Raw genomic sequence first — 115,343 nt, 5'->3', positions numbered from 1 at the left:
TTTGCGTCCGGTCTCCAGTTTGCTTTTCCCGGGTTTTCGCCTGTCAAGTTCAGACTGGATAAAAGCTTCATCGATCCTAAGGCCAGCGGGAACACCGTCAAGTATACAGCCGATCGCTTTTCCATGGGATTCACCAAAAGTAGTGAGTGTCAGTTTTTTTCCAAAAGTATTCATTTTTTGAGTGCCTCCAATGCGATCTTCGCTGCTTTCTGCTGCGCGTCTTTTTTGCTTTTCCCTTTGGCGGTGGCAATGGTCTTGTTGTCAAGCGTGACTGCGATCTCAAATTCTTTCTTGTGGTCGGGGCCGGAAGATCCGAGCATCTCGTAGCCCGGCGTGACTGCGTGTGTCGCCTGTGTCAACTCCTGTAAAGCGGTCTTGTAATCTTTTGACAGGCTCTGAAGGTCGATCTTGGGGTGACACTCTTCAAGCAGTTTGATGGAGATCTCCTTGGCGGTATCAAGACCCGCTTCAAGGTAAACCGCCCCTATGATCGCTTCAAAGGCGTTTGAAAGGAGGGAGGGCTTGTCTCTTCCGTTGTTGTTCTCTTCGGCAAGGGAGAGGTAGATGTAGGAGCCGAGATCTATCTTCCTCGCCAAAAGTGTAAACCCACTCTCATTGACAAGTGAGGCCCGTATCTTGGAGAGGATCCCTTCGTCGGACTTGGGGAATTTCTTGAAAAGATACTCGCCTACAATGAGGTCAAGGACGGCATCTCCCAGAAATTCAAGCCGCTCATTATTGTAAGGCTTTTTGTAACTCTTGTGTGTCAAAGCCTCAATAATCAATTGCTTGTCCTTGAATGTATAGTTCAGTCGTTTTTCAAGTTGACTGTAATCGTTCATCTTTTTTCCTTTTTTTGAATTTCGTAACGTGGACAGAAGAGATGCCCACGCTACAGGGAAGCCTTGATGCGTTCTGCCTCATTGCGTGCCAGTTCGTCGCAGCGTTCATTCTCAGGGTGTCCGTCATGCCCGCGTACCCAGGTGCCGTGCACATGATGCGGTGCGGCGGCTTCAATGTAGGCTTTCCACAGATCGACGTTCTTGACCTTCTTGAAGTCCCTTCTGATCCAGCTCTCCAGCCATTCGTTGATCGCTTTGACTACGTAAGAGCTGTCTGAGACGACTTCCACGTCGCAGGGTTCTTTGAGCAGTTTCAGCCCCTCGATGACCCCTCGGAGTTCCATACGGTTGTTCGTTGTTTCTTCTTCTCCGCCAAAGTACTCTTTGCGTGAGCCTTTATACTCCAGTATGCCGCCGTATCCTCCCGGCCCCGGATTTCCGAGGCTCGATCCGTCAGAGTAGAGAGTAATCTGTTTTCGGGCTTGCTTTTGCAATCTTTTCTTCCACTTCCACAGAGTTTATCGCCATACAGTTCGGACACCGTTTGAAGGATACCGGATAGCTCTGTTTACATTTTTTGCAGAGGTAGGAGAAGAGAAGGTCCCCATCCTCAAATCCATTCTCTCTGGCCGTCGCCAGCATATCCACCGCGAAGATACCGCTATGGAGCGATGGCTTCTGCAGGTACCCTTTGGCGTAGTAGAGGGTACTGAGCCTCTCATCGGATGTGATTATATCCAAATCGACTTGTGAATTCGGTAAGAACCAGAGGATGTCGATCATCTCCCCGATGCGTGCCGGATCGATGATCTTCCAGGCTTCCGTGGTATCGAGTTTGAGCAGGGTATCGACGATCTGCCGATAGAGTTTCGGTTCCTCTTCAAGTATTTTTTTCAGTGCGGCAATCTTCTCATCCGTATCGAGCAGTTTGTTCGATGTCAGGGCGGAGAGTTCAAGGAATTTGCTGAGGGTATGGGTGTCCTCACCCAGGGTATTGAGCGGTTCGATGATCTCCTGCGCCTTGTCGTATTGGTGCATCATTTCATAGACGACCCCGAGCTCATAAAGCACTTTGATATTACGTGGGCGCTTCCTGAGTATCTCCGTATAGATCGACCGTGCTCGTTCAAGAAAACCGGCATGCAGATAAGTATTCCCCAGTCTCTCCATCAGTTCCATTTTTGCAAGGTCATCGTCGATATGTTTGATGATATAGAGATAGATGTTGATCGCCTTATGGTATTCCCCCGAATTCTCGAAGGCTTTGGCAAGCAGCGTGAGCGGTTTGAACATATGCTCTTCAAATGGCATATCGTCCGTGTCGAGAGAACACTCCGAACTATCGAACTTGTCAAGGAACTTCAGCAGGTTCCCTTCTTCTTTCTGCTGTTTGTAGAGGCCCCAGGCATAGGTGACAACGGAGATGATCAGTGCAATGACGATGATCAGCAGGATACTGAACAGCGGATCGTTGTATGCCGGTAATATCGTTTCCAAAAGAGGCCTTTGTGTTATTCAATCCTTGGATTATATCAAATTAGATATAATACCATTATGATAGATAACGCTTACCTTTTTTTCTCCTGCGTACAAGGCAGAGCCTCGTACCCATTCCTCTCACTGAAGCTTCGCCCTTGGCAAGAATGGATACATTATGATCGATAATGCCTCCATCGAATCCCTCAAGAACAGTATCGATATCGTTGATGTAATAGGAAACTTTATAGAGCTGAAAAAAGCCGGTGCGAACTACAAGGCCAACTGTCCTTTTCACGGAGAGAAGACCCCCTCTTTTGTCGTGAGCCCCAGCAAGCAGATCTACCACTGTTTTGGTTGCGGCGTTGGGGGAGACAGTATCAAGTTCGTGATGGAACTGGAGAAACTCTCTTACCCTGAAGCGATCGAAAAACTGGCATCGATGTACAACTTTTCACTCAACTACACCAAAGGGTCTTCGGACTATTCCGATGCCAAACGTGTACTCGAGACCATACAGACCTGGTATGTCAAAAACCTGGAGAACAATCCTACGGCCAAACAGTATCTTCTGGACAGAGGGATCGCCCAGAGTTCCATTCAGCGTTTCGGTATCGGGTATGTCCCCGACGGTAATTCCGTGATCAATTTCCTCAATTCTGCATTACTGCCTCTTCCCCAAGCGGTGGAAGCGGGCATTCTTGCGCAGGGGGAGGGGGGAAGGTACTATGCCCGTCTGGTGGAACGTATTACTTTTCCCATATACTCTACCAGCGGCGGGGCCGTCGGTTTTGGAGGACGTACGATCACTAACCATCCGGCAAAGTATATCAATTCGCCGCAGACCAAACTTTTTAACAAGTCCCGCCTGCTCTACGGGTATGACCTGGCAAAAGAGAGCATTTATAAAAATAAAAAGCTAATCGTCTGTGAAGGCTACCTCGATGTCGTAATGTTCCATCAGGCAGGTTTTACCGAAGCAGTGGCTACATTGGGTACGGCACTGACGGCGGAGCACCTGCCTCTGCTCAGAAAAGGTGATCCCAAAGTTATTCTTGCTTATGATGGAGACAAGGCCGGTGTGGCTGCGGCACTGAAAGCGGCACAAATGCTGAGTGTTTCGGGTTTTGACGGCGGAGTGGTCCTTTTCCCTGACGGACAGGATCCTGCTGACCTCATTGCGAAAGGACAGAGTGAAGCGGTCGCCAAACTCTTGCGTGAAGCCAAACCGCTCATCCCCTTTGTGCTCGAAAAAACGATCTATGCCTATGATCTACATGATCCGCGTGCCAAAGAGGCGGCATTCGGAGCTGCCAAACAGTTCCTCGACGGTCTGAGCCAGATCATCAAGGATGCCTATATTCCTATGGCTGCGACACTGCTGGGAGTGTCTCCCGCACTGTTCGGGAAACAGACGCAGCCGGGCAGGGCCAAAGAGAGTTTTTCCCAAAAAAGAGATGACGTAGCACAGTTGAGCATACTGAAAACACTGCTGGAAAAACCCGAACTGATCGATTCGGTACTCGATGTCATCGATGTCAATATGTTTGGTGGATATGCCGCCATGTTCTCGGCGCTGATCAGCGGAGAGAAAGAATATCCGCATCTGATGGGACTTGCGGTAGACGATACCTTCCAAGTGATGGATGAAGCGGAACTGCAGGGCGTACTGAGAAACTTCCTGATCAAGCACTACGATATGAAACTCAAACATATCGTGGCTGACCAGACCATCCCGTTCGAGAAAAAGAGTTTTCTGATACGGAAAATAAAGACCGATATTATCCCGAGGCTCAAACGTGGTGAACTGGTCGCTTTTGAAGGCAATTAAAGTGATTTCTCAAATAATGCTTTGATTCAAAGCATTATTGTCATACTATTTCAACTTAACTATATTCAAAAGGAGACACAATGGCAACAGCAAGTGCAAGACATATTCTGGTGAATGATGAAGCGTTATGCAAAGAACTCAAAGAGAAGATCAATTCGGGTGAGACCACATTCGAAGCAGCAGCGAAAGAGTATTCGACCTGCCCTTCAGGCGCAAGAGGCGGCGAATTGGGAACTTTTTCACAGGGACAGATGGTGCCCGAGTTCGACAAAGTGGTATTCAACGATGAGGTTGGTATCGTACACGGTCCGGTCAAGACACAGTTCGGCTATCACCTGCTTGAAATCACGGAACGTTCATAAAAATGAATAAGATGGGTAATATTTTATCCATCTTATGCTAAAATCCTTTTCACCTTATTTTTGGGGGCTTAGCTCAGCTGGGAGAGCGCTTCGCTGGCAGCGAAGAGGTCGTCGGTTCGATCCCGATAGTCTCCACCATCACTTATACATTTTCCCCATTCATATTTTCTTTCTGTAATTTGATATAATAATCCTGACAATATCCAAAAGAAGGCATTATGCATGAAAGCATTTCTATTTTTATTACTCCTTGTGGGGAGTATGACCATCGTATCCCATGCAGATGTAACTGCGCACAAAAGACCTCTGATCCCGTTACGGCCTGTACACCCTATCGAGCCTGAACGTCCTATAGAGAGACCTATAGTCAGGCCGTATGTTGATACGGCTTTTGTTGACAACAGAGTCATCAACAACAATTACGAGAGCTGTGACAAGTACAAGGAGATGATCGATGAGCTGAACGCCTACATTGACCAGCTTGAAAAAGAGATCGCCGAACTCAAAGAGAAAGAGTATGTGCATCTGCGTAAAGAGCTTAAAGAGAAGAACGAAAAAGAGCTCAAGGCATTTGATAAACGAAAAAGCAGTATCAAAACAAAGAACAGTATCACGATCACGGACAAGCCCGCGCAATGAACGGTTTGTAGATTGTTATGGTAGAATATGCTTCATTCAACCCCTTGACTAAGGAAATCCATGTTCACTTCACGCAACAGGGCAATAGTACTGTGGAGCATCATTGTGCTGCTGCTTGGCGGATGCAGCAAAGAGAGCGCTACGCAGACACAGGCAATCGATCTGCCTCCGACACCGGTCAAGGTGCATACCCTAAAAAAAGAGAATTATCCCATATGGATACACTTTACCGGGAAGACACAGGCGATCAATGAGGTCGATGTCATCAGCCGTGTTACGGGTGAACTGAAAGCATATCATTTCAAACCGGGACAGCAGGTCAAAAAAAATGACCTTCTTTTCAGTATAGACAAGAGTGAATACCAGGCGGTATGGGACCAGAAAAATGCCGTACTGCAAAAGGACAAAGCCTCTTATGCACTGGCCAAAGCCAATGTGAAACGCTATACTCCGCTGGTCAGGGAACAGCTGGCACCGCGCGAGAAACTCGATGAACTGACCGCTACGCTCAAGCAGCTTGAAGCGACGATAAAGGCAGATAAGGCGGCACTTGAGAGGGCAGAGCTCAACCTGGAATACTGTGATATCCGGGCCAGCATCGACGGGCAGATCGGAAAGCCTCTGATACTGACGGGCAACATCGTCAAAGCCGGTGATGTGCTTACGAAGATCGTCCAGTCGGACAAGCTTTATGTCAACTTCAATCCCAGTGCGCAGGAAGTGGCATTGCTCAAGAAGTATGCACAGACACAAAAACCGAAAGTATTGGTGCACCAGAAAGACAATGCCGCTGTTGCCGAGAAGCTGGAGGGGCAGATAGACTTCATCGACAATATCTCCAATGCCTCGACGGGAACAGTGGCCATGCGCGCCGTGGTCGACAACCGCAAAGGGCTGGTATTCCCGGGCAGCTTCGTGGAGATAGACCTCTTTATAGGCAATTACAAAGTACTTGCCGTCCATCCCGACCAGATCTCCCAGGACCAGCTGGGACGTTTCGTACAGCTGGTGGATGCGAACGACACGATACGCATCAAACATATCAAACCTGTCTTCTCGACCAACGAACTCGTGCTGGTGGGCGACACGCTCAAAGAAGGCGACCGCGTCGTGGTCGGCGTCTTCAGCGGATTGACCGAAGGCAGTAAAGTGGCACCCGAAGAAGTGCCCAATCCCATCAAAAAGACCGTGAAGTAATGTTCTCCGTTTTCTTCATAAAGCGCCCCGTTGTGGCGATGGTCATCTCCATTTTCATCGTCATTGTGGGACTCATTGCTCTGAACATCCTGCCCGTGGCACAGTTCCCTCAGATCGTTCCGCCTACTGTACAGGTGAGCGCGAACTATCCGGGTGGTTCGGCGGAAGTGGTCGAAAAGACCGTCACCGCACCCATAGAAGAGCAGCTCAACGGTACGGAGGGGATGATCTATATGGAGTCCTCCTCTTCATCGGACGGTACGTCCAAGATCAAGGTCTATTTCGATCTTTCCCGAAACCTGGACCTGGCGACCGTCGATGTGCAGAACCGTGTCGCACTGGCGATGCCGACACTGCCTGTGGAAGTGACGCAAAAAGGGGTCAGTACCAAAAAACTCTCCTCTTCGATGCTGCAGATCATTTCCGTACAGTCCTCGAACCCGCAGCATGACGCACTCTACCTTTCCAACTTCGCTTCGCTCAATATCGTCGATGAGCTGAAGCGTATCGACGGGGTCTCGGATGTCGTGAATTTTGGGGAACGCCGCTATGCCATGCGTGTCTGGCTCAATCCGGACAAGCTCTCGGCCCTGGGCGTGACGCTCAAAGAGATCACACAGGCAATCAAGGAGCAGAACCTTCAGGTCTCTCTGGGGACCATTGGCGATACGGCACTCTCCGCACAGACAAAGTACCAGTATACACTGGTGGCGAAGACGCGTCTGAATTCAGCCAAGGAGTTCAAACAGATCATCATACGTGAGAACGAGGACGGTTCGAAGATCTACCTGCGTGACATCGCCAGGGTGGAGCTTGGTTCCGAGAGTTACATCAGTTCGGCGCGTCTCAACGGAAAGCCCAGCGCACAACTCGGTATTTTCCAGCTTCCCGATGCCAATGCCCTTGATGTTGCACAGCGTGTCAAAGCGAAGCTGGCAAGTCTGCAAAAACGCTTTCCCAAAGAGATAAAGCTCGCCGCCACATACGATACGACGAAGTTCGTTGAAGTTTCCATCGATGAAGTGGTCAAGACGCTTTTTGAAGCGCTGCTGCTGGTCCTGCTCGTGGTCTATCTCTTTCTGCAGTCCTTCCGGGCGACCATCATTCCCGCCGTGGCCATCCCTGTTTCGCTCATCGGTACCTTTGCCGTCCTGTTCATCGCCGGTTTCAGCATCAACACGCTGACGCTTTTCGGACTCATCCTCGCCATCGGTATCGTGGTGGATGATGCCATTCTTGTGGTAGAGAATGTAGAGGCCAACCTGGAGAAGCATCCGGGTATCTCTGTCAAAGAGGCGACGGTCACGGCGATGAAAGAGATCTTCGCGCCGATCGTCTCGACTACGCTTGTCCTGCTGGCGGTCTTTGTGCCCGTCACATTCATTCCGGGTATTTCCGGGGCACTCTACCAGCAGTTCGCGATGACCATCTCTTTTTCCGTGCTTATCTCAGCCGTCGTGGCGCTGACACTTTCACCCGCGCTTGCCGCAATGATCCTGCGCCCGCATGAAGGGGAGAAGAATTTTTTCTTTCGGGCGTTCAACAATGCCCTTGAGTCACTGAAAAACGTTTATGAAAAAATACTCAAAGTACTGATACGCGGCTGGGTGGTCGTACTTCTGCTCTATCTGCTGCTTGTGGGAGCCACTTACGCGATGTTCAAAGTCCTGCCTACGGGATTTTTACCCGATGAGGACCAGGGGACGCTGATCGCATCGGTCGCGATGCAGCCGGGTACGGTACTGAAGAATCTCGAGACAACGACGCAGAAAATGGTCAAAATGATCAAAGAGGTCAAAGGGGTCTCTGACGTGGTGAGCATCAACGGCTACAATACCATTACGGGTGTATCCGACTCCTCCAATGCGACATTCTACATCATACTGGACGACTGGAAAGACCGGACCACGAAAGAGACATCTGTCCCGTACCTTATTTCCGAACTGACCAAAATGGTCAACAAGGAGGTATCCGAAGCCAACACCCGCTTCTTCGGTGCCCCCTCCATCCCCGGTATTTCGGCTATCGGTGGGTTCGAGTTCAAGCTGCAGAACCGCAGTGCCATGCCGATGAAACAGTTTGAAAAAGAGGCGCACGCTTTCATACAGAGGCTTAACGCCGACAAGCGGATCAAAATAGCATATACGATGTTCAATGCCGATTACCCGCAGCTCTATGTGGACATCGACCGGGATAAGGTCTTCTCACTCGGGCTCAAACTTAACGATGTCTTTGCCGTACTGCAGACCTACCTGGGCTCCTACTATGTCAACGATTTCAACAAATTCGGCAAGACCTACCGTGTCTTTCTGCAGGCCGATCCCCGCTACAGAACGAATATCCATGACATCACGACCTTTTTTGTCAAGAACAACAAAGGTGAAATGATACCGCTGAGCACCATCGTCAAGATCCAAAACAGGGTGGGCCCCAACGTCATTACCCGCTTCAACGGCTACCAGTCCATCGGTGTCAACGGTGTGCACAATGTCAGAGAAGGGTACAGCTCTTCCGATGCCATTGCGGCCATTGAAGAGCTTGCAGCAGCGTATCTTCCGGCAGGTATTGGGTATGAGTACTCTGGTATCACGCTGCAGGAGAAGGAGGCGGGGAATGCGGCACTGTATATTTTCATGCTCTCTTTGCTGATGGTCTTCCTGTTCCTCTCCGCACAGTATGAGAGCTGGCTGACACCGCTGATGGTCATGCTGCCCATTCCGGTAGTGATGTTCGGTGCGCTCGGGGCCAATATGATGGCCGGACTGCTGAATGATATCTATGCGCAGATCGGATTGGTTTTGCTCATCGGAATGTCGAGCAAGAACGCCATTCTCATCGTCGAATTTGCCAAAGAGCTGCATGCGGCAGGCAAAGATATCGTCAGCAGTGCCATTGAGGCTTCCATTCTCAGGCTGCGGGCCATTCTGATGACCGTATTCGCCTTCCTGCTGGGAATACTGCCGCTGGTCTTCGCTTCGGGTGCGGGCGCGGCATCGCGTCAGTCACTGGGAACGGCGGTCTTTGGCGGTATGCTGATGTCGACCCTGTTGACATTTTTATTGACACCGGTACTCTTCGTGGTCCTGCAGCGAATGAAAGAACGGTTCAGCAAGGAGAAAAAGTGAGTATGCGCTACTGGCTGGCAGCACTGCTGCTTACGGGTATCCTTAAAGCGGGAACAGCTACGCTGTATGTGGATGACCTGGTTAAAATGGCTATCGAACACAGTCCTGACATCGACAGCAGCCGTCTTGATTTCAAGGCAGCACAACAGCGTGCCAAAGGTGCAGAAGGGTTCTATCTGCCGAATGTGAACCTGAGCGGAACGGGCGGCAAGCAGCGTACGAAGTTCACACAGCAGTCGGTGGAAAACATCAACCTGCTCAGCGGTACGCTGGGCGCTTCTCAGCTGCTTTATGATTTCGGAAAGACTTCCGGTCTGGTCGGCAGCAGCCGTGAAGAGGTCCTGGCACTCGAGGCACAGATGCAGCAGACCATTTCGGACAAGATCTATTATGTCAAAAAGATCTATTATGACATTCTCAAGACCAAAAGCATCATTGAAGTGCAGAAAAAGAATGTCTCGCTGCAAAAGCAGCAGCTCAATCGTGCCAGACGCTATCTGGCCTCCGGGATCAAGACCATTATAGACGTGACCGATGCCGAGGTACGCTTGGAGCAGGCGAGGCTGGACCTCAAAAATGCAAGGTACCAGCTCGAGATACAGCGCGCCCAGCTGGAAGCCGAGATAGGTTTTGTCCCCTATAACGGCGACTATGTGCTTTATGCACGCAAGCTCCCTTTGCCGCATCTGAGCAGCAAGCTGCCGCAGGTACGGAGTTCTCTATCCTATTTCGAGCAGTATGCCTATGAACACCGTTATGTGCTGGAAAGTTCGAAGCATTATGTGCAGGGGGCCAAAGCACATGTCAAGAGTCTGGAGGGGGACTACTACCCGACCATTTCTGTTGGCGCCGACTATACCAAACAGCATGCGGATGATGAGGTGACCGCACTGATGCCGACCGACCAGGGGAAGGTCGCAGTGCAGATGAACTGGAACCTCTTTTCCGGCTATCAGACCGATGCGCAGGTGGAAGAGGCAAAGGTAGGGGTCCTCAAGGCAGCCACGCAGGTACAGAGTGTCAAACTGGCGGTCAGAAACCAGGTGACAGAGAGCTATATCGCCATCAGGCGCGCAAAAGAGAACGTAAAGCTCTCTGAGAGTATCGCGCTGGCAAGCCAAAAGAAACTCAGGCAGGCACAAAAACGCTACGAGAACGAACTCTCCGATTTCGTGGAACTGCAGGAAGCACAGCAGGGCTACATCCGTTCGCTTTCCGAGCTGGTGAATTCCTATTATGACTATTTTATCGCTATGGCGCAGCTTGACCATGCAGTAGGACAGTAGAACTGACGATACGTTTCGTCATGATCAATAAGTTTGTATCGGTATAATGGATTTTTGATTTGTGTTTGGGAAAGTTAAGTTGGTGACCCCTAGGAGACTCGAACTCCTGTAACATGGATGAAAACCATGGATCCTAACCGCTAGACGAAGGGGCCAACAAAATAATGTTTACAAGATATAAATGGTGACCCCTAGGAGACTCGAACTCCTGTAACATGGATGAAAACCATGGATCCTAACCGCTAGACGAAGGGGCCATTCACAACTTGTGGACGACATTATATAGATTGACCGCTTAAATCACTCTTAAGCTGTATACAATTTACTAAAAAACAGGAATTTCAATGCAATATCTGAAATATTTTTTGGCAGTTCTGCTCCTATGGGGACTGTGGGGATGCGCAGAACCTACATACACAAAGCAGAACAGCGCCTATATCGTACTAAAAACACCCGCGTTCAAATATGCAGACATGGGATTTATCTATGAGAACAGCGATGAGCTCAAAGCGGAGATATACGGCAGCGGCCAGGCTCTGATGACTCTGAATATATCCAAAGATTCCGTCTGCATGAGCCGACTGCAGTGTATGCCCAAAAGTACCTTCAATACACAGGTACTTAGCAGTGACTATCCGGCTGACACAATAGAAAATATCTTCAGGGGCAAAGCGGTATTTAACGGTGCGAATATGAGCACAAAAAGTAACGGCTTTACACAAAAGATCAAAAATCCCGGCAAATATAACATAGAATACAGCGTTTTAAATAATGAAATTGTCTTCCGTGATACAATAAATGAAATTCTCATCAAGGTGATCAAACAATGAAGTTCGTAGGAGCGCATGTCAGTGCAAGCGGAGGAGTGGACAATGCGCCGCTCAATGCCATGGCCATCGGCGCCAAAGCTTTTGCCGTATTTGCAAAGAACCAGAGACAGTGGGTTGCTAAACCCCTGGAAGAGAAGACCATAGAAGCTTTCAAGAAAAATCTGGAGACCGCAGGCATTTTGCCCAAACACGTACTGCCGCATGACTCCTACCTGATCAATCTCGGACATCCCGAAGAGGAAAAGCTGGAAAAATCAAGGGCTGCATTCATCGATGAACTTGAACGCTGCAATCAGCTTGGACTGGACAAGCTCAATTTCCATCCGGGTTCACACCTTGTGAAGATCCCCAAGAAAGATCCGGAGTATCATGAAAAACTGATGGAAGCCGAACTGCACTGCCTTGACGTTATCGCCGAGTCGATGAACCTTGCCATCGAAGCGACCAAAGGTTCCGATGTGAAACTTGTCATTGAGAACACGGCAGGACAGGGAACCAACCTCGGGTATAAGTTCGAACATCTCGCACACCTCATAGAGAAAGTGGAAGACAAAAGCAGGGTAGGCGTCTGTCTCGACACCTGCCACACCTTTACCGCAGGCTACGACCTGCGTACCAGGGAAGCGTATGACGAAACGATGGATGCCTTCGAGCGTATCGTCGGGTTTGAGTATCTGATGGGAATGCATATCAACGATTCCAAACCAAAACTGGGCTCCAGGGTGGACAGACATGCCTCTCTGGGACAGGGAGAGATAGGCTGGGATGCTTTCTGTTTCATCATGAACGATCCGCGTATGGATGACATACCGCTCATCCTGGAAACTATCGATGAATCGCTCTGGCCCGAGGAGATCAAAGCGCTGTACGCTTTGGTGAAAAAGTAATAACGTCATCCTGGACTTGATTCAGGATCACAAGGGATCTTGAATCAAGTTCAGCATAGGATGGACATAAAAAGAAGGAGAGAAAAGAATGAAAAGTCAAATTTCAAAAGTGTTACTAGCTCTGTCGCTATTTTGGTTTGTAGGATGCGGAAGCGATCTGCACCAACCTGACAATGCGGTGGTTCAAGGCGGTGAGGTTGTTGTAGATCTGGACGGAAACAGTATCAAAACAAGTCTTATTGAAGCAGGAATGCCAGGTATAGATGAGTCGACTACAGTATATGGATATAAAGCTTATAAAATCCCCTATACGACTACAGATGAACATGGGGACAGCGTGAAAGTTTCCGGACTGTTGGTCATTCCTACAGAGGTACCTGAGGCAATGAAACAAGCAGGTTTTTCTGTGGTCAGTGATGATCATGATACCATCATGGCAAATGCGGATGCACCAACAGTTGTAGCTTCTACAACAAGTGCACCAGCAGGAGCTTCGGTGATTCTTACATCATTGTATGCTTTTGTAACGCTGCAACCGGATTACATAGGCTTTGGGGATTCGGTTGATCATTACCATCCTTTTCTTATGAAAAAGTCAGCGGCAAATGCAACTGTTGATTTTATTAAGGCTGCCAAAGCATTTGCACAGGCTAATGACATTCCACTGAACGGGCAACTTTTCATTACAGGATACAGCGAGGGTGGATATGATGCACTTGCAACACTCGAAAAGATTGAACAGGACGGTGAGCTTCAGGTAACACTTGCTGCACCGATGGCAGGACCCTATGATATGAATCAAACAGCGATGGGTCAATTAAGTCAAGATGTATTGCCTATTCCCTCATATGTTGCATACGTAGCCTATGCTTATACACTCTCTTACAATCAAGACTTGTCATCAGTTTTTAACGAACCCTATGATTCTGAAGTTAAAACTTTGTTTGACGGATCACAGGCGCGCCCTGAGATAGATCCACAGTTACCAAATGCAACTGATGGATTGATCAATTCGGATTTCAGATATGATTTTCTTATAAACCCTGACAATTGGTTAAGAAAAGCAACACTTGAGAACAATGTAAATGACTGGGGACCACAAACACCTGTAAGACTGGTTCACTGTCTGGGTGACAATGTGGTGCCATTCCCTATGGCAAAACTTGCAGAAGCAACAATGAATGCCTATGGTGCGGCAGATGTAAGTATTGTACCGGTTGAAATTGCCGTTACGAAAGATCCGACAACAGCACTGAGATATAATCATTTCGAATGTGGACCGGTAGCGTATGGTGTAGCAGCACATATGTTTGCAGAAGCAAGACATACAACAATAGGATATTAGGAGAATGAAAATGAAAAAAATAATAGCATTAAGTGTAATTACAAGCGGACTTTTGATGGCAGCCGGATATAAAATTCCCGAGCAGTCACTCAATTCTATGGCACTCGGAGCTGCCTATGTAGCCCATACTTCAGGTGCGGATACGAACTATTACAACCCCGCAGCTATGAGTTTCATGGCAGACAAGCAGTATGTGGAGGGTGGTATAACCCTTGCCAATCTTCCTTCGAATGTATATACGCTGATGCCACCATACAGCGGCGAATCGGAAGAAGAGAATATCTGGATCCCCAATGCCCATTATGTGGCTAATGCTATAGGAGATTTCAGATGGGGTGTGAGTCTTACTGCACCAGGAGGACTTACCAAACGCTGGAACACGCCTTATCAAAAGTTGTATGCCGAAGAGTTTACGCTTAAGATCATAGAACTGAACCCTTCTGTTTCCTACAAGGTGACTGATGATTTCAGTATCGGTGGAGGTGTCCGCCTCGTCTATAGTGAAGGAGTGGTTGACAGTGATGGTGCGGCTGCAGGTGCTCCCATTAAACGGGAAATGGAAGGTGATACCGTAGAATTCGGGTATAACCTTGCACTGCTATACAAACCGACAAGTGACATTAACCTTGCTGTTACCTACCGGTCCAATATCGACCTGAAAGAAGAAGGCCAGGCAAATCTCTATTTCGGTGGGGTAGGCAAACAGTATGACGCAGATGTTACCGTGCCGCTTCCTGCTGCACTGAATATCGCCGTTTCAAAAACATGGAACAATACTTTTACGCTTGAGGCAGTATATGAGAGAACCTATTGGTCCAAATATAAGACATTGGATTTTAATTATGGCAGTATTATCGCAAACCCTATATTGGATGGGGCTTTCAATACACCGATTGACAAGGACTGGGAAGACACCAATACATTCAGAATAGGTGCTACCATCGCATTGGATAAAATTACACTTATGATGGGCTTTGCGGTTGATGAAACACCGGTACCTGACAAAACAATAGGCTTTGAATTGCCGGACTCTGATGCAAAGATCTTTTCAATGGGATTCCGCTATCAGCAGACAGATGCTCTTTCGTGGGGTGCTGCATTCCTGTATGACGGTAAAGATGCACGTTCTTTGACTCCAGGAGTTGCAGAGAACCGGGTATTATCCAATGGTGGCGGATTTACAGGTGGAGGAGCATATCTGACAACACTGGGCGTAGCCTACGAGTTCTAAGATGGACTACGCATACAGTAATTTCTATGAATTCCTCTCGGCCCAGGTACAAAAGCGTAAACGAAAAGTCGCGCTTTTTGACGGTGATGAGAAGATCACCTATGGGGAAGTGCTGGAGAACGTAGACAAACTTGCCGCCTTTTTTGCCGACAAAGGTATTGAGGAGGGGGACAAGGTTGCACTTTTTCTGCGCAACTCGCCGGAATTCATCTATACTGTATTTGCCATTTCCAAAATAGGTGCCATCGTAGTACCTGTCAACACCTTCCTCAAGGAGGATGAACTCAGCTATATCCTCAAGGACAGTGAGAGTACGGTGCTTGTGGCGTCTACGGTGCATGAGAGTGTTGTCAACAGGTCCAACGGACCGGTACAGTGCCGGTTTATTCTCTGGGAAGGCGAAAGCCCCAGAAAAGATGAGAGAAATTTCACTTTTTCGGAAGCGCTGTCCACAACAGATAGCACAAGGCATATCGCCAGAAAGTTGGACGATACGGCTGTCCTTATCTACACTTCCGGTACGACAGGCAAGCCCAAAGGGGCGATGCTCAGCAACAAAAATCTCCTGTCAAATATTGAGTTTGCCAGAAAACTTATCAAGGTGACACCCAAAGATAGGATAATCGTCTTTTTACCGATGTTCCATGCCTTTACCTTTACGGTCGGTGTGATCCTTCCCCTGTATGCAGGAGGAAGTATTGTGATCATCAAATCGCTTCAACCGTTTAGTAACATTTTCAAGCAAACATTGACAAAACGGGTAACACTTTTTTTCGGAATTCCTTCCGTATATAATGCACTTGCCAAAGCGAAACTTCCCTGGTACTTCATCTGGTTCAATAATATCCGGGCATTCATCTCCGGAGCGGCCCCTTTGCAGCCCAAAACGCTCAATGCCATGGCAAAAAAGTTCAAACGTGCCAAGCTGCTCGAAGGGTACGGGCTGAGCGAAGCGAGTCCTGTCGTCTGTGTCAACACTTTTGAGAAACAGAAGGCAGGTTCTGTAGGTACAGCAGCCCATGACTACGAGATCAAGATCGTAGATGAAGATATGAATGAACTTCCTACTGGGGAGATAGGCGATATCATCGTCAGGGGAGACCATGTCATGCAGGGCTATCTAAACCGCCCCGAAGCGACAAGGGAGACTATTGTCAACGGCTGGCTGTTGACAGGCGATATGGGTTATCTCGATGATGAGGGGTTCCTTTTCCTCGTGGACAGGAAAAAAGACCTTATCATATCTAAAGGTATCAATATCTACCCAAGAGAGATCGAAGAGGTCATAGACGCTTTTGAAGGTGTCGCAGCTTCAGCTGTTATCGGTGTGAGAGACGAAAAAAGCGGTGAGATACCGGTAGCCTATCTTGAGCTTGAAGAAGATGTCGAGTCTTGTGATGAGGCTTCTTTGAAAAAGCATATGCGGGAAAATCTGGCAAACTTTAAACTTCCCAAGCAGATCCATGTGATCGATGAACTGCCCAAGAATGCAACGGGTAAAGTACTGAAACGTGTTTTGAAGGACAAGCTCAGAGATGAGATGTAATCAATGAAAACCATTATCAATGCAAAACTCATTGTAGATGATCGGATCGTGGAGGGAAAACAGTTGCTCTTTGACGATAAGATCATATCTCTCTCCGATGAGACCCCGGCAGAATGTGTCGAGATCATCGATGCTGGGGGAGCGTATGTCAGCCCCGGTTTTATTGACATTCACATACACGGCTCAGGCGGTGCGGATGTGATGGACTCCACACCTGAAGCGCTGCAGACCATTTCTTCGATCCTGCTTCGTACAGGTACCACATCTTTCCTGGCGACTACGATGACCATGTCCGAGAAAGCTATTGACAAGGCTTTACGAAATGTTAAAGAGCATGCTGAAACAATGGAGGGAGCGAAGATACTTGGAATACATCTTGAAGGGCCTTTTCTCAACCCTGAAAAACATGGTGCACAGGACAGACAGTATATCCGTGAACCCAGCATTGAACTCATTGAGCCCTATCTGGATCAGATCAGGATGATCACTATTGCCCCGGAGATGCCGGAAGCGGAATCATTCATCAAGTATCTCTCGAAACACTACCCTCATATAGTATTGAGTATCGGACACAGTGAAGCCACTTTTGAGCAGAGCAAAGAGAGTTTTGACTGGGGGATCTCCCATGCCACGCATCTGTTTAATGCGATGAACCCTTACCACCATAGAAAGCCGGGCATCGTGGGTGCCGTGTTCGACTCGGATATCAGCTGCGATATCATTGCAGACCTGGTGCATACCCACCCTTCTGTACTAAAACTTGTACACCGGGTCAAAGGTGAGCGGCTGATACTGATTACTGATGCCATGCGTGCAGGTTGTATGAAAAACGGTATTTACGACCTTGGCGGGAGAAGGGTAACAGTGGAAGAGGGAAAGGCCACGTTGGATGACGGTACGCTTGCGGGTTCGGTTCTGAAGATGAATGATGCCTTAAAACATATGACTGAGGCAGCAGGGATGACACTGATCGAAGCGGTCAATGCCGTAACAAAGGTCCCGGGAGAGAAACTTGGTCTGAAAAAAGGCGAACTCAAAAGCGGTTATGATGCAGATATGGTCATCTTTGATGAAGATTTCAGTATCATAACAACAATCGTAAACGGTGAAGTGAAATATAAAGGATAAGTATGTTCGGTTTTTTTAAACGCAAAAGAAGAGATGTGTTTTCCCCTGTAGATGGACAGCTGTTGACGCTGGAAAGTGTTGATGATGAAGTGTTTTCACAGAGGATGGCAGGAGATGGTCTTGCCATTCTCCCTGTCGGAGAAGTCTTTACCGCACCCATTGACGGAGTGGTCACAAAAATATTTTCAACCAACCATGCCTATTCTGTCAAGAGTGATCAGGACCTGGAAGTGATGGTGCATATAGGTTTGGAGACGGTAGCCCTCAAGGGAGAAGGCTTTGAACGCCTGGCACAGGAGGGAGATGAGGTCAAAGCGGGAGACCCCATTATTAAAGCAGATCTCAATTACATCAAAGCGCATGCCAAAGATATCGTAACTCCTATTCTGATCACAGATGAGAGCAAGTATGAGGCTATTGACAAAAATACCAATGTGGTCATCACCGGTGATGCCATTATGGAAGTGATATAATGCCGCAAAATAATAATGAGGTTATCAGCTATATTGTTTATGCCGTAATTCTTGTCGTTTTTTTTATTGTATTGAAAAGCCCGAAGAAAAAGAAATAGTAGTGAACTAATATTATGTTAATACTTGTTGTATATACTTAATAATGATGAAAATATTATTATTGGAAGATGACAAAATACTGTGTGCCTCATTAAAAGATTTTTTGGAGCTTGAAGGATACAGTGTTGATACCGCCCATAGGGGGCCGGAGGTATTTGATCTAACATTTGAAAAAAACTATGATTTGTATATTTTGGATGTCAATGTACCCGATATTGATGGGTTTGATGTACTTTCCTCTTTAAAAGAAGCAGGTGATGAAACCCCTGCGATCTATATTACCGCTTTGACCGATATTAATTCAATTTCAAAAGGATTTGAGATTGGAGCGGAAGACTATATTAAAAAACCTTTTGATCCTGAAGAACTTATTGTACGTATCAAAAGTAAATACAATCAAAAAGATATGGCAATACATTATGATGAGATATCCTATGATCTCGCCAGTAAAACGGTAAAAAAAGCTTCTGAACTCATTAGTCTCGGTGAGGTGCAGCTCAATATCTTTCATGCTTTGATCACCCAACAGGATAAAGTAGTCGACAGTTTTATACTGATGGATTTTTTGGAACAGCCCAATGCAAATGCATTGAGGGTGAATATCGCCAAACTGAAAAACAAGCTGGATATAAATATACGCAATATCAGAGGCCAAGGGTATATGATTGAAAGCATATGAGCTAGAATCATTTCTCAAAAGTTTTTTTATTTTTTTCATTCTTTTGGAAGTATTGCTTGTCATTAATTTTTGGCATGAGTTTCAGGATAAAAAAACAGAATTAAAAGAAAAAATACAAATCGAAATGAAGCTTTGTGCCTACAAGGTTCAATGTGATGGTTTGCAAACGGATTTCGTGGAGAAAGAAAAGGACAAAGAGGAAAATATACTTTATAACAAATATGGGGACTTTTACAGCTATTTCAAAATACCGACAGTAGAAAAATATCTCATGCAGGTTATTTATCCGAAGAAGCAATATCTATCACGTATTGCAAAAGTTAAATACAATATTTATAACAAATTTTTTCTTTATTCACTTTTTGTACTTTTTGTCTCTTTTTTATTTTCATTATATGCACTTATGCCTCTTCGCAAAGCACTGCGTATGAATGAAGAGTTTGTGAAAGATATCCTGCATGACTTCAATACACCTATTAGCTCCATGCGTATTAATTTTAAACTGTTTAAAAAAGAGATAGGGGAAAATCGTAAAATTGAACGACTTGAAAACAATATAGAAACCATTTTGTCCCTACAGAATAATTTACAAATATTTCTGAAGGGAATTCCGGTGCAGACAGAAATATTTAATTTGAAAGAACTGCTGGAAAAACGCATAAAGTATTTTAAAATTCTCTATCCCGACATTGTGTATCAACTTTCTCTGGAAAAAACACTGCTTCAGACCAATAGAGATGCCATGACCCGTATCCTTGATAATTTACTGAGCAATGCCGGCAAATATAACAAGCGTGATGGGAGAGTATTTGTTTATGTAGAGAATACAATGCTCCATATTGAAGATACAGGAAAAGGAATTAAAAATCCTTATAAAATTTTTGAAAGATATTATAAAGAACAGGACAGAGGCATCGGTATCGGTTTACATATCGTAAAAAAACTTTGTAATGAACTGAATATATCCATAAAAGTAAAAAGTGAAGAAGGGCAGGGAACCATAATTATATTGGATTTAGATAAATTGATAAGAGAATAGGTCAAAGAAAATCATCTACAGATCAGGAAAGAATTTCATCTAAGACTTTACGGAATATTTGGCATACAGCCCTTTTATTCGTTTTGCTGTATCTCTTTGATGCGCTGCATAATCTTTTGTTTGTATATGGGACTTTTGTCTTTTTTGTATGTAGTAATCAGCTCTTCGAGTGATCCGTTTTCCAAAAGGTTTTTTTCTTCCAGTCTCTGGTTCCTGATTTTTAAATTGTTGTATTGCGTAGTACTGAATGTACTTCTTGCCTCTGAAGAAGAGAGAAAATTGTTCAATTCATAATAGGAGGCATTTTTTAAATAATAAGTATAGAGCTGTTCTGTATTGTTTTCTTCGATATCAGTTGTTATTTTGGCTTCTACCTCTTTTTTCTGGGATATCTCTTCTTTTTCTGGGATAGGTTCATTTAAACGCAGTTTCGATGCAATGATCTCCACTTGTTCTGATTGCTCCCATGTAGTAGCTTGCGCTTTATATTTCGTATAATAAGAATCTATCAGGACCTTGGGTAGTCTTGTTTGGATATGTTTGATTCCTTTTGCATTGTAGGTTCTTATGGCTTTTTTGTATAAACTTTGTAAATGTTGATAATCTTTTACTTCAACCAAAATAGTTTTGACTTTTTTATAACGCCGTAAAGCAATGTGGGTCGTGTACCCTACACTATGGGGGGAAATTACCCTGTATCCTTTACGTTTGAGTATTTTCAGCATGTGACGGTACCCATGTTTGCGATCAGAATTGATTTTGATAACAAGGTTGGGATGGGAAAAACTGTACAGTACATATTTGTATGTCGGATGCAGAAGGATCGCCAGGTCTTTTGTGTGTTTATTGTAAAAAAAGAGATATTTTTTACTCTTTTGGATTGTATGCAGGTCTGTTCTTTGAAAATAGGCTCTGTAGTGTTTGACATAAGGTGTAGACTTGACAACATGAACTTTGTCCAACTCGCCCCACATAGTAAGGCTGTTTATAGAACATCCGCTCAATAAAAATAAAAATAGAAATATCAAGATCTTCCACATAGGATACAATACTCTCTTTCTTTTTGTTGCCTTTTTGATTGCTTTAATTATACAATAAAAATATAAATATGATTAAAATACATTATAATTAAGAGTATACTGGATACTTCCGGCAAACGCCGGAAGAAGAAGGAGTTTATGAAGTTATGGCATTATATTTTGAATATTAATGTTTTTCAGTAGTTTTTTCGTCTACTGTTTTCTCTGCTTGCTCTGTGGCAGCAGTATCTGTATCGTGTTGGGCAGATACACTTTCTGTTACCTGCTTGGTTGCATCGGCATTTGCTGCTTCTGTGCTTGTCGTCTCGTTTGCCTGTACAAAGAGACTGGTCATCGCTATGGCAGCGATTATCATGAGGAGTTTTTTCATGAGCTATCCTTTTGGTAAATTACACCGGATAATTGCTATCCGGATGAACGAAGTATAGAAAAAGAAAATTACCTCTTTATTACCTCTCCTGTGTTAAATTGATGTAATGTAGATCCAAGAGATGATGTAATGATAATATAAGGATATTTTGATTGGAATGAAAGTTATGAACTGTGAAATAAAACTTACCTTCGGCAGAAAGCCGAAGATGCTAAAAACAAAAAAGTTAGGCTAAGTAAAAAAAGGGATATATGTACTTGATGTCTCCTTTTGAAAAACTGTATCAACTATGTGATACAGTAAAATTATATGTGAATACTATTACTTTAGTATTACCTCAGTAAGATTCTTATGAACATTTTATTTATGCCAGGAATGTCCGGATGATAATGTCCATATGATTACAGAAAATAGAATACTGAAAGGGAGTGTCAGTATCGCTATAAGTGCGATACTTGTCATAAGGTTTTGCATAGTTTATCCTTTATAATAATTTGTCAGAAAATTCACTCTCTGAACTTGTGAATTATAAAAGAATACAATTACTTTATTATTACCCTATATATAGGCAGAGGGAAAGTTTGGCATATTTTATGGCTACAGTGATTCCCTTATCTCCTCAGCTATTTTCTCTGCTTTTGTCCCCAGAACGATCTGTATGGATTTTTTGTCCGGACGGATCACTCCTTTAGCTCCTAGTACTGTAAAATCTTCATCTTTGAGATCGGAACTGTCATTCACACTCATGCGCAGACGTGTGATGCAGGCGTCCGTATTCAGGATATTCTCTTTCCCTCCCAGGGCGGAAATGAATGCTTCCGCTTCCGTTGAGGTACTACTTCCCTCTGTTTCACCACTTTCAGAGAGTTCAGTTTCGAGTATCTTTAGTTTCATAGTCCTGATCAGATAGTAGCTTGCAGTAAAGTAAATGATGGCAAAGACCGTACCCAAAGGCAGGATCATCCATACGTTTTTACCCAGTTTGTAATTAATTATATAGTCGATGAAGCCTGCCGAAAAACCGAAGCCGGCATGAATGTTCAGAAGCTGTGCCGTTGCCAGTGCCAGGCCGGTGAGTATGGCATGCAGGAGGAAAAGTGGCGGTGCGACAAAGAGGAAAAGAAATTCCAGGGGTTCGGTGATACCGGTAAGAAATGAGGTGAATGCTACACCGGCAAGAATAGCAGCGGCTTTGGCACGGTACGTTTTAGGTGTGTTGAGGTAGATCGCATAGGCCAGGGCTGGCAGGCCGAACATCATGACCACATAGAAGCCTGACATATAGACCCCGGCAGACGGATCTCCCGCAAAGAAGCGGTGTAGGTCACCGTTGGCAACCACTTCCACGCCATCCTTCATGTAAGTGAAGTCCCCAAGCTGAAACCAGAAGACGGAGTTGAGGATGTGGTGCAGTCCCAGAGGGATGAGCAGACGGTTCAGTACTCCGTAAAGGAATGTACCGAATTCCTGAAGTCCTATGATCATGTTCGAAAAAGCATCGATGGCATTTTGTACATAGGGCCAGAAGTATCCAGCCAGCACTCCCACCGCTATCGCAGCAATGGATGTAATGATGGGAACGAAACGTTTTCCTCCGAAAAAGCCGAGGAATTCAGGTAGCTTGATGTCGTGGTATCGGTTGTAAAGCACCCCTGCGATCACACCGATGATGATGCCCACGAAGACACCCATGTTGACATTACTGTCAATACTGCTGTAAACCGCTTTGGCGATGAGTACACCGATGGCACCCGAGAGTGCGGCGGCGCCGTCGTTGTTCTTTGCCAAGCCGTAGGCGATACCGATACCGAATAGCAGATCGAGGTTGGCAAAGACCGTCTCTCCGGCACTCTTCATGACAAGGGCTGCCTGCCCGTCAAAAATATCGCCAAATCCCAGGCGAAGCAGCAGTGCCGCAACAGGCAGTACCGCGATAGGGGTCATTAGCGCCTTACCGATCTTTTGCAAAAGACTAAACATGTCTGATCTCCTCCTTGGTCGCTGCAATGCTTTTTGGTGATACGCTCAGTGTCTCGATGCCGATCTTCAGCAGCTTTCCGATGGCTTCGGGCTCGGCGGCAAGCTCTCCGCAGATACTGACCGGCTTGTCCGCCTGCTTGACAACGGTCCTGATAGCATCATAGACAACGGGAGAGTGTTCGTCCACCTTGAGCGAGGGATGGGTTCTCTCCATGGCGAAGAGATACTGGGTCAGGTCATTGCTCCCGATGGAATAAAAATCTACGACTTTGTTGAATTCTTTGATCAGGAAGAGTACGGAAGGGACTTCGACCATGATGCCAAAGTGTATGGCAGAAACATCAATATTATGCTTCTTTGCTGTCTGCAGAGCAAATTCTTTTGCTTCCATAAACTCTTCGACGGTGCTGACCATGGGAAACATCACTTTGAGTGGGCGCCCGTTGGCGGCAAGGAAGATCGCATGGAGCTGTTCTTCCATCAGCTGCGGATGCGTCTTGTAAAGCCGGATCCCCCTGATGCCAAGAAAAGGGTTCTCTTCGTGGGGAAGGCTAAGGTAGGGCAGTTTTTTGTCCCCTCCCACATCGAGGGTACGTACCGTGATCTCGTCAAAGAGTTCAAATATCTCCCTGTAGGCATCGGCCTGTTCTTCGAGTGTAGGCTGCTTCTCTTTGAAGAGAAACTCGGTACGCAGCAGACCGATTCCTTCGGCGCCTTCTTCTTTTGCAATTTTTGCAGAAACGGCGTCTATCACATTGGCAAAGACTCTGATCTGTTTCTGGGTACGTGTTAATGCCTTTTCAAAACGTTTCTGTGAAGCAATATCTTTCTGTGCCTGATCATCCTTTTGACGTTCTTTCGCTTTCTGAATATCTTTGGTTGTCGGCTCCATGACGATGAGCCCGCTGTTGGCATCCATGATGATCCCGCTTCCCTCTTTAAGAGGACTGTAATCGGCAATGAGGGAGGGAATACCGCTTCCCCGAAGCAGAATAGCCGTATGGGAGGTCAGTGTCGTCTCCTTGAGCACCACCCCTTCAGCGTTACTCTCTTTGAGCCGCTCTATCTGGCTGGGGAGAAGTTCTTCAGCCAAAAGAATAGAGGGAGTTTCAGGCAGGATCATTTCTGTCTCTATGCCCATCTGTTTCCGCATGCGCTGCAGGATATCTTTGTAGTCGGTGATCTTTGCTGCCATTTTGCTCCCGACCAGACGGGCGGACTCCTCTTCGATGGTCAGTTCGAACTCTTCGAGGGAATCGACATCTTTCGCAATGGCGCTTAAAAGTTCTTTTTGCGCAAGATAGATGGCGGCATCTTCATTTGCTTTATGTGTTTCAAAAAGTGTTTCGAGCTCTTCAAGGCTTTTTGCAAGGGCTTCAGAAAAGTTTAGATCACACTCTTTTTTGACCGTCTCCTCCTTGTACCTGAAGGCAGGCGCGATGACTACACCTCTTGAAATGATCTCTGCATCTATGACAGGGCTTTCATACGCGGTCTCTTCTTTTTTTATACTTTCATTCTCTCTGTCATCTTCCATCAAGATATGAAAGAATGCTTCGAGCTGTTCGATGGCTTCTTTGGCATCTTTTCCCTTGCAGGTCAATTCAAAATGGTCACCCTGTTCAAGGTTGAGCGAAAGAAGGGCATTGACCTGTTTTGCATTGACACTTTTTCCCCGTGTTTCAGCTTCGATAGAAGCATTGAATTTTTTGGCTTCTGCCGCAAAACGTGCTGCAGGACGGAGATGAAATCCGTTTTGGGAGGTAATGTGCAGTATACTGCTCTGACTTTTGGGAAAAAACCTGTCAAAAAGGGACATAGCTTACTTAATATCCCTTACACAGCGTACATAGCGGTCATAATACTCAGAAGCTTTGGAGCTGGCACCGCGTTTGAAGTTCACGCCCCAGAAGGCATCGTCCTCGTCTGCCACACGGGTACTCGTCCAGTAAAAGGATTCATCTTCAATATAGGAGAATGCTTTGGGAATGGCCGGAGAAACACGGTTATAATCTACGATCGTAAGCAGTTCGTGTATCGTTGGAAGTCGCCAGTCACTGTATCCCCCCAGTTGGAGTTCGCTGCAATACTCCTTTGCGCGGGGCTGTGTGATCTTGGTTTCTCTGACATGCGGGGTGTCTTCCCACATCAGGTTGGTCTTCGGGTCTTTGATCATCGTTATCTCTGCCGAGGCAAAGGCTGAGAGCGCCAAAAGGGTCATTAGAATTCTTGACATGGTTCTTCCTTTGAAAACTTGATTAGTAAGAGTATATCAAAGATTTGTTATACTTAAAGAAAACTATAGGAAAATGATTGAAATATCTTATTGATTTTATTGAAGCAAAAGAGGTAGAAAAAACCTCGATCTATACACATTTGAAATGTACGAAAACAGAGGCGGAACTGGTGCAGTATGTCTGCCGCCGTTATGTCAAAGGCATAGAAGAAGTGCCTGTGCTCGAACTTCTGCAGGACAACTTTCCGGACAAAGGCCACGCCTACCTGAACCAACTTGGACTGGTCAAGAATCTGCTCGATCTGGGCTGGTTCATTCAGATGAGTTTCGGTCAGGTCAAAGCGCATGAAACATCACAGATAGAGATACTCAACACCTCCGTAACGCCGAGCATCTCCCTTCTGCGTCTCCTCGAAGAGGGCTCTCTGGAGATCTATCTTCCCGAGATCAAGCCCTACACCGACCATCTGGAGTATCTTCAGGACCAGTTCGACATGGTGGCCCTGCTGCACAAGATCGCAACCTTCAAACAGGGCTTTGCGGATAACTCCCTGAGCATCGGCCGATTGAAGAACAAGTTGACACTCTTGACAACACGTATACAGGAACGCGTGAAGATTACTGAAACGCCTATCGTGGTGGAAGAGTTCTTCAAGGAGAAAGGACTCGATGAAAAGGAACAGCGCATCTTCCTCGCCCTCCTGAAAGAGGAATACAGCGGAGGAGAAGGACAGTTCAGAGACATGAACACGCTTATAGAACTGATCTCCTTCGACGAATACGAGAAGATCAAGAACCGTGCCCTGCTTGAAGATGGAGCAAAGCTCATTACCGAAGATATCATCGACTATGAAGAGATACTCAATATGTTCGGTGGTGTGAGCCGTTCTTTCTATCTGCAGGAAGAAGTGATGCAGCGGATCATTCATCCCAAGAAAAAAAAGAAGGTCACCAAACTCAAGCTCGATGCGCTGGTGCAGGAACAGGAGCTTTTCGAATATCTCAAGCCTGCCACGACGCTCGATGATGTCGTGCTTCACCCCAAAACAAGAGAGACTCTGAACAATGTTGTCAAACAGGTTGACAAAGAGGTTTTCAAGAAACTCAAAGAGTGGGGTATCAAAGACAAGCGAAAAGGCATCGATGCGCGCATCATTTTCTACGGTGCAGCAGGTACGGGGAAAACGATGACAGCGATGAGTTTGGCAAAGACCCTCAAACGTCCCATTCTCTCTTTTGACTGTTCGAAGATCCTTTCCATGTATGTGGGGGAGAGTGAAAAGAATGTCAGGCGTATCTTCGACGACTTCAAGGAGTTGAGTAAAAAAGCAAAGGTCGATCCCATACTGCTGCTCAACGAAGCCGACCAGTTCCTTAGTTCCCGAAGCGAAGGGGCAGGCTCTTCGGCAGATAAGATGCACAACCAGATGCAGAACATCTTCCTCGAGCAGATAGAGAAGTTCGAAGGTATCCTCATTGCGACCACGAACCTTCTCGGGAATATCGATAAAGCTTTCTCGAGACGCTTCAACTACAAGATAGAGTTCAAAAAACCCGGTAAAAAACAGCGCCTGAGACTCTGGCAGTTCATGCTCCCCGAAAAAGCGGACTATGCGGAAGATTTCGATGTCGAAGCACTGGCAAAATACGAACTCACCGGCGGACAGATCAACCTTGTCATCCGAAACACTGCCTACAAAGTCGCCGTCAGAGAAGAAAGTGTCTTTTCCAACCGGGACTTCCTCGAAGAGATAGAAAAAGAGCTTGGCAGCAGTTTCGACGGAGCGAAGAGTATGGGGTTTAAGGTATAATCTGCCCGATTGAACACAGTCTTGTCCCCGCGTAGGGTGACCGTCCCCTGACGGCACCAGCTCACAATTATTCCGGTAAAAACCAACATGTTCCCATCCCAAAATATTGGTGCTGTGAGGGCACAGCACCCTACGCGAATACAGCATAACATTAGAATCTATATTCCAAAAACATGACAATTTGCCATATTATTGATGATGACCATAGTTTTATTATACACTTTTGATATGGCAGATTACAAACGAATATTCCAAAACGGATATAGCTATTTCATTACCATGGTAACACACAGACGGAAACCTTTTCTGATAAAACATATTGACATTCTCCGTAAAAGTTTTCAGCTGAGCAAAAAAAACTATGATTACCGTATTGCCGCGATTGTAATCATGCCCGACCATCTCCATATGATCATTACACCCAAAAATGTTGAAGAGTACCCCAAAATTATATCCCATATCAAAAGAAGTTTTGTGTATGGTTTGGATCATGCAATCAAGGTAAAAGCCAAAATGACGTTAAACCAATCTCCTTATCGGAGAAAACATTCAGGTATTTGGCAAAAACGCTATTACGAACATACCATCCGAAATGAAAAAGATATGTTGGAAAAGATGCAATACATGTATCATAACCCGGTCAAGCACGGATATGTCGATGAACCGAACCAATGGGAATATTCGTCATTTCGATTTAAACGTAAATGAATATATCTAAATTGTTTTTGGTGCCGTCAGGGGACAGTCACCCTACGGGGAATTTGATAACGTAGTCCGAGTAGGGTGCTGTTTCCTCACAGTACCACAACCCTTGACCATGTAAAACCAATCCAACACACATAACAAAACCCAAAAACATCTGCTATAATAATCCAAATCAAAACACATAGGTTCCTGTATGTCCCTGTTCCAAAACTCCGTCCTCCGAAACTACCTGAGAAATATGGACACAGCTTCTGTGTCAAAGGCATACGAGACCTACAAACAAGAATTCCTCTCAAAAATAGCCAATATCAAAACCTCAAAGGAAGAGCAGTATCAGTACGGATTTCTGGATGATCTTTTTGTCAAGGTCTTGGGCTATACGCTCAATCCTTCGCCGGGGTATGACCTTATAGCCGAACAGAAAAATGTCAGCGACAGTAAGAAAGCGGATGGTGCGATACTTAAAGATGGCAAGGTCATCGCCGTCATCGAACTCAAATCAACCAAAACCAAATCCATGGACAAGATCGTTGATCAGGCGTTCAACTACAAGAACAACCATCCTGCCTGTAAATACATCATCACTTCCAACTTTGAGAAGCTTCGCTTTTATGTGGAGTATTCGGACAGATATGAAGAGTTCAACCTTTTTATGCTGGATGAGGAGCGTTTTGGGCTGTTCTACTATCTGCTCAACAAAGAAAAACTCTTTGCCGATATTCCTCTAAAGCTGAAACAGGATTCCAAACTCCAGGAAGAGAGCATCTCCAACGAGCTTTACAAAAAATATGCCGGGCTTAGGCTCAATCTTTTTGAAAACATCATTGAGAACAACCCGCAGACAGACCGGCATCTTTTGCTTGAAAAGACGCAGACCATCCTGGACCGTATGGTGTTCATCTTCTTTGCCGAAGACCGGGGCATCCTTCCTCCCAACACCATTCAGTCCATCATAGACCATTACAAAGGCGACATCGAAGACCGTGACCTGTGGCATTTTTACAAGATCTACTTCAAAGCGATCAATCAGGGTAACAAAAAACTGAACATCCCCGAATACAATGGCGGGCTTTTTGCCGCCGATGAGGTGCTTGAAAGTTTGAAGATCGACAATCATGTCATCGATGCCTGCCCTCTGGCGCTGAGTGCCTACGACTTCAATACCGACATCGATGTGAATATTCTCGGGCATATCTTTGAGAACTCGCTCAACGACATCGAAGAGCTAAAAGCGCGTATCAACGATACCGATTTTGACGCGTCAAAGTCCAAACGGAAGAAAGACGGTGTTTTTTACACGCCGGAGTACATCACGAGGTACATCGTCGACAATACACTGGGAAAACTCTGTCAGGCCAAAAAAGAGGCACTTGGATTGGATGACGTGGAGATAGAGGTGCCGAAGAACCCCAAAAAGCTCAACAAAACAGAGACGAAGCTAAAAGAGGCACTCGAAGCCTATCGTGAATATCTACTCGGACTCAAGATACTCGACCCCGCCTGCGGTTCGGGCGCATTTCTCAATCAGGCACTGAATCATTTGTTGGAAGAGCATGACTTCATAGACGAGGGTATCAGGACACTGATGGGCGGTTCTGTGCTTGGGCTCTACGATGTCAAAAAAGGCATTCTGGAGAACAACCTCTACGGAGTCGATATCAACGCCGAAGCCGTGGAAATCGCCAAACTCTCTTTGTGGCTCAGAACGGTGGAAAGCGGAAGAAAGCTCAACAAATTGGCAGACAAGATAAAGGTAGGGAATTCACTCATAGATGACAAGTCTGTGGCAGAAGATGCCTTTGTCTGGGAAGAGGAGTTCCCGGAAGTCTTTGGAGCCGATGCTTCAGCTTCGGAAAAAGAGTTGCAGAAGGGTGAAGCTGAAGCATCACTTCCAAGAGGCGGCTTTGATGTGGTGATCGGGAATCCGCCGTATGTACGGCAGGAGCTTTTAAGTGCTGAAGACAAAGACTTTTTTAAAAATCATTATCAAACCTATCATGGTACGGCGGACCTGTATGTGTACTTTTATGAAAAGGCATTCTCTCTCCTCAAAGAAAATGGACATATGTCATATATCTCTTCAAGTTCTTATTTCAAAAGCGGTAGTGGAGCAAATTTACGTAAATATCTAAAGTATAATACAGTCATAGAAAAGTTGATAGATTTTGGGGATGATACGGTATTTGAAGAGGCTACCACATATCCGGTGATTTTTATTGGTCGCAAAAACAACGAGGACAATAACTATATTTCGACCTATATTAAAGATAGTTCTGATATGCAGGAAATTGAGCAGTATAGTAAAGGGAAAATGCATCAAAGTAGACTTAATGATAATCGCTGGCAGTTGGCAGATGAATCGATATTGAAACTTTATGACAAGATTAAGTCAAATAAGTTTACATTGAAAGAATATATTAAAAATGATATATTCAGAGGTGTTCTAACTGGTCTAAATGAAGCCTTTGTAATTCGCAAGGAAATAAGAGATAGATTGATAGTCGAGGATATTCGTAATGCAGAGATATTAAAGCCTTTTTTTGCAGGACAGGATCTTGGCAGATACAAAACACCTGTTGCGGATAAGTACTTATTATTATTCCCAAAAGGCTGGACAAGGGAACAGTCAGGATTAACAGATGAATCTGATGCGTGGAATTGGCTGAAAGACCACAATCCGTCGCTATACAGCTGGCTGGAGCCATTTGCAGAAAAAGGACGTAAGCGTTACGACAAGGGTGAGTTTTGGTGGGAACTGAGAGCGTGTGACTATTATGAAGTATTTGAGAAGCCAAAAATCTTTTATCCTGATATGTCGCAAGGTCCAAAGTTTTGTCTGGACCTGAGCGGCTCCTATTCAACAAACACCACTTATCTTATACCGGGAGATGATCTGTTTTTATTGGGCATTTTAAACTCAAAACTATGCTGGTTTTATCTAAAAAGTATTTGCGAAGCATTGCGGGGAGGTCAGTGGCGATTAAGACTGTTTACACAAAATATTGAGCAGATACCAGTAGCTGAGTTTACAAATGTAGTTAAGAAAAAAATAATGGAAGAGTATGTTGAAAAAATTATAAAATTAAACCAATTGTTGGAAACAAAAAAACATAAATTCCTCAACCGCCTCACCGACAACTACGACCTCGACAAACCCAGCAAAAAACTCGAAGCCTTCTACGAGCTCGACTTCAAAACCTTCCTCAAAGAACTCAAAAAGAAAAAGATCACCCTCACCCTCAAGGAGCAGGACGAATGGGAGGAGTATTTCAATGAGCACAAAACAGAACTTCTGGAATTGCAACGACAAATTGACAACACCGACAAAGAGATTGACAAAATGGTGTATGAACTCTACGGATTGACGGAAGAAGAGATTGCCGTGGTGGAGGGGAATGATTGACCGGTGATACCAGGTTTTGGTGCTGTGAGGGCACAGCACCCTACAGACATACCATTACAACATTAATCTCGTAGGGTGTCCGTGTCCCCACGGCACCGGTTCCCCAAAAATGTAATGCCATATCTCACCCTCTATCATGTAGGGTGTCCGTCCCCTGACGGCACCATTTTTAATCCATACAGATCAATGAAATATGGAATCCAAAACTACTTCACGATCTCCAGGTCGGTCCCCAGCAGGCCGATCATCCCCTGTTTCACGTTGAGTGGTACGAAACCGTGTTTCTCCAATATGCGTGATGCCGCGACGCTTCGGTTTCCGCTGCGGCAGTAGACGATGATCTTTTTGTTTTTGTCGGATTTGAGTTTGTCCAGGTTTGCTTCGAGTTTTCCCAGAGGGATCAGTTTTGCGCCTCTGACATGGCCGATTTTGTACTCGGGGATACTTCTGACGTCCAAAAGCGTGACATTGTCATCGTTCACAAGTAGGGTCTCTGCCTGTTTGGCTGTGATGGAGTCAAAATTGGCCAGTATCCACCCTTTGGTGTAGGCAAAATAGAAAATTAGGGCGATCATGGCGACCCAGTAGAGTACGTTCATCGGCTTTTTCACAACGTTTCCTTAATTTTTTTGACATTCTACCCGTTTTTTGTTTCACATGGTTACAGTCCTCCCCGTGTAAATTGGAAAGAAAAATATGCCTCAATTACTTTAATACTCTTTTGGATACTATTGAAGTGATATTCTGAGAATACTCTCGTGACGATTCTCATGATAATAAAGTAAAGGGATTAACATGACTCATGTAATTACAGAACACCCGTATTTTGGTGTATTTGTTCTATTTGCTCTGACAGCCGTTGCATTTCCTGCAACACTGATGTTGGCACGTATCGTCAGTAGAAAACTGGCCAAACTCGATACCGAAAAGCTAAAGCTCACCATCTATGAGTGTGGGCCGGAAGTCACCAAGCAGCCGAACACTATCTCGGCGCAGTTCTACCTGATCGCACTTCTTTTCATCCTGTTCGATGTGGAAATTATCTTTATGTTTCCATGGGCGATCGACTTTAAACTGCTTGGCTGGTTCGGATTTGCGGAGATGATACTATTTATAGTACTACTTGCGATCGGTTTTGTATATGCATGGAAGAAAGGAGCACTTGAATGGCACAGCATCAAGTAAATTACGCCTCAGCAGCAGGCTTGCCGATAGCATTGACTTCGGTAGACAAATTGGTAAACTGGGGGCGTTCAAACTCGCTCTGGCCGTTGACATACGGACTCGCATGTTGTGCGATCGAAATGATGGCATCAGGTGCGTCACGTTACGACTTCGACAGAATGGGTACGATCTTCAGGGCTTCCCCGAGACAGGCAGATGTCATGATCCTGGCAGGAACGCTTTCCAAGAAGCACTCTGAATTCGCAAGAAGACTGTATGACCAGATGACTGAACCGAAATGGGTCATCTCTATGGGTTCTTGTGCAAACACAGGCGGCATGTTCAACACCTATGCAACCGTGCAGGGGGTTGACAGAATTATTCCTGTTGATATTTACCTTCCGGGGTGTGCACCAAGACCTGAAACGCTTCAGTATGCACTGATGATGCTTCAGAAGAAGATCAGAAGAGAGTCTGCAAATATGAATAACAATACAAAACAGAATTTGAGGTTGGTGTAATGAGAAAATATACTCCAAAAGACAACGTACAGAAAAAATCATACTATACGGACAGATACTGGGTGGCACCGCGTGTACCTCAGACGGAAGTGGAAGAGGGAAGCCACTTTGCAGATGTGGTCAAAGCACTGGGCAGAAAAGCAAAAGAGTCTTATGTTTCTGTCGGGCAGCTTGTCATCCACATTAAAGCAACAGACAATTTCGATGTCATGAAAACCCTTAAAGAGACATGCGGTTATACACAGTGCTCAGAACAGTCGGCGGTAGATTACCTGGCACAGGACGGCGAGTTCGAACTTTTCTGGCAGCTGCTGAATATTACGGAAGCCAAAAGAGTCAGAGTGACTACGCGTATTAAAGAAAATGAAGCGATCGAGAGTATTCAACCGCTTTTCAGGTCAGCGAACTTTGCTGAGCGTGAAATGTTCGATATGTTCGGTATCAAGGTCAACAACCATCCGTTCCTCAAGCGTATCCTTATGCCGGATGACTGGGAAGGACATCCTCTTCTGAAAACATATCCGTTACATGGTGACGAGTTCGCTTCCTGGTATGAAGTTGACAAGATCTTCGGTAAAGAGTACAGAGATGTGATCGGGCCTGAGAACAGAGACCCTGCACGTATCGACAGATACGATACAAAACGTTTCTCCAGAGTCGGCTATGAAGTGCCGTTCGGTGCAGATATTTCCGAGGGAGAAAAAGAGAATCCGATCGAGTACAGCGAAACGATCCTTGTGGATTACACTAAAAAATCCGGTAAACAGCTGGATGAGCGAAGATAAGGGGAGAGAATGCAACAACCAAATAAATTAACACCGTTTTTCGAAAACCTCAATTTCGAGCGCGACGACAACACAATGGTGATCAACTTCGGTCCTCAGCACCCTTCGGCGCACGGACAGCTTAGACTTGTTCTTGAGCTTGAAGGTGAGCAGGTGGTCAAAGCCTATCCGGACATCGGTTACCTTCACAGAGGGATCGAAAAAATGGCGGAAAACATGACCTACAACGAGTTCCTCCCTACCACAGACAGACTTGACTATATCGCGTCCACGGCAAACAACTATGCCTATGCGCTGGCGGTAGAGAAACTGCTTGGTATCGAAGCACCGAGACGTGCGCAGGTCATCAGAACAATGCTTCTTGAGATCAACCGTCTCATCTCCCACCTTTTCTTCATTGCGACACATGCCCTCGATGTCGGTGCAATGTCCGTATTTCTGTACGCTTTCCGTGAACGTGAATTCGGTATGGACCTTATGGAAGACTACTGTGGAGCAAGACTGACACACTCTGCTGTACGTATCGGCGGTGTGCCTTTGGACCTTCCGAACGGCTGGATCGAGAAAATGATCTCATGGTGTGACAAAGTCGATCATGAGTTGGAACATACATACAACGCCCTGCTTCAGGAAAACCGTATCTGGAAGATGCGTCTGGAAGATGTGGGGGTGATCTCTGCGGAAGATGCACTTTCATGGGGCTGTACGGGTCCGATGCTCAGAGGTTCCGGTGTCAACTGGGATATCAGAAAAGAAGAGCCGTACGAGCTTTACGGTGAACTCGATTTTGATATTCCTGTCTCCGACAGATGTGATTCCTACGGACGTTACAGACTTTATATGGAAGAGATGCATCAGTCTACAAGAATTCTCAGACAGCTTGTTTCCAAGTATAAAGAGAGTGAACCTCAGTTGATGGCACATGCACCTCAGTACATCTCCGCTCCGAAAGAGGAGATCATGACGCAGAATTATGCTCTGATGCAGCATTTTGTGCTGGTCACACAGGGTATGAGACCGCCGAAAGGTGAAGTCTATGTACCGACTGAGTCTCCGAAAGGGGAGCTTGGATTCTACATCAAATCAGAGGGTGAGCCGTATGCTTACAGACTGAAGTGTAGAGCCCCGAGTTTCTTCCATACCGGACTGCTGCAGGAAATTCTTGTAGGAACATATATTGCTGACGTCGTTACGATCATTGGTTCTACCAATATCGTATTCGGTGAAGTCGATCGTTAAGGAGAATAGCGTATGAAAAGATATGATTTAAGACATTTACATGACGATTTCTATGACAGAATGGTCGAACTTATCGATAAAGGACTGAAGGTCGGTGAAGTAGGTATCTTCCTTTTTGAAGTAGGAGATTTCTCTTCCATCCAGAAGTCTGCCGATGTGATCAAAGAGACGGGACACGACCTGATGAACTCACTGAAGTTCAATGAAGTGGACTGGACAGTAGTTGTCAAAAAAGTGGATGATGAAACAAGAAAAGAGCGTGCCGAGAAGATCGCGGCAGCCAAAGCAGCTGCGGAAAAAGCGGCTAAAGAGGCAGAAGAAGCGGCTGCACTGAAAGCCGAAGAAGAAGCCAAGGCAAAAGCGGAAGCCGAAAAAGCCGCGGCGGAAGCAGCAGCCAAAGAAGAAGCTGAAAAAGCCGAAGCAGAGAAAAAAGCGGCGGAAGAGGCCAAGGCCAAGGCTGAAGCGGAAAAAGCAGCGGCAGAAAAAGCGGAAGCCGAGAAAAAGGCAGCTGAAGAAACAGCGGCAAAAGAGGCTGCTGCAAAAGCAAGCAAGCCGGCACCCAAAAAACAGCCTGCGAAAAAACCTGCAGCCAAAAGAAACACTGCCAGAAAACCAAAGGCTAAATAATGTCTGGAATTGTATTCTCAACTTGGAGAGGCGAGTTTATCGACAACCGCGGTAAACCCTCTGACGAGTCGAGCCAATCCGAATTCAAACTGCCTGAGACCTACCACGGGGAGAAGAACTCCAAAGCGTTCATTGGCTGGGATGGCGTTGCCATTTTTGACGAGAACATTGATGCAGTGGAGTTGGCTTCAAAGTATGCGGCACAGTATCAGGAATATTCCGAAGCCTGTGGACGTTGTGCACCGGGTAGATGGGGCGGTAGAATTCTTTATGATCTGCTTGACAAGATCGCCAGAGGCGAAGGTTCGCATGATGATATTGCCCATCTCAAAGAGATCAGCAAAACCATGATGGCTACATCCAAATGTGAGATCGGGAAAACGGTTCCAAAACCCATTCTTGACCTGATGGAATACTATAAGGATCAGTTCGATACCTGTATCGATGCGCAGATTCCGTCGAAACATTACGGTGGAGAGACAGACTATATCGCCAAGGTTACCGCACCGTGTACGGATATGTGTCCGGCGCATGTGGATATCCCTGCCTATATAGAGGGTGTAAGGGATATGGTATTTACCGATTCGCTGGCAGCCACAAGACAGACGATGCCTCTGGCACACACCTGCGGACGTGTCTGTCCCCATCCGTGTGAAGATGCCTGTCGCCGTGCAAACCTCGATGAGCCTATCTCCATTATGGAACTGAAGCGTCTCGGTGCGGACTATGAAACCGACCATGACCTTGAATGGCTGCATCCGCAGGAGCCGAAGCCTCCAAGGAACGATGGTAAGAAAGTCGCGATCATCGGAGCGGGACCGGCAGGGCTGACAGCGGCATACTACCTGGCGCTCGAAGGGATACAGGTCGATATCTTCGAAGAACTACCCGTTAACGGCGGTGAAGTTGCCGTGGGTGTACCCGAGTACAGAATGCCTGTAGACAAGTACAACAAAGATATCGAACTGGTTCTCAGTATGCCGACAGTGAGCATTACCAACAACCACAGAGTGGATGCGGAGCGTCTCAAAGAGATAGATGCTGAGTATGATGCCACACTGCTCGGGTTTGGTGCGAGACTTTCCAAAAAAGTGCGTGCTGCAAACGAAAACCCGAAAATGGGCGGTTACTGGGGTGCTATCTCAATGCTTGACAAGGTCAATCTCTGGCATAAGTACGGGATAGGTTCACCGGCTTCCGAAGACTTGAAAGACAAGGTCGTTGTCTGTGTCGGTGGTGGGTTTACCTCAATGGATGTCGTACGATGTTCCATCCGTGAAGGCGCCAAGAAGGTGATCATGCTCTATCGTCGTGATGAGAAGACGATCATCCGGAACACGACCTATGAAGAGTATCATGAGGCGGTCGAAGAGGGTGTGGAGTTCATCTTCCACTCGGCGATCGAAGAGATTTTCGATGACGGTGAGAAGATCACGAAACTCAAAGTGAACCGTTTCGAGCTTGTACCGGATCCCAACGGAGGACGTGCACAGCTTGTCAAGATTGAAGGCGGGGATTTCGAGATCGAATGTGACTACCTGATCCCTGCGGTCTCTCAGGCACTTGACACACAGCTACTGCCTGAAGAGTGGAGTCTCGAGATGACATCCTGGAACAGTATCCTGACAAACGGCAAGGATTTTATGACCACGCGTCCGGGACTTTTTGCCGCAGGTGACTGTGAGTACGGCCCAATGACGATAGTCAATGCCGTAGGCCAGGCACGCCGTGCTGCTTCGGTCATCAGCCGCTACATCTATGACGGTAAATGTACCCTGACGGATGACGAGATCATGGAAGACCATCTTAACCGGCTCAAAGTCTATGACAAGAAAGAGAAGATCACGGGCTGGATGCCGGGGCTTCCGAGAGCTGAGAGTGAAAAACTCGGTGTAGATGAGAGAAGGACCAACAACAAAGAGGTCAATCTCGGATTTACCGGGGAAGAGGCCATCGCGGAAGCAGAAAGATGTATGCGATGTTATTATATTTCAATGGTGGCGGTGTGATATGAGTGTACATAATTCTATGAATACCGGAAAAGAGATCACAGTCACTATCAACGGCAAAGAGTTCAAAAGTACCTTTGGCAAGACCATTCTGGAGATTGCCAGAGAGAATGATATTTATGTCCCGACCATGTGTTACCTGACAAAGGTGCTGCCGATCGGTTCATGCCGTATGTGCGTGGTCGAGGTCGAAGGTGTGGAGGGAATGATCCTCTCCTGCCAGGAAAAAGCGACGGACGGTGCGGTCATCACAACCGACAGTACGGCACTCTACGAAGAACGTCAGAGCATTATGAAGCTCTACAATGTTAACCACCCGCTTGAGTGCGGTGTCTGTGACAAGAGCGGCGAATGCGACCTTCAGAACAAGACCATGGAGTTCAATCTTGAAGCACAGGACTTTACGGCAAGAGACCAGAACAGACCGGTAGAGAACTGGGGGCATGTCTCCTACGACCCTGCGCTCTGCATCATGTGTGAAAAGTGTGTGCGTGTCTCAACTGAGATCACCGGAGATGAAGCACTCAAAATAAAATTCGGTGGATACGGTTCGACCATCATCAATACCAAAAAAGAGAAGAATTACGCTTCCCTGGGCGAAGCGGCAGCAGTCTGTCCCGTAGGGGCACTGGTCAGTACGAAGTTCAAATATACGGCCAATGCCTGGGAATTGACGAAGATCCCAAGCGCATGCCCGCATTGCGGCGGCGGATGCCAGATGTATTATGAAGTGAAGAATGACAGGATCTACCGTGTGACCAATGAGTTTGAATTTACCAATCTTTGTGGTGCGGGCAGATTCGGTTTTGACTATGCCAACGAGGGTGTGACCAAAGATAAAGAGGCTTTTGCAAAAGCGGTTGACGCTTTTAAGAAAGCCGGTACCGTTCTTCTCTCGAACCAAACCTCCAACGAGGAAGCGCTGATACTGCAAAAGCTCAAAGAGAAACTTGGCTTTAAACTTGTCTCTCCGGAAGCAAGAGCCTATCAGAAATTCATGCAAGCTTATAGCAGTATTACCGGGAAGCATCTCTACGGCGGTACGCTAAAAGCGATTTCCGAGTCTAAAGCAGTGATCGTATTCGGTTCGCGTATCAATGACGATGCGCCTGCGGTGAAGTACCATATCAATATGGCGAGCAAGTGGCACCAGGCGAGAGTGGCTTACATGCATCCGCTTGAAGACAAAGAGATACAGAATATCGTGACCCAGTTCATCAAGTATGAAGTGGGAAGTGAAGAGGGGGTTGCCGCACTGCTGGTAGCTGCACTGCTGGCTGAAGCGGACCTGCCAAAATCCGTCAAGTCGTTTATGGATGACCTCGATATCGGATACCTTTCCGCCGAGACCAATGTGGGAGAAGAGGAACTTGAAGCCCTTGAAAAATCACTACGCAAGAAGAGCGGTTTCTCACTGGTGGTCGGGTCCGACCTCTATGCACATCCGAGAGCGGAGCAGATCGCCAAATTGCTTGCCCTGTTTGAACAGTATGCAGGCTTCAATGTAGTCTGTGTACCGCCGGCGGGCAATGCGATGGGACTCTCACTGATCTGTGACCTGGATGATGAGGCGGAAGGCAGTACGGTCGGTTACAATATGCCTGCCGACTTTACCCTTTCTGCCTTGGGTGACGGTGATCTTGATATGCCGGCGATGAATCAGCAGGAAGGCACGATAACTACAGTAGACAAGCGTGTTGTTCCAATGAATGTGGCTCTTTCGAATGGCGGCTATGTTTTGAACGATATTGCCAATGCACTGGGGCTGGATGCGGAATATACCATCGGATATACTGAGGAACTGCCGGAAGAGAAGGGGTTTGAAGCTATCGAGTTTGATGCGCTTCCCGACTACTTCGACAGTGTCGGTAATGAGTATAGAGGCTATCTGCTGAAGGCTAAAAAAGTCTCTGTCAGCAGAATCCTCGAAGAGGTGGAAGAGCTGGAAGGCTATGATGGAGCTGTGGTCTACAGCTGCAATCCGACAGAGCAGTTCTCGGCATTTACCGCTAAGTCATCCCTGCTGGAAGACGAAGCGGTACTTCTGGGCTCACAGCAATTCGCTATGGCGACCAAACTGAAAGACGGTGACCGTATACGGTTCACTATCGATGGTGTGGATTTCGATCGTCTGTTTAGGATCGACACAACCATGAAAGGAACCATTGCCCTTAACCCTACATTTGATATGGGATTAAGTGGAGCTTTGGTATCCTCTTATAGATTTAAGAGGCTAGATTTTGAAAGGGCAGGAAATTAATATGAGTACAGTCAATATTAAAATCGATGGTAAAGAAGTCGCGGTCCAGGAGGGTGAATACATCCTCAACGCCGCACGTGCCAACGATGTTTTTATTCCCGCGATCTGTTACTTGACAAGATGTTCACCGACACTGGCGTGTCGTCTTTGTCTCGTAGAGGCCGACGGAAAACAGGTATATGCATGTAACGCAAAAGTCAAAGAAGGCATGGAGATCACGGTAGATACGCCGAATATCCTTGAAGAACGCCGTGCGATCATGGAAGTCTATGACGTGAACCACCCGCTTCAGTGTGGCGTCTGTGACAAGAGCGGGGAGTGTGAACTTCAGAACTATACCCTTGAACTGGGTGTGGATTCACAGTCCTATATGATCCCGGATACCAAACGGGAAGTGAAGAACTGGAGTTCCGTACTGCATTACGATGCAGGTCTCTGTATCGTGTGTGAAAGATGTACGACCGTCTGTAAAGACATGATCGGTGATGCTGCGCTTACGACGGTCAAAAGAGGCGGAGAAGCACTCGATAAAGGTTTCAAAGATACGATGCCGAAAGATGCCTATGCCATGTGGAACAAACTCCAGAAGTCCGTCATCGCACCGAGTAACGGAACGGAATATACGAACTGTTCGGATTGTGGTGAATGTGCTGCGGTCTGCCCTGTCGGTGCATTGGTCAGCAGAGACTTCCAGTACAAGTCAAATGCCTGGGATCTGAAAAGAGTTCCTGCTGTTTCTGCACACTCTTCTGATGGTTTCCAGATCTATTATGAAGTGAAGCCTGCCTCCATAGAAGACCGGAACGAAAAGATCTTCCGTGTGACCAACGAATGGAATTATGTTTCCCTTGACGGTGCGGCGCGTTTTGCCTATGATTTTGAAAATGCCGATGTCTCCAAAGATGAAACAGCATTTGCTGAAGCACTGGAAGCTTTCAAAAAAGCACAGACCGTGCGTTTCAACTCGGTGATCACGAATGAAGAGGCTTTGATGCTTCAAACACTCAAAGAGAAGTTGGGATTGAAGCTCTACAACCCTGAAGTACGTGCTTTCCAGAAATTCCTCGGATACTATCAGAAAGCCTCCGGTAACAGATTCTGGACAACGGACAACGATGTGATCATGAAGAAGAGTGACTTTGTCATTGCCCTTGGCTCGGCACTCAGAAATGATGCACCCGGAATGAAGTATGCTTTCAACAATGTCCAGAAGATGAATAAGGGTGCGGGATTCTATTTCCACCCGATAGGCGATACGCTTATCCCAAGCTTTGGTAAGAGTGTTGAGTGTTTCACACACAAGCCAGGCTTGGAAGAAGCGGCGCTCTACCTTGTACTTGATCTTTTTGCGGACAAAGAGAAATTGCCGGAAGAGGTCAAAGAGTATCTTGCCGGCTTTAAGTCAACCGAAACGAAGACGATCAAAGAGAAGGTCATGAAAGATGTGACCGAGACTGTTGTCGATGAAGAGACAGGCGAAAGCAAAGAGGTCACCAAAAAGGTCCCTGAAATGGTAGAGAAAGAGATCACGGTCGAGAAGAACGGCCTGGTCGACCTTCTCGGCGGAGATTCGGCTACCTTTGCAGATACGTTTGAGAAGATGATGAAAAAGAAAGAATCCTTCTCCATGATGATAGGTGAAGATTTCTATTATCACGATAAAGCGGAAAATCTGGCGAAACTCATTGCACTGATCGAAGAGACCTCTTCTATTGATGTCGTGATGGCGCCACCGAAAGCCAATGCACTCGGTGTAGCGCTGATCTGTGACCTTGACGATGAAGCCGAAAGTTTCACTGTCGGTTACAACGAACCGGGTGATTTCAGGCTCTCCGCACTGGGTGACGGAGATCTTGATATGCCGGCGATGAATCAGCAGGAAGGGACTTTCACGAACATTTCCAAGAGAGTGGTACCGACCAATGCAGCTGTCGGGTATGGCGGATACGAGCTGAATGATCTTGTTTCGGAACTCATTGATGACGGTGAAAGCCTGACGGTCGACTGGACCGTCAAACTGCCAACTTCAAAAGGATTCCAGAAAGTAGAGTTCGATGCACTGCCGAACGGTTATCTCAATGACGGTATGGAGAACAGAGGCTACCTCCTGAAGACATCCAACAGAAAGGCCAAAACACCTTCTGTAGAGAAATTCGATGAGAATGCAGCACTTGAAGGTGAGATCGTTTACCGATGTAACCCGGCCAGACAGTTCTCAGACTTCTCAGATAAAGCACATGAGATATTTGAACCGTTCGGTCTGTATGCAAGTGTCGAGAAGGCTGAAGCACTTGGAGAGAAAGTGGAAGTGGTATTTGAAAACGGAAGTATCGTTGTTGACGTGATCGCAGACGAGAAGATGACCGGCGATATCACAAAGCTCTCCGATTTCAAAAGTGCGCAGAACGTGTATGAGCTATTTGGCCCTGCCAGATATCAAACAGTAACAATGAGAAAGGTGTAATATGGAAACAACACTCGTACAAAATTTACCGGAAGTGACGGCAGCCGGTGTCATCATCAAAGCCATCATTATTCTGGCAGTGATCTCGGCGATCGCCGGTTTCGGTACATTTATTGAAAGAAAGGTACTGGCATTCATGCAGAGAAGACTCGGGCCTATGCACGTAGGTCCCTACGGACTGCTTCAGCTGGTGGCCGACGGTATCAAACTCTTTACCAAAGAAGATATCGTACCTCAGAACGCGAACAGCCTGATCTTCAAGGTGGCACCTTCGATCACTGCGGCAACCGCTTTCATCGCATTGGCGGCAGTACCGGTATTTCCGGACTTTACGATCCCTGAGTGGATACCGGTGCTCGGCGGTGTATTTGTACCGTCCATTGCAGCAGACCTGAACATTGGTATTCTCTTTGTGCTCGGTATGATGGCGGCGGGGCTTTACGGTCCCCTGCTTGCCGGTATGGCACAGGCGAACAAATGGGGTATCATCGGTGCGGCAAGAACGGCGATCCAGTTTCTGAGTTATGAAGTTGTGACAGGTCTTTCGATCCTGGCACCGATCATGCTGGTCGGATCGCTTTCATTTGTTGATTTCAACAATGCCCAGGCAGGAGGTATCAGCCACTGGCTCATTTGGCAACAGCCTGTAGCGTTTGTGCTTTTCCTTATTGCAGGATTTGCAGAAACGAACAGAACACCGTTTGACCTTCTGGAGCATGAAGCCGAAGTCGTTTCCGGATATGCAACGGAATATTCGGGAATGAGATGGGGTATGTTCTTCATCGGTGAATATGCCAACATGATCACGATCTCCATCATTGCGGCGGTCGTGTTCCTTGGTGGATACAGTGAAGTAGGTATCGGTTGGTTGACGATCATCCTGAAGGTAGGATTCTTCTTCTTCCTGATGCTATGGGTGAGAGCAGCATGGCCGCATGTCAGACCGGATCAGTTGATGTGGCTGTGTTGGAAAGTTTTGATGCCGATCGCCGTGATAAACGTAGTGATCACCGGTATCGTGATGATGGTGTAAGGAGCAGGTATGGGTTTAGAACAATTTAAAAACAGAAACGTAGGTACGCAGAACTATAAAATGCTTGATCTTGGAGAAAGTCCAAAGACAGGCATGGATAAGTTCAAACAGGTTGTGAACAGGACCTTCAAGCTTGAGTTGCTTGTCGGTCTCGGTGTTACGATGCGTGAGATGATCAATGCCCTCTTCAGAGGACAGATGCATACGGTGAAATACCCGTTTGAAAAACTGCCGATCTCTCCAAGATACAGAGCGATCCATGATATGCTCAGATTGCTCGAAAGCGGTCATTACAGATGTATCGGTTGCGGACTGTGTGAAAAGATCTGTATCTCCAACTGTATCACAATGGATACGAGATATGATGAGAATCAAAGAAAAGAGGTCAGTGAATACACGATCAACTTCGGACGCTGTATCTTCTGCGGGTATTGTGCAGAGGTGTGTCCGGAACTGGCGATCGTACACGGACAGAGATATGAGACTGCTTCAGAGCAGAGAGCGAGTTTCTCTCTCTTTGAGGATATGTTGACTCCGATCGACAAGCTCAACCTTCAGCAGGAATATGACGGATTCGGTGCCGTTTCGCCTAACGCTGATGAGAACATTAAAAAAACGCCACTTGCGTATTAGGAGGAGCAGATATGTATGAAACAATAGCCTTTTACCTATTTTCGGCTTTAACAATAGGACTTTTCCTTATCACGGTTATGAGCAAGAACGTACTTTATGCCATGACATCGCTTGCGGCGGGGATGGTATTGATCTCGGGATTCTTTTTTATCCTTGGAGCGGATTTCCTTGGTGTGGTCCAGCTTATCGTATATGTAGGAGCGATCATGGCACTTTATTCATTTGCGATGATGTTCTTTGATGCAACTAAAGATATCAAAGAAAAAAATACCAATCCTGCACTGATCTTTGTGCTTGGCGGCTTGAGTGCATTGGCACTGGTACTCATGTTTGCTGCACCGATCTACAATGAATCGATCCAGGCACTTTATCCGATGCATGAAGGTGTGGGTAATGCACAGGATGTCGGTATCGTACTTTTCACAAAGTACCTTGTACCGTTCGAGGTGGCAGCGGTCATGTTGCTTGTAGCTATGATAGCAGGGATCATCCTTGCCGGTAAAAAAATGGATCAGAGTCTCACTAAAGACACCAGTGTAGATGATGAAATCTTGACACAAAAGGATGCAAAATGATAGGTTTATCTCACTATCTTATCGTCTCTGCACTGATCTTCTCTATCGGGTTGATGGGTGTATTGAGAAGAAGGAATCTTTTAATGCTTTTCTTCGCAACTGAAGTAATGCTCAATGCGGTCAATATCGCATTTGCAGCGATCTCGCACTACTACAATGACCTGACAGGCCAAATGTTTGCATTCTTTATTATTGCGATTGCTGCAAGTGAAGTAGCTGTGGGCCTTGGTATCTTGATTGTATTGTACAAAAGATATGGCAGTCTCGATCTTGACGATCTTGCAAGTATGAAGGGGTAATGATGGAAACTTTAGTATATATAGCATTGTTTGCTCCGTTTGTAAGTTCAATGTTCGCTGCGCTCTTTGGAATGAGCCCGAGACAGACCTTTGTCGGTGTTGTGGCGTCACTGCTGCTCTTTACCTCATTCCTGGCCTCTGCCATATTGGCTTTTTATGTGGCAACGACAGGCATGCCAGTACATGTCACGATGATGGACTGGATCTCCGCAGGTGACCTGCATATCCCGTTCGGTTTCGTGGTCGATCAGGTCTCCGTAACTATGATGACGGTCGTTACACTGGTATCAACGGTTGTTCATATCTACTCAATAGGATATATGGACCATGACAAGAGTTTCAACAGATTCTTCTCATACCTGTCAGCATTCGTTTTCTCCATGATGATTCTTGTCATGTCAGACAACTTTGCCGGACTCTTTATCGGATGGGAAGGTGTTGGTGTCTGTTCATGGTTACTGATCGGTTTCTGGTACCACAAAGAAGACGTTTCCAGAGAAGAGAATCCTTCTATCTCCCCATCATGGGCAGCGAACGAAGCATTCATTATGAACCGTATCGCCGACCTCGGTATGTTGATAGGACTCTTCATCATTTATTGGAATGTAGGCAGCCTTCAGTATGATGTTGTATTTGCAGCACTTCCTGATCTGAGCGGTTCAATACTGAATGCGGCAGCGATCGCACTCTTTATCGGTGCGATGGGTAAATCGGCGCAGTTTCCGCTCCACACCTGGCTGACAGATGCGATGGAAGGTCCTACGCCGGTCTCGGCACTGATTCACGCAGCAACCATGGTAACAGCCGGTGTTTTCCTTGTGATCAGAGCGAACCCGCTCTTTTCCATGACGCCGGAAGTGAGTTATTTTATCGCGGCATTGGGTACTTTCGTTGCGATCTTCGCAGCTTCTATGGCATTGGTCAACAGAGACTTGAAGCGTATCATCGCCTTCTCGACACTTTCACAGCTTGGCTACATGTTCGCAGCGGCAGGACTCGGTGCATACTGGATCGCACTGTTCCACCTTGCAGCACACGCCTTCTTCAAAGCCCTGCTCTTCCTGGGTGCAGGTAACGTAATGCATGCGATGCATGACGAACTGGACATCTTCAAGATGGGTGGATTGAAAAAGACGATGAAGTGGACCTATATTTATATGGGTGTCGCTTCATTGGCATTGGCGGGTATCCCGTTCTTTGCAGGTTTCTTCTCCAAAGATGCCATTATTGAAACGGCATTTAATGAGGGGACACTCTTTTTGTGGGCTGTCCTTGTCGTCACAGCGGGTATGACAGCCTTCTACAGTTTCAGACAGGTCTTCCTGACCTTTGAAGGTGACGAGAGATATAAGAAATACGGAATTCATCCGCATGAAATGTACAAATTTGTACTGATCGCAATGTCTCCGTTGGCTATTCTTGCGGTGATCGCAGGTTTCTTTATGGGAGGTTTCGAACACTTCGTGACCAAACTGCTGCCTGACTATCATATGAGTGAGCATACGCACCACCTGGCACTGGTCCTCGGATTGATCGTTCTTGTCTTTGCCGTAGGCGGTATCGTACTGGCGTATAAGAAATATTACAAAGGACTTGTAAGAGATGAGAAGCTTGAGAACAGCTTCATCTACAAACTGCTTGCCAACCAGTACTATATTCCGAACCTCTACGAGGCAGTCATTACAAAACCGTATGCGATGCTTTCGGAAATGATGTGGAAAGATGTGGATATGAAGATAGTGGATGCCAGCGTTGACGGTATAGCCAAGTTCCTTTATAAGAGTGGTGACAGTTCAAGAAAGATGCAGACTGGTAACCTTTCGAACTATCTGAATTGGATGGCTGTCGGTGCTGTGTTACTCTTGGTAGTCGCAGTTATTTCAGCGATGTTTGTGTAAGGAGAAGATAGATGGAAAATATTTTAAGTATATTGGTGTTTTTTCCTGCGATCGCTGGATTGTTGGGATTTGTTGTAGACAAGGACAGTGCGAGAGCGTACGGTATTACCGTAGCGGCTATCGAGTTCCTTCTCTCTGTTTGGCTGTGGTTCAGTTTCGATACAGCGAATGCAGGGATGCAGTTCGTCGAGCTGATTCCTATTATTCCTGATTTCGGTATCTCTTACTACCTCGGGGTGGACGGTATCTCTCTCTTCATTATCCTGATGGCGACATTGATGACACTGATCGGTATGATGAGTATGAGTATCACGGAGAATATCAAAAATATGATCATCACACTCCTTTTCCTGGAGATGACAATGGTCGGTGTATTCGTTGCGCTCGATGCGATCATATTCTACCTCTTCTGGGAACTGTCACTTGTACCAATGCTCTATATCATTGGAGCATGGGGTGGGCCGCTCAGAGTCTATGCGGCAGTGAAGTTCTTCCTCTATACCTTCACGGGATCACTGATCATGCTGGTAGGTATGCTTTTCGTAGCGTACGTGTACCATAATTTGACAGGTGTATGGAGCTTTGCGATCACAGACTGGTATGCATTGGTACTTCCGGTCAATTACCAGCTTTGGCTCTTTGCAGCCTTCTTCGTCGGTTTTGCGATCAAAGTGCCGATGTTCCCGTTCCACACCTGGTTGCCGTATGCGCACGGTCAAGCACCGACCATCGGTTCTGTTATCCTTGCTGCGGTATTGTTGAAAATGGGTACGTACGGTTTTGTAAGATTCTCGCTTCCGATGTTCCCTGATGCATCCGTATTGGCGATCACACCGATTGCGGCACTCTCCATCGTGATGATCATCTATACGGCGATGGTGGCATATGCACAGAAAGATATGAAGCAGGTCATTGCATACTCATCCGTTTCACACATGGGTATCATCATGCTCGGTATTTTTGCAATGAACGCAGAAGGTATCAGTGGTTCTGTATTCCAGATGCTCTCACACGGTATTGTGTCGGGCGCTCTGTTCATGCTTGTAGGTGTGATCTATGACAGAAGACATACAAAGCTGATGAGCGAATTTGGCGGTTTGGCATCTGTAATGCCGAAATATGCCGTGATCTTCGGGATCATGCTGATGGCTTCTGTGGGTTTACCGTTGACGATCGGATTCGTCGGTGAATTCCTTGTGCTTCTCGGTTTCTATCAGGTTTCACCTGTGCTGACAGTATTGGCAGGTACATCCATCATCATCGGTGCGATCTACATGCTCTCAGTCTATAAAAGCAGTTTCTTCGGTCCGGTGACCAAAGAAGAGAACAAGTCACTGAAAGACCTTAACAGTAAAGAAACATGGTCACTGGTACCATTGGTACTGATCGTAATATGGCTGGGTGTCTATCCCAAACCGGTACTTGCACCGATCGACAATTCTGTCAAAGCGATGTTGACGTTCATGGATGAAAAAGCGATAACGCAGGAGGCAAAAGATATGATCAAAGTGCCTGAATCAACTAATGGAAGGGAGGTTAAGTAATGTTACAGCCTATTAATGTAAGTATGGAAAGTCTTAATCTCATTACGCTTGCACCGATGCTTGTTGCGATCGCAGGCGGTTTGATCATTTTGATACTTGACCTTATCAACAAGAACCTGCACAAATCACTTTATGTGATGTTGACCATACTGATCCTGGTGATCGATTTTGGTGCAACGCTTGGACTGAACGTGAACGAACGCGGTTTCTTCGATGTGATGCTGATCGACGGTGTCTCCATTGTCTCTCAGCTTCTGATCATCGTAGCTTCGATCCTCTTTACACCTTTGGCCTTGACCTCCAAACGTTTCCACGAGTATTCCTATCCGGAGTTCTTTGCACTCTTCCTCTTTATGGTAGCAGGGTTCCAGTTCATGGTTGCAAGTGACAACCTGATCCTGATCTTTGTGGGTCTTGAGACAGCGTCACTTTCACTTTATACGCTTATTGCTCTTCATAACAGAAGCAACTCGTATGAGGCGGCTGTGAAGTACTTTACCATGGGTGCTTTGGCAGCGGCCTTCTTTGCTATGGGTTCAGCAGTGATCTATGCATTGACGGGATCGATAGAACTCTATAGGGTAGCGGATGTATTGGCTGCAAGAATGGGTGAAACGGGACTGATGATCGCTATCTTCGGATCTTCCGTACTCCTTTTGGTGGCGTTTGCCTTCAAACTCTCACTCTTCCCTTTCCATACCTGGGCACCGGATGTGTATGAAGGAGCGTCTGCTCCATTGGCAGGGTATATGTCTGTCGTACCAAAGGTAGCAGCTTTTGTCGTCTCTATCAGAATTTTCGGTATGTATATCGATCTGGGTGTCGAGTGGGTCAGAGTGGTCATCCTGGTACTTGCAGTACTTACCATGACACTGGCGAACCTCATGGCACTGGTACAGGAAGATGTCAAACGTATGCTTGCATACTCATCCATCTCCCATGCAGGTTTCATTATCGCGGCATTGGCACTTGACACGACAGAGGGTACAACAGCGATATTCTTCTACTATGGACTCTTTATGTTCACCAACCTTGGGGCATTTGCGATGCTTTGGATGTCACGTCACAAGAACAGAAGATTCAATGCCAGATTTGACCATCCATACGAGAAATTTGCAGGCTTCATCAAGATCATGCCGATGGGTGCAGTGATCATGGCGATCTTCATGCTTTCACTGGCAGGTGTACCGCCATTCTCTATATTCTGGGGCAAGATCTATGTCATGCAGGCAGCGGTCAACTCCGGGTATGTCTGGCTGGCAATCGTGATGGGTCTGAACTCGGCTATTGCAGCATACTATTACCTGAAGCTCGTGGTTTATATGTTCCTCAAAGATCCGGTAAAAGATGTCGATACAGTCTACTATAACCTCTCCAAGCCATTGATGGCGGTAGTAGGGTTTGCGGCAGTAGCTACAATAGCAGCAATCTTCTATGTCCAACCGCTTGTATCCTATATCTATTATATGATATCTGCGTCCGGATATTAAGAAACGCATAGGGTGGGTTCACCCACCTTTTATCTATCCTGTGGTGCGTGTCTACGCACCCTGCAGTAATATTTTCTCCAACTCCGAAACACTACCTTTTATCACATTATCGAACTGAGAATGATTAAATGTCGTCTGACGTTTGGCCAGTCGGGCTGTATTGACAGTGATCTTCTCTTTGAGCATTTCTCTCTCGTAGATACCGTCCAGATAGGCAAGCGTTTCCTTGATACCGATGGCTTTCATACAGTTGGGTGCTCTTGTGTATTTCTCTTCCAGCATACATATCTCATCGATCAATCCGTCTTCCAGCATCATCTGGGTACGCAGTGAGATACGTTTTCTGAGTAATTCCCTGTCTGTCTCGATCTGATAGATGGGTAGTTCTGACTGTATGGTAGGTTTGGGTGGGAATGCCTTGAAATACTCAGTTGGGCATGTTCCCGTCTCGAAATAGATATCCAGTGCTTTTTCAATACGGTAAGGATCGCTTGATGAGATCTTCTGCATATAGTCAGGGTCAAGAGTAGAGAGCCATTCATGACTCTTTTGGAGATCTCTGAGGGCTTCGGTTGTTCTTCTTTTTGTCGTTTCCGATATCTTTGGAAGTTTACTGATACCTTCCATAAGCATCTTGAGATAGAAACTCGTTCCGCCAACGATCACAAGGTTCTTGTTGTCAGCCACTGCCCTGACATGGACATCTTCATAGAGTCGAATGAAAGTAGTTACATCAAAATCCTCATTCGGAGCAATGAAGTCAATACCAAAGTGTTTTATACCTTTTTGTTCTTCTTTTGTAGGTTTTGCCGAGACGATATCTATCTCTTTGTATATTGAAAGTGAGTCGATGGAAAGAATGTGGGCATCGAGAGCCTGCGCTGCCTTAATGGCAAGTGCAGTCTTTCCTGAAGCTGTAGGACCGATAAGGGCAAGTTGCCTGATAGGTTGATTCATTGTACAATGATAACAAGTTGCGGCTAAGTGTTAAGTACGAAGAGGGTAAAATTGTAAACTAATATCTTGGAGAGTGCATGGATCTGTTCGATAAGCATAATCGTTTCAATATCGCCAATATAGTGACCTATCTGAATGTTTCACTGGGAGTTATTGCCATTTATTTCATTGTCAAGGAAGATTTTTTCACAGCGATCATCCTGGCATGGATCGCGGGAGCCTGTGATATCATCGATGGCAAGCTGGCGCGCAAATATGAGCTCTCGACCGAATTCGGAATACAATTGGACAGCTTTGCCGATTTTATCTCTTTTGTCGTCATGCCGCCGTTCCTGCTGTTCTATGCATTGAAGGGCAGTTTTACGAGCGGATGGGAAGAACTGATTGTAGGGCTTGTTTTCATTGCCTATATTATTTTGGGTCTGCGCAGACTGGTAGAATTCAACCTGAAAGTGGATGCAGGTGAAGTAGCAAAGTACTTTGAAGGCGTGCCGACACCGCTTGGTGCCATACTGCTCTGGGTACTCTATCTGCTATTCTCTTACCATATCGTACCCAGTGTTTTTGTGATTACCCTGCTGGTCGTGGGGATCGCCTGGTCACTGAACAGCCAGTTGAAAATACCACATCCGTAAAAGAGAAGAGTGAAAAATGAAGAGTGAAGAGTTGAAAAGAAATGTTTTTTTTGAAAAACTGAATGATTTTTCCGAACTGGTGATGCTCAAGCACTCCGTGTTCTCACTACCGTTCATCTTTATTGCCATGCTGGTCGCTTCCTATCTGGACAGCGGATCGGGATGGTTCGGCTGGAAGCTGTTGTTTCTCGGAACAGTGGCAGCGGTGAGTGCCCGTAATTTTGCTATGGGTGTCAACCGTTATCTTGACAGAGATATTGACATACTCAATCCCAGAACAAAGAACAGACCTTCGGTTGACGGCCGTGTCTCCACAGGGCAGATGCTCCTTTTTATTGTCATCAATGCCTTGATCTTTATCGGCGTTGCCTATCTCATCAATGCGCTTGCTTTTGAACTCTCTGTACCGATTCTGATAGTACTGGGTGCCTATACCGTCTTTAAACGTTTCTCTGCACTGGCACATCTCATACTCGGTGTTAGCCTCGGCCTGGCACCCATCGCGGGTGTGGTAGCTGTCTCTGGGGAGATCACATTTTGGTCGGTCTATCTCGCTGTCGGAGTGATGTTCTGGGTAGCAGGTTTCGATCTTCTTTATTCACTGCAGGATATGGCATTCGACAAAGCCAACGATCTGCACTCTGTTCCTTCACAGTTTGGGGCAGAGAAAACAATGCTGATCGCCAGAGTATTTCATATACTGGCCGTCCTTTTCTGGGCTCTGTTCATCGTGAATGCGAATCTGGGTATCTGGGCATGGACAGCGGTACTATTCGCTGCGATTATGTTGACATATGAGCACTATCTTGTCAACAAAGACTTTACAAAGATCGACAGGGCTTTTTTTACCGTGAACGGGTATCTGGGGTTTGTCTTTCTGTTTTTTATCATCCTGGAGGTAATATAAATGGGTACTATGGAAATAGGGATCATCGCTGCACTGGTTTTGATCGTATTCTATCTTTTGACTGTGAACAGTAAATTGAAGAAAGAGAAAAAGGTGTTGCAGGAGATTTTGGAAGTCAAAGATACGACGATACAGAATCTTCAGGCTTCACGTGTAGCAGTCAAGGATGTCATCGAGAACCTTTCGGCGCATGACGAAGTGATGGCACTGCTGGAAGAAGGAAAGAGCAGGGAAGAGATTGCTGATGAACTCGGTATCCCTATCAGCAAGATAGAGCTCATCATCAAATTCGACAAGATCAAAAAAGACCATGCCGTCTAACAGCTGGGAGAAGATTCTTCAGGAGGCGTATGGAGAACTTGAGGAGGCGTATCGCTCTTTTCTTGAAAAAGACAGCGGGTATATCCCGAACAGAGAAAACTACCTGAATGCCTTCAAGACACTGCCCAGAGAGAAGGTAAAATATATCCTTTTCGGTCAGGATCCCTATCCCCGGATGGAGAGTGCCAGCGGCTATGCTTTCATCGATGCAAAAGTAAAGGAGATATTTTCCGACAAAGGATTGAGCAAAGAAGTGAACCGGGCAACGAGTTTGCGTAATTTCGTCAAGATGGCATTGGTGGCACGGGGCGATCTTTCTTTGGAAGATCTTTCACAGGATGCTATTGCAGCGATAGACAAAACATCCCTTATCTCCTCTATCCGGGAGCTCAGGATCAATTTTGAAAAGAACGGCGTCCTGCTGCTTAATACCGCTCTGGTCTTTACGGATAAGAAAAGTTCGACCAGACATGTCAAAGCCTGGCGGCCCTTCGTGCAGAGCCTCCTGAAGGCCCTTGAAGCACAGCAGCCAAAGCTCATCCTTTTCGGAACCCACGCCAAAGAGCTGAAAAAGAAGCTGCCGCTTGAAAACTTCGAGTCGATTGAGCTGGAGCATCCCTATAACCATACGTTCATCAGTAATCCAAGAGCGCTTGCCCTTTTCGGCCCGATGCACTTACTTGATAAATAAAGGTTTTTTGGGTAAAATTCTGCTCTTACTATATATGTGCGCTCATAGCTCAGCTGGATAGAGCATCGGTTTGCGGTACCGAAGGTCTCAGGTTCGAATCCTGATGGGCGTACCACCTATACACCGTGTTTCGCGGGTTTAACCTCCTTTTTATTCTTTCAGAAATAAGCAAAAAACACAAAATCACTACACAAATATTGTTCATATGCAGCAATAATGTAATATTTGCAGGTAAGAAAAAAGTATCTATTATTTCTGAATAAGAATTTCAAAAGATTCAGTGAGATTTCCAAACGAAAAGATCTGAATAGATTATTAGAAATCAAATCATACTACTATTTTGTACAAATAAAAGCCTTATAGCTCTATAATAGAGTCCAAAAGATTCTGGAGGATATGCTAAGTAATGAATAATAGTGAATATCTTTTACTTCCTAAGTCAGGAGAGACCCTTTTATAGGCGCCTGTATGAAACCCGTCTTTTTGCCTTTATGATATGGGAGTGTGACTCAATTATCCTTCATAAGTTTGTAAAGGTTCTCTTCTTCGTATTTTATTCTGTCTGATACTACTTCGATGATAGTGTTAAAGTCGTCAAAAAACTCCCCATCTAGAACGGAATCATCCTGTCCGTATTTTGCAAGAAAAGAGAGCAGTGCCAACTTATCTTTTTTAAATGTTTTTTGAAACTCCTGAATTTTTGCTTTTGTTTTATCATCTAGTTTTGCTTTTTTTTCAAGCTTCATAAACTCAAGATCTTCATTCATAACATGCTCTGAGGCAGCCTTCCCCATTTTTTTTATCTCCAGCTTTGCAAGAGCTGTATCCCCCGATGCGTATGCCGCTATTATTTTTCCGGCAAGCTCCACAAGCGCAACATGTTCTTTTTCCCACTTTGTTGCCAACTTGTGTTCTTTTGATTTTATCAACCCAAATAATGCCATTTTTTTGCTCTCCATGATTTTTTGTCTTTATATTCTATCAAAAAATACTTTTTATCAGGAAAGTGATATTCCCAAATCCCGAAATAGAAATCCAAATTACTGGTTAAGGGTGGGTTTTAGCAGTGCCTTTATCTAGATTAACCGCAACTAACCAAAGTTATATTACAATAAGAATAAACTATTATGCTTTTTGGAGTCTCTGCTGTGAAAATCCTACTTATCAATTTTAATCCTGTTGTCTCCAGGCTTTTTGCTTTGTGTACACGTGATGAACATATCGAACTGGATGAAGTGAAGGATATTAAAGATATAGAAGAGGATAAGGACTACGATCTGGCCTTCGTAGATGATGCTTCTTATACCGACGCTGTCAGAGAGTTCATTGACAATCATCGCAGTGTGGGGAGAAAGGTATTTATCTCTTATAGGCAGGAGAGTGTTCCCGGTTTTGATATGACACTTCAAAAGCCTTTTCTTCCTTCTCAGATCCTGGAAGTCATACAGAGTATAGAGGTAAGAGAGGAGAAGCAGGAGGTTGAGGAAGAACCGGTGATCTTTCCTTTGGAGAACGAGGAAGATATTCCTGCCGGAGAAGTTGAAGGGAATGAGGTTCCATCGATCTTTCCGCTTTCAAGCGGAGAGATCGAAGAAGAGTTGGAGGAGGCGCAAGAAGAGGCAAAAAAAGAGATCCTTCCTGAGAGTCCACATATCCTTGACAGCAAAGAGATCGAAAAGATCAAGGGTCTGTTGGATATGGAGGAAGAAGAGGAGAGTCTCCCGACCGAAGAAGAACTACCGGATGAAGTGGTCGAACAGCGAAAGATAGACGCGATCAAGGCACAACTGATCGCAGATGGACTGGAGATCGTTGAGGAAGAGGAGATCGTTGAGACGTTGGGTACTGGCAAAAAATCCAAAAAGAAGAAACAAAGGGTAGAGACAGGGCCTTTCAGCAAAGATGAGTTTGATGACATACAGAAAGCGTTTACCGATGAACTTTTCAAGCTCAAGCCCAAAAAGATCAAAAAGCTGCTTAAGGGCAAAAAGATAGAGATGACACTGAAACTAAAGGATCATGACTGATGCATAAAGGTGCGATACTAGTTCTTTCGGGGCCAAGCGGTGCAGGTAAGAGTACGATCATCAATGCGGCATCCGATGAGATAGGGGAGTATTATTTCTCCATTTCCACGACGACAAGGGACCCCCGTATGGGGGAACAGGACGGTGTGGACTATTTCTTCGTCAGTAAAGAGGAATTCGAAGAAGACATCAAAGCGGGAAATTTTCTGGAGTATGCCCAGGTACACGGCAATTATTACGGTACATCACTCAAACCGGTTAACAAGGCACTGGAGCAGGGGAAGTTGGTCATTTTCGATATCGATATACAGGGGCATCGGCTGGTACGGGCGAAGATGGACGATATCACCACCTCCGCCTTTATCACGCCGCCTACGCTGAAAGAACTTGAAGCAAGACTACGGGCACGCTGTACGGATGATGAAGAGGTGATCCTCAGACGTATTTCGAATGCAAAAGAGGAGATCCGTGCGGTCGGCGAGTATGATTTTACGATCATAAACGATACAGTGGAAGAGGCGGCACAGAAATTCATTATTGTCGCAAAAGCGGCGAGGCTCAAGCAGAGCAGGGAAGATGAAGAGAAATTCATACAGCGGTGGCTGGGATAAGATGAAGGGAACCTATGATTAGAGGTTCCCTTAAACTAATTTAAGTATAATTATCCAAATTTTAATATTGCACCCTTGGTGCAGATAAAGGATGAACTATGGGTATGCCAAGTATGCCGGAGTTGTTGATCGTTTTGGCGATCGTCGTACTTCTATTCGGAGCGAAAAAAATTCCAGACCTTGCAAAAGGAATGGGTAAGGGTATCAAAGACTTCAAGAAAGCCATCAAAGAAGATGACGAAGAGGAAGAAGTGAAAGAGATCACCAAAAAAGAAGAGCCGAAAGTCGAAGCAGCGGCTGAAGAGAAAAAAAGCGAAAACGCTTAATAAAAAAACGCTTGGCATTCAGTGCTGAGCGTTCAGATATCTCCCCTCAAGTATCTATTGCTTGACCTATCTACAGCCCCACACTATTTACGGAAATTATTATGAAGTTAAAAGAAGAAGTTAACAAAGTCATCAAAGCAGCTTTTGACAAAGCAGGTATCGATGCGGAACCCATTTCTGTCTCGGAAGCGACCAAGCCGGAATTTGGAGACTATCAGTTCAATGGTGCCATGGCACTTTCCAAAAAACTGAGGAAGAACCCGAGAGAGATCGCCTCTGAGATCATGGAGCATCTTGATTTTTCAGGTATCGTGGCCAAAGCGGAGATTGCAGGGCCCGGGTTTATCAATCTCTGGCTGAATGATACATGGGTGGCGCAGGCTTGTGAAAAAGCGCGTGCCGACGAGAGACTGGGTATCGAGAAGACAAGTAATCCAATAAAAGTGGTCGTCGATTATTCCGGGCCGAACATGGCAAAACAGATGCATGTAGGGCATCTGCGTTCCACGATCATCGGTGATACGCTGGCGAATCTTCTGGAATTCCTTGGCGACGAGGTGATCCGACAGAATCACATTGGTGACTGGGGAACACAGTTTGGTATGCTCATTGCCTATCTCGAAGAGAGGGGAGAAGACGGTTCAGGCAGCCTGAAAGACCTGGAGCAGTTTTACAAGGATGCCAAGAAGCGTTTTGACGAGGATGAAGCTTTTGCCGATAAAGCAAGAGAATATGTTGTCAAGATCCAGAGCGGGGACGAACACTGTCTGAATCTCTGGCAGAAATTTATCGATATCTCCCTGGGGCACTGTGAAGAAGTGTACGATAAGCTCTGTGTCAGGCTGACACGCGAAGATGTCAAAGCAGAAAGTTTTTATAATGAAGACCTTCCCGAAGTGGTAGCGGATCTTGCAAAAGAGGGCAGGCTGAGAGAGAGTGAAGGGGCACAATGCGTCTTCTTTGAAGAGGACGAGATCCCCGTGATCGTCCAGAAAGGAGATGGCGGGTACCTCTATGCGACGACCGATCTTGCGGCCTTGCGCTACAGAGCCAACATACTGGGTGCCAAACGTATCTCCTATGTGGTGGATGCCAGACAGGGTGAGCACTTCAAGCAGATTTTCAAGGTAGCCAAAATGTCCGGTTTTGTACCCAAAGATGTCAGACTTGAGCATGTCGCTTTCGGTACCATGATGGATAAAGGCGGTAAACCATTCAAAACACGCGACGGTGGAACTGTAAAGCTCATAGACCTTTTGGATGAAGCGGTGGTCAAAGCCAAAGCGGCCATTAAAGAGAAAGATGACTATTCGGAAGAAGAGGTGGAAAAACTGGCGAAGACTATCGGTATCGGTGCGGTGAAGTATGCCGACCTTTCCATCAACCGTGAATCGAACTATATCTTCAACTGGGACAAGATGCTGTCATTCGAGGGGAATACCTCTCTTTATATGCAGTATGCCTATGCACGTATACAGAGTATCTTCAGACGTTACGGGGGTGATATCAAAGGTGATATCGTTATCACCGATGCGCTCGAGCACCGTTTGGGTGTGATGCTGCTTCGTTTTGAAGAGATACTTGAGAGAGCAGCGGAAGATGCCGCTCCCAACCAGATCACGACTTACCTGTACGAACTGGTCACACTCTTTATGCGTTTCTACGAACAGAACCCCATCTTGAAAGAAGGCGTTGATGAAGCAACGAAACAGTCACGTCTCGCATTAGCGGATATGACGGCAAAAACCATTAAGCAGGGCTTGGATATACTTGGCATTGAGGTAGTAGATAAACTCTAGGGAATCTTTAAAGGATAGAAAATGAAAGCAGTGATCATACTGGCGATCCTGGCAACATTTGTCATGATCATTGTCAAATACAACAGAAACAGGAATGTAAAAAAACTTTTTATTTCTGTAGTGAGCTTTAGTGTGATGCTTTATATCCTGTGGGTCGGTTTCCGTGTCTCCATAGCTATCTTCCCCCTAAAAATACTGAATATTGTATTGGGTTTCTTTTCCTGGGGAGGAATAATGTATTATATCCTCCGAGACCGGTATATCTGGTGGGTCATCTTCTCTCCCCTGATCGTGCCTCTCTCTTTCGTACTATTCTCTCTTATAGGTGGGTCGCGCTATGAAGATATCTGGAGACAGATATTCTAATTGGAAATGCCATAAAATCAGGTTATGATTCTTTGTTCTTCTTCTGATTCTCTACCATTTCACTTAAAAATGCTTCAAGCGAATAGCGCTGTCTATACTCGGGTATCATGATGTGTATCAATATATCTCCAAGGTCCGCTACGACCCAGTCATCACTCACGTCGCTTGCAAGAAATGCCTCTCCCGACGGTTTCAGGTCTTTTTTGAGGTGCTCGAAAAGTGCAATGGTATGTTTGGGATTCAGTGAATTTGCGATGATCACATAGTTTGCAATATAATCAGCATCTTCAAGGTTGAATACTTCTATCTCTTCCGCTTTTTTCTCATCAAGTACCTTGACGATATTGTCTATTCTCTCTTCTGTTGTCATTCTTTTTTGTCCTTTATGGTCTTTTCGACCGATTGTTTTATTTTGTTGTCAATATAGCGCAGATCTTTTTTCTCTCTTATCGTGGTAGAAGAGATCGGAAAATCTATTTCCAGAATTCTCCAGGACTTGAGCCCCTCTGTTTGTACTGGGTGCCCTTTTCTTGTAACGATCACCCAGGTAATATGGTCGTTGAGCCACTTGAATTCATGCCATTTTGTCAATGTTGACAGGTTGTCAGAACCGATAATAAGATACTTTACACTGTATGTATTATTGAAATGTTTTACACTTTGTGAGGTTCGTACACTTTTGTTCTGCCGGATCTCATAATCATCGACGACCACCTTGGGTATACCGTCAAAAAGCTGATAGCACCACTCCAGGCGTTTTTCCGGATTTGCCAGAGAAACGTTCTTGAAAGGGTTCAGGTAGGCAGGAAGCACAATAAGTTTATCGATGTCCAGAATCTGGACAGCCTTCCGGACGATTTGTTGATGTCCTTTGTGCGGCGGGTCGAAACTCCCCCCGAATATTGCAACTTCAGGCTTGGACTGATTAACCAAATGCTAACCTCATTTACTGTAAAATTACGCAATTTTAACATAGTTTTACCCCTATGAAAATTAAGGATGGGAAATGGCAGTAAAAGTAGCGATAAACGGATTGGGAAGGATCGGCAGATGTGTGGCGCGTATCATTGCGGACAGAGATGATATCGATCTGGTTGCCGTGAATGCAAGCGGTACGGAAGAGATGCTTGAGTATAACCTCAAGTATGACTCTGTGCATGGCAGACGTAACGATATTAAAGTTACGGATGGTTATGTGAATATCGCAGAGACCAAAGCGAAGATCTTTGCAGAACGTGAACTTGAAAAGATCGATTTTGCTTCCTGCGGTGCAGAGATCGTGCTTGAGTGTACGGGAGCATTCCTTACAGCGGAGAGCGTACAGCCCTACCTCGATAACGGGATCAAAAAAGTGCTCTTCTCCGCACCTGCGAAGGATGATACGGCCACATTCGTACTGGGTGCCAATGCCGATGAGTATGCTGGGCAGACTGTCGTTTCCAATGCAAGCTGTACCACGAACGGCCTGGCTCCGGTTGCCAAAGTACTTGATGATGCTTTCGGCATACAGAAAGGTCTGATGACCACTATCCACTCCTATACTTCTTCTCAGCCAATCCTCGATGCCAAACACAAGAAAGATCCGAGAAAAGGACGTGCCGGTGCCGTGAATATTTTGCCAACCACGACAGGTGCGGCCAAAGCAATATCCAAAGTACTGCCGAACCTTGAGGGTAAACTCAACGGACAGGCTATAAGGGTACCGACACCCGATGTCTCCATGGTGGACCTGACAGTGACACTCAGAGAAGAGGTGATCCTTGATGAGGTCAAGGCGGCATTCAAGATCGCAAGTGAGGGTACACATAAGGGGATCCTTGGTGTAGATGAAGAGTACAGGGTCTCTCAGGACTTTGTCGGAGAGGAACTCAGCAGTGTTGTTGCACTCGACACCATTCAGGTGATCGGTGGCAATATGGTAAAGGTACTTTCCTGGTATGACAACGAGTGGGGCTATTCCTGTAGACTCGTAGATATGGCTGTACACATCAGTAAAAAATAATATTGGGGAATTTATGCTAAGAACAATCAAAGATATCGAGATTGACGAGAAAAGAGTATTTATACGCTGTGACTTTAACGTACCGAAAGATGAATTTGGAAACATTACGGATGATAGACGTATCCGCTCTGCTCTGCATACGATCCGCTACTGTATTGACAGGGGATGCAAGATTATTCTTGCTTCCCATTATGAACGACCGGAACCGGGAAAATATGAAGAAAAATATTCTCTGCGTCCGGTAGCCAAAAGACTGCACACGCTTTTGAAGATCAAAAATGAACTATATATGGCAAATGATGTTGTCGGTCCGGATGCCAAAGAAAAAGCATCAAAACTTCAGGAGGGGGATATTTTAATGCTTGAAAACCTCCGCTATGAAGCAGGGGAAACAGCCAATGATGAAACATTTGCCAAAGAGCTGGCATCGTTTGCAGATGTCTATATCAATGATGCTTTCGGTGCCTGTCACCGAAAGCATGCTTCAATCTATGCGATTGCTATGCAGTTTGATAAAGACCACAAAGCAGCTGGCTTTCTTTTAAGTAAAGAAGTGAACTTCTTCGGTAAAGTACTTGAGAACCCTATCAGACCCTTTATTGCCGTGGTTGGGGGTTCAAAAGTTTCCGGAAAACTTCAAGCACTGAATAATCTGCTGAACAAAGTTGACAAAGTGATCATCGGTGGAGGTATGGCTTTTACCTTTCTGAAAGCACAGGGCTATGAGATCGGTAAATCACTTGTGGAAGATGATTTGATTGGAGAAGCAAGAGATATTATGGAAAAGGCACATTCTTTGGGAGTGAAATTTTATCTTCCTGTCGATTTTGTCGTAGCACCTGAATTTTCTGAAAATACCGCTGTCAAATATCTTCCTTCCCAGGAGATCCCGCATGACTGGATGGGACTCGATACGGGACCAGCAAGTTCAAGGCTTTTCCGTGAAGTCCTGAATGATGCGCAGACGATTATCTGGAACGGACCGATGGGTGTTTACGAGATGGACAAGTTCTCGAAGGGAAGCATTATGATGTCCCACCATATCGCCGAGACGCATGCTACGACCATCGTTGGCGGAGGTGATACAGCCGATGTGGCTCAGAGAGCTGGAGACGTAGATGAGATGACCTTTGTCAGTACCGGTGGCGGTGCAAGCCTGAAACTTATTGAGGGCATAAAGCTTCCGGGCATAGAAGCACTGGAAAACTAAAAAACAAGCATAGCTGGAAGCGGTGCTTTGGCTCCGCATTTTGGTGAGGCTGAAGCCATCACTTCCGAAATGGGTAAAAATATTTAAGAAAATCAAGGGATATATAATGATCTTTGCAGCCAATTTTAAAATGAATCATACACGTGCATCAACCAAAGCATATCTGGATGCTTTGAATCAGAAATTGGCTTCAAAACGCAGTGAAGACCGTGTGTTTGTCTTTCCTCCTTCAACGGCACTTGACCATTATGATGGTGACTTCACAATCGGTGCACAGAACGCTTATCTGGAGAAGAATGGTGCCTTTACTGGTGAGATTGGCCTCGATCAGCTTGACGAATTCGCTATCAAAACCATTCTCATCGGACATAGTGAACGGCGTGATATTTTGGGTGAAGATCAGGCATTTGTGGCTGAAAAGTTCTCCTATTTCAAATCACAGGGTTTTGAGATCATCTACTGTATCGGCGAGGCTTTGGAGGTAAGGGAAGCAGGAGAGGAAGCCGTGATGGTACATCTTCTTTCCCAGTTCGAAGGGATTGACCTCAGTTATGAGAAAATGATCGTTGCTTACGAACCGATCTGGGCGATCGGTACGGGACACTCCGCCACAACAGAAGCGATCGCCTCTACCCATGCTGCACTCAAACAGCATTTTGACAGACCACTTCTATATGGTGGTTCCGTAAAGCCGGCAAACATTAAAGAAATTACTGCTATCGAGAGTGTGGATGGTGTTTTGGTGGGTTCTGCTTCTCTGGAGGTGGAGAGTTTTACGCAGATGATCTTTGCATAATTATTAAATCGCGTAGGGTGGGGTTACTCACAGCTTCTTAACTCGTTACCACGTTGAACGTGGTAACGCATACGTCTCTGATTGTTCCAAAACCAACTCTCTGTTTTTTTATATACTCATATAAATTCCCACGCAAAGTATGGGAACTAGCCTGAATTGTAATACGGAATCCACGCGTATATAATAATTATTTAAACAGATCTTCCAACGCACTCGTATCTTTCGTTTTCTCCGCTTCACCGCCGGCAGCAGACTCAGGCTGTCTTTCTGTCACGCCTTCGACTTCATTCAGTTCGATGGTATAGCCTGTCAGCATAGATGCCAGACGGATGTTGATCCCGCTTTTTCCGATGGCTTTGGCTTTCTGGTCCCCGGTAATATTGACAACGGCTTTCTTTTCATCCTGATCCACTTTGATACTCTGTGTAATTGCAGGGCTGAGTGCTCTTGTGATGAATATCTCCGGGATTGGCGAGTACTCAATACAGTCGATGTTCTCACCGTTCAGCTCTTCGCTTACCGCGTTGATACGTACACCCTTGACACCGACGGCCGCACCGATAGGGTCCACGTTCATCTGCTCGGTTTTCAGAGCGATCTTCGCTCGTTCCCCCGGTATCCTTGCTGCATTGACAATTTCTACGACACCGTCCGCAATCTCGGGCACTTCGCTTGCCATCAGTGCTTCAAGGAATTTGGGTGAGGTTCTTGTCAGTTCGAGGAAAAGGCCGTACTGAGGATCGACACTAACATATCTGAGCAGTGCCCTGATGGTGTCACCACGCTTGAATTTCTCGCCTTTGATACGGTTTCTGAGTGTCAGGATACCCTTGAGCTCACCGATCTCCACATGGGTGTTGTCATCTGCATCAATTCGGTTGACAGTTCCCAGCATGACGGTACCGACCTTCTCTCTGTATTTCTCAAAGAGATCCTGCTCGATACGTCTCTGGATGTGATACTCGAGTTCTCTAAAAAGGTTGGCAGAGGCTGTACGCCCGTAGTCTTCGAGAACGAATTCCTCTGTCAACTTGTCACCGATCTCGAGTGATTCATCGAATTCCTTTGCTTCAGAGAGAGGCATAACAGCATCCGAGGGTATCATCTCTTTGTTATCCTCTTTTCCCACTTCGACAAAAAGCTGTTCGTCATCGTCCGCCACAATGGTAATGACTTTCTGCACGGAGTAGGTTTTGGTGTCATTGTCGATCGTCACTTCAAAGTTACTTGTGAAGCTTGTCAGTTTTTTGGCGGTATTGACCAATGCTTCCTTGAACGCTTCGAGAGCGTGTTCTCTTGAAATATTCTTTTCATGTGCAATCGCATCGATAATGTCTAATATTTTTTCCATAATTCATTTCCTTGATAAAGTTTCAATTCATACCGCTACAAGAGGTAACATATACAGTGTTAAGAACGTCAGGGGAGCAGTGTTTTTGAAGAATAGAATTATAGCTCATCTAAGCTTTACCGAAAATAAAGTATAATAAATGAAATTAATGTCATAAACTGAATAACAATAGAACAAAAGGTATATAGAAATGAAACTGAAACTTGCTAGAACCACCCTGAAAGCAAAACCGAAAACCATCGAATTGAAAAAACTGGAAGAGGAACTAGCAAACAGATCTATATTTTATTTCGACAAGGACAATTCCCACAAAGAGCTCAAGGAGCTTATCGAGTATTTCGAAGAGAAGGGATATTCTGTTTATATGCGTGAAGTAAAATACGGTCTTGATGACAACGAGTTCATCTACGAAGTACACATCATTGCCTAAGGAGAGCAGGTAGCGCATAGTGCGTGACCGGTAGAATCTTACATAATCATTCCATCTTTATCCTACTTACTCACTATCGTCTACCCTACTATTGAAATGAAAAAATTATTTATTGAAACACTCGGATGTGCGATGAATGTCCGCGACAGCGAACATATGATCGCGGAACTGAACCAGAAAGAACCCTACGAACTTACCCAGAATGTTGAAGAAGCAGACCTGATCATCATCAATACCTGTTCCGTCAGAGAGAAACCCGTGGCCAAACTCTTCTCCGAGATCGGTGTGTTCAACAAATATAAAAAACCCGGAGCTAAAATAGGCGTTGCAGGATGTACGGCAAGCCACCTGGGGAAAGATATCATCAAAAGAGCACCGTCAGTGGACTTTGTCATCGGTGCAAGAAATGTTTCGAAGATCACGGAGGTGGTCGATAAAAAACATGCCGTCGAGATCGATACGGATTACGACGAGAGTACCTATGCGTTCGGTGAATACAGGACCAACCCTTTCAAAGCAATGGTGAACATCTCCATCGGGTGCGACAAGTCCTGTACCTTCTGTATTGTTCCGGCGACCCGAGGCGATGAGATATCCATACCAAGCGACCTGCTGGTGCAGGAGATCACAAAAGCAGTAGCTACGGGTGCAAAAGAGGTGATGCTTTTAGGGCAGAACGTCAACAATTACGGCAGACGTTTCGGCGCAACCGAAGAGAAGATAGATTTTACCGGACTGCTTCAAAAGATATCGAAGATCGAAGGTTTGGAGCGTATCAGATTTACCTCTCCCCACCCTCTGCATATGGATGATGCCTTCATCCAAGAGTTTGCTTCCAACCCGAAGATATGCAAACAGATCCATGTGCCGCTGCAGAGCGGTTCTACTTCTCTACTCAAAGTAATGAAACGCGGTTATACCAAAGAAAATTTTCTGGGCCGCTGTGAAAAGATTCGTATGCTCTGCCCCGAAGCGACTATTTCGACAGATATCATTGTCGGTTTCCCTGGTGAGACCGAGGCGGACTTTGAAGATACAATGGATGTGTTGGAAAAAGTACGTTTTGAGCAGCTTTTTTCCTTCAAGTACTCTCCCAGACCCCATACGGAAGCGGCAGAATTTGAAGAGCAGATAGATAACAAGATCGCAGGCGAACGGCTGACACGGTTGCAGACAAGACATACGGAGATACTCGATGAGATCATGGATGCCCAGCTTGGAAAAGTACACGAAGTTTATTTTGACGAACTCAAATCTAACGGCAGGGTCTCCGGACGCAGTGATGACGGCAAGCTTGTATTTGTAGAGGGAAGTGAAGAGCTTCTTGGGAAGATCGTGGACGTCAGAATAATCAAAACATCACGTGGCGCACTTGACGGTGTATTGGTATAGAATATAATGAAACATTTCTTCAGAACTGTGGCGAAGGTCATTCTTCCTCCTCTTCTTTATGTATTGATGCGGATCATCTGGTTCAGCACCTCCAAAAAATTCCACTTCATCTCTCTTGTCGGTGAAGAACAGCATGTCTGTGTCTGCTGGCACGGAGAACTTTTTATGAGTCCGCAGGCGTATAGAAAGATCCATAAGACACGGCCTGCCTCGGCTATTATCTCTTCCCATTTCGACGGTTCCCTGATCGCAGGGACACTGAAACTCTTTCACATAAGACCCCTGAGAGGTTCTACCAAAAAAGGCGCGAGACAGGTACTTTTGCAAGCGTTTAAAAGTATCAAAGCAGGTGAAGAAGTGCTGATAACCCCTGACGGACCACGCGGTCCAAGACATTCAATGAGTGATGGTGCAGTGGGTATTGCACTTAAAAGCGGTCTGCCGATCTTTATTATGAATTTCACGGCAGAGAATTACTGGCAGCTGAAAAGCTGGGATAGATTCGTCATTCCCAAACCTTTTTCAAAAGTTGATTTCTATCTGCAGAGCGTCAGCTTGGAAGGAATGGACTTCGAAGAAGCAAAAGCCTATCTTTCCGAGAGAATGCTGGAGCATACAATTATATAATGAATAACGAGAAACTGAAAGAATATATTGAAACGTTTCTTGATTATCTTCTTGATGTACGCGGTTATTCGGAAGTATCTGTAACGACCTATGAGATCGCACTGCGCCAGATGAGCGGAGTGAGCCATTTTTACGAAGAGGACGGCATAAGTGTTCTTGACATCACCCCTTTTCGCTTTAATATTGTTAAAAACAGTAAAAAGACCATCGTCAAAAAACTTTCAGCTGTGCGCTCCTTTGTCAAATATCTTGAAGACCAGTGCAATATCCCGGTAAAACTTATAGCAGATGAGTCCATTAAAGTACCCCAGAGCCTCCCAAAGCCCATTGAAGAACAGTATATAGAGGAAGTGTTGGCCAAAGCCAATGTGGAAGAAAAACTGCTTATCAGTATGCTTTACGGTCTGGGGTTGAGGATCTCCGAACTCAGCGGGCTGAAACTTGAAGATATCAAAGGCGAATGGATACAGATACACGGAAAAGGCAATAAAGTAAGGGAACTGCCTCTGATGAAATCTTTGCAAAAGCTGATCGGTGTATATATGGATCAGAATGGCCCCAAAAGGTATCTCTTTGAAAAAGGGAATGCTCCGATGAATGCCGCGCAGCTGCGATACAAACTGACAAAACTGTTTAAAAAAGAAGGACTGAAAGTCACGCCCCATCAGCTGCGTCATTCCTTTGCCACGCACCTGCTCAACCATGGTGCACGTATTGCAGATGTCAGTGAACTGCTTGGTCATGAGACGATGGCTACTACACAGGTCTATACCAAACTTGGTTCTGTCAAGAAGATGCAGGAGTACATGAGTGCGCATCCGTTGGCAGATAAAAATCTGTAGGGTGGCGCATTTATGCCCACCACAAGAACAAATTTGTATAAAATGAATGGTCCGCCGAAAGGCAAAATCATATATTCCGGTCCTTTCGGAAAGAATGTGATCGTTTGCATATTTTCTTACATGGTGGGCAAAATGCACCACCCTACGGGAGATCTTGAATGTGTATATTCTCTTTGAAAAGGTAAGCTCTGATCTTTTGCGGTACTTTCAGTATACGGCATTGCTCTTTAAACTCTTTTGGCATACTATCTGTTCTGTAGGGAGCGATATAAAGCAGATCATCTTGTATTTCTACCACCCACTCTCCTCCTATGACGAGGGTTTGCTCTTTAGCTATTTCCTGGCGTTGTGCTGCAGAAAGAAGATAGCCTAGCTCTTTTAAAGAAAGATCGGCTGCCTTGATTTTTGCAGAGATGGTATGCAGTTTGATGATTTTTAACTTTTTTTCTGTGAAAATTGTTTCAAAATCTTTTTCAAGAGATTTTTTATCTTTTCTCAAGTAATCAAAGCTGCGTTTGATCCCCTCTTTATACTTTGCTATAAGAGGATCAGAAAATTGTTTTCTAAAAAGATTACGCTCATACTTTACATCAATATTGCTCTCATCGATGAAATAGGGGTGATTATTTTCTTTCAGATAAATAAGCAGTTCATCTTTGCTGTACTCAAGGAGAGGTCTGACTAAAGTATAATTCTCTCTATGTGTTACAGGTTCCAGCCCTATAAGCTCAGAAACCCCTGCTCCTTTAGTCAGGCGCATCAGCAGCCATTCAAGCTGGTCATTAAGCTGATGGGCAGTGATGAGGTTGTCATATCCCTCTGTCTGAATGAGTGACTCAAAGAATTTATAACGGAATTTTCGTGCTTTGCTTTCAAAGTGTGTATCAAACATAGGTGCTTGAATGGTATGACAGAAGAGTTTATGTTCTTTTGCCAACGCTTTGGCATGGGCTAACTCGTTTTTACTCTGTTCTCTGATGTTGTAGTCTACAATAGCGATGTCGAATCTGATGTTGTTTTCTATGAGTAGAAAAAACAGGGCTGAGGAGTCGACTCCGGCAGAGAAGGCTAGGAGATTCTTTTTATTTTTGAGATTTTTTGTATCTAATGTCATTTAAAAATACCTTTTAGCCAAACTGTGGCATTGCTATTCTCTTCATTTGTTTAGAAAAAACGAAACAAAAAAAGCGTCCTTCCTCTCAAATCGCTTTGCTTCCAAGGGTGTTCGGAAGGACAAGAACACGCATCACACTGCGTGTGTTAGCATTCCTTAATCAAAGTTGCCAAAAGCTGCATCCCAACAAGTTCCGTCACTTTTGCTTCATATACTTTTCCATACTTCACAGGAAGATCGGATGTATCATTGATGAGGATCTCTCCGTCGATGTCCACTGCCCACTGCAGGGGCCTTGCACTCAGGAGGTATTCGTGTTCATCACTTTCTCCGTCTATGACGAGTTCTACTGTTTTTCCTACCATCTTTTCAAGCGATCTGAGTGTAGATCTTTCCGCGATCTCCCCAAGTATCTCAGCTCTCTCGTTGATGATATCCTGAGGGATCTGTTCCATCTGGTAGGCAGTCGTTGTCTCTTCGTTGGAGTAGTGGAAAGTGTTGAATCGGTCGAAACCGAACTCCTCCATGAAGCTGCAGAGCTTTTCAAAGCTCCTCTGGCTCTCTCCCGGGTGCCCGGCAATGACAGAAGTCCTTAGGAAAGCGTTAGGTTTGCTTTTCATGTGTTCAAGAAGTTCGATGGTCTTTTGTTCCCCGAAACCGCGTTTCATAGTTTTAAGAACGGCATCGTCGATGTGCTGAATGGGCATGTCGTAATAGGTCTGGAAGATCTTGGAGTCAGCAATGGTGTCTATGAGTTCAAAAGTTGTTGTACTTGGATAGAGATACAGAATGCGTGCCGATCGTACACCCTCAATGGCTTCGACTACTTTGATGAGGTCGATAAGCCCGTCTTTGAGGTCCATATCTCTCCCGTAGCTAGAAGAGTCCTGGGAGATGAAAGAAAAGTCGTAGTAGCCCTGCTCTGCCAGCATGCGTACCTCTTTCTCGATGGAAGAAAGTGAACGCGAGTGCAGTTTGCCCTTGAAGCTCGGAATGGCGCAGAAAGAGCATGCCTGGTTGCATCCTTCAGCGATTTTGATATAGGCATGGTAGTTCGACCCGGTAATGACCCTTCCCGATGTCTCAGTCGCCAGGTAGACTTCCGGAGAGAATGTACTCTGCTTGGAAGCGATGAGCTCATCAATCTTCTCGTAATCACCCACACCAGTGAAAATATCGATCTCGGGCATATCCTGCTGAAGTTCTTCTTTGTAGCGCTCGGAGAGGCAGCCGCTCATAACAAGAATGGAGTCTTCTTTTCGTTCGTCATGCAGGTTGAGCACCGTGTTGATGCTCTCTTCTTTGGCCGCATCGATGAACCCGCAGGTATTGACGATGATGACATCGGCTTCCGTATTGTCATCGGTGATCTCATACTCTTTGAGACGCCCGAGCATCACTTCGCTGTCGACGAGGTTCTTGGTGCAGCCGAGGCTGATAAGGTGTAGTTTTTTACGACTCGGCATTTAGTGCCTCCCTGCATTGAATTTTAATTCTTATAGTATTTGACATAATGAATTCTCTATAGTGTAAATTTAAACTTTTGCAGCATTATAGCTAAATATGGTTTCTGTTATAAGGTTGGAAAAATATAAATGAAGAAAAAAATAGAAAGGGAGGATAGAGCCAGGTGAGAGCCGTAAAAAGAGTCAAACCACTTTGACTCTTTAGGCTCGGAACCGTAAGTGTTGTACGTGAGTACCACTGTAGGCTGCCTGAACTCTGAAAGTACAACGTTAAGAAGTGATTCTTAGAAGTCGTAAGAAGCGATCAAACGAAGAACGTTGTTTGTGTCATCACTTTCAACTTTGTTTACAGTGAAACCATCAAAGTCTTGATTGATCCACATTGCTTTAAGACCAATGTCACCATATGCAGTGTTGAATTTTGTTGCATAGATAAGATCTAGCTCATTATAGTCATTAGCTTTAAAGTCACAACTTGAACTTCCATAAGCAGCTATGAATTTACCACCTAGACCCTTGTAAGAACCTTTAACTTGCCATGTGTCAGAATCACCAAAATGGCCATCAATAAAGATTTGGTTAAGTACCATCTGAGTATAAAGTGGAGATTTAACACCTGTACCGAAGTTATTTACTGTCAATACAGCGATATCATCATCAATATCTACAGTTGTGTAGGCCGCACCTACTGTGAAATCACCGAAGTGTCCAGCAAGTTTTCCACCAAATGCAGTTGTTTTATCGATGTCAAGAGTATTGTCTGCATCGATAAAACCACCTTGAATAGCACCTTCTATAGGGAAGTCAGAATTTTTATATGCAAGATCACCCCAAAGTACCATTGCATCAGAATCGTTACCGTTGTTAATTGAAGCACCAGCCAGTGCATAACCTACACCTGACATATAAGAATTATTTGTACTGATTACACCATTTTTTGCAAATCCAGGAGCATAATAGAATGTACCTGTCGCAGTCAAACCTTCGATAGATTTGTTCTGGGCAGTCAGCATGTATGTACCGTTGTCACCAACATTTCTCCAGTCAGAAAGATCACCTGCACCATGGTTAGCACCTGTGTAAGCTGTGATTGCTACGATGGAACCTGCCCAGCTAAGTGAACCGTTGGCTCTGTTTACATATGCACCTACCAATGTTGTGTTCGGAAGGTCAGTGTTGACTACCAATGCTGCTTCAAATGTGTTTTTGAAGACATTCCAACCTTCAGAGAAAGCAAATGGTGAAAGAGACTTAGGAAGTTCTTGGCGACCAAGCTTGAATGAAGTATTTCCAAACCCGTATGTTAAGTAAGCCTGGCTTACCCATGCACTGCTAAGCATATTGTCAGGATCACCGGGGTTACCTGTAACATCACCATCTGCAGCACTCTGCATACTTGCAGTAACGACACCGAAGTTTACAAGGTTAAGAGTTGAAAGACCTGTAAGTTCTGCACCAAAACCGATACCGGCAATAACATCTTTGTTGTTTACTCTGAGTTGGATACCGGCATCTGCTGCAGATGTATATCTGTCGAACATATCACCAGATGGTCCTACAACTTTAGCAGCTCCTCCTGCATTGAACCAATAATTCTCATGATCCATTGTTTGGTAATAAACCTTCGCTGTTCCACTCCAATCCCAGTTGGAAGTTTCCTCTACTACTGGTGCTGGAGCGATATCGCCACCCGCCATAACTGCTACTGAAGCCACTACTGAAAGTAATAATGCTTTTTTCATTGTAATCTCCTTGATTTTTTGAATACAAACGAATTATAGCACAATATATTTATAAATGTCAAGTTAATTAATAAAAAGTTAATGGAGTTATTAATCATCTATATTGCCCTGAAATACGTGCTTTCCGTAATTTTAAAAAATATTTTAAAATTTTTTTTAAAAAAAATACCTCTTTTCTTAAGAATTGTAAACAATTTTTAAACGGTATTACCTGAAGATAAGAGACTGATAATGAAGTATTATGTAAGTGCTTCAGTTTATAGGGTGACAGAATGCAAACATATCTATAAGTCATCATCTAAATATATGTTTTGAAGATTTGTGAATTGGAAAGTGATCGGATGGTGGCGCCGGACGGAATCGAACCGCCGACACATGGATTTTCAATCCATTGCTCTACCAACTGAGCTACGGAGCCACTGACTGTTTTGGTAAGTGGCTGAAATTATAACGGTTTAGTTTTAATCTTTACTTAACTTTTTTACCAAGTTTATAAAAATTTCTCCTCTTTGGGCATAATTTTTGAACTGGTCAAAACTTGCAGCGGCGGGAGAGAGCAGTCCAACATCATTTGCGTCCATCTTTTTGTCAATATTGGTGACAGCATTTTCAAGTGTTTTCGACTCTGCTGCTTCAATGTTATATTCGTTGGCAAGAGAAAGCAGTCTGTCACTGTTTGTTCCAATGGTATATAATGTAAGGGAAACTTGTGACATGGCATCGAAAAAAGGATGCAGGTCGACACCTTTGTCATCCCCGCCGGCGATGAGATGGATATGATGATCGTCATAAGCCCTGATGGCCTGGATGGCAGCATCGACATTGGTGGCTTTGGAGTCATTTACCCAGAGTCTTCCTTTTGCATCATGAATTTCCTGCTGCCTGTTGAGGTCCATTTTGAAAGTGTTGATACGGTCATAATCGACCTCATCAAAGAGAATCCGTGTGATCGCCAATGCCAGCATGGCATCTTCGAGGAAAGCTGCTTTGAAGTTGATGCGGGCTGGATTGATATTGAAATAGTCTGAAAGAAAGTCGATGGAGTCATATTCGACCACGAAAGCATCGGTCTCGGGCAAATTCAGACCTTTGTGTACAAGCGCAAGCTCTCCCTCTCTCATGGTGAGCAGGGGTCTGAGCTTGTCAGCTGCATAGGCTTCTGCCGTACCGTGCCAGTCAAGATGATCCGGAGTGATGGGAAGCAGCAAGTAGATGTTGGGTGAAGCGGTCCTTGTATGGTGAAGGGTATAAGAGCTTGTCTCCAGTACCCAGACAGGTGCCTCTGTGTCCAGGTCTGCCAACGGTGTACCGATGTTACCACCGCTCACCGCTCCCCTGTGTTCCAGCAAGTGGGTGAGCATCTGTGTGGTGGTGGTCTTTCCGTTTGTGCCGGAGATCCAAACGGTGAACGGTTTGGTATACGTAGGGTGCTGTGTCCTCACAGCAGCAGTATCACAGCTTGGGGTTCCCGGTGCCGTCGGGGGACAGCACCCTACAGGAGAAAGGAAGTAGTCGTATTCGCTCAATAGATGTTTCGCTTTTTGGATAAGCGGATGATCCGGTTTGAGGCTTGGTGTGGTGACTTCAAGTTCGCTTTTATCCGGATCGAACATGGATGAAGGATAGATATGGTTTCCCATTTCATCCGTGTAAGGTTCATTTGTCTTGTCATCGAAGAAAGTACAACCACCGCCAAGTTTTCTGGCGATCGCCTTTGTGGTAAGACCGTATCCGAATAGAGTGGGTTTCATATTATCTGATCTTCAGCGTTATGAGCGCGAGTAGGTTGGTGATGAAGGCAATCATCCAGAAGCGGACGATGATCTTGTTCTCTGCCCATTCTTTAAGTTCGAAGTGATGGTGCAGCGGTGCCATCAAAAAAATGCGTTTTTTTCGTAGTTTGTAGCTTCCGACCTGTAGAATGACAGAAAGGGTTTCCATGACGAAAACGAAACCGATGAGGATCAGAAGTACTTCACTTTTGCCCAGGATGGCGAGGTATGCGAGGAATCCGCCGATAGAGAGGCTTCCTGTGTCGCCCATGAATATCTCCGCAGGGTAGCAGTTGTACCACAAAAAACCCATCAATGCGCCGGCAAGTGCCGTAGTAAGCACAAGAACCTCCCCTACGCCTTTGATATGGGGCATGAGGAGGTAGTGGCTGATGATGGCGTGACCGGTAATGTAGACAATGACCCCGAGGGAGACGAGAGAGATGATGGATGGCACTGTAGCCAGCCCGTCAAGTCCGTCGGTGAGGTTCACCGCGTTGGTAACAGCAAGGAACATCAGTATCCAGAAAGGGATCGCGAAATAGCCCATGTCAAAAAGCGGTGTTTTGACGAAGGGTACGTAGAATTCGGTAGGGAAACCGGAGTAAATCAGCAGACCTGTAGAAATAAGGGCAATAACGATCTGAAGACCCATTTTCCCGCGGGGCGTTAGCCCCTCAAGATTGTCACCGGAGAGGATCTTCCCGATGTCGTCTTTGAAGCCTACCAGTCCGAAACCGATCAGGGTAAAAAGTCCTATCCATACATAAATGTTTTCCAGATCGATCACGATGAATGCGGAAATGACCGTGGCGGTAATGAAAACAGCACCTCCCATAGTAGGGGTTTTACTTTTCCCGGCATGGGCTGCTACATATTTGCTGATGGGCTGGTTGGCATTTTTGGAAATAGCCCAGGCGAGATATTTGGGCATGAGAATCAGGACAAGCAGAAATGCCAGAAGAAAAGCAAGACCGGCACGTACTGAGATATAGCCAAAAAGGTGCATGTGGAGCAGATTGTTCAATTCATAGAGCATAGGCGACTTTCATTTTTAGGTTTAAACAAGCTTATTTTACTATTATTTCAATAAAAAAGAGACAGTCATGGAACTACAGAAAACAGTGTTGATCATCACAGACGGTATCGGGTATAAACCACAGGGAGGCTGCAATGCATTCGAGGGAGCCAAAAAGCCTACCTATGACAGGCTTTTCAAAACGGCACCGTATGCTCTGATATCGACACATGGTCTGAGTGTCGGATTGCCTGAGGGACAGATGGGGAACTCTGAAGTGGGACATATGACGATCGGGTCCGGACGGGTCCTGTATCAGGATCTTGTCAAGATATCACTGGCACTGGAAGACGGTAGCATCGAGGAGAACCAGGCACTTAAAGAGATACTTGAAACGAGTGACCGTGTACATCTGATTGGACTGTTGAGTGACGGTGGGGTGCATTCTCATATCGAGCATACGATCGGTTTTGCCAAACTGGCAAAACACAGAGGCAAAAGAGTTTTCCTGCACCTCATTACGGACGGTAGGGATGTAAGTCCGACGTCTGCAAAGCGCTATATTGAACAGATTGAAGCGATCTGCGATGAAGATATCTCCATTGCTACGATAGGTGGACGTTTTTACACTATGGACAGGGACAATCGCTGGGAGCGGGTAGAAAAAGGGTATTGTGCCATTGCGGAAGCGACTCCAAAAACGACAATGAGCCCTGAATCCTATGTCGATGAGAGTTATGCGAGGAATGAAACGGATGAGTTCATTGAGCCTGTAGCCTTTGAGGGGTATGAGGGGATGAAGGAAGGAGATGCAGTCATCGTGACCAACTTCCGTTCCGATAGAGTGCGTGAGATAACAACTGCCCTGGGAGATCCGAACTTCGATACTTTCGATCGTAAGTTCATCCCCCTGCATATTGCAACGATGACACAGTATGATGCCTCTTTCCCTTATCCGGTACTTTTCCCCAAAGAGGCACCGAAAAATACTTTGGCAGAAGTGATATCGAGGGCTGGCTTGAGACAGCTGCATACGGCAGAGACAGAAAAGTATGCCCATGTCACTTTCTTTTTGAATGGCGGTATAGAAGAACCGATGATAGGGGAGAGCCGTGTGCTCATTCCCAGTCCGGATGTCAAGACTTACGACATGAAACCGGAAATGTCTGCACCTCAGGTCGGTGAAGCGGTCCGGAAAGCTATGGATGAGGCTTATGAATTCATTGTGGTGAATTTTGCCAACGGTGACATGGTCGGGCATACGGGCAATTACGATGCGGCACGGCAGGCAGTCGAAGCGGTGGACAGTGAACTTGGAAAGATCATTGAAAAAGCCAAAGAGGACGGATATGCTGTCGTGTTGACCAGTGACCACGGTAACTGTGAAGAGATGTGTGATATTGAAGGGCACGTTCTGACCAACCATACGGTAGGTGAAGTATGGTGTTTCATACTTGCAGATGGTGTGGATAAGGTCAAGGAAGGCGGAGGTTTAAACAATATCGCGCCTACGGTGCTGAAACTGATGGGACTGGACATTCCTGAAGAGATGGATGAACCGCTGATTGCATAGCGCAATAATATTTTGGTACAATGATAAGAAGAGTTCATTAATTACTTTGTGACATCATAGCTTAAAGGTATCAAAATGGAAAAGAAAATAAAAGAATCCGTAGGGACACTGCTGGCGCATATTATCAAAGTGGATCATCGGGATATTGAGAAAGAAGCACCGCTTTTTTGCAAGATCATGGGGCAGGATTTTGACTGTTCTCCCGAAGAGGCAAAAGCATTTCTTTACAAAATAAAAGATGAAGAGTATGACCTTGACAGGCATATAGAGATCATCAATCAGGCGCTTTGCGATGACAAGCTCTCGAAGTTTCACCTGCTTGAACAGTTGAACCATATTATCTATTCGGATGATATCAGCGAAGAGGATTACAAGATATTCGAGGATATCAAGAATAAACTTTTTGAATGTGACAAATAAACAGGGACGAGAAAGCTTCAGCCTCACTAAAATAATGAGTGAAACCATCCACAGGATACACTCTGGTAAAGTTTTCACTTCCAAAATTAAGAAAGGACAAGAATGAAATTTTCGGGAAATAATGTACTGGTAACAGGTGCAAGCCGCGGGATCGGTGCGCAGATAGCAAAGACACTGGCCCAGATGGGCCTCAAGGTATGGGTGAACTACAGAAGCGGCGAGGCTGAGGCCAATGCAGTAAAGGCTGCTATAGAGGCTGCCGGAGGCAAGGCCGAAGTGATCGGTTTTGATGTGAGTGACGAAGAGGCATTCGTCGCTGCGATCAAGTCGATCGTTACTGCGGATGGAGAACTCTCCTATCTTGTGAATAATGCGGGGATCACCAATGATAAACTGGCAATGCGTATGAAAACGGAAGATTTCATGTCGGTCATAGAGGCCAATCTCAAATCGACCTTCATCGGCTGCCGTGAAGCGGTCAAGGTGATGGGGAAAAAGCGTTTTGGCTCAGTCGTGAACATCGCTTCCATCGTAGGTGAGACAGGCAATGCCGGGCAGACCAATTATGCGGCAAGCAAAGGCGGAACGATCGCAATGACGAAGAGTTTTGCCATAGAAGCCGCGCCAAGGAACATTCGTTACAATACAGTCACTCCGGGATTCATCGCAACGGAGATGACCGATGTGCTTAAAGATGAGGTGAAAGACGCTTTTACCGCAAAGATCCCGATGGGAAGATTCGGTGAACCGAAAGAAGTAGCCGAAGCAGTCGCTTTCCTGCTCTCTGACCATGCTTCCTACATTACAGGAGAAACCCTAAAAGTCAACGGCGGGATGTATATGTGAGACGCGTTAAGAAAACGTGAACTGCTTCACGTTTTTAGTGTCGGAACCGAAGTGGTGGAGCAAAGCGACCCGCGTAGGCTGGTATAATCTGACGGCATTTACATGAACCTATTTTAACACATACCTCTTCATCAAATACCACACTCCCATTAAAATAGCCACTGTCAGGAACCCAATAGAGATGATATGACTGTACGTGACAAGAAAATCTTTGAAATGACCGATGAGGTAGACCCATAGTATAATGGCTATAAGGGTTGCCGAAAGAATGGTCGTCAGTGTTTTACGGTGGCTGAACCCGATGATATAACCTATAAAACTGCCTACGACCGGCCCCGTCATGGCGATCGGGCTGAGCACGAAGATTATCAGCCCGGGGATACCGTATTTTTTGATATAGGGCTGGTACTTCTTTACTGTTTTCTGTGAACGTTCAAAAAAGTTATGGAGGGGTTTGTAGGTAATGATTTCAAGTTTGTTCCAGCTCTGTACAAACAAGGGATAAAGTATCAGGACCATGATCGACTCAATGAAAAAGTTGAAGAATATCAATAATAGGGTATCCATCTGTGCTGAAATACCTATGGAGAGGCCTGCCATTCTTCCAAAAATGAGATTGGTTGCCGTGATACTTAAAAGAGGCTGTACGGTCCGGGGAAAAAAGAGGGCACTCAAGAAGATCAGCAAAACAAAAAGTCCTAAAAGTCCCAGTCCTATGATCAGTATCTTGCCTTCACTGTGTTTGAAAAATGAATGTTTCTGTTTCAAAAGTGTACCTTCTGTATTTCATTGTTCAAAATTATACAGTTTTGAGGTATAATCATCCATAAGTGTGGTGTGTTTTTCATCCAATACTCTGGCAGTCACAAACGCAAGCGTCCATTCCATGGGTAGCGTATTCCTTTGTCGTATCGGGTGAAAATATTTTTAGAAACCATTGTAAACATAAAGGAAAAACAGTTGGTATGTATACTTGTACTGGAAGATGATCAGCTTTTTAACGAGACTCTGGAAGATTTTCTGGAAGAAGAGGGATATGCAGTAGAGACAGCCATGGACCCTTATTCTGCATTGGAGATGAGCTACAAACAGGTCTTCGATCTTTATCTTTTCGACGTCAATCTTCCCTATGAGAACGGTTTTGACCTCTTGCAGAAACTGCGTCAGAGCGGCGATACCACGCCGACGATCTTCCTGACATCCAGAGAGGACAAAGCTTCTCTTTCGGAAGGCTTTGAAAAAGGGGCGGATGACTATATGAAAAAGCCGATCGACCTGGATGAACTGATGCTTCGCATACAGGCTGTACTGCGTCGTCAGATCCGTCAGGAGCGAATAATTATAGGCGAATACAGTCTCGATACGGCTGCCAAGACACTCTATCTGGACGGGGAAACACTTGATGTGACAAAAAAAGCGATCGAACTGCTGCTGCTGCTGATACAGGCTAAAGGCGAAGTGGTCAGCAGTGATGAGATCAAGGGCAGACTCTGGGCAGCGGGGCAGAGTGCCAGTGACGGTGCGCTTCGGGTCTATATCACGCAGTTGAAAAAATATTTCCCCGAGAATATTGTCAACATCCGTGGTGTAGGTTACCGGTGGGCAGAGTAGGGAAACGTGAAGATATCGAACCATAAAAAACAGATTCTGCTTGCAGCTCTTGGCTATTTTTCCAGTGTGGCGATACTTTTGAGTTTTGTCTATTGGTTTTTAAAGAATGAGGGTTTTTCCGAAGTGAATTTTCTTATGGCGGTACTGCTTGTGCTTATTCTTGCCGGGGGATGGGGCTATATTATCTCCTCTCATGTTCTGGCACCCAAAGCGGAACTTGATGCCAACCTTTCGCATCTAAGTTCGGAGATACTGCATGAACTGAATATCCCTGTCGCGACTATTAAAGCCAATGTATCTATGCTGAAAAAACATTTACAGAAGGAAGAGAGGTCCCTCAAACGACTGGAGCGTATTGAAGCATCCTCCGATAGACTGGAACGACTGTATGAAGAGTTGGTCTACAGTATTCAAAAAGAGATCCATCCTATAGAAAAAGAGGACGTGAATCTGTATCATTTACTTCATGAACGCATAGAGGCATTTGAATCATTCGGACGCAACAGTTTTCATCTTGATGTCGATGAGATGATGATCAGGGTCGACAGGATTGGCTTTGAGAAGATGATAGATAATCTGCTGATGAATGCGATGAAGTATTCGGATAAAACATCCCTGATTTCTGTGGTACTCGATGGAGATGTGCTTACGATCGGCGATGAAGGTGTGGGAATGGATGAGGCCGAACTTCTGAAGGTGTATGAACGTTACTATCAGAGTGACAGAAAAAAAGAAGGTAAGGGGATCGGCTTGGCCCTGGTCAAAGCCTACTGTGACGATGAAGAAATAGAGATACAGATCAGATCGAAAAAAGGCGAAGGGACCAGAGTATTGCTTGATCTCGGTCGGGTTCATGTCTGAACTTGAGAGCTTTTTATTCAAAAAAGTATATAATGAACTATGCAGAACAAGAGGATAGAGTAAGAGCATGATTGCCAAACTGATAATCGCAACATTGTTGACGGGTGTTATCAGTGGATTTTTCATTACCTTTTATGAAATGCTGATTGCATTTACAACACGGCTGCTGTTCATGGGGGACCCTTTTGAAACGATCCCTGTATTACCTACCTGGTATCTTTATGTAGTACCGACCGTAGCGATCTTTATTGTCAATTATTTGATCTCCAAAGACAATTACATCCGCGAATATGGTTTGACGGAGATCGCTGATTCTGTGAGTCAGAACAAGTTGATTATCAATGTCAAAACACTTTTTCTCAAGGTTATTGCATCCACGCTTTCGGTTTCCAGTGGATATGCCGTGGGTACGGAGGGCCCGTCTGCAGGTATGGGAGCGATGGTGGCCTATCAGATACACCGTCTGTTCAATCTTCCGACAATGCTGGTCAAGATGATGATCAGTGTGGGAGCGAGCAGCGGTATCGCCGCGATCTTCGTTTCTCCGCTTACGGGAATCGTCTTTTCCATAGAGAATATCGCCTACCAGTTTATCAAACAGTATATAGGATATGTGATTCTGAGTTCAGTGGTCGCTTTTTCAATCTCAGTGAAATTTTTGGACTCCATCTCATTTCACAGTTCCCTGGGCAAAGAATTTGATTACTATTATGTCATGCCGATCCTGATCTTCATCCCATTCATCACATTCTTTGTCTATCTCTACCTTTTTATGAAAAAACGACTTCTGCATATCATAGACCTTGAGATCTTTAAGAAGTTCCGTACAATGAGAAATATGGTGTTCTCTCTGATAGGCGGCAGCGTTGTAGGAACGGTGCTGCTCATCGAACCGCATGCAGGATTTTCGGGGAAAGAGATAGTGATGCACCTTATCAATAATAAGGAATCGATCTCAGTCTATTTTATATTTCTGATTATCATTTTGCGTATTATCGGGACAACGGTCGCTTTATATGCCAATGCTGTAGGTGGGCTCTTCCTGCCGCTGATGAGCATTGGAGCACTGGTCGGATACGGTTACGGTGAGATCATTACCTTTTATTCCCATTTTCCTTTTGAGCCATTCTTTTTTGCAGCAGTGGGTTCTGCGGTCTTTATGGGGGTGGTGATGAAACTGCCGTTGACAGCAGTGGTGCTTGCCCTCGAACTGACCTTTGATTACAACATTCTGGTGGCTACGGGTGTCAGTGTGGTGCTGGTCGGTTACCTGACCAGTTTGCAGTTCGATATACGCAAAAAGTATGTCACACAGGCGGAAGAGGCCTCCGAGCCGAAAAACAGTTCACATTGAACTTTTTGTCAGGTTATGAACGGCAGGAGGATGTTTATCCAGACGCCTGCCCCTATCATGCCTGTGGTGATCAGGACGAACCATAATACTCTGATGCCCAACTTTCTGCCACCCATCCAGAAAACGATCCCCAGCTTGACATAAGTGTTGACGACAGAAGCGATAATGATCCCGTTGACGGCAGTCAGTATAGGCAGTTTATTGTCGGCTTCAAGCTGTGAGAGTGAAAGGGTAATGGCATCGACATCGGTAATGCCCGAAAAGGAAGAGACAATGTAAACACCGATATCTCCATATCCTTGTTTGACTATGGTAATGGCACCATAGATGACTCCGAAAAGTATACCGAATTTGATGGCTTCACTGAGCTGCAGGGGATTCTTATTTAGTATTTCGTTCTGTATACCCGGTGCTGTTTGGGTAGCCTGTTTATAGACGATATAGACATAGGCGAAACCGCTCAAGGCAGCCAGAGTGTAAGGCAGGAGCAAATGCCAGGCAACTTCCATATTAATTACCAGTGCTTCAAAAAGTACACGCAGATACATCAGGGTACAGGCGATGGCAATACCTGCCGCATAATTGTTCAGATACTCTTTTTGCGCTGTATACATCTTTGAGAGGGAGATTGAAACAGCAGTAGAAGAGATAAGCCCGCCGAAAAGCCCTGTAAGCAGTACGCCCTGCTTGTTCCCAAGGATCTTGATAGCAATGTAGCCCACAAAGGAGATCGCTGCAATGATAACGGCCATGAGCCATGTTTTGTAGGGATTGAAGAGCTTATAGGGGCCGATCATCTCATCGGGCAGGATGGGAAGGATCAAAAAGGTCATAGCAAGTAGCAGGATACTGGCATTCAGATCTGTGGGAGTGATGTTCTTTTCTATTCTCTGCAGTCTTGGTTTGATGTCAAGCAGGACGATCATCATAACCCCGATGAAAATAGCATATTGCTCCAGATGGAAATAGGTCATCAGCCCAAGCAAGTAGGTGATGATCGCGGCGATCTGGGAGGTCATCCCCATTTTCTTGTAATGGATGTTCTTCATATAATACGAAAGTATGATGATACCTGCTATAGAGGCAGAGACGACCACTATAAGGGAAGGGGCAAATTGGTACATCCATCCTGACATAAATCCCAGAAGTGATATCAGTGCAAATGTACGTGAACCTGCGGCGAATCCGACATCGTTACTGTAGAGATGGGACATCGTACGCTGAAGTCCTATGGCAAAGCCGAGCAAAACTGCGATCAATAGAGATTTTACCAGTATGTAGTCCATAGATCAGGCTCCTTCTTTCTCTGTATGTGCGTTTTTGGATTTTAACAAGAACCATTCTACTGTTTTGTAAAGTTCGGTCACGACAAAGATCGGCAGGGAGATCTCAAAGATCAGAAGCCAGTCTTTCCAGCCAAGCGGAACGGTATGCAGGGCATCCTGCAGAAATGGTACATAAACGGCTGCTACCTGCAAAGAAACGGTCACCAGCCATGCAGCGATCAGCCAGATATTGCTGAAAAAGCCCATAGTGTAGATAGGGGCATGCAGAGAACGGTAGTTGAATACATTCATTTTCTCCAAAATGATGATAGCTGTGAAAGCAGCGGTCTGTGCCAGCCCGATGGCCTGTGCTTCAGGCAGGCCGGAACTGAGATAATGATGGAATATCCATAGTGTAGCACCACCGATATATCCGCCCAACAGTATGATCATGAGAATTCCTCTGTATTGGAGGAAAGATTCACTGCTGGCCCTTGGCAGACGATGCATGGTACCTTTTTCAGCTTTTTCCATGCCCAATGCCACAGCGGTCATCCCGTCCGTGACCAGGTTCATCCATAAGATCTGCACAGGCAGGAGGATCAGCGGTCCTCCCAGAAGGATATTGACAAAGATCGCTATGACCTCTCCGATATTCGATGAGAGCAGATAGGTGACAAATTTCTTGATGTTATCATATTGCCTGCGTCCTTCTCTGACTGCATTGATGATGGAGGCGAAATTGTCATCAAGCAGTATCATGTCTGCTGCACCTTTGGCGACATCTGTTCCTCTCATTCCCATGGCAATACCGATATCGGCTTTTTTAAGTGCGGGTGCATCATTGACCCCGTCACCGGTCATGGCCGTAACCAGGCCTTCATCCTGCAGTATTTTGACAATTCGTATTTTGTCTGCCGGGGTAGTTCTGGCAAAAATCGCTCCTTCATGTATCGCATTTTTCAAAGCGTCATCATCAAGCGTATCCAGTTGGCTGCCTGTAATACCATGCTTGGCATCCAAACCTACCTCTTTTGCGATCGCCATGGCAGTAAGTGGTGCATCTCCGGTGATCATCACTACATTGATACCTGCCGTTCTGGCTGTTTGTATGGCATGATGTACTTCGGGTCTTGGCGGATCGATGATGCCGACGACTCCCAGGAGAACCAAATCGTTCTCCACCGCATCGGCATCGAGTTTGATCCCTTTAGGCAATACACGTTTTGCCAGTGCGAGTGTACGCAGGCCGTTTCGTGCCAGTTGGCTGTAGGCATCCTCGAAGGCTTTTTTCTTCTGTGCATCAAGCGCTTGTACTTTTTCCCCGTCGAAATAGTAGTTTGAACGTTCCAGGAGTACTTCGGGTGCTCCTTTGATATAGGCGATATTTTTGCCTTTTTCCTGAACGATGACACTCATGCGTTTTCTCTGAGAATTGAAAGAGAACTCTGTGGTGATCTTTTCGTCCACTTCCGGCGTCAGCCAGGCTTTATAGGCTGCAACGATCAATGATGCTTCTGTGGGTTCACCGGTGATCTTCCATTCATCCTTTTCCTTGGTCAGCCCGGCATGGGTACAGACAAGCCCGGTTTTGAGCAGTTCAATCAGATCCTGTCTCTTTTTGTAATCCACCTTTTTCTTATCTTTTTCAAAGTGGCCTTTTGGATCATATCCGCTTCCTGTTACATCTATTTCACCGCTAAAAAGCCATACTTTTTGTACGGTCATCTGGTTTTGTGTGAGTGTGCCTGTTTTATCAGTACAGATGACGTTGGCACTACCCAGTGCTTCAGCTGCCTGCAAACGGCGAAGCAGGGCTTTTTGGCGGACCATCGCTTTGACACCGAGTGCCAGTGTAATGGTCACAACTGCCGGCAGACCTTCAGGTACGACCGCTACGGCGAGAGAGATGCCCGTCAGAAACATTTCCATCATATCTTTGCCCAGAAGGTATCCGATGATGGCGACAAACGCTGCGATGGCAACAGAGAAGATCCCGAGTTTTTTACCCAAAACCGCCAGTTTTTTCTGTAAAGGTGTCTGTGTGCTGCCCACCTCACTGGTCATTTTTGCGATCTTCCCGAATTCAGTTTGCATACCCGTAGCAACGACGATGCCTTTGGCATAGCCATTGACCACATTGGTGCCCATCCATGCCATGGAGCTCCGTTCCCCCAATGCACTCTTTTGAGGTACAGCTTTTGTGTTTTTCAAAGAAGCAACGGACTCTCCGGTCAGCGCGGACTCGTCTACTTTGAGGTTGACTGCCTCAATGAGCCGGAGATCTGCCGGTATTTTATCTCCGATTTCGAGAAAAACGATATCACCGGGGACCAGTTTGGTTGAATCGATCTCCTTTTTCTCTCCGTCTCTCAAAACCTTACAGCGCAGGGAAAGCATTTTTTGGAGTGCTTCTATGGCTTTTTCAGCTTTATACTCCTGTATGAATCCGAGAATACCATTCAAAATAACAATGATCATGATAGTGACGGCATCACCTACTTCTCCTATGGCAAAGGAAATTGCCGCGGCAATAAGCAGGATGATGATCAGAACATCCGTAAACTGTCTGAAGAGTATCCAGTACCATTTTTCTTTGTGTACTGAACGGATACGGTTTGGACCATAGTGTGCCTGACGCTGAACTATTTCATCTTTGCTTAGACCTTTTTGCGGATCAGTACCCAGGGTCTTGTATACCGTGTCGAACTTTTGGGCATACCACGGTATTTGTTCTTTTTCAGGTTTTTCTATTTTTTTCTTTTTTGTTTTGGATACAGCAGACTGCATCAGCGTTTCTTTCCAGAACGAAACCAACAGAGAGAAAAGAAGCGGTACTACGATCGTAGAGACAGAAGAAGCCGCTACCAGTGCAGTAAAGAGCTGGATGTCTATCAACTGTGCATCGAGTAAAAGTTTTGCCACGATGATCTCGGTAGTAAGCCGGGCGTTCAGTCCGATACCGATCGTCCATGCTTCTTTGCTGTTAAGCTGTCCCATGGGGACCATGAGAAAAATACCGATGATCTTACCTACGAAGGCAGCCAGAAAGAGCAGGATTGCAAGTTCAGGTGCTTTAATCATACCGCTGAGATCAACACTCATACCTATCCATAAGAAAAAGACAATGCCAAAAAAGCCGTAGCTCACGGCTCGCACTGCCTTGGTGGCCTGAATGCCTACATCCCCTGCCATAGTAAAGACCGGACGCATGAGCATACCTGCCACAATGGCACCTACAACCAGACCAAGATCCGTTCGTTCTGCAAACCCACCAAAAACAAAAAGAACGATGATCATTAATAAAATGAGATTGGCAACCCGTATCTTTAACCAATGAGAGAGAGGAAGAAGGATCCATTTGTGTACCACCCAGGCAGCAGCAATAAAGATGATAATATTGAGTACAAGGTCGATTATCGCAGTGGAATCATTTGGGACCAACCCGCTTTTATCGCCAATCCACAGAGAAACAAAAGCGATAAGGAAGACTTCTATCACATCATCAAGGACACCCGCACCTACAATATAGTTGCCAACCTTGGTTCTGATAAGATTGAATTCATCCAGTATGGGTACTATCACCGCTTCGGCTGTGGGCATACGGGTCAATCCCACCACAAAAGATACCATCCAGTCATACCCCAGGTAGCGCATCACTGCTATACCCAGTCCAAAAGGGATGATGGTGTTCAATACCGTGGCTATTATGATGTTTTTACTTTGCGAACGCATCTCCTGCATATCGATCTGCAGACCGATAAAGAAAAGCAAAAAAAGTACGCCCAGTTCGGCAAGCAGGGTAAAGATCTCATTGAAGATACCATGGGAAAGCAAATCACCGATCGGGGTATAGTGTGCACCCATGGCGACAAAAAGTGCAGCCAATATACCCGGGATCCGCAAACGTTCCATAAAACCGGCCAAAATATAGGTCAGTCCGAAAAGCAGTGCCAACAACAATAAAAATTGCCCTACTATCTCACTGCTCATTATTTAGCCTTGTTTCTGAAATGTTTTATTATACCACTGATTTGGATAAATATATGCCAAAGCCAAGTCGTGCCATAAAAGCATAGTGTAAAATAAGAAAGAGTAGAATGAGAATCTAATCTAATTGAAAGGAACCTTCATGGCTACAGTCGTCTCCTACGGTGCAGCGGAAGTGGTGACCGGCTCCTGTCACCTGTTTACGATAGACGGAGGTCCTCAAATTCTTGTGGATTGCGGGATGTTCCAGGGGCAGGAAGAGGAGCGTAACTACGGTCCTTTTGATTTTAATCCTTCCGAAGTGGACTATCTGTTGGTCACCCATGCCCATCTGGACCATGTTGGGCGCATACCGAAGTTGGTAAAGGAGGGATTTACCGGAAAGATCTATGCGACCCACGCGACACATGACCTTGCCGAGATCATTCTGCTTGACAGTGCCAAGATCATGAAGGAAGATTTTAACACCAAATACAAAAAGGCCCAGCGGCAGGGAAAAGAAGAGGGTGTCATGGAACCCTTATACGCAGAAGCAGATGTGGAAGATGTGTTCGAGTTTGGCTGGCACTATCCGGAATATGACAAGTCTTTCACTCTGGAGGATGGTATAGAGATCACCTACCGGGATGCCGGCCATATTCTCGGGGCCGCTTTCATTGAAATACGTTATAAAGAGAACGGCGTGGACCATACAATAGTCTTCTCCGGAGATATAGGCAACGATACCGAGATCGTCATGAAAGACCTTGCTCCGTGTACTCATGCCGACTATCTGTATGTAGAGTCCACCTACGGCGACCGTGACCACCAAGGTGTAGAAGATACTGTTACGGAATTCAAAAGCGTGATCATCAAGACCATGAAAGACTGGGGAAATGTCATCATCCCCTCATTCGCCGTGGAACGGACACAGGAACTTCTCTGCATCCTGAAGCAGATGCACAGGAGAAAAGAGTTGCCGCAGTGCAAAATATTTGTCGACAGCCCTATGGCGACCCGTGCAACGGAAGTGTACAGGAACTATTCCGAACTGTTGAGTTCCGAGTGTCAGGAGATCAAGAAAGAAGATGGAACGATCTTCGATTTTGAGAACCTTGTCTATACCCTTGATGTAGAAGCTTCCAAAGCCATCAACGACATGGATACCCGTGCGATCATCATCGCGGGCAGCGGTATGTGCAACGGCGGCAGAATACTGCATCATTTCAAAAACCGTTTATGGAACAAGAAGAATGCCGTTATTTTTGTCGGCTATCAGGCCGTCGGTACTTTGGGAAGACATATCGTTGACGGAGCACGATGGGTGAAGATCTACAATGAAGATATCCTCATCAAGGCGAGTATTCATACCATTAACGGATTCTCCGCCCATGCGGACCAGAAAGGCATTGTCAAATGGATATCGCAGATCGAAGATCTTAAGCGTATTTATCTTGTGCATGGAGAAGAGGACAAAGAGGTGATCCTGCGCTCTGTACTTGAGAATGAACTGCATGCCAAAGCACATATCGTGGAGCCTGAAGAGGTGATCTATCTGGCATAGGTTTTTTTGCTATTGATTCAGATTAACACATATTTAATATATCTTTGATACACTTCAACATTTTTATACAAAAGGGAAGTAGTGGTCAAACATCGCAATCTGGTATCCTTCATCATTACCACACTTCTCTACGCCCTGCTTTTCGGGGGGTACTTCTACCTGATACGTACCTATATTATTGCAGATCAGGCAGCGCAGGACAGTGCCATCCAGCTCTGCCTGAGCGAATTCGTTCCCGAAGTGGTTCCCGAAACCCAGGAGGTGGAAGAAGAATCGGTTGTAGAAGAAGAACCGGAGCCTGAACCCGAACCAGAGCCTGAACCGATTGTTAAAGAGGAGCCGGTGGTTGAAAAGGTCATCCCGGAACCTGTCAAACCCAAAGTACTTCCTGTACCTGAAGTAAAAAAGCCAAAGCCAAAAAAGAAAGAGATCAAAAAGAAGAAAAAAGTCAAGAAAAAAAAGATCAGAACACGTACGGCACAAAGCAGCAGGGTAGGAGTAAAACGCCGGGGAAGCGGACATGCCAGTGCCTCAGAGAAAAACCGTTTTCTGGCTACGGTGAGACAACGGATCAACCGGAACAAAAGTTACCCGCGTATTGCCAAACGCAGAGGCATGCAGGGGTCGGTTAAAGTGCATTTTACCATACTTCCCAACGGTCATGTAGGGAACATTTTGGTCAGCGGTCCCAAAGTCTTTCACAGCTCGGCACGCAAGGCGGTGAAAAAGGCATTTCCCATCTCTACGAAAAATGTTCCCTTTTCTCTTCCCAAAACGGTCAATTTGACGCTTCGGTATCAGCTAAGATAGCAAATTTCATTACTTTCCTTATAAAAAAGATAAAATTAACACATAATTAACAGAAGCATGCCACAATACCCAAAACAATTTTGGAGGAGTTACGATGAAAAAGGGAATCTATCTCTCTTTGGTGTGTGCCATGTCGCTGTATGCAGCAGAAGTAGAGCTTGGCACGATCGACGTGGAAGCAAAGGTCGATACGGAAGTGGTCAAAGATGTACATGGGGAGGATATCAGGTCAGCCGATGTGGCCGAAGCTTTGATGAAGCAGTCATCCTCTGTGACGTTGGTACGAAGAAGTGGGATCGCAAACGATATTATTGTCCGTGGACAGAAGAAGGACAATATCAATGTTACAATAGATGGCGCAAAGATCTACGGTGCCTGTCCGAACAGGATGGACCCTCCTATTTCACATGTCCTGGCAAACAACATTGACTATATCGCTATAGATGACGGTCCTTTTGATGTAGAGAGTTTTGGTGCATTGAGCGCAAACGTGGATGTAGAAACGCTCAAGCCTACCAAAGAGCTTCATGGTGATGCAGCTTTGAATTTCGGTAGTTGGGATTACAAAAAAGCTTCGGCCATGATCAGCGGCGGTACGGATCGTATCAGATTCCTTCTGAGTGCTTCGGGCGAACGCGGAGGTCAGTATGAAGATGGCGACGGTAATAATTTTGCCCAGCAGATGGATAACTATATCGCCGATAACCTGAACGGCAATCCGGTCCATGACAAAAAGTTGAAAGGGCAAGCACTCCTGCCTCAATATCGTGATATGGATGCTTTTACAAAGAAGACTGTTCTGGCAAAGATGTACTGGGATATTACGGATAACCAGCAGCTGAAACTGAGCTATACGGGCAACAGAAGTGATGATGTCCTCTACCCGACGACACCAATGGATGCCTTGTATGATGATTCCAATATCTATAATGCGGAATATGTCCTCAACGAACTGGGACGCTACTCCAAAGAGCTTGATATACAGCTGTACAAATCAGACGTGGATCATCCTATGAGCAATAAGTACAGAAAAGCATCCAATATGATGTTGATGAAGAACTGGCTGACTACTGACACGCAGGGAGCCAAGATCAAAAACAGATTCGATCTTGACAATCATGAAGTGACGCTGGGTATCGATTACAGTCTGCGTAACTGGAACGGTGCCTATTATGGAAAGAACGATATGTATAAAGGGGTGAGTATCCCTGATGTCGATACGGAAAATATCGCCTTTTTTGCCAAAGACAAGATACATTTTGACAAGTTTGAAGTCGATCTTGGCTTGAGATATGACGATACATCGGTAGAACCCGGTCTGGGAACATTGCAAAGTAATGACTACAACGCGTTGAACGGAAATATATTGTTAACCTACCATATGGATGAAAAGACAAAACTCTTTGGAGGCGTAGGCCGTTCGTCAAGAGTACCGGACGGACGGGAACTCTATTTTCAGAAAAAAGGCAAGGTACTTGGAACTCCTGATCTGGACCTTGTGACCAATACGGAATTTGACATTGGCGGAGAGACACAGTTTGAAGATGCAACACTCAAAGCAAAATTCTTCTACAGCGAACTGGGAGATTTCATCTTCTACAATGCCGATAAAATGATTCACCGTTTTGAGAATATGGATGCGACACTGTATGGTTTTGAAGTAAGCGGAAGCTATATCGTGACGGATAACCTGTATGTTGACGGGGCACTCTCCTTCCAGAAAGGTGAAAAGGATAACCCTCTTAGTGGACAGACCGGAACCAATATGCCGGAGATCCCGCCAATGAAACTGATTGCGGGGATCAACCTTGAAGAGCCTGGCGACTATCTGCTGCGCGCCGAAGTTGTTGCGGCAAGTGCATGGGATGACTATGATGCAGACAATGGTGAGCAGTACCTTCCCGGATATGCCGTGCTCAATCTTAAAGGAAGCAAAACGTTTGCGGATCACTTTGAAGTAACGGTAGGTGTAGATAACCTCTTTGACAAAACTTATGCCGTTTCGAACACCTATGAGGACCTGACACTTATTTCAGGTGGCGGTGAAGTAATGCTTATGAATGAACCAGGACGTTATATCTATACAAACCTGAGTTATAAGTTTTAATACTGTGCAGGGTGAGCTGATGCTCAGCCGCATCCCTGCTATTGTTTTTTTGTTCTGATTCCTGCATGCTGATCCTGACAATCCTTTTTTCTTAAATATTTTAAAATACCAGCAAAAAAGATATCCCTTTCTACCCAAATGTTAAATTAGTGTTAAATTCTTGACGTAAATCAATTATCTTAATAATAATAATAAGCTATAATGGAGCTATGGGCAATAATGCTGTTGCATTGTTGACTAAAATTCTTTAGGAGGAAATAATGAGCTACAAGTTAAGCAAATTGACATCGCTTTTTCTTGGGTCTGCATTGAGTGTATCTACACTTTTTGGTGCAAGTGCCCTGGATAATGTGATGAAAGAGAGAGGTTTGACGCAGGCTGACCTGTTGGCAGCGGCTAAAACCTATACACCAAGCGGTGGACGTGACAAATATATCGTATTCTCTTCGGGCGGTCAGTCCGGACAGATAATGGTGTATGGTGTTCCGTCAATGAGAATTCTCAAATACATCGGTGTATTTACACCGGAACCTTGGCAGGGTTGGGGTTATGATGATGACACCAAAAAAGTCCTTGCCCAGGGTAATATCAGAGGAAAGAAGATTACGTGGGGTGACACACACCACCCGGCACTTTCCGAAACAAACGGTAGATATGACGGTAAATGGCTGGTTATCAATGATAAAGCCAATCCACGTCTTGCTGTTATTGATTTGAAGGACTTCGTTACCAAGCAGATCGTTGTGAATCCTGTTTTCAAATCTGACCACGGTGGAGCATTCTTTACACCGAATTCCGAGCACATCCTGGAAGCGTGTCAGTACGGCGCTCCGCTTGACAACAACTATCACCCGATCGAAGAGTACAAAGAGACGTATCGTGGTGGTGTAACAGTTTGGAAGTTTGACCCGAAAATAGGAAGAATAGATCCGAAAAAATCGTTTACGATCGAAATGCCTCCTTATATGCAGGATCTTTCCGATGCAGGTAAAGAAGCAAGTTTCGGATGGGGATTCACCAACTCATTCAACTCCGAGCTATATACAGGTGGTATTGAAAAAGGTCTTCCTCCATTCGAAGCGGGTATGAGCCGTAACGATACGGATTTCCTTCATGTATATAACTGGAAAAAACTGGCTGAACTTGCAAAAGATCCTAAAAATGTAAAAATGGTCAATGGTACCAGAGTTATTCCTATGGAAGTTGCGATCAAGAATGATGCGCTTTTCCTTATTCCAGAGCCAAAATCACCTCACGGTGTCGATGTATCACCTGACGGTAAAAGCATTGTTGTCTGTGGTAAACTTGATACACATGCGACCGTGTATGATTTTGACAAGATACAGGATGCGATCAAGCATAAAGCGTATGTAGGTAAAGATCCGTACGGTATTCCTATTCTTGATCTGAAGAAAACAATGCACTGTCAGGCTGAGTTGGGCCTCGGGCCATTACATAACCAGTATGGTAAGAACTGGAAAGACGGTGAGATCTATACGTCTCTCTATGTTGACAGCCAGGTTGTCAAATGGAACTACAAGACCTGTAAAGTGGAAGACAGACAGAATGTTAACTACAACATCGGTCACCTTTGTGGTATGGAAGGTAAAACGGAAGATCCTCAGGGAGATTACATCATCGCATTGAACAAACTTGCGATTGACAGATTTAACGAGATCGGGCCATTGCACCCTCAGAATCACCAGTTGATCGATATTCGTGGTAAAAAGATGCAACTGCTCTACGATATGCCTGTTCCATTGGGTGAGCCTCACCAGGCAGTAGCCATCAGAGCAAGCAAACTGAAGACAGAAGTACGTTATAAGATGGGAACCAATGCCTTTACAGGTAAGGTACATGAAGGTAAAACACTCGCCGGTCAGGAAAAGATCGTAAGAAAAGGAAACCATGTCTATGTTTACGGAACAGTGGTCAGATCACACATCAACCCTGAACATGTAACAGTGAACAAAGGTGATACAGTAACCTTCTATCTCACAAACCTTGAAAGAGCTGAAGATGAGACACATGGTTTTACAGTAGATACGTATAATGTACATACATCTCTTGAGCCGGGTAAAACAGTTGCTGTAACATTCAAAGCAGATCTTGAAGGTGTATTCCCTTACTACTGTACAGAATTCTGTTCTGCACTGCACCTTGAGATGATGGGTTACCTCTTGGTCAAAGATCCGAACAAGAAGTATACAGCAGCCAAGAAACTTAAAATGGCAGCAATGAGTCCTGAGCAGCTCAAAAAAGAGTATGACCAGACTGTAGCAGTGAACAATGCGACAGACAAAGTTATCCAGAGTGTTGTGAAGTTCCTTAAAGAGAACCATTATGAGAAGTTCCCGACCATTAAAGCATTGGTAACAGATGCATTGGATCAGTATGGTAAGATCCCTGAGCAGAAGAAGAAAGCAGATGAAGCTGTTAAAGCAGGAAATCTGGATAAAGCGATCCTCTTCGAAAACATGATCTGGCAGTATATGGTTAAGACGGCGGACGTTGGTATCAGAGCGAAAGACCTTTTGGTCAAAAAAGTAGCTAAACCTATGAGCCCTGCTGCTAAGCGTGGTGAAGCAGCGTATCTTGAAGGTGGATGTAACGGATGTCACGTTATTGGTAAAGTATCTTCAGGTCCAGACCTGACAGGTGTACTCCAGAGACACGAGAATGGTGAAGCATGGGCTGCACAGTGGATCATGCATCCTGAAAAAATGTATGATGATGACTATATCAAATCTATGATCAACTACTTCAACCTACGTATGCCTAACCAGGGTATGACGGAAGAACAGACTAAAGATATTATCGAATATCTTAAGTGGATCGACGAGAACGCAAACCTCTTTTAAGATCTACATTCTACAAAGGGCTTAAAGCCCTTTGTAGCCTACATTATAATTCCCACTTATATTTTCAAAATATAATTTATCTTGATAGATATCAAGTCTATTCATAGAATAAAACGGTAGAATATGTAAAAGATAATAGCTATCTCAAAAAACTCGATCTATTCAAGTTTTTTGGTATATCTATTAAGAAAGGATACATATGAGTTCTTTGGCAAAGTCAAGAATATTTACACTGCTGGCATTGGGCATTCTGCTTTACTGGTTCGTGATCCCCGCGGTGTTCACGCACAATGTGGTAGAGATGGGAAGACAGGGCAAGGGAGACCAGCTCTCCGACCTTACCGTCAAGACTTGGGATTATTATCAGAAGGGCAGGTATGTTTCGCCCAATATCCCCAAAGAGGATGCGAACAATCTGAAGAAAATGATCGAGGATGATATGGAGTTGAATGTAGTGACCGCACCGATCTGGTATGTGTCGCTCGAAGCACCGAATTACCCTAAAGATGCATTTCCTGAAGGGATCCCAGTCTTTTATCATTTTGACGGATTCAGCGGTGATGTTCATGAAATGAATACGATCAACCACTATATCGGAATGGATCCGATGGAGAGAGGGGCACCATATCTTCGTTTGTTGGCTCCATATGCTTTGATCTTCGTAGCATGGCTTTTGGCCATGTTCATGATCTACAACAACAGGATCTTCAATCTTCTGATGCTAATCCCTGTGGCATTGCCGATCGTTTTCATAGGTTTCTACTCCTATTGGCTCTATTGGTTCGGACATCATATGCATGATTGGGGGGCTTTCAAGATCAAGCCCTTCACCCCTACGGTCTTCGGGGACGGTAAAGTCGCACAGTTTACGACACACTCTTACCCGACGATTGGTTTCTGGCTCCTGGTAGCTATCTCTGTGTTGAGTATTTTGGCACTGGCGGCAAAACGTAAATATCAGAAAAGCGAACAAGCAGCCTAAGATGTTACAGAAGATCATAGCATTCACTATCGCAATCAGTTCACTGTCTCTATCAGGCAATGTATTGCAGGATGCTATTGATCAGGCAAAACCGGGCTCCCGCCTGGAGTTACCGGCGGGGCTTTATCATGGAAATATCGTGATAAACAAACCGCTTATCATAGACGGGAAAGATCAGAAAGCCATCATCGAAGGTGACGGAAAAGGTACTGTGGTGACTATCACGAGTTCCGGTGTTACCGTGAAAAACCTAACCATCAGACACAGTGGTGAAGAACATGAAAAGGTCGATGCAGGTATTTCCATGCAAAAAACGACACAGTGTCATGTAGAAAACAACAAAATCGTTGACTGCCTGTTCGGGATCGATATGTCCGAAGTGAGTAATTCGGAGATTAATGATAATTATATCGAGTCCAAACCGTTTGACCTCGGTATCCGGGGAGATGGTATCCGCCTGTGGTACAGTAATGACAACCATCTGAGCGGGAACCATCTTTACAAGTCACGTGATTTTGTTGTATGGTATTCACACGGGAACCTTATAGAAAAGAACCGAGGAGAGTACGGAAGGTATTCTCTGCATTTTATGTATACCGGAAAGAATATTGTCAAAGACAATGTCTATAAACATAATTCAGTAGGTATCTTTTTTATGTATTCTCAGGACACGATCGCAACAGGAAACCTGATACAGAATTCACTGGGAACAACCGGACTGGGAATCGGTATGAAAGATGCAAGTAATTTTGTACTCAAAGACAATACAATCATCTATTGCGCCAGAGGGTTGTTCATTGACCGGTCGCCCTATGAACCTGATACGACGAATCTCATTGAAGGCAATCGTATTATTTACAACAGTGAGGGGATACATTTTCACTCATTGAGTCTTCATAACAGGTTTGTCGATAATATTTTCAAAGGGAATATCGAAAATGTAATGAATGATTCGTATAATACGAGAATAACCGAAAATGAGTTTGACGGAAATTACTGGGATGATTATGAAGGATTTGACAAGAATGGTGACGGCATAGGCGACGGACCGTATAACTATTATGCATATGCGGATAAAGTATGGCTGCTCAATCCGAATATCAAGTTCTTTTACGGGTCCCCTGTGATCTCGATATTGAATTTTCTGGCAAAACTGGCTCCTTTTTCGGAACCGGTACTGCTGTTGAGTGACAAGCATCCCAAAATGCATGAAGGACAGGTATAAATGGAAGAGAAAGTACAGAAAACTATTTCAAAAGAAGAGAAAAAAAGACGCCAGTTCATGAAGCAGGCCGTAGGCCTGGGTGTACTCGGCATAGCTGCTGCAGGCGGCATCTGGGCAGCAAAAGACTTCAAACTGACAAAGGGACGGCTGCGTCCTCCCGGAGCTGTACCTGAAGAGCAGTATCTTTCAATGTGTATCAAGTGCGGGCAGTGCCTCCAGGTCTGTCCCTATGATTCTATTATGCTGGAAGATATAGATGGGAAAGCAGGTGTGGGAACGGCTTATATTGATCCTCTGGCAAGGGGATGTTATCTCTGTGAAGCCTTTCCCTGTGTATTGGCATGCCCCACTGGGGCACTCGATCATGAAGCGAATGTGATCGAAAAAGTACACATGGGTATGGCAATCGTGGTCAATGAAAGTGCCTGTATTGCCCTGGATAACAAGAAGGTGACCAATGAGATGATCGGCCGGATCTACGACCATACCAAAGTGATCAGTGATACAGAGCGTCAAAACAGAAAAGTAGTTATGAACCCCAATGATCCTGAGAAGGTCATACTTCAAAAAGAGCTTTTGCAGAAGTTGAGCGCACAGGAAGGAAAAACATGCAGTCTTTGTGCAGATCTCTGTCCTTTTGAGCCTGATCCGAGCCAGGCAATAGGCATGATCTCAAAAGATGGTGGATTGTTCCCCGAGATACGCGAAGCATGTGTCGGATGCGGTGCCTGTGTGGAACTCTGTCCTACCAAGGTTTTACAGATACTTCCGTATGCCACCTATGCAGATGTCTATGAAAAAAATAAAGGAAGTCAAAATGCGTAATAAAACATTGGTCCTTTCACTGGGAGTCAGTCTGCTCATTTTGGCTGGTTGCGGTGAAGAGAAGCCAAAAGAGTCAGCTGGTAAAGAAGCCAGTGCCAAAGGTATCGTTGTGACTGAAGGTGCTGTAAAAGCCCTGGAAAAAGAAGATGATTCCAAAGAGAACAGTGGACAGTTCTACTATTCCTACAATAAAGAGAAAAAAGGCAGTAGTGAGTATAATTCCGAAACTTCGAAAGTAAGAACAGAACTTGATGCCTACAGAGATATCAGGTCACCGTATGAACGAGTACAGATCACTCTGATGGTTCAACAGCTCAGTCCGGATTACCGTCTGCTTTGTTCTGCCTGCCATGATGATTATGCCAATGGTGTGATCGGACCGGCACTGCTGGACAAGAATGCCACCTTTATCTTTAGCCAGATCAAAGCATTTAAGACCGGAGAAAAAAAGAATGCATTGATGAAAGAACTGGTAAACCGTATCGATGAGCAGAGACTACAGAGTATCGCCAAAGAGATAGAGAGATTCAACACACAAATCAAAGAGATGAGGAGTAAATAGAAATGAAACACATATTAGCTGCAATCGTAACCGTACTTGCATTGGGAGCAATGTTTATGGTCTATCAGTCAGACAGAGAAGTGAACAAGTTGGAAGAGATCCAGAAAATGATCGCCAAAACACAGATAAAAGTAAAACTTGATACAGGTACACAGCCTGTAACACAGGAAGCTCCTGTAGAAAAAATGAGCAATGCTGATATCGAAAAAGAACAGGCAAAGAAAAAGAAAGAGCTGGATGAGAAACTTCAGGCTCTGAAAAATAAAGCTGGAAATGTCGCAGCATTCAGTGTAAGCCCGCTTTATAAGCAGAAATGTTCTTCCTGTCACGGAGTGAACGGTGAAGGGATCATTGGCCCGAAACTGGTAGGCCTGAGTGCAGAAACCGTGCATCAGGATCTGACAGATTTCAAATCCGGAAAAAGAAAGAATTACGTGATGTATGGATTGCTCAGCAAAATGAATGAGAGCCAGATGCAGGCACTTGCAGACGAGATCGGTTCATTCGAGCAGAAGCTCAAAGAGCAGTAACAGTAAAGCCCAAGCAGTTCCAAACTGCTTGGAAGCTTCATAAAGGATAGCAAATGGACAGATATAACGGTAGTGTCAGGGAGCTGATCAATGCACCGCTCCTGAGTACCTTGTATTATAAGACACAGGCTGGTAAGTTCAGACTGACACTTAGGGCATGGAGATGGTTGAGTATTATCATTATCAACCTTCTTTTCTTCCTCTCTTTCCATATCGACCTGCAGATGCTGGAAGGTACACTGAACGGATCGAGACTCTTTGGATTTCACTTGATCGACCCTTTCACCGCGCTGGAGATCTTTGCTGCAGAGCACCATTTTCATACGAATGTGATCATCGGGTCTGTAACGCTGATCGTATTTTATTTTCTAGTTGGAGGAAAAGCATACTGCTCATGGGTATGCCCTTACGGACTTCTGAGTGAAATAGGAGAGCGCATCCATCAGATACTTGTACGAAAGAAGATCATCAAAGAGCACAAATTCACACCGAATGTGCGTTTTGTATTCTGGGCGATCTTTTTGGCTGCTGCAGCGATAGACGGTTATCTGGTCTTTGAAGTACTCAATCCAATCGGCTATATCAGCCGTGCGATCACGTACGGATGGAGCCTGGCTTTGGTATGGGTACTGGTCGTACTTACTATAGAGATTTTTTACTCGAGAAGAGCATGGTGCAAATATGTCTGCCCTGTAGGAACGACCTACAATATGCTTGGCTGGGTCAGCATGACCAAAGTCAAATGGGATATGAATAAGTGTGACCACTGCGGTGCCTGTCTGAATGCCTGTTTTGAGGACCATGTGCTGGAATTCATCAAGCCCAAATACGACAAAGAGCGTAAAGAAAAAGGCGTTGAGACACAGCTGGTGGTCAATGGCGACTGTACTCTCTGCGGAAGGTGTTTCGATGTATGTCATACCGATGCATATAATTATGATTTCAGATTGAAGGATATGGTATAGATGTTGGTTCAAGCTGAAAATGTCAACAAGACATTTATGGGAAGCAAAGTACTGGACAATGTAAACCTGGACATCGAACAGGGTGACCGCATTGCGATGATGGGCCCCAACGGTGCGGGGAAGACTACACTGGTTAGGGCCATGCTCGGGTTTTACCATATCGACAGCGGAAAGATAAGCGTCAATGGATTTGATCCTGTCAAAAACAGGGTAGATGTGTTGAAGAACATCTCTTTCATCCCGCAGCTCCCCCCGCCGGTTAAATTAAGTCTGGAAGAGTTGCTATTGTATGTAGAACAAAGTTCGGGGGTTTCGAGAATAAAAATATTTGAAGAGTCCGACAGAATGGATCTTGATCTTGAAAAACATATCTCCAAGCCTTTTTTCAAACTTTCCGGAGGGATGAAGCAGAAACTTCTGATTGCGATTGCACTTTCCAAGAAGAGTGATCTGCTTATTTTTGATGAACCCACAGCCAATCTTGACCCCAAAGGGCGGGAAAAATTCTATGAGCTTCTTACGGAGATCGACACAGAGTGTTCAACCCTTTTCATTACACACAGACTCGATGAGATAGAAGGGCTGGTCAATCGGAAGATCTATATGGACCTGGGAAAGGTGGTAGAAGATGAAAGAATTTAGTTTCTCTCTCTTGATGGGGATATTTCTTTTACTTGGCTTTTCGGGATGTGAAAAGAAACCGGTAGGAGCGGTACAGCAGATGCACTGGGACAGAGATATGTGCGAACGTTGTAAAATGGCGATCAGCGAACGTAAATTCGCAGTGCAGATCATTGACCCCAAAACAGGGAAAGATTACAAGTTCGATGATATCGGCTGCGCCGTACTGTGGATGGATGAAGAGAAGATCCCATGGAAAGATAAAGCGATCATCTGGATCACCGATGCAAAGACAGGTGAATGGATAGATGCACGAAAAGCAAAATATACGTATGGTGCCATTACCCCTATGGCTTTTGGCTTTGCTGCGTATACAAAAAAGACACTGCAAAAAAATGCGAAAACATTTGATTTTGCCACAGTGGCCCAAAAGATAAGAGAGACAGAAAAACAAAACAGTAAAAAAGTAAGGAGCTATTGATGAAAAATCTTTTTCTGGTAGCATACCTGGATGTGAAAGAGTCACTGCGTTCAAAATGGTTTTATGTCTATTCGGTAGTGTTCGGCGGCCTGATGGCACTCTTTTTCATTTCGGGCGTCTCTGACTCCGTCGTGATGGGGTTTACCGGCCTTAGCCGTATGCTACTGATCTTTATACAGGTTACGATCATCATTCTGCCTATATTTATACTGATTACCACGGTCAAATCGATCTCGGGAGACAGGGAGAGTAATGTGCTGGAATATATGCTCTCATTCCCTGTATCATTGAACGATTACTACTGGGGCAAGATGTTGGGACGTTTTTTGACAGTCTTCATGCCGGTCTTTCTTGCGCTGATCCTCGGGGTCATTTTCGGTCTTTTTAAAGGTGGAGAGATGCCATGGCATATGGTATTTCTTTACTCGACGCTGCTTTTTTCTTTGAGTTTTGTTTTTTTGGGCTTAGCATTCTTCCTCTCAACTATCGTCAAGTCAACGGATATTGCATTGGGGAGTTCTTTTGTCGTATGGATAGCCATGCTGGCATTCATCGACATTGCACTGATGGGACTGATGCTGCAGAACAGAATGAGTGATGGATTGATCGTCACGCTGGCCATGCTCAACCCCATAGAAGTGTTCCGGATAGGGGCTATTTCGCTCTTCGATCCCGAATTGACGGTTATCGGGCCTGTAGCCTATTATCTGCTCGATACACTCGGATCGACATTTTTGATGATCTATGCGATTATTTATCCTATTATCATAGGTGCACTTTTGGCTTATTTTGGCTATATTGCTTTTAGAAAAAAAGATCTTTTATAAGGAGTGTCGATGAAAAAAACTATTTTAAGTCTGTTGCTGTGTAGCGGTATAGGTATCGCAGGGACATCCTTTAACACCAAGGTTCTGTTGCTTGACCAGAATGCATCGGATCCTGTCTACCAGCTGCCGTTGAAAAAATATGAAAAATGGCTCTGTGAAGCAGAACTTAAAAACAAGAAAAAGGTGCAGTTCGTTTCGGTCAAAGCGATGATGCAGGCCTACCAGCATCAGGAGTATTTCATCAAGCATCATTTGCTGCCGACCGGTATCAAAACGATGTATGTGCAGGATTTTATCAGCGGACAGAGAGTAGATGCTACCAAAGCGGTCTACGTCTTTGGCAGTAGAGTTAACGGACCGCACGGAGATGATCTCATCCCGTTTGTATCGGAAGAGAATGCCAAACTTTTCATGATGAAGCATGGGGGAACCAAAATCCTGCCGTTTTCAAAGTTAAGCAAAGGTTTGATCCGGTATCTGGATATGTGAGCAGCGTTAAAAAATCGACACCTGCGTGTCGATTTTAGCTGCGAAACTGGAGCGGTCGTAACGAAGTGAAGCCGCGGAGGCTGGAAACCCTGTTAAAAAATCGACACCTGCGTGTCGATTTTGGCTGCGAAAGCTGAGCCATGAAGGCTGAAAAAAAAGAGTGGGATTATAGCAATAGTTCTTTGCATCAAAAATGATTTTAATAAAAAGGATTTAACCATGAAAAGACCAGAACCCATCAATGAAGAGATAGTACTTAAAAACAATGTCTATATAGAGAGTGAGACCGATCTGAAGGGTATTATCACGTATGTGAATGACTACTTTGCAGAGATCTCTCGCTATACCAAAGAGGAGCTTATCGGCCAGCCGCACAGCATTGTTCGGCATCCTGACATGCCAAGAATACTCTTTAAGATACTCTGGGACAGGATACAGAACGGGCATAACTTTATCGCCGCGGTCAAAAATCTTGCCAAGGACGGGAGATACTATTGGGTATTTACCGATTTCGACATACTCAGAGACGAAAATGGAGAACCGGTAGGATACAAAGCTTCAAGGAAGAAAATATCCAAACATGTGACAGATATATTGGACCCGATCTATAAAAAACTGGTCGAGATCGAAAAAGAGGGCGGGATGGAAGCTTCCGAGAAGTATCTGACCGACTTTTTAAAGTCCCATGGCGATGATATTACCGTGGACAATATGCTCGAAGAGATACATAGACTTTATTAGGAAAAGGCTGTAAAATGCGTACATTATTTACAACATTGCTGATACTGATAGTGACAGTGACATTTTCACCTGCAACAATGAAATGTGGCCCGGGGAAATGTGGCAGTGCAATGAAAATGCCGGAAGGGAAGAAGGTCTTTAAAGGCAATACTGCACGCCAGCCCATTGACATTACTCCCAAAACTTATCAGTGTTCACAGTGTAATATGTTCGTGAATGATCCTGATTATGCAGCAGAGCTCATAACGAATGAGGGTATGACCTATTTCTTTGATGATATTGGATGTCTGGTCAAATGGATACAGAAGCACTCTTCTGCAGATTCGAAGATGTTCGTCAGATCCCTTGATACACATAGATGGGTCGATGCGCGAAAAGCCTGGTACTCACGTACCGATAGCACACCAATGCATTATGGTTTTGGTGCTTATGAAAAGAAAACAAAAGATCTTATCTCTTTTCAAACTATGGAGAGTCTGATATTGAAAGGTAAAACCCTCCGTGATCCAGCTGTAAAAAAGTTGCTTTTACAGCCCTAATTTCTCTAAAAAGCCCAATCCTTTCAAGCTTTGTTATTCTTTTTTTGATATAATACCCTGTATTTTAACAAACTTAAGGAGAAATCAATGGCATTGTTTGATGATGTAAAAGAAGTAGTTGTAGAGCAACTGAATGTGAGCCCGGACGAGGTAAAAGAAGATTCTAAATTTGTAGAGGACCTTGGGGCGGACAGTCTTGATGTCGTTGAGTTGGTAATGGCACTTGAAGAGAAGTTCGATATCGAAATTCCTGATGATCAGGCAGAAGCGATCGCTACTGTCGGTGATGCGATCAAGTTCATCGAAAACGTATAACCCATGCACACTCCCTTTGCGGGGAGGATGTATAACATATATCTCAATCCATTTCATGATGTGTTGATATATATCTTATTTAAGCAGAGACAGGAGAGCCAGTGAGAAGAGTAGTAGTAACAGGTTTGGGAATGGTCAACTCCCTTGGACTTGATAAAGAGAGTGCATTTTCCGCCATTGTTGAGGGTAAATGTGGTATTCATACCATAGAACTGTTTGACCCTGAAAAGCATACGGCAAGAATCGCGGGTGAAGTCAGGGACTTTGATCCGTTGAGCGTTATGGATGCCAAAGAGGTAAAAAAGGCAGACAGGTTCATTCAACTTGGACTCAAAGCAGCAGCGGAAGCAATGGAGGATGCCAAGATCACGGATGACATAGATAGAGAAACTTTCGGAGTTGCATCTGCATCAGGTATTGGTGGATTAGCGAATATCGAAAAGAACTCGGTCATCTGTGAGAATAGAGGGCCAAGAAGGATCTCTCCTTTCTTCATCCCTTCCTCTCTGGTAAATATGCTCGGCGGTTTTGTCTCGATCTATCAAAATCTTAAGGGGCCGAACTTATCCTCTGTAACTGCTTGTGCGGCAAGCACGCATGCCATTGCAGAAGCAGCAAAGTCCATTATCGTGGGAACAGCTGACAAAATGTTGGTAGTAGGTGCGGAAGCTGCTGTCTGTCCTGTAGGTGTAGGCGGCTTTGCAGCAATGAAAGCGCTCTCTACAAGAAATGACGATCCCCAGACTGCTTCAAGACCGTTCGATGCCGACCGTGACGGGTTTGTTATGGGTGAAGGTGCGGGCGCACTGGTACTTGAAGTCTACGAAGATGCGGTGGCACGCGGTGCGACAATCTATGGAGAGCTCATTGGATTTGGTGAAAGCGGTGACGCGAATCACATCACTACACCAACCATGGACGGTCCGCTTCGTGCTATGACAATGGCCTATAAAATGGCCGGTGAACCTAAAGTGGACTATGTCAATGCACATGGAACGTCCACGCCGGTCAACGACAAGAATGAAACAGCTGCACTCAAAGAGCTGTTCGGTGGTAAAGAGAATTGTCCTCCTGTAAGTTCCATTAAAGGGCAGGTGGGACATTGTCTTGGGGCTGCAGGTGCTATTGAAGCCGTTACCTCACTTATGGCGATGAGAGATGGTATAGTACCTCCGACCATTAACTATACAACTCCAGATGAGAACTGTGATCTTGACTATGTGCCAAATGAGGCAAGAAAAGCGGATCTCAATGTGGTTATGAGTAACTCTTTTGGTTTTGGTGGTACAAACGGTGTCGTCATCTTTAAAAAAGTATAAGGACAAAGCATGGCAACCTATCTGGATTTTGAAAGTAAAATAGAGAAGATACAACACGAGATTGTATCGGCCCATGCCATTGCTAACCTGGAAGCTGTAGAAAAATATCAGAAAGAGCTTGAAAAAGAGATTGAGAAGACCTTTGGTTCTCTAAGTGATTATCAAAAACTTCAACTGGCGCGTCACCCCGACAGGCCTTATTCACTTGACTACATCAAACTACTGATGGATGATGCCTATGAGATCCACGGGGACCGTGCGTTCCGTGATGACCCGGCTATTCTCTGTTATATCGGATGGATCGGCGGTCAGAAGACCATGCTCATCGGTGAGCAGAAAGGCCGTGGTGTCAAGAACAAGATCAAGAGAAATTTCGGTATGCCAAACCCGGAAGGGTACAGAAAGGCACTCCGTGCAGTCAGACTGGCAGAAAAATTCGATATTCCTGTACTGATGCTTATAGACACTCCGGGTGCCTATCCGGGCCTGGGTGCTGAAGAAAGAGGGCAGAGTGAAGCAATCGCAAGGAACCTTTTTGAGTTTTCGGCAACGAAGGTGCCTATGATCTCCATCGTGATCGGAGAAGGTGGTTCTGGCGGTGCGCTTGCTATCGGTGTGGCAGACAAACTCGCTATGCTGCGTTATTCTGTTTTTGCCGTTATCTCTCCCGAGGGATGTTCGGCAATCCTCTGGAACGATCCTTCCAAGGTAGAGACGGCGACCAAAGCATTGAAGATTACCCCAAGCGATCTTCTGGAACATAAACTGGTCGATGACGTACTTGATGAACCGCTTATCGGTGCGCACCGTGACAAGGTCACCACGGCGGAAGCCATTAAAACATATTTCCTGGAAAGTGTCAAAGCACTCAGGGAACTCTCTCTTGATGAGATGCTGGATCAGCGCTATAAACGACTGACCGCTGTTGGTGCCTATTCTGAAAAATAACTCTGTATGATACATGAAATAGCCGCTGCTCTCGTTGATGCAATAGGGAGTATGGGGTACTGGGGTATCTTTCTTCTGATGTTCCTCGAGAGCACTTTCTTCCCTTTTCCCAGCGAGATTATTATGATACCGGCAGGCTATCTTGCCTACAATGGGGAGATGAATGTCTATCTTGTCGTGCTGATCGGTATCTTAGGCTCTGTAGGTGGAGCACTTTTCAATTACCATCTCGCAATGCATTTTGGTCGACGCTTTCTGTTAAAATACGGTAAATACTTTTTTATCAAAGCAGAGACTCTAGACAAATTGGAAACATTTTTTAACAGACACGGAGAACTCTCCACTTTCAACGGAAGACTGATCCCGGGTATACGTCAGCTCATTTCCCTGCCGGCAGGATTGGCACGTATGGATATTATGCGTTTTTCACTCTATTCGGCACTGGGTGCCGGTATCTGGATCGTGGTGCTGGTTGCGTTGGGCTACCTTTTGGGTTCAAACGAGAAGCTCATCTCCGAGTATCTCCATACGGCAACACTGATCGCATTGATCTCCGTGGCCTTTATTACCATTTTCTATATCGTAAGACACAAACGCAAAGAAGAGATCCTGGATGGGGATTAATCCACTCTCCAGGCAATATACTTTTTCTTTTTGATTTTCACTCTTTTTAGTGCTTTCAGGACTTTATCAACCACGGTATGATGCAAAGCGATATATGCTTTTGTATCAGTGATGATAATCTTGCCTATCTCTGTATTATCGATACCTATCTCTTTGCAGAATGTTCCCAGTATATCTCCTGCACGCAACTTGGTCTTCTTCCCTCCATTGAGGCAAATGGTATCGAATTCGGAAAGCATTTTGAAGTTTGCATCGACACGAAGATCCTTAGGGTCTGCCTGTTTTGCCTGAGAAGTGATCCAGGAACATTTTTCGCTGTCATTGGGAGCATAGAGAGATATTGCCATACCGGTGGCATCGGCACGTCCTGTCCGGCCGATACGGTGTGTGTAGACCTCTTTGTCAAAAGGCAGGTCGTAGTTGATCACCAGTGAAATATCTTTGATATCCAGTCCGCGTGAGGCAACATCTGTAGCGACCATAATCCTTTTGGATCGGTTGGAAAAGAGAATGACCGCTTCATTGCGTTCCCTCTGGTCGAGATCACCGTGTATATCAATGACTGAGTGGCCACGCTGTTGCAGTCTGTCCGCCAGGGAAATGACTTCTGCCTTTGTGTTGCAGAAAATGAGAAGTGAGTCTGGTTTATAGGAGCCTATGAGGGCATTGAGTGTTTTGAACTTGTCTGGTGTCTCATAGACAAGCTCATTGATCTTCATAGCTTCCTGTACCGTATCTACTTTAATGGTCAGAGGATCTTTAAGCAGGGCTTTTGCCAGAGATTCTATCTTGGGAGGGAAGGTTGCCGAGAAGAGTAGTGTCTGTTTCTGTTTTGGCATATTGGAGCCAATTTTGATGATCTCCTCATAAAATCCCATATCGAGCATACGGTCCGCTTCATCAAGTACCAGGGTCTTGATACTTTCAAGTGTCAATGTCCCTTTGGCAAGATGGTCCTGTATCCGTCCAGGGGTCCCTATGAGAATATGTGCTCCCTTTGCCAATGAGTCAGCCTGTGCCCGCAGTGGAACACCACCATAGAGTGTCAGTATTTTGAGATTGGCTTTGTAGGCAGCGATCTTTCTTAGTTCCATGGCAACCTGTTCTGCCAGTTCTCTGGTCGGAGTAATGACAATGGTCTGCGGTTTGTTGCTTTTTACATCAGTACCCATAACAGCGGGAATGCCGAACGCCAGTGTTTTCCCCGACCCGGTCTTGGACTGTGCAAGGATGTCCTTTCCCTTCAGGATAGGACCGATACTCTTTTGCTGTATCTCTGTCATTGTAGTGAAACCGAGTGTTTCAAGGGTGCCTAAAAGGGCTTCGGGTATATTGGGTATCGTATTGAATGCTGTCATGGAGTGGTTTCCTGGTAGTGCTTATGGGATATGAATGAAATAAAAAGTAGGAGGTGAATAGTGCGGGCGAACAGCCCGCTAAAACAGGATTATGCTTTGGATTTTCTGTAATCCATAATCATTTTATAAGCTTCATCTTTAAGAAGAAGTTTCTCTTTTTTCAATGTTTCAAGTTCTATGTCTGTCATTGGGATACGACCTGCTTCTGCATCTTCTACTTTCTGGTCAAGCTCATTATGCTTTTCGAAGATTTTTGCGAAGTGTGCATTTTGCTGTTTAAGTTCGTGGATCTCGTCTCTATATTCGTGTAACATTGTTACTCCTAATGTATATTTTGGATGTATTTTATCGTTTTTGTGTTTAGAGCTATGTTAAATCAAGTTCTGTACTCGGCATTGATCTTTACATACTCATAGCTCAGGTCACACCCGTAGGAGGTATAGGCTCCCTCTCCCATGCCAAGGTCACAGGTGACTGTGAACTGATCCTGTTTCATGATCCTGTAAGCATGATCTTCGCGCTCTTTATCAAGTTCTCTGAAGGTGTCGGAATAGATAAGCAGATCATCATAGTGAATGGTCAGTCTTGTGTCGTCACAGGCCACCCCACTTGCACCTATAGTCGAAGCGATACGCCCCCAGTTAGGGTCTTCTCCGAAGAGTGCCGTTTTGACAAGCAAAGAATTGCTCAATGCTGCGGAAGCCTTCTGTGCTTCCTCTTCATTGAGTGCGCCTTTGACTTCAAAGGCAACCAGTTTGTTGGCACCTTCTCCATCCTTGAGTATCATCATGGCCAGTTCGAACATGAGTTTGTTCAGAACACTGGCAAAAGCTTGTTTGTCGTAGGTGGCACTTTGTCCATTGGCGAGGAGCATAGCCGTATCGTTGGTGGAAGTGTCGCCATCGACAGAGATACGGTTGAATGACTGCTCTGTCCCCTCATGCAGTAAGGTATTCATATCGGATTTTGGAATATCCGCATCGGTAATGATGAAGCAGAGCATCGTAGCCATAGCCGGATTGATCATCCCCGCACCTTTGCAGATGGCGGCAATATTGAATTGACTGCCGTCAGAAAGTTCTATACGGTAGGCAAGCTCTTTTTTAAAACTGTCCGTTGTCATAATGGCACGTGCGGTCTTATCTGAATGCTTTGCATTGAAATCCAGTGTGTCAAATGCTTTAACGATCCTGTCAACCGGAAGGCGGTAGCCGATCACCCCTGTAGAGCTCATAACGGGGTTGAGTACATCTGTTTTGGAGGAGAGTGTTGACAGGATAGTGTCAATATCTTCAATGCCTTTCTCTCCCGTCATCGCATTGGCATTCTTGGCGTTGATGAGCACGAAATTAGTCTGAAAATCCTCTCCATAATGCTGATAGTGTTTGATAGGCGCAGCCTGAAACGTATTGGAAGTAAAAACGGATGTAATATCACAGGGTACTTCGGAACGGATGAAGGCTACATCCCCCTGATCGGGATCAGGTCGCATGCCGACATTGACAGCATCGCAGTAAAAGCCTTGAACATTCTCAAGACCGTTCTCTAGTGGTGTAATTTTATAGTTAGACATAATGTTTTCCTTTTTTGACATGAATGTAGATTTATGTCAAAATTTTTAATTTCTAATGTTATATGTATTTCAGCTCTTCGGGTTTTTCTTTTTTACGGATGATCTTCTTGGCATGCCTGATCCCGTCTTCCGTGCCGATCAGAAGCAGTTTGGATTCGGGCATGATGATTGTATCGCCCTTTGGCATAGGGATGAACACACCGTCTTTCTGTCTGATACCGATAATGGTCACATTGGCGATGTCCCTGAAACGTGCTGTCTTGATCTTCTTGAGGACAAGCCAGGATGTTTTGGAAACCTTCGCTTCTTCCATATCAAGCGGCGTATCTTTTTTGTAGAGGAACTCCTGTAAAAGGTTCTCCATATCAGGGCGTGCCGCCATGGCATTGATACGTTCTGCCATCAGTTTGGTGGCTGTCACCACTTTGTTGGCACCGAGTTTCAGCAGTTTCTGGTCATCTTCATTGCTTTTGGCATTGGCAATAATGAGAAATTTCCGCTTACGGCCTATTTCACTTTCGTACAGACGGGCTGAAGCGATCGTTGCAATATTGTCCGCAACATTGTCCGCCAGGGTAATGACACCCTTGGCTGAAGAGAGATGTGATTTCAGTATCCCTTCTTCCGTGTGTGCTTCTGCCGTGACGAAGTATGGGTAGTGGTGCTTTTTGGCGATTTCTTCCATATCTTCTCTCGGGTCGACGACCACAAAGGGGATATGGTTGGCACGCAGCTGTTTGGTGACCTGTATGGTGAATTCGTTGTGGTAACAGACAACAAAGTGCTGTTTCAGTCTGGCGATCTCGTAAAGCATTCTACGCTCCTTGACAATTTTTTGGAAGTCTCCCTTCTTGACCACTTCGGCAATGATACCCACGGCGATAGAGAAGACGATAAACCCGAATATGATGAGGGTGATGGTAAAGATACGTCCCATATCCGAAATAGGCCGTATTTCACCAAAACCAACCGTCGTAAATGTGATCCCGGTCTGGTAGATGGCATCCATAAGTGGAAAATGATCGATGACCATATAGCCTATTGTGCCCAAAAGCATAATAAGAACGGTAAGTATAAGAGGGAATCTGAACGGTGCTAAATGAGCATAAAATTCATCATTCAGTGTAATGTGGGGTTTTTGCGCGCTTCTCCAGCCGAGAAACTTTTTAAGCTTTTCTATAGAAGTCATGATAAGAGAGTATACCCTCTCCTATCTGAAAGATTAATTTGCCGCTGCAGCTTGCGCAGCTTTTTTCTTCATGGTTCTAAGTGTAGAAGCTGCAACCTTAACTCTTTTAGTTGTTCCGTCTTCCATTGTGATCTTTACCGATCTCAAGTTTGGAAGCTGTCTTCTTTTTGTCTTGTTGTTTGCGTGAGAAACGTTGTTTCCTACCAGTGGGCCTTTTCCAGATACTGAACATCTTCTTGACATAATATTTCCTTCATTGAATTACGTTCGCTTTGAACAAACGTGAAAAATTTGTGCGATTATAGACAAAATGAGCATAAAATTTGCTTAAGCCGTTATTCAGATAGCGCATCGATGCAATATGAAACCTCGCGAAAAACTTTTCGTTATAATAATACAGAGAGTGAAAGGTGAAAGTATGCAAAAATATTTTTTGGTCATGATATCATGTATGATTTTCCTGACGGGTGCTTTGTCATCTGAGACACTGTGGAGCGGAAAGTGGCATGTGTTCTGGCAACAGGGTGCCTTTGTGGTACAGCTGCAGCAGCAGGGAAATGAAGTTAACGGAACCTATCAGCCCAATAACGGCATTTTGAGAGGAATGGCAGAGGGAAGGATATTCAAAGGTGTTTCCGTAAACCGGCAGCATACCAATCATTTTTTGTTTACGCTCAGTCCTGACGGGGATGCCTTCTTCGGCAACATGCAAAGTGGTGACTGGATCGCGGGAAACCGTGTCAAAGAGACAGGGGCCCAGAAAAAATATTCCCTGGACACTTCGCATCCTTTCACGACGATGTATGCTTTCCTGAAATTGGGAAATCAGGTACGGGATGGCGATTATGAAGCACTGGAAAAGGCCATTGAACTCATCTCTTTCAACAAGGAACAGCAGGCATATTTTTACGGAAAACGTATGATGCTGATACGAAAATTCTTTCAAATGCTCGATCTCTGTACCGTACACAAGTTTGACTTTCCGTCGAACATCGAAGGAAACCGGACCAAAGTGGTGTTTCATCAGGCCGGAACGGATAATACGGTAGAGGTAACGTTCGTAAAAGAGGATACCGGGAAGGGCTGGAAGATCAAGTTTCCTGCAGAAGATGAGATCGATACGAAGCTGAAAGAAATGCTTCAGGCATACGGCCTTACAGAACTTGACCCAAGCAAAAATCTGCAATTGGCCAACCCCAGAGATACCATGCGTACGTTCATCGAACAGAACGAGCGCTGGGAGAAGGGAGGTAAAACCTATGTTATCTCAACCTTGAACCTTTCTGCCGTGGATCCTGCTATCTGGGAGTGGCAGGCACCGCTGCTTTCGCATTATCTTCTGGGGGTGATAGACCGTGTGAGTGATTTTGTGTATCAGGAAATACCCAATAACCCCAAAAGCAGAATGCCTTATGTCTATTTTTACCATCCTATAGGCAGTATCATCATCGCTCCATATGAGGTGAAGGGAAAGATACGCTGGCAGTTCACCCCTGAAACACTTGAGAATATCGAGGCACTGTACGAAGCGATGGAGGATGTCCCTCCCAAGGTAAAAACAGTTGTCAGAAGTGAAAATGCACTCTATTTCACCCTGAAGGGGTATGCAAAATCGATCTCACCCCTTCTGATAAAAAAGGTGTACGATACGGCTTTGTGGCAGATTATTCTGCTTGTACTGATCGTTCTGCTTGCCCTTTTTGTCAGCTACCTAAGCAAATGGATCACCTTTGCCCTCGGAAAAAAATTCTACCTGACAAAACGCTGGAGTAAAGAGATGATCACTTTGCGTTTCCTCAGGCCGGCACAATTGATCATTTTTGCCTTTATCCTTCTGTATGGCGCGCATCAGTTGGGCCTTTCCGATTTCCTTTTCTCTGTGATCAAGACCTTTTCCTATCTGTTGATCATCGTAGGTGTAACCTGGATCCTTTACAATCTGATATCCATTATGTTCGCTGCCTTGCAGATCCATGCCAGACGAACCTCCACAGACGTGGATGAGATCATTATTTCCCTCTCAGGCAGTATTCTTCGTATTCTTTTGATCACCGGAGCAGTGTTTGTCGTGGCGGAAGTGCTTCATATCCCGTACAAAACCGTGCTTGCAGGTTTGGGGATAGGTGGATTGGCATTCGCTATTGCTGCAAAAGACACCATTGCCAACTTTTTCGGATCTGCCATTATCATTTCAGACCAGCCATTCAAAACCGGCGATCGTATCAAAATAGGAGATGACGTGGGTGTGATCATTAATGTAGGGATACGTTCGACGAAGATCCGGACGACCTACGATACCATTCTGACCATTCCTAACAACAAGATCACCTCTGAAATGATCGACAATTATTCCGCACGTGAAGCGATGCGGGTCGATACGAAATTCCTCTTTGCGCTCGATACACCAAAAGAATTACTGGATGAGATCGACCGGAAAGTCTCCGAATTCCTCCACAACCACCCCGATGTGGATCATGAGAAGATCATCCTTACCGGTGTTAACGACTATACTATCCATGGTATCCTTTTTGAACTGCGTTTCTTTGTCAAGGCGGACAATGAGACGATGTACAGTGATATACGTCACAGAATAGTTACAGACATAGGTACAATGATCAAAGAGAATGGGATCGAACTGATATTCATCAATTTTGAAGGAGGAGAAGAGGTCTGAAATGAATACCTCTTACCAACGCTGTGCTATAATACGCCAATTTCAAAAAGGAAAACCATGTTAGTAGCCCCAAGTATACTCTCTGCGGATTTCGGTCATCTTGCACGTGATGTCAAAGCGATCTGTGAAGGAGGATGTGACCTTGTGCATGTTGATGTGATGGATGGGCACTTCGTCCCCAACCTGACTATCGGTCCTGTTGTTGTGGAAGCTGTGGCTAAGGCGGCTACCAAACCGTTGGATATTCACCTCATGGTGGAGAACAACAGTTTCTTTGTCGATCTTTTTGCACCGTTGAAACCGGAATTCATTTCTTTTCATATCGAAGAGGAAAAACATCCGCACAGACTGGTACAGAAGATCCGCTCACTGGGTATTAGACCGTCGATTGTACTGAACCCACATACACTGCCTGAAGCGGTAGAGTTCCTTCTTGAAGATCTCGGCATGGTATTGCTTATGAGTGTCAATCCCGGTTTCGGAGGACAGAAGTTCATTCCTTCCGTGATCGAAAAAGCTCAGCGTCTCAAAACGCTGATCGAGAAACGCAATCCGAACTGTCTGATAGAAGTGGACGGCGGGGTCAATGATGTGAATGTAAAAGAGTTGGCGGCAGCAGGGGTTGATGTGGTTGTGGCAGGGTCCTACGTTTTTAAGCATCCCAACGGGGTCAAAGAGGCGATCGCCTCATTGAAATAATGTAGGGTGCATAACCACGCACCGTATAATAAAATTGGCAAACAATCAAATTTTTGCCGAAAGGCTTTACAAAAGGTGCGTAGTTACGCACCCTACGAGGGGGGAGAAGGATGAGAGTCAAAATATGCGGTATCACCAATCTGAGAGATGCGCTTCATGCAGTGGAATGCGGAGCGGATGCACTTGGGTTTGTCTTTTATAACGAGTCACCGCGTTACATAACACCCAAAGATGCCAAGCGCATCATCGATCAGCTGCCTCCTTTTGTAGAGAGGGTGGGGCTTTTTGTCAATGAGGGAGTGGAGACCATCGATACGGTCTGCAGATATTCGGATATTTCTCTCGCACAGATCCATTTTGATGTGGATGAAGAATCTCTCGATGCCATTTCACTCAAAACCCTGCCTGTGGTACGTGCACGGACAGCTGAAGATGTGCACCGGTTCCCGGACCGGTATCGTCTGGTTGATGCCTATTGTGAAGCGTACGGGGGAAGCGGAAAACGTTTGAATCTTGAATGGTTCGACGGTGTGGACTGTTCCAGGATCATTCTTGCGGGGGGATTGACACCGGACAATGTAAATGAAGTCAAACAGTACGGTTTTTACGGTGTCGATGTCAGTTCCGGAGTGGAATCGGTCAAGGGTAAGAAAGACCTGCAAAAAGTGGAGCGGTTCCTGCGCAATGCGAAAAGTCTTTGATGAACTGACATCCGCATTCCGGAAACATGGTGGAATTCTGAATGAAGAGCAGTATCAACATATTGCCATCAAACATACAACGCTGCTTGAAGACAGCGATACGATCTTCATACTGCTGCAGGCTTCAGGCTATCCTATTGAACAGGATGAAAAGGGTCGCTATCTGCTTAAGACCTTCTTTACCCCCTACCAGGAACAGCGCTATTGTGTCATAGACATAGAGACCAACGGCAGCAAACCCGGAACTTCTCAGGTCATAGAGATCGGTGCGGTGATGGTGGAAAAAGGGGAAATCGTCGACAGGTTGGAAACCTTTGTGGAGTGTGCCTTCCTTCCCGAATATATCACGAAGATCACTGGTATAGAACCGATTGATCTGAAAGACGCTCCGACGCGAAGGGCTGCGCTGACACAGTTGCGACAGTTCATGGGCGATGCGGTCTTTGTTGCGCACAATGCGAACTTTGACTACAGCTTTCTGACCGCTTCATTCGAGCGCTTCGGCCTGGGAGGTATCGGCAATCCGAAACTCTGTACTATTGACCTTGCCAAACGGACCTTCGAAAGTGAACGTTACGGCTTGGCCTATCTGATCGATTTTCTCGGAATTGAAACGGCAACACATCACCGTGCCTACAGTGATGCGCTCTGTGCCGAAAAAGTGATGGAAAAGAGTTTTGAGAATCTGCCGGAGTATGTCAAGACGACAGATGATCTTCTGCAGTTCTCCATTTCAAGCAGGAAGCAGAGAACCCAAAAGAATAAAGATAAGGCTACTACAGCCCGTCCAGTGTCTCGATAAGCAGTTCTATCTCATCTTCATAGGAAGTGGCCTGCTTGGCCAGACGAAGATAGGCTTTGAGGAGTTTATCGGGTTTGTTGTCCGTATGCAGGTTGACACCGGCATTAGAAAGGTCTTTGTTGATGAAATCTGCAAATTCATCTTCAAGCTTGATCTCATATCTGTTTCCGCAGACGGTAAGTCCTACATTTTTCATTCAAAATCCTTTAGATTTTTCGAGATCAAAACTTTACGACAGTAAAGCTTCTACCTGTGCGATGATCTTTTCGATCTCAGCATCTTTTTCCGTCAACTCTCTTTTTAGCGACTCGATGATACTGTCTTTCTCGCTCTGTGAACCCGATACGTTTGCAAGCTCTGTTTTCAACTGCTCATTTTCTCTTTTGAGTGCTTCGTGATCCGCTTTCCATTGGGTGATCTTTTCCTGTAATTTCTGTAGGGCTGACATTTGCTTCTCCGTAATATTTTGTTGTGTTATAATAGCGAAAATAATTAAAATTTTAGAAGTATTTTTATATTTAAAGCATTTATTATAATTTTGGAGATACCTTGCCTAATTTTACCGTAAATAGTCCTTACAGTCCTGCCGGTGATCAACCTGCTGCCATCG

110 protein-coding genes and 5 tRNA genes (2 of these 115 only partly in view) are annotated in these 115,343 nt (G+C 45.3%); 82 read left to right on the top strand and 33 right to left on the bottom strand.

Annotated features, from left to right (window positions below; genetic code table 11):
• The 4 genes in view from aroC to SUN_RS11715 are tightly spaced (at most 50 nt apart) and all read right to left on the bottom strand, a layout consistent with a single transcriptional unit that may run on beyond the window.
• A protein-coding gene (gene aroC / locus SUN_RS11730; protein ID WP_012084038.1) for a chorismate synthase crosses the window boundary here: on the bottom strand, nucleotides 1-174 show its beginning. 900 nt of this gene lie to the left of the window's left edge; the window shows 174 of its 1,074 coding nt (coding positions 1-174); it begins with the start codon at nucleotides 172-174; its stop codon lies off the left edge, out of view.
• On the bottom strand, nucleotides 171-842 hold the full coding sequence (gene rnc, locus SUN_RS11725; protein WP_012084037.1) for a ribonuclease III: 672 nt from the start codon (nucleotides 840-842) through the stop codon (nucleotides 171-173). The genes aroC and rnc overlap by 4 nt, the downstream gene beginning before the upstream one ends.
• A 50-nt stretch (nucleotides 843-892) precedes the next feature.
• On the bottom strand, nucleotides 893-1,336 hold the full coding sequence (rnhA, locus tag SUN_RS11720; protein ID WP_012084036.1) for a ribonuclease HI: 444 nt from the start codon (nucleotides 1,334-1,336) through the stop codon (nucleotides 893-895).
• On the bottom strand, nucleotides 1,296-2,339 hold the full coding sequence (locus tag SUN_RS11715) for a tetratricopeptide repeat protein (protein ID WP_012084035.1): 1,044 nt from the start codon (nucleotides 2,337-2,339) through the stop codon (nucleotides 1,296-1,298). Before SUN_RS11715 ends, rnhA begins: the two co-directional genes overlap by 41 nt.
• Nucleotides 2,340-2,496: 157 nt before the next feature.
• Here SUN_RS11715 and dnaG point away from each other — a divergent pair, with 157 nt between their 5' ends.
• The 7 genes from dnaG (at nucleotide 2,497) to SUN_RS11680 (ending at nucleotide 10,758) form a co-directional block, all read left to right on the top strand.
• Entirely contained in the window at nucleotides 2,497-4,149 is a 1,653-nt protein-coding gene (gene dnaG, locus SUN_RS11710) for a DNA primase (protein ID WP_012084034.1), read from the top strand.
• 80 nt (nucleotides 4,150-4,229) lie between these two features.
• Complete coding sequence (locus tag SUN_RS11705; RefSeq protein ID WP_012084033.1) at nucleotides 4,230-4,511, top strand: peptidylprolyl isomerase; 282 nt, start codon at nucleotides 4,230-4,232, stop codon at nucleotides 4,509-4,511.
• 62 nt (nucleotides 4,512-4,573) lie between these two features.
• Nucleotides 4,574-4,649 (top strand) — tRNA-Ala (locus SUN_RS11700).
• 84 nt (nucleotides 4,650-4,733) lie between these two features.
• A complete protein-coding gene (locus SUN_RS11695) occupies nucleotides 4,734-5,150 on the top strand; it encodes a hypothetical protein (protein WP_012084032.1) in 417 nt (138 codons plus the stop codon).
• 60 nt (nucleotides 5,151-5,210) lie between these two features.
• Nucleotides 5,211-6,347: an efflux RND transporter periplasmic adaptor subunit gene (locus SUN_RS11690; protein WP_012084031.1), complete on the top strand. Its 1,137-nt coding sequence runs from the start codon at nucleotides 5,211-5,213 to the stop codon at nucleotides 6,345-6,347.
• Nucleotides 6,347-9,472, top strand: a complete 3,126-nt coding sequence (locus tag SUN_RS11685) for an efflux RND transporter permease subunit (protein WP_012084030.1) — start codon at nucleotides 6,347-6,349, stop codon at nucleotides 9,470-9,472. Before SUN_RS11690 ends, SUN_RS11685 begins: the two co-directional genes overlap by 1 nt.
• Before the next feature lie 2 nt (nucleotides 9,473-9,474).
• The gene (locus SUN_RS11680) at nucleotides 9,475-10,758 is read left to right on the top strand and encodes a TolC family protein (protein WP_232501364.1); all 1,284 of its coding nucleotides are present in this window, start codon (nucleotides 9,475-9,477) and stop codon (nucleotides 10,756-10,758) included.
• A gap of 80 nt (nucleotides 10,759-10,838) precedes the next feature.
• Here SUN_RS11680 and SUN_RS11675 read toward each other — a convergent pair.
• Together SUN_RS11675 and SUN_RS11670 are read right to left on the bottom strand one after the other, a co-directional pair.
• Nucleotides 10,839-10,913: transfer RNA gene (locus SUN_RS11675), tRNA-Glu, on the bottom strand.
• 27 nt (nucleotides 10,914-10,940) lie between these two features.
• A tRNA-Glu gene (locus tag SUN_RS11670) sits at nucleotides 10,941-11,015 on the bottom strand.
• 87 nt (nucleotides 11,016-11,102) lie between these two features.
• Between SUN_RS11670 and SUN_RS11665 the strand changes: the two genes are divergently transcribed.
• The 9 genes from SUN_RS11665 (at nucleotide 11,103) to SUN_RS11625 (ending at nucleotide 20,015) form a co-directional block, all read left to right on the top strand.
• Entirely contained in the window at nucleotides 11,103-11,588 is a 486-nt protein-coding gene (locus SUN_RS11665; RefSeq protein WP_012084028.1) for a hypothetical protein, read from the top strand.
• A complete protein-coding gene (nfo, locus tag SUN_RS11660) occupies nucleotides 11,585-12,475 on the top strand; it encodes a deoxyribonuclease IV (RefSeq protein WP_012084027.1) in 891 nt (296 codons plus the stop codon). The genes SUN_RS11665 and nfo overlap by 4 nt, the downstream gene beginning before the upstream one ends.
• 88 nt (nucleotides 12,476-12,563) lie before the next feature.
• Nucleotides 12,564-13,820, top strand: a complete 1,257-nt coding sequence (locus SUN_RS11655) for a lipase family protein (RefSeq protein WP_012084026.1) — start codon at nucleotides 12,564-12,566, stop codon at nucleotides 13,818-13,820.
• Nucleotides 13,821-13,830: 10 nt separating this feature from the next.
• The gene (locus tag SUN_RS11650; protein ID WP_012084025.1) at nucleotides 13,831-15,051 is read left to right on the top strand and encodes an OmpP1/FadL family transporter; all 1,221 of its coding nucleotides are present in this window, start codon (nucleotides 13,831-13,833) and stop codon (nucleotides 15,049-15,051) included.
• Nucleotide 15,052: 1 nt separating this feature from the next.
• Nucleotides 15,053-16,597: a fatty acid--CoA ligase gene (locus SUN_RS11645; RefSeq protein ID WP_012084024.1), complete on the top strand. Its 1,545-nt coding sequence runs from the start codon at nucleotides 15,053-15,055 to the stop codon at nucleotides 16,595-16,597.
• Between the two features lie 3 nt (nucleotides 16,598-16,600).
• Complete coding sequence (gene nagA, locus SUN_RS11640; RefSeq protein ID WP_012084023.1) at nucleotides 16,601-17,725, top strand: N-acetylglucosamine-6-phosphate deacetylase; 1,125 nt, start codon at nucleotides 16,601-16,603, stop codon at nucleotides 17,723-17,725.
• Between the two features lie 2 nt (nucleotides 17,726-17,727).
• Nucleotides 17,728-18,198, top strand: a complete 471-nt coding sequence (locus SUN_RS11635; RefSeq protein ID WP_012084022.1) for a PTS sugar transporter subunit IIA — start codon at nucleotides 17,728-17,730, stop codon at nucleotides 18,196-18,198.
• Between the two features lie 142 nt (nucleotides 18,199-18,340).
• Nucleotides 18,341-18,976 carry a response regulator transcription factor gene (locus SUN_RS11630; protein WP_232501336.1) on the top strand — a complete coding sequence of 212 codons (636 nt, stop codon included), beginning with the start codon at nucleotides 18,341-18,343 and terminating at the stop codon, nucleotides 18,974-18,976.
• A complete protein-coding gene (locus SUN_RS11625; RefSeq protein WP_012084020.1) occupies nucleotides 18,963-20,015 on the top strand; it encodes a sensor histidine kinase in 1,053 nt (350 codons plus the stop codon). The genes SUN_RS11630 and SUN_RS11625 overlap by 14 nt, the downstream gene beginning before the upstream one ends.
• 74 nt (nucleotides 20,016-20,089) lie before the next feature.
• Here the strand turns inward: SUN_RS11625 and SUN_RS11620 are convergent, their stop codons facing one another.
• From SUN_RS11620 to SUN_RS13195, 5 genes are all read right to left on the bottom strand, one after another.
• Complete coding sequence (locus SUN_RS11620; RefSeq protein WP_041672774.1) at nucleotides 20,090-20,989, bottom strand: hypothetical protein; 900 nt, start codon at nucleotides 20,987-20,989, stop codon at nucleotides 20,090-20,092.
• Between the two features lie 232 nt (nucleotides 20,990-21,221).
• Nucleotides 21,222-21,425 (bottom strand): hypothetical protein, encoded by a 204-nt coding sequence (locus tag SUN_RS11615; protein ID WP_012084018.1) that lies wholly within the window; start codon nucleotides 21,423-21,425, stop codon nucleotides 21,222-21,224.
• 597 nt (nucleotides 21,426-22,022) lie between these two features.
• On the bottom strand, nucleotides 22,023-23,405 hold the full coding sequence (locus SUN_RS11610) for a PTS transporter subunit EIIC (protein WP_012084017.1): 1,383 nt from the start codon (nucleotides 23,403-23,405) through the stop codon (nucleotides 22,023-22,025).
• Entirely contained in the window at nucleotides 23,398-25,224 is a 1,827-nt protein-coding gene (locus SUN_RS11605; RefSeq protein WP_012084016.1) for an HPr family phosphocarrier protein, read from the bottom strand. Before SUN_RS11605 ends, SUN_RS11610 begins: the two co-directional genes overlap by 8 nt.
• Nucleotides 25,225-25,227: 3 nt before the next feature.
• A complete protein-coding gene (locus tag SUN_RS13195) occupies nucleotides 25,228-25,641 on the bottom strand; it encodes a DUF1566 domain-containing protein (RefSeq protein ID WP_012084015.1) in 414 nt (137 codons plus the stop codon).
• Nucleotides 25,642-25,718: 77 nt separating this feature from the next.
• Between SUN_RS13195 and SUN_RS11595 the strand changes: the two genes are divergently transcribed.
• The 3 genes from SUN_RS11595 (at nucleotide 25,719) to SUN_RS11585 (ending at nucleotide 31,560) form a co-directional block, all read left to right on the top strand.
• Complete coding sequence (locus SUN_RS11595; protein WP_012084014.1) at nucleotides 25,719-27,452, top strand: ATP-binding protein; 1,734 nt, start codon at nucleotides 25,719-25,721, stop codon at nucleotides 27,450-27,452.
• Between the two features lie 228 nt (nucleotides 27,453-27,680).
• Nucleotides 27,681-28,160, top strand: coding sequence for an REP-associated tyrosine transposase (locus tag SUN_RS11590; protein WP_012084013.1), 480 nt, complete (start codon nucleotides 27,681-27,683; stop codon nucleotides 28,158-28,160).
• Nucleotides 28,161-28,350: 190 nt separating this feature from the next.
• Entirely contained in the window at nucleotides 28,351-31,560 is a 3,210-nt protein-coding gene (locus tag SUN_RS11585; RefSeq protein WP_012084012.1) for an Eco57I restriction-modification methylase domain-containing protein, read from the top strand.
• Between the two features lie 206 nt (nucleotides 31,561-31,766).
• Here the strand turns inward: SUN_RS11585 and SUN_RS11580 are convergent, their stop codons facing one another.
• A complete protein-coding gene (locus SUN_RS11580) occupies nucleotides 31,767-32,171 on the bottom strand; it encodes a rhodanese-like domain-containing protein (RefSeq protein WP_012084011.1) in 405 nt (134 codons plus the stop codon).
• A 184-nt stretch (nucleotides 32,172-32,355) separates the two neighbouring features.
• On the opposite strand from SUN_RS11580, the gene SUN_RS11575 reads away from it, so the two are divergent.
• The 15 genes from SUN_RS11575 to nuoN are packed head-to-tail and all read left to right on the top strand — an operon-like array spanning nucleotide 32,356 to nucleotide 50,101.
• On the top strand, nucleotides 32,356-32,745 hold the full coding sequence (locus SUN_RS11575) for an NAD(P)H-quinone oxidoreductase subunit 3 (protein ID WP_012084010.1): 390 nt from the start codon (nucleotides 32,356-32,358) through the stop codon (nucleotides 32,743-32,745).
• A complete protein-coding gene (locus SUN_RS11570) occupies nucleotides 32,727-33,245 on the top strand; it encodes a NuoB/complex I 20 kDa subunit family protein (protein WP_012084008.1) in 519 nt (172 codons plus the stop codon). Before SUN_RS11575 ends, SUN_RS11570 begins: the two co-directional genes overlap by 19 nt.
• Nucleotides 33,245-34,030 carry an NADH-quinone oxidoreductase subunit C gene (locus SUN_RS11565; protein WP_012084006.1) on the top strand — a complete coding sequence of 262 codons (786 nt, stop codon included), beginning with the start codon at nucleotides 33,245-33,247 and terminating at the stop codon, nucleotides 34,028-34,030. Before SUN_RS11570 ends, SUN_RS11565 begins: the two co-directional genes overlap by 1 nt.
• A 9-nt stretch (nucleotides 34,031-34,039) precedes the next feature.
• Nucleotides 34,040-35,269 (top strand): NADH dehydrogenase (quinone) subunit D, encoded by a 1,230-nt coding sequence (nuoD, locus tag SUN_RS11560; protein ID WP_012084005.1) that lies wholly within the window; start codon nucleotides 34,040-34,042, stop codon nucleotides 35,267-35,269.
• A 12-nt stretch (nucleotides 35,270-35,281) separates the two neighbouring features.
• Complete coding sequence (locus tag SUN_RS13820; RefSeq protein WP_012084004.1) at nucleotides 35,282-35,896, top strand: NADH-ubiquinone oxidoreductase subunit E family protein; 615 nt, start codon at nucleotides 35,282-35,284, stop codon at nucleotides 35,894-35,896.
• On the top strand, nucleotides 35,896-37,905 hold the full coding sequence (locus tag SUN_RS11550) for an FAD-dependent oxidoreductase (RefSeq protein WP_012084003.1): 2,010 nt from the start codon (nucleotides 35,896-35,898) through the stop codon (nucleotides 37,903-37,905). The genes SUN_RS13820 and SUN_RS11550 overlap by 1 nt, the downstream gene beginning before the upstream one ends.
• A gap of 1 nt (nucleotide 37,906) precedes the next feature.
• Nucleotides 37,907-40,165 (top strand): 2Fe-2S iron-sulfur cluster-binding protein, encoded by a 2,259-nt coding sequence (locus SUN_RS11545; protein WP_232501335.1) that lies wholly within the window; start codon nucleotides 37,907-37,909, stop codon nucleotides 40,163-40,165.
• 1 nt (nucleotide 40,166) lies between these two features.
• Entirely contained in the window at nucleotides 40,167-42,629 is a 2,463-nt protein-coding gene (locus SUN_RS11540) for an NADH-quinone oxidoreductase subunit G (RefSeq protein WP_012084001.1), read from the top strand.
• 1 nt (nucleotide 42,630) lies between these two features.
• The gene (gene nuoH, locus SUN_RS11535) at nucleotides 42,631-43,662 is read left to right on the top strand and encodes an NADH-quinone oxidoreductase subunit NuoH (RefSeq protein WP_012083999.1); all 1,032 of its coding nucleotides are present in this window, start codon (nucleotides 42,631-42,633) and stop codon (nucleotides 43,660-43,662) included.
• 9 nt (nucleotides 43,663-43,671) lie between these two features.
• A complete protein-coding gene (gene nuoI, locus SUN_RS11530; RefSeq protein WP_012083998.1) occupies nucleotides 43,672-44,295 on the top strand; it encodes an NADH-quinone oxidoreductase subunit NuoI in 624 nt (207 codons plus the stop codon).
• Between the two features lie 11 nt (nucleotides 44,296-44,306).
• A complete protein-coding gene (locus SUN_RS11525; RefSeq protein WP_012083996.1) occupies nucleotides 44,307-44,870 on the top strand; it encodes an NADH-quinone oxidoreductase subunit J in 564 nt (187 codons plus the stop codon).
• Nucleotides 44,867-45,169 carry an NADH-quinone oxidoreductase subunit NuoK gene (gene nuoK / locus SUN_RS11520; RefSeq protein ID WP_012083995.1) on the top strand — a complete coding sequence of 101 codons (303 nt, stop codon included), beginning with the start codon at nucleotides 44,867-44,869 and terminating at the stop codon, nucleotides 45,167-45,169. The genes SUN_RS11525 and nuoK overlap by 4 nt, the downstream gene beginning before the upstream one ends.
• A 2-nt stretch (nucleotides 45,170-45,171) precedes the next feature.
• Entirely contained in the window at nucleotides 45,172-47,067 is a 1,896-nt protein-coding gene (nuoL, locus tag SUN_RS11515) for an NADH-quinone oxidoreductase subunit L (protein ID WP_012083994.1), read from the top strand.
• A gap of 11 nt (nucleotides 47,068-47,078) precedes the next feature.
• Complete coding sequence (locus SUN_RS11510; protein ID WP_012083993.1) at nucleotides 47,079-48,611, top strand: NADH-quinone oxidoreductase subunit M; 1,533 nt, start codon at nucleotides 47,079-47,081, stop codon at nucleotides 48,609-48,611.
• Nucleotides 48,611-50,101 (top strand): NADH-quinone oxidoreductase subunit NuoN, encoded by a 1,491-nt coding sequence (gene nuoN / locus SUN_RS11505; protein WP_012083992.1) that lies wholly within the window; start codon nucleotides 48,611-48,613, stop codon nucleotides 50,099-50,101. The genes SUN_RS11510 and nuoN overlap by 1 nt, the downstream gene beginning before the upstream one ends.
• 51 nt (nucleotides 50,102-50,152) lie before the next feature.
• Here nuoN and miaA read toward each other — a convergent pair whose 3' ends face one another.
• Nucleotides 50,153-51,058, bottom strand: a complete 906-nt coding sequence (gene miaA, locus SUN_RS11500; protein WP_012083991.1) for a tRNA (adenosine(37)-N6)-dimethylallyltransferase MiaA — start codon at nucleotides 51,056-51,058, stop codon at nucleotides 50,153-50,155.
• 77 nt (nucleotides 51,059-51,135) lie between these two features.
• Between miaA and SUN_RS11495 the strand changes: the two genes are divergently transcribed.
• From SUN_RS11495 to SUN_RS11475, 5 genes are all read left to right on the top strand, one after another.
• Nucleotides 51,136-51,693 carry a CDP-alcohol phosphatidyltransferase family protein gene (locus SUN_RS11495; protein WP_012083990.1) on the top strand — a complete coding sequence of 186 codons (558 nt, stop codon included), beginning with the start codon at nucleotides 51,136-51,138 and terminating at the stop codon, nucleotides 51,691-51,693.
• Nucleotides 51,694-51,709: 16 nt separating this feature from the next.
• Nucleotides 51,710-52,600 (top strand): menaquinone biosynthesis prenyltransferase MqnP, encoded by an 891-nt coding sequence (mqnP, locus tag SUN_RS11490; RefSeq protein ID WP_012083989.1) that lies wholly within the window; start codon nucleotides 51,710-51,712, stop codon nucleotides 52,598-52,600.
• Nucleotides 52,601-52,921 carry a sigma-70 family RNA polymerase sigma factor gene (locus SUN_RS11485; protein WP_012083988.1) on the top strand — a complete coding sequence of 107 codons (321 nt, stop codon included), beginning with the start codon at nucleotides 52,601-52,603 and terminating at the stop codon, nucleotides 52,919-52,921.
• Nucleotides 52,911-53,612, top strand: coding sequence for a uracil-DNA glycosylase family protein (locus SUN_RS11480; protein ID WP_012083987.1), 702 nt, complete (start codon nucleotides 52,911-52,913; stop codon nucleotides 53,610-53,612). The genes SUN_RS11485 and SUN_RS11480 overlap by 11 nt, the downstream gene beginning before the upstream one ends.
• A 38-nt stretch (nucleotides 53,613-53,650) precedes the next feature.
• Nucleotides 53,651-53,727 (top strand) — tRNA-Arg (locus SUN_RS11475).
• 394 nt (nucleotides 53,728-54,121) lie between these two features.
• Here SUN_RS11475 and SUN_RS11470 read toward each other — a convergent pair.
• Nucleotides 54,122-54,571, bottom strand: a complete 450-nt coding sequence (locus SUN_RS11470) for a hypothetical protein (protein WP_012083986.1) — start codon at nucleotides 54,569-54,571, stop codon at nucleotides 54,122-54,124.
• Between the two features lie 189 nt (nucleotides 54,572-54,760).
• Here SUN_RS11470 and SUN_RS11465 point away from each other — a divergent pair, with 189 nt between their 5' ends.
• The 5 genes from SUN_RS11465 to SUN_RS11445 all read left to right on the top strand — a co-directional run bounded on the left by SUN_RS11465 (nucleotide 54,761) and on the right by SUN_RS11445 (nucleotide 58,741).
• Nucleotides 54,761-55,639: a hypothetical protein gene (locus SUN_RS11465; protein ID WP_148154701.1), complete on the top strand. Its 879-nt coding sequence runs from the start codon at nucleotides 54,761-54,763 to the stop codon at nucleotides 55,637-55,639.
• Nucleotides 55,639-56,250, top strand: a complete 612-nt coding sequence (gene gmk, locus SUN_RS11460; RefSeq protein WP_012083984.1) for a guanylate kinase — start codon at nucleotides 55,639-55,641, stop codon at nucleotides 56,248-56,250. Before SUN_RS11465 ends, gmk begins: the two co-directional genes overlap by 1 nt.
• A gap of 98 nt (nucleotides 56,251-56,348) precedes the next feature.
• Nucleotides 56,349-56,576, top strand: a complete 228-nt coding sequence (locus SUN_RS11455; protein WP_012083983.1) for a twin-arginine translocase TatA/TatE family subunit — start codon at nucleotides 56,349-56,351, stop codon at nucleotides 56,574-56,576.
• Between the two features lie 101 nt (nucleotides 56,577-56,677).
• Nucleotides 56,678-58,375, top strand: coding sequence for an arginine--tRNA ligase (argS, locus tag SUN_RS11450; protein WP_012083982.1), 1,698 nt, complete (start codon nucleotides 56,678-56,680; stop codon nucleotides 58,373-58,375).
• A 21-nt stretch (nucleotides 58,376-58,396) separates the two neighbouring features.
• A complete protein-coding gene (locus SUN_RS11445) occupies nucleotides 58,397-58,741 on the top strand; it encodes a hypothetical protein (protein ID WP_012083980.1) in 345 nt (114 codons plus the stop codon).
• 22 nt (nucleotides 58,742-58,763) lie between these two features.
• Here SUN_RS11445 and rsfS read toward each other — a convergent pair whose 3' ends face one another.
• Both rsfS and nadD read right to left on the bottom strand, forming a co-directional pair.
• Nucleotides 58,764-59,111, bottom strand: a complete 348-nt coding sequence (gene rsfS / locus SUN_RS11440; protein ID WP_012083979.1) for a ribosome silencing factor — start codon at nucleotides 59,109-59,111, stop codon at nucleotides 58,764-58,766.
• On the bottom strand, nucleotides 59,108-59,674 hold the full coding sequence (nadD, locus tag SUN_RS11435; RefSeq protein WP_012083978.1) for a nicotinate (nicotinamide) nucleotide adenylyltransferase: 567 nt from the start codon (nucleotides 59,672-59,674) through the stop codon (nucleotides 59,108-59,110). Before nadD ends, rsfS begins: the two co-directional genes overlap by 4 nt.
• A 73-nt stretch (nucleotides 59,675-59,747) precedes the next feature.
• On the opposite strand from nadD, the gene gap reads away from it, so the two are divergent.
• The 3 genes from gap to SUN_RS11420 all read left to right on the top strand — a co-directional run bounded on the left by gap (nucleotide 59,748) and on the right by SUN_RS11420 (nucleotide 62,749).
• Entirely contained in the window at nucleotides 59,748-60,743 is a 996-nt protein-coding gene (gene gap / locus SUN_RS11430; protein WP_012083977.1) for a type I glyceraldehyde-3-phosphate dehydrogenase, read from the top strand.
• 13 nt (nucleotides 60,744-60,756) lie between these two features.
• Complete coding sequence (locus SUN_RS11425) at nucleotides 60,757-61,953, top strand: phosphoglycerate kinase (protein ID WP_012083976.1); 1,197 nt, start codon at nucleotides 60,757-60,759, stop codon at nucleotides 61,951-61,953.
• Between the two features lie 106 nt (nucleotides 61,954-62,059).
• Complete coding sequence (locus SUN_RS11420) at nucleotides 62,060-62,749, top strand: triose-phosphate isomerase (protein WP_012083975.1); 690 nt, start codon at nucleotides 62,060-62,062, stop codon at nucleotides 62,747-62,749.
• A 187-nt stretch (nucleotides 62,750-62,936) separates the two neighbouring features.
• On the opposite strand, the gene nusA is transcribed toward SUN_RS11420, so the two are convergent.
• Nucleotides 62,937-64,100 carry a transcription termination factor NusA gene (nusA, locus tag SUN_RS11415; RefSeq protein ID WP_012083974.1) on the bottom strand — a complete coding sequence of 388 codons (1,164 nt, stop codon included), beginning with the start codon at nucleotides 64,098-64,100 and terminating at the stop codon, nucleotides 62,937-62,939.
• A gap of 190 nt (nucleotides 64,101-64,290) precedes the next feature.
• Here nusA and SUN_RS11410 point away from each other — a divergent pair, with 190 nt between their 5' ends.
• The 4 genes from SUN_RS11410 (at nucleotide 64,291) to SUN_RS11395 (ending at nucleotide 67,391) form a co-directional block, all read left to right on the top strand.
• A complete protein-coding gene (locus SUN_RS11410) occupies nucleotides 64,291-64,530 on the top strand; it encodes an HP0268 family nuclease (RefSeq protein WP_012083973.1) in 240 nt (79 codons plus the stop codon).
• Nucleotides 64,531-64,626: 96 nt separating this feature from the next.
• On the top strand, nucleotides 64,627-65,922 hold the full coding sequence (gene miaB / locus SUN_RS11405) for a tRNA (N6-isopentenyl adenosine(37)-C2)-methylthiotransferase MiaB (RefSeq protein ID WP_041672773.1): 1,296 nt from the start codon (nucleotides 64,627-64,629) through the stop codon (nucleotides 65,920-65,922).
• 6 nt (nucleotides 65,923-65,928) lie between these two features.
• The gene (locus tag SUN_RS11400; RefSeq protein WP_012083971.1) at nucleotides 65,929-66,549 is read left to right on the top strand and encodes a lysophospholipid acyltransferase family protein; all 621 of its coding nucleotides are present in this window, start codon (nucleotides 65,929-65,931) and stop codon (nucleotides 66,547-66,549) included.
• Nucleotides 66,549-67,391: a tyrosine-type recombinase/integrase gene (locus SUN_RS11395; protein WP_012083970.1), complete on the top strand. Its 843-nt coding sequence runs from the start codon at nucleotides 66,549-66,551 to the stop codon at nucleotides 67,389-67,391. Before SUN_RS11400 ends, SUN_RS11395 begins: the two co-directional genes overlap by 1 nt.
• A 142-nt stretch (nucleotides 67,392-67,533) precedes the next feature.
• Here SUN_RS11395 and tilS read toward each other — a convergent pair whose 3' ends face one another.
• From tilS to mraY, 6 genes are all read right to left on the bottom strand, one after another.
• Nucleotides 67,534-68,505 carry a tRNA lysidine(34) synthetase TilS gene (gene tilS, locus SUN_RS11390; protein WP_012083969.1) on the bottom strand — a complete coding sequence of 324 codons (972 nt, stop codon included), beginning with the start codon at nucleotides 68,503-68,505 and terminating at the stop codon, nucleotides 67,534-67,536.
• Nucleotides 68,506-68,651: 146 nt separating this feature from the next.
• Nucleotides 68,652-69,971, bottom strand: coding sequence for a 30S ribosomal protein S12 methylthiotransferase RimO (rimO, locus tag SUN_RS11385; RefSeq protein WP_012083968.1), 1,320 nt, complete (start codon nucleotides 69,969-69,971; stop codon nucleotides 68,652-68,654).
• 284 nt (nucleotides 69,972-70,255) lie between these two features.
• Nucleotides 70,256-71,713, bottom strand: coding sequence for a hypothetical protein (locus SUN_RS11380; RefSeq protein ID WP_012083967.1), 1,458 nt, complete (start codon nucleotides 71,711-71,713; stop codon nucleotides 70,256-70,258).
• Between the two features lie 342 nt (nucleotides 71,714-72,055).
• A tRNA-Phe gene (locus SUN_RS11375) sits at nucleotides 72,056-72,131 on the bottom strand.
• A gap of 43 nt (nucleotides 72,132-72,174) precedes the next feature.
• Nucleotides 72,175-73,464, bottom strand: coding sequence for a UDP-N-acetylmuramoyl-L-alanine--D-glutamate ligase (gene murD, locus SUN_RS11370; protein WP_012083966.1), 1,290 nt, complete (start codon nucleotides 73,462-73,464; stop codon nucleotides 72,175-72,177).
• Nucleotide 73,465: 1 nt separating this feature from the next.
• Nucleotides 73,466-74,524, bottom strand: a complete 1,059-nt coding sequence (gene mraY / locus SUN_RS11365) for a phospho-N-acetylmuramoyl-pentapeptide-transferase (RefSeq protein WP_012083965.1) — start codon at nucleotides 74,522-74,524, stop codon at nucleotides 73,466-73,468.
• A 67-nt stretch (nucleotides 74,525-74,591) separates the two neighbouring features.
• Between mraY and gpmI the strand changes: the two genes are divergently transcribed.
• From gpmI to fabG, 3 genes are all read left to right on the top strand, one after another.
• Nucleotides 74,592-76,076, top strand: coding sequence for a 2,3-bisphosphoglycerate-independent phosphoglycerate mutase (gene gpmI, locus SUN_RS11360; RefSeq protein ID WP_012083964.1), 1,485 nt, complete (start codon nucleotides 74,592-74,594; stop codon nucleotides 76,074-76,076).
• A gap of 75 nt (nucleotides 76,077-76,151) precedes the next feature.
• Nucleotides 76,152-76,496 (top strand): TerB family tellurite resistance protein, encoded by a 345-nt coding sequence (locus SUN_RS11355; protein WP_012083963.1) that lies wholly within the window; start codon nucleotides 76,152-76,154, stop codon nucleotides 76,494-76,496.
• Nucleotides 76,497-76,598: 102 nt separating this feature from the next.
• On the top strand, nucleotides 76,599-77,342 hold the full coding sequence (gene fabG / locus SUN_RS11350; RefSeq protein ID WP_012083962.1) for a 3-oxoacyl-ACP reductase FabG: 744 nt from the start codon (nucleotides 76,599-76,601) through the stop codon (nucleotides 77,340-77,342).
• A 108-nt stretch (nucleotides 77,343-77,450) separates the two neighbouring features.
• Here the strand turns inward: fabG and SUN_RS11345 are convergent, their stop codons facing one another.
• Nucleotides 77,451-78,110 carry a COG2426 family protein gene (locus SUN_RS11345; RefSeq protein ID WP_012083961.1) on the bottom strand — a complete coding sequence of 220 codons (660 nt, stop codon included), beginning with the start codon at nucleotides 78,108-78,110 and terminating at the stop codon, nucleotides 77,451-77,453.
• Between the two features lie 192 nt (nucleotides 78,111-78,302).
• Between SUN_RS11345 and SUN_RS11340 the strand changes: the two genes are divergently transcribed.
• The 3 genes from SUN_RS11340 (at nucleotide 78,303) to SUN_RS11330 (ending at nucleotide 81,168) form a co-directional block, all read left to right on the top strand.
• Nucleotides 78,303-78,953 carry a response regulator transcription factor gene (locus SUN_RS11340; protein ID WP_012083959.1) on the top strand — a complete coding sequence of 217 codons (651 nt, stop codon included), beginning with the start codon at nucleotides 78,303-78,305 and terminating at the stop codon, nucleotides 78,951-78,953.
• A 6-nt stretch (nucleotides 78,954-78,959) separates the two neighbouring features.
• Entirely contained in the window at nucleotides 78,960-79,814 is an 855-nt protein-coding gene (locus tag SUN_RS11335; protein ID WP_012083957.1) for a sensor histidine kinase, read from the top strand.
• A 67-nt stretch (nucleotides 79,815-79,881) separates the two neighbouring features.
• Nucleotides 79,882-81,168 carry a chloride channel protein gene (locus SUN_RS11330; RefSeq protein WP_012083956.1) on the top strand — a complete coding sequence of 429 codons (1,287 nt, stop codon included), beginning with the start codon at nucleotides 79,882-79,884 and terminating at the stop codon, nucleotides 81,166-81,168.
• Nucleotides 81,169-81,176: 8 nt separating this feature from the next.
• Here SUN_RS11330 and SUN_RS11325 read toward each other — a convergent pair whose 3' ends face one another.
• Nucleotides 81,177-82,454, bottom strand: a complete 1,278-nt coding sequence (locus tag SUN_RS11325; protein WP_012083954.1) for an MgtC/SapB family protein — start codon at nucleotides 82,452-82,454, stop codon at nucleotides 81,177-81,179.
• 3 nt (nucleotides 82,455-82,457) lie between these two features.
• The gene (locus SUN_RS11320) at nucleotides 82,458-86,426 is read right to left on the bottom strand and encodes an HAD-IC family P-type ATPase (protein ID WP_012083953.1); all 3,969 of its coding nucleotides are present in this window, start codon (nucleotides 86,424-86,426) and stop codon (nucleotides 82,458-82,460) included.
• 139 nt (nucleotides 86,427-86,565) lie between these two features.
• Between SUN_RS11320 and SUN_RS11315 the strand changes: the two genes are divergently transcribed.
• The 20 genes from SUN_RS11315 (at nucleotide 86,566) to SUN_RS11220 (ending at nucleotide 105,737) form a co-directional block, all read left to right on the top strand.
• On the top strand, nucleotides 86,566-87,966 hold the full coding sequence (locus SUN_RS11315) for an MBL fold metallo-hydrolase RNA specificity domain-containing protein (RefSeq protein WP_012083952.1): 1,401 nt from the start codon (nucleotides 86,566-86,568) through the stop codon (nucleotides 87,964-87,966).
• Nucleotides 87,967-88,047: 81 nt separating this feature from the next.
• On the top strand, nucleotides 88,048-88,776 hold the full coding sequence (locus SUN_RS11310; protein ID WP_012083951.1) for an energy transducer TonB: 729 nt from the start codon (nucleotides 88,048-88,050) through the stop codon (nucleotides 88,774-88,776).
• A gap of 94 nt (nucleotides 88,777-88,870) precedes the next feature.
• Complete coding sequence (locus SUN_RS11305; RefSeq protein WP_012083950.1) at nucleotides 88,871-90,883, top strand: TonB-dependent receptor; 2,013 nt, start codon at nucleotides 88,871-88,873, stop codon at nucleotides 90,881-90,883.
• 260 nt (nucleotides 90,884-91,143) lie between these two features.
• The gene (gene nosZ / locus SUN_RS11300) at nucleotides 91,144-93,744 is read left to right on the top strand and encodes a Sec-dependent nitrous-oxide reductase (protein ID WP_012083949.1); all 2,601 of its coding nucleotides are present in this window, start codon (nucleotides 91,144-91,146) and stop codon (nucleotides 93,742-93,744) included.
• A gap of 199 nt (nucleotides 93,745-93,943) precedes the next feature.
• Nucleotides 93,944-94,726 carry a hypothetical protein gene (locus tag SUN_RS11295; protein ID WP_012083948.1) on the top strand — a complete coding sequence of 261 codons (783 nt, stop codon included), beginning with the start codon at nucleotides 93,944-93,946 and terminating at the stop codon, nucleotides 94,724-94,726.
• Nucleotide 94,727: 1 nt separating this feature from the next.
• A complete protein-coding gene (locus SUN_RS11290) occupies nucleotides 94,728-95,951 on the top strand; it encodes a nitrous oxide reductase family maturation protein NosD (protein ID WP_012083947.1) in 1,224 nt (407 codons plus the stop codon).
• On the top strand, nucleotides 95,952-96,776 hold the full coding sequence (locus SUN_RS11285) for a 4Fe-4S dicluster domain-containing protein (protein WP_012083946.1): 825 nt from the start codon (nucleotides 95,952-95,954) through the stop codon (nucleotides 96,774-96,776).
• A complete protein-coding gene (locus SUN_RS11280) occupies nucleotides 96,769-97,338 on the top strand; it encodes a c-type cytochrome (protein WP_012083945.1) in 570 nt (189 codons plus the stop codon). The genes SUN_RS11285 and SUN_RS11280 overlap by 8 nt, the downstream gene beginning before the upstream one ends.
• A gap of 2 nt (nucleotides 97,339-97,340) precedes the next feature.
• On the top strand, nucleotides 97,341-97,868 hold the full coding sequence (locus tag SUN_RS11275; RefSeq protein ID WP_012083944.1) for a c-type cytochrome: 528 nt from the start codon (nucleotides 97,341-97,343) through the stop codon (nucleotides 97,866-97,868).
• A 53-nt stretch (nucleotides 97,869-97,921) separates the two neighbouring features.
• Nucleotides 97,922-98,833: a NapH/MauN family ferredoxin-type protein gene (locus tag SUN_RS11270; protein WP_012083943.1), complete on the top strand. Its 912-nt coding sequence runs from the start codon at nucleotides 97,922-97,924 to the stop codon at nucleotides 98,831-98,833.
• On the top strand, nucleotides 98,834-99,475 hold the full coding sequence (locus SUN_RS11265; protein ID WP_173255963.1) for an ABC transporter ATP-binding protein: 642 nt from the start codon (nucleotides 98,834-98,836) through the stop codon (nucleotides 99,473-99,475).
• A complete protein-coding gene (locus SUN_RS11260) occupies nucleotides 99,462-99,935 on the top strand; it encodes a hypothetical protein (protein ID WP_012083941.1) in 474 nt (157 codons plus the stop codon). The genes SUN_RS11265 and SUN_RS11260 overlap by 14 nt, the downstream gene beginning before the upstream one ends.
• A complete protein-coding gene (locus SUN_RS11255; protein ID WP_012083940.1) occupies nucleotides 99,935-100,762 on the top strand; it encodes an ABC transporter permease in 828 nt (275 codons plus the stop codon). Before SUN_RS11260 ends, SUN_RS11255 begins: the two co-directional genes overlap by 1 nt.
• Before the next feature lie 9 nt (nucleotides 100,763-100,771).
• The gene (locus tag SUN_RS11250; protein ID WP_012083939.1) at nucleotides 100,772-101,251 is read left to right on the top strand and encodes a nitrous oxide reductase accessory protein NosL; all 480 of its coding nucleotides are present in this window, start codon (nucleotides 100,772-100,774) and stop codon (nucleotides 101,249-101,251) included.
• 219 nt (nucleotides 101,252-101,470) lie between these two features.
• Entirely contained in the window at nucleotides 101,471-101,992 is a 522-nt protein-coding gene (locus tag SUN_RS11245; protein ID WP_012083938.1) for a PAS domain-containing protein, read from the top strand.
• A gap of 14 nt (nucleotides 101,993-102,006) precedes the next feature.
• The gene (locus SUN_RS11240; RefSeq protein WP_012083937.1) at nucleotides 102,007-102,531 is read left to right on the top strand and encodes a hypothetical protein; all 525 of its coding nucleotides are present in this window, start codon (nucleotides 102,007-102,009) and stop codon (nucleotides 102,529-102,531) included.
• A gap of 87 nt (nucleotides 102,532-102,618) precedes the next feature.
• A complete protein-coding gene (acpP, locus tag SUN_RS11235; protein ID WP_012083936.1) occupies nucleotides 102,619-102,846 on the top strand; it encodes an acyl carrier protein in 228 nt (75 codons plus the stop codon).
• A 101-nt stretch (nucleotides 102,847-102,947) separates the two neighbouring features.
• Entirely contained in the window at nucleotides 102,948-104,165 is a 1,218-nt protein-coding gene (locus SUN_RS11230) for a beta-ketoacyl-ACP synthase II (RefSeq protein WP_012083935.1), read from the top strand.
• 9 nt (nucleotides 104,166-104,174) lie between these two features.
• The gene (gene accA, locus SUN_RS11225; RefSeq protein ID WP_012083934.1) at nucleotides 104,175-105,113 is read left to right on the top strand and encodes an acetyl-CoA carboxylase carboxyl transferase subunit alpha; all 939 of its coding nucleotides are present in this window, start codon (nucleotides 104,175-104,177) and stop codon (nucleotides 105,111-105,113) included.
• A 6-nt stretch (nucleotides 105,114-105,119) separates the two neighbouring features.
• Nucleotides 105,120-105,737, top strand: coding sequence for a DedA family protein (locus tag SUN_RS11220; RefSeq protein WP_012083933.1), 618 nt, complete (start codon nucleotides 105,120-105,122; stop codon nucleotides 105,735-105,737).
• Here SUN_RS11220 and dbpA read toward each other — a convergent pair.
• The 5 genes from dbpA to rpmB all read right to left on the bottom strand — a co-directional run bounded on the left by dbpA (nucleotide 105,734) and on the right by rpmB (nucleotide 110,100).
• Nucleotides 105,734-107,095: an ATP-dependent RNA helicase DbpA gene (gene dbpA / locus SUN_RS11215; RefSeq protein ID WP_012083932.1), complete on the bottom strand. Its 1,362-nt coding sequence runs from the start codon at nucleotides 107,093-107,095 to the stop codon at nucleotides 105,734-105,736. The genes SUN_RS11220 and dbpA overlap by 4 nt on opposite strands.
• Nucleotides 107,096-107,184: 89 nt before the next feature.
• The gene (locus SUN_RS11210; RefSeq protein ID WP_012083931.1) at nucleotides 107,185-107,409 is read right to left on the bottom strand and encodes a YdcH family protein; all 225 of its coding nucleotides are present in this window, start codon (nucleotides 107,407-107,409) and stop codon (nucleotides 107,185-107,187) included.
• A gap of 62 nt (nucleotides 107,410-107,471) precedes the next feature.
• Entirely contained in the window at nucleotides 107,472-108,668 is a 1,197-nt protein-coding gene (gene argJ / locus SUN_RS11205; RefSeq protein WP_012083930.1) for a bifunctional glutamate N-acetyltransferase/amino-acid acetyltransferase ArgJ, read from the bottom strand.
• Nucleotides 108,669-108,726: 58 nt separating this feature from the next.
• Complete coding sequence (locus SUN_RS11200) at nucleotides 108,727-109,857, bottom strand: potassium channel family protein (protein ID WP_012083929.1); 1,131 nt, start codon at nucleotides 109,855-109,857, stop codon at nucleotides 108,727-108,729.
• Nucleotides 109,858-109,890: 33 nt separating this feature from the next.
• The gene (gene rpmB, locus SUN_RS11195) at nucleotides 109,891-110,100 is read right to left on the bottom strand and encodes a 50S ribosomal protein L28 (protein WP_012083928.1); all 210 of its coding nucleotides are present in this window, start codon (nucleotides 110,098-110,100) and stop codon (nucleotides 109,891-109,893) included.
• Nucleotides 110,101-110,275: 175 nt separating this feature from the next.
• Here rpmB and SUN_RS11190 point away from each other — a divergent pair, with 175 nt between their 5' ends.
• The 4 genes from SUN_RS11190 to SUN_RS11175 all read left to right on the top strand — a co-directional run bounded on the left by SUN_RS11190 (nucleotide 110,276) and on the right by SUN_RS11175 (nucleotide 114,733).
• A complete protein-coding gene (locus SUN_RS11190) occupies nucleotides 110,276-112,531 on the top strand; it encodes a mechanosensitive ion channel family protein (RefSeq protein ID WP_012083927.1) in 2,256 nt (751 codons plus the stop codon).
• 57 nt (nucleotides 112,532-112,588) lie between these two features.
• The gene (rpe, locus tag SUN_RS11185) at nucleotides 112,589-113,230 is read left to right on the top strand and encodes a ribulose-phosphate 3-epimerase (RefSeq protein ID WP_012083926.1); all 642 of its coding nucleotides are present in this window, start codon (nucleotides 112,589-112,591) and stop codon (nucleotides 113,228-113,230) included.
• A gap of 110 nt (nucleotides 113,231-113,340) precedes the next feature.
• Nucleotides 113,341-113,931: a phosphoribosylanthranilate isomerase gene (locus SUN_RS11180; protein ID WP_012083925.1), complete on the top strand. Its 591-nt coding sequence runs from the start codon at nucleotides 113,341-113,343 to the stop codon at nucleotides 113,929-113,931.
• Nucleotides 113,915-114,733, top strand: a complete 819-nt coding sequence (locus tag SUN_RS11175; protein ID WP_012083924.1) for a 3'-5' exonuclease — start codon at nucleotides 113,915-113,917, stop codon at nucleotides 114,731-114,733. The genes SUN_RS11180 and SUN_RS11175 overlap by 17 nt, the downstream gene beginning before the upstream one ends.
• Here SUN_RS11175 and SUN_RS11170 read toward each other — a convergent pair.
• Together SUN_RS11170 and SUN_RS11165 are read right to left on the bottom strand one after the other, a co-directional pair.
• Nucleotides 114,708-114,929, bottom strand: a complete 222-nt coding sequence (locus SUN_RS11170) for a hypothetical protein (RefSeq protein ID WP_041672772.1) — start codon at nucleotides 114,927-114,929, stop codon at nucleotides 114,708-114,710. The two genes, SUN_RS11175 and SUN_RS11170, sit on opposite strands and share 26 nt — an antisense overlap.
• A gap of 33 nt (nucleotides 114,930-114,962) precedes the next feature.
• Entirely contained in the window at nucleotides 114,963-115,181 is a 219-nt protein-coding gene (locus tag SUN_RS11165) for a hypothetical protein (RefSeq protein WP_041672771.1), read from the bottom strand.
• 101 nt (nucleotides 115,182-115,282) lie between these two features.
• Here SUN_RS11165 and uvrB point away from each other — a divergent pair, with 101 nt between their 5' ends.
• Nucleotides 115,283-115,343, top strand: partial view of an excinuclease ABC subunit UvrB gene (gene uvrB / locus SUN_RS11160; protein ID WP_012083923.1) — the 5' portion only. 1,913 nt of this gene lie beyond the right edge of the window; 61 of the gene's 1,974 nt are visible here — the first part of the coding sequence; the start codon lies at nucleotides 115,283-115,285; its stop codon lies beyond the right edge, outside the window.

The organism is Sulfurovum sp. NBC37-1 (assembly GCF_000010345.1).
Classification (GTDB): domain Bacteria; phylum Campylobacterota; class Campylobacteria; order Campylobacterales; family Sulfurovaceae; genus Sulfurovum.
Note: the sequence above shows the minus strand (reverse complement) of the source record. Positions and strands in the feature narration are given on the sequence as shown.

What these genes read in the sequence shown, in the direction of transcription:
- rnc (WP_012084037.1), bottom strand. Translation starts at nt 842, where the DNA reads ATGAACGATTACAGTCAACTTGAAAAACGACTGAACTATACATTCAAG.
- dnaG (WP_012084034.1), top strand. Translation starts at nt 2,497, where the DNA reads ATGATCGATAATGCCTCCATCGAATCCCTCAAGAACAGTATCGATATC.
- SUN_RS11705 (WP_012084033.1), top strand. Translation starts at nt 4,230, where the DNA reads ATGGCAACAGCAAGTGCAAGACATATTCTGGTGAATGATGAAGCGTTA.
- SUN_RS11695 (WP_012084032.1), top strand. Translation starts at nt 4,734, where the DNA reads ATGAAAGCATTTCTATTTTTATTACTCCTTGTGGGGAGTATGACCATC.
- SUN_RS11690 (WP_012084031.1), top strand. Translation starts at nt 5,211, where the DNA reads ATGTTCACTTCACGCAACAGGGCAATAGTACTGTGGAGCATCATTGTG.
- SUN_RS11685 (WP_012084030.1), top strand. Translation starts at nt 6,347, where the DNA reads ATGTTCTCCGTTTTCTTCATAAAGCGCCCCGTTGTGGCGATGGTCATC.
- SUN_RS11680 (WP_232501364.1), top strand. Translation starts at nt 9,475, where the DNA reads ATGCGCTACTGGCTGGCAGCACTGCTGCTTACGGGTATCCTTAAAGCG.
- SUN_RS11665 (WP_012084028.1), top strand. Translation starts at nt 11,103, where the DNA reads ATGCAATATCTGAAATATTTTTTGGCAGTTCTGCTCCTATGGGGACTG.
- nfo (WP_012084027.1), top strand. Translation starts at nt 11,585, where the DNA reads ATGAAGTTCGTAGGAGCGCATGTCAGTGCAAGCGGAGGAGTGGACAAT.
- SUN_RS11655 (WP_012084026.1), top strand. Translation starts at nt 12,564, where the DNA reads ATGAAAAGTCAAATTTCAAAAGTGTTACTAGCTCTGTCGCTATTTTGG.
- SUN_RS11650 (WP_012084025.1), top strand. Translation starts at nt 13,831, where the DNA reads ATGAAAAAAATAATAGCATTAAGTGTAATTACAAGCGGACTTTTGATG.
- SUN_RS11645 (WP_012084024.1), top strand. Translation starts at nt 15,053, where the DNA reads ATGGACTACGCATACAGTAATTTCTATGAATTCCTCTCGGCCCAGGTA.
- nagA (WP_012084023.1), top strand. Translation starts at nt 16,601, where the DNA reads ATGAAAACCATTATCAATGCAAAACTCATTGTAGATGATCGGATCGTG.
- SUN_RS11635 (WP_012084022.1), top strand. Translation starts at nt 17,728, where the DNA reads ATGTTCGGTTTTTTTAAACGCAAAAGAAGAGATGTGTTTTCCCCTGTA.
- SUN_RS11630 (WP_232501336.1), top strand. Translation starts at nt 18,341, where the DNA reads ATGATGAAAATATTATTATTGGAAGATGACAAAATACTGTGTGCCTCA.
- SUN_RS11620 (WP_041672774.1), bottom strand. Translation starts at nt 20,989, where the DNA reads ATGTGGGGCGAGTTGGACAAAGTTCATGTTGTCAAGTCTACACCTTAT.
- SUN_RS11615 (WP_012084018.1), bottom strand. Translation starts at nt 21,425, where the DNA reads ATGAAAAAACTCCTCATGATAATCGCTGCCATAGCGATGACCAGTCTC.
- SUN_RS11610 (WP_012084017.1), bottom strand. Translation starts at nt 23,405, where the DNA reads ATGTTTAGTCTTTTGCAAAAGATCGGTAAGGCGCTAATGACCCCTATC.
- SUN_RS11605 (WP_012084016.1), bottom strand. Translation starts at nt 25,224, where the DNA reads ATGTCCCTTTTTGACAGGTTTTTTCCCAAAAGTCAGAGCAGTATACTG.
- SUN_RS13195 (WP_012084015.1), bottom strand. Translation starts at nt 25,641, where the DNA reads ATGTCAAGAATTCTAATGACCCTTTTGGCGCTCTCAGCCTTTGCCTCG.
- SUN_RS11590 (WP_012084013.1), top strand. Translation starts at nt 27,681, where the DNA reads ATGGCAGATTACAAACGAATATTCCAAAACGGATATAGCTATTTCATT.
- SUN_RS11585 (WP_012084012.1), top strand. Translation starts at nt 28,351, where the DNA reads ATGTCCCTGTTCCAAAACTCCGTCCTCCGAAACTACCTGAGAAATATG.
- SUN_RS11575 (WP_012084010.1), top strand. Translation starts at nt 32,356, where the DNA reads ATGACTCATGTAATTACAGAACACCCGTATTTTGGTGTATTTGTTCTA.
- SUN_RS11570 (WP_012084008.1), top strand. Translation starts at nt 32,727, where the DNA reads ATGGCACAGCATCAAGTAAATTACGCCTCAGCAGCAGGCTTGCCGATA.
- SUN_RS11565 (WP_012084006.1), top strand. Translation starts at nt 33,245, where the DNA reads ATGAGAAAATATACTCCAAAAGACAACGTACAGAAAAAATCATACTAT.
- nuoD (WP_012084005.1), top strand. Translation starts at nt 34,040, where the DNA reads ATGCAACAACCAAATAAATTAACACCGTTTTTCGAAAACCTCAATTTC.
- SUN_RS13820 (WP_012084004.1), top strand. Translation starts at nt 35,282, where the DNA reads ATGAAAAGATATGATTTAAGACATTTACATGACGATTTCTATGACAGA.
- SUN_RS11550 (WP_012084003.1), top strand. Translation starts at nt 35,896, where the DNA reads ATGTCTGGAATTGTATTCTCAACTTGGAGAGGCGAGTTTATCGACAAC.
- SUN_RS11545 (WP_232501335.1), top strand. Translation starts at nt 37,907, where the DNA reads ATGAGTGTACATAATTCTATGAATACCGGAAAAGAGATCACAGTCACT.
- SUN_RS11540 (WP_012084001.1), top strand. Translation starts at nt 40,167, where the DNA reads ATGAGTACAGTCAATATTAAAATCGATGGTAAAGAAGTCGCGGTCCAG.
- nuoH (WP_012083999.1), top strand. Translation starts at nt 42,631, where the DNA reads ATGGAAACAACACTCGTACAAAATTTACCGGAAGTGACGGCAGCCGGT.
- nuoI (WP_012083998.1), top strand. Translation starts at nt 43,672, where the DNA reads ATGGGTTTAGAACAATTTAAAAACAGAAACGTAGGTACGCAGAACTAT.
- SUN_RS11525 (WP_012083996.1), top strand. Translation starts at nt 44,307, where the DNA reads ATGTATGAAACAATAGCCTTTTACCTATTTTCGGCTTTAACAATAGGA.
- nuoK (WP_012083995.1), top strand. Translation starts at nt 44,867, where the DNA reads ATGATAGGTTTATCTCACTATCTTATCGTCTCTGCACTGATCTTCTCT.
- nuoL (WP_012083994.1), top strand. Translation starts at nt 45,172, where the DNA reads ATGGAAACTTTAGTATATATAGCATTGTTTGCTCCGTTTGTAAGTTCA.
- SUN_RS11510 (WP_012083993.1), top strand. Translation starts at nt 47,079, where the DNA reads ATGGAAAATATTTTAAGTATATTGGTGTTTTTTCCTGCGATCGCTGGA.
- nuoN (WP_012083992.1), top strand. Translation starts at nt 48,611, where the DNA reads ATGTTACAGCCTATTAATGTAAGTATGGAAAGTCTTAATCTCATTACG.
- miaA (WP_012083991.1), bottom strand. Translation starts at nt 51,058, where the DNA reads ATGAATCAACCTATCAGGCAACTTGCCCTTATCGGTCCTACAGCTTCA.
- SUN_RS11495 (WP_012083990.1), top strand. Translation starts at nt 51,136, where the DNA reads ATGGATCTGTTCGATAAGCATAATCGTTTCAATATCGCCAATATAGTG.
- mqnP (WP_012083989.1), top strand. Translation starts at nt 51,710, where the DNA reads ATGAAGAGTGAAGAGTTGAAAAGAAATGTTTTTTTTGAAAAACTGAAT.
- SUN_RS11485 (WP_012083988.1), top strand. Translation starts at nt 52,601, where the DNA reads ATGGGTACTATGGAAATAGGGATCATCGCTGCACTGGTTTTGATCGTA.
- SUN_RS11480 (WP_012083987.1), top strand. Translation starts at nt 52,911, where the DNA reads ATGCCGTCTAACAGCTGGGAGAAGATTCTTCAGGAGGCGTATGGAGAA.
- SUN_RS11470 (WP_012083986.1), bottom strand. Translation starts at nt 54,571, where the DNA reads ATGGAGAGCAAAAAAATGGCATTATTTGGGTTGATAAAATCAAAAGAA.
- gmk (WP_012083984.1), top strand. Translation starts at nt 55,639, where the DNA reads ATGCATAAAGGTGCGATACTAGTTCTTTCGGGGCCAAGCGGTGCAGGT.
- SUN_RS11455 (WP_012083983.1), top strand. Translation starts at nt 56,349, where the DNA reads ATGGGTATGCCAAGTATGCCGGAGTTGTTGATCGTTTTGGCGATCGTC.
- argS (WP_012083982.1), top strand. Translation starts at nt 56,678, where the DNA reads ATGAAGTTAAAAGAAGAAGTTAACAAAGTCATCAAAGCAGCTTTTGAC.
- SUN_RS11445 (WP_012083980.1), top strand. Translation starts at nt 58,397, where the DNA reads ATGAAAGCAGTGATCATACTGGCGATCCTGGCAACATTTGTCATGATC.
- rsfS (WP_012083979.1), bottom strand. Translation starts at nt 59,111, where the DNA reads ATGACAACAGAAGAGAGAATAGACAATATCGTCAAGGTACTTGATGAG.
- gap (WP_012083977.1), top strand. Translation starts at nt 59,748, where the DNA reads ATGGCAGTAAAAGTAGCGATAAACGGATTGGGAAGGATCGGCAGATGT.
- SUN_RS11425 (WP_012083976.1), top strand. Translation starts at nt 60,757, where the DNA reads ATGCTAAGAACAATCAAAGATATCGAGATTGACGAGAAAAGAGTATTT.
- SUN_RS11420 (WP_012083975.1), top strand. Translation starts at nt 62,060, where the DNA reads ATGATCTTTGCAGCCAATTTTAAAATGAATCATACACGTGCATCAACC.
- nusA (WP_012083974.1), bottom strand. Translation starts at nt 64,100, where the DNA reads ATGGAAAAAATATTAGACATTATCGATGCGATTGCACATGAAAAGAAT.
- SUN_RS11410 (WP_012083973.1), top strand. Translation starts at nt 64,291, where the DNA reads ATGAAACTGAAACTTGCTAGAACCACCCTGAAAGCAAAACCGAAAACC.
- miaB (WP_041672773.1), top strand. Translation starts at nt 64,627, where the DNA reads ATGAAAAAATTATTTATTGAAACACTCGGATGTGCGATGAATGTCCGC.
- SUN_RS11400 (WP_012083971.1), top strand. Translation starts at nt 65,929, where the DNA reads ATGAAACATTTCTTCAGAACTGTGGCGAAGGTCATTCTTCCTCCTCTT.
- SUN_RS11395 (WP_012083970.1), top strand. Translation starts at nt 66,549, where the DNA reads ATGAATAACGAGAAACTGAAAGAATATATTGAAACGTTTCTTGATTAT.
- tilS (WP_012083969.1), bottom strand. Translation starts at nt 68,505, where the DNA reads ATGACATTAGATACAAAAAATCTCAAAAATAAAAAGAATCTCCTAGCC.
- rimO (WP_012083968.1), bottom strand. Translation starts at nt 69,971, where the DNA reads ATGCCGAGTCGTAAAAAACTACACCTTATCAGCCTCGGCTGCACCAAG.
- SUN_RS11380 (WP_012083967.1), bottom strand. Translation starts at nt 71,713, where the DNA reads ATGAAAAAAGCATTATTACTTTCAGTAGTGGCTTCAGTAGCAGTTATG.
- murD (WP_012083966.1), bottom strand. Translation starts at nt 73,464, where the DNA reads ATGAAACCCACTCTATTCGGATACGGTCTTACCACAAAGGCGATCGCC.
- mraY (WP_012083965.1), bottom strand. Translation starts at nt 74,524, where the DNA reads ATGCTCTATGAATTGAACAATCTGCTCCACATGCACCTTTTTGGCTAT.
- gpmI (WP_012083964.1), top strand. Translation starts at nt 74,592, where the DNA reads ATGGAACTACAGAAAACAGTGTTGATCATCACAGACGGTATCGGGTAT.
- SUN_RS11355 (WP_012083963.1), top strand. Translation starts at nt 76,152, where the DNA reads ATGGAAAAGAAAATAAAAGAATCCGTAGGGACACTGCTGGCGCATATT.
- fabG (WP_012083962.1), top strand. Translation starts at nt 76,599, where the DNA reads ATGAAATTTTCGGGAAATAATGTACTGGTAACAGGTGCAAGCCGCGGG.
- SUN_RS11330 (WP_012083956.1), top strand. Translation starts at nt 79,882, where the DNA reads ATGATTGCCAAACTGATAATCGCAACATTGTTGACGGGTGTTATCAGT.
- SUN_RS11325 (WP_012083954.1), bottom strand. Translation starts at nt 82,454, where the DNA reads ATGGACTACATACTGGTAAAATCTCTATTGATCGCAGTTTTGCTCGGC.
- SUN_RS11320 (WP_012083953.1), bottom strand. Translation starts at nt 86,426, where the DNA reads ATGAGCAGTGAGATAGTAGGGCAATTTTTATTGTTGTTGGCACTGCTT.
- SUN_RS11315 (WP_012083952.1), top strand. Translation starts at nt 86,566, where the DNA reads ATGGCTACAGTCGTCTCCTACGGTGCAGCGGAAGTGGTGACCGGCTCC.
- SUN_RS11305 (WP_012083950.1), top strand. Translation starts at nt 88,871, where the DNA reads ATGAAAAAGGGAATCTATCTCTCTTTGGTGTGTGCCATGTCGCTGTAT.
- nosZ (WP_012083949.1), top strand. Translation starts at nt 91,144, where the DNA reads ATGAGCTACAAGTTAAGCAAATTGACATCGCTTTTTCTTGGGTCTGCA.
- SUN_RS11295 (WP_012083948.1), top strand. Translation starts at nt 93,944, where the DNA reads ATGAGTTCTTTGGCAAAGTCAAGAATATTTACACTGCTGGCATTGGGC.
- SUN_RS11290 (WP_012083947.1), top strand. Translation starts at nt 94,728, where the DNA reads ATGTTACAGAAGATCATAGCATTCACTATCGCAATCAGTTCACTGTCT.
- SUN_RS11285 (WP_012083946.1), top strand. Translation starts at nt 95,952, where the DNA reads ATGGAAGAGAAAGTACAGAAAACTATTTCAAAAGAAGAGAAAAAAAGA.
- SUN_RS11280 (WP_012083945.1), top strand. Translation starts at nt 96,769, where the DNA reads ATGCGTAATAAAACATTGGTCCTTTCACTGGGAGTCAGTCTGCTCATT.
- SUN_RS11275 (WP_012083944.1), top strand. Translation starts at nt 97,341, where the DNA reads ATGAAACACATATTAGCTGCAATCGTAACCGTACTTGCATTGGGAGCA.
- SUN_RS11270 (WP_012083943.1), top strand. Translation starts at nt 97,922, where the DNA reads ATGGACAGATATAACGGTAGTGTCAGGGAGCTGATCAATGCACCGCTC.
- SUN_RS11265 (WP_173255963.1), top strand. Translation starts at nt 98,834, where the DNA reads ATGTTGGTTCAAGCTGAAAATGTCAACAAGACATTTATGGGAAGCAAA.
- SUN_RS11260 (WP_012083941.1), top strand. Translation starts at nt 99,462, where the DNA reads ATGAAAGAATTTAGTTTCTCTCTCTTGATGGGGATATTTCTTTTACTT.
- SUN_RS11255 (WP_012083940.1), top strand. Translation starts at nt 99,935, where the DNA reads ATGAAAAATCTTTTTCTGGTAGCATACCTGGATGTGAAAGAGTCACTG.
- SUN_RS11250 (WP_012083939.1), top strand. Translation starts at nt 100,772, where the DNA reads ATGAAAAAAACTATTTTAAGTCTGTTGCTGTGTAGCGGTATAGGTATC.
- SUN_RS11245 (WP_012083938.1), top strand. Translation starts at nt 101,471, where the DNA reads ATGAAAAGACCAGAACCCATCAATGAAGAGATAGTACTTAAAAACAAT.
- SUN_RS11240 (WP_012083937.1), top strand. Translation starts at nt 102,007, where the DNA reads ATGCGTACATTATTTACAACATTGCTGATACTGATAGTGACAGTGACA.
- acpP (WP_012083936.1), top strand. Translation starts at nt 102,619, where the DNA reads ATGGCATTGTTTGATGATGTAAAAGAAGTAGTTGTAGAGCAACTGAAT.
- accA (WP_012083934.1), top strand. Translation starts at nt 104,175, where the DNA reads ATGGCAACCTATCTGGATTTTGAAAGTAAAATAGAGAAGATACAACAC.
- SUN_RS11220 (WP_012083933.1), top strand. Translation starts at nt 105,120, where the DNA reads ATGATACATGAAATAGCCGCTGCTCTCGTTGATGCAATAGGGAGTATG.
- dbpA (WP_012083932.1), bottom strand. Translation starts at nt 107,095, where the DNA reads ATGACAGCATTCAATACGATACCCAATATACCCGAAGCCCTTTTAGGC.
- SUN_RS11210 (WP_012083931.1), bottom strand. Translation starts at nt 107,409, where the DNA reads ATGTTACACGAATATAGAGACGAGATCCACGAACTTAAACAGCAAAAT.
- argJ (WP_012083930.1), bottom strand. Translation starts at nt 108,668, where the DNA reads ATGTCTAACTATAAAATTACACCACTAGAGAACGGTCTTGAGAATGTT.
- SUN_RS11200 (WP_012083929.1), bottom strand. Translation starts at nt 109,857, where the DNA reads ATGACTTCTATAGAAAAGCTTAAAAAGTTTCTCGGCTGGAGAAGCGCG.
- rpmB (WP_012083928.1), bottom strand. Translation starts at nt 110,100, where the DNA reads ATGTCAAGAAGATGTTCAGTATCTGGAAAAGGCCCACTGGTAGGAAAC.
- SUN_RS11190 (WP_012083927.1), top strand. Translation starts at nt 110,276, where the DNA reads ATGCAAAAATATTTTTTGGTCATGATATCATGTATGATTTTCCTGACG.
- rpe (WP_012083926.1), top strand. Translation starts at nt 112,589, where the DNA reads ATGTTAGTAGCCCCAAGTATACTCTCTGCGGATTTCGGTCATCTTGCA.
- SUN_RS11180 (WP_012083925.1), top strand. Translation starts at nt 113,341, where the DNA reads ATGAGAGTCAAAATATGCGGTATCACCAATCTGAGAGATGCGCTTCAT.
- SUN_RS11175 (WP_012083924.1), top strand. Translation starts at nt 113,915, where the DNA reads ATGCGAAAAGTCTTTGATGAACTGACATCCGCATTCCGGAAACATGGT.
- SUN_RS11170 (WP_041672772.1), bottom strand. Translation starts at nt 114,929, where the DNA reads ATGAAAAATGTAGGACTTACCGTCTGCGGAAACAGATATGAGATCAAG.
- SUN_RS11165 (WP_041672771.1), bottom strand. Translation starts at nt 115,181, where the DNA reads ATGTCAGCCCTACAGAAATTACAGGAAAAGATCACCCAATGGAAAGCG.